General features: G+C 41.1%; 100 protein-coding genes (2 of these 100 running past the window's edge). 39 read left to right on the top strand and 61 right to left on the bottom strand.

Annotated features, from left to right (window positions below):
* From ABJK37_RS15785 to leuD, 7 genes are all read left to right on the top strand, one after another.
* Window positions 1-1823, top strand: partial view of a carboxypeptidase-like regulatory domain-containing protein gene (locus ABJK37_RS15785; RefSeq protein WP_348355964.1) — the 3' portion only. The gene continues 1708 nt to the left of window position 1, outside the view; the window shows 1823 of its 3531 coding nt (coding positions 1709-3531); its start codon lies off the left edge, out of view; it ends in the stop codon at window positions 1821-1823.
* 115 nt (window positions 1824-1938) lie between these two features.
* Complete coding sequence (locus tag ABJK37_RS15780; RefSeq protein ID WP_348355961.1) at window positions 1939-2727, top strand: tetratricopeptide repeat protein; 789 nt, start codon at window positions 1939-1941, stop codon at window positions 2725-2727.
* A gap of 176 nt (window positions 2728-2903) precedes the next feature.
* The gene (locus ABJK37_RS15775) at window positions 2904-3371 is read left to right on the top strand and encodes a hypothetical protein (protein WP_348355959.1); all 468 of its coding nucleotides are present in this window, start codon (window positions 2904-2906) and stop codon (window positions 3369-3371) included.
* A 411-nt stretch (window positions 3372-3782) separates the two neighbouring features.
* A complete protein-coding gene (leuA, locus tag ABJK37_RS15770; RefSeq protein WP_348355956.1) occupies window positions 3783-5357 on the top strand; it encodes a 2-isopropylmalate synthase in 1575 nt (524 codons plus the stop codon).
* A gap of 6 nt (window positions 5358-5363) precedes the next feature.
* Complete coding sequence (gene leuB, locus ABJK37_RS15765; protein WP_348355953.1) at window positions 5364-6449, top strand: 3-isopropylmalate dehydrogenase; 1086 nt, start codon at window positions 5364-5366, stop codon at window positions 6447-6449.
* 18 nt (window positions 6450-6467) lie between these two features.
* Window positions 6468-7880, top strand: coding sequence for a 3-isopropylmalate dehydratase large subunit (gene leuC / locus ABJK37_RS15760; protein WP_348355951.1), 1413 nt, complete (start codon window positions 6468-6470; stop codon window positions 7878-7880).
* A gap of 28 nt (window positions 7881-7908) precedes the next feature.
* Window positions 7909-8517 (top strand): 3-isopropylmalate dehydratase small subunit, encoded by a 609-nt coding sequence (gene leuD, locus ABJK37_RS15755; RefSeq protein WP_348355949.1) that lies wholly within the window; start codon window positions 7909-7911, stop codon window positions 8515-8517.
* 123 nt (window positions 8518-8640) lie between these two features.
* Here leuD and ABJK37_RS15750 read toward each other — a convergent pair whose 3' ends face one another.
* Both ABJK37_RS15750 and ABJK37_RS15745 read right to left on the bottom strand, forming a co-directional pair.
* Complete coding sequence (locus ABJK37_RS15750; protein WP_348355947.1) at window positions 8641-9198, bottom strand: zf-TFIIB domain-containing protein; 558 nt, start codon at window positions 9196-9198, stop codon at window positions 8641-8643.
* Window positions 9199-9302: 104 nt separating this feature from the next.
* A complete protein-coding gene (locus ABJK37_RS15745; protein ID WP_348355944.1) occupies window positions 9303-11060 on the bottom strand; it encodes a monovalent cation:proton antiporter-2 (CPA2) family protein in 1758 nt (585 codons plus the stop codon).
* A 163-nt stretch (window positions 11061-11223) separates the two neighbouring features.
* Here ABJK37_RS15745 and ABJK37_RS15740 point away from each other — a divergent pair, with 163 nt between their 5' ends.
* The gene (locus ABJK37_RS15740; RefSeq protein ID WP_348355941.1) at window positions 11224-11667 is read left to right on the top strand and encodes a hypothetical protein; all 444 of its coding nucleotides are present in this window, start codon (window positions 11224-11226) and stop codon (window positions 11665-11667) included.
* 54 nt (window positions 11668-11721) lie between these two features.
* Here the strand turns inward: ABJK37_RS15740 and ABJK37_RS15735 are convergent, their stop codons facing one another.
* The 3 genes from ABJK37_RS15735 to ABJK37_RS15725 all read right to left on the bottom strand — a co-directional run bounded on the left by ABJK37_RS15735 (window position 11722) and on the right by ABJK37_RS15725 (window position 16381).
* Window positions 11722-14112 (bottom strand): NdvB protein, encoded by a 2391-nt coding sequence (locus tag ABJK37_RS15735; RefSeq protein ID WP_348355938.1) that lies wholly within the window; start codon window positions 14110-14112, stop codon window positions 11722-11724.
* Window positions 14113-14126: 14 nt separating this feature from the next.
* Window positions 14127-15476 (bottom strand): MFS transporter, encoded by a 1350-nt coding sequence (locus ABJK37_RS15730; protein WP_348355935.1) that lies wholly within the window; start codon window positions 15474-15476, stop codon window positions 14127-14129.
* Window positions 15477-15574: 98 nt separating this feature from the next.
* The gene (locus ABJK37_RS15725) at window positions 15575-16381 is read right to left on the bottom strand and encodes a transporter substrate-binding domain-containing protein (RefSeq protein WP_348355932.1); all 807 of its coding nucleotides are present in this window, start codon (window positions 16379-16381) and stop codon (window positions 15575-15577) included.
* Between the two features lie 166 nt (window positions 16382-16547).
* Between ABJK37_RS15725 and ABJK37_RS15720 the strand changes: the two genes are divergently transcribed.
* On the top strand, window positions 16548-17714 hold the full coding sequence (locus ABJK37_RS15720; protein ID WP_348355930.1) for an HD domain-containing phosphohydrolase: 1167 nt from the start codon (window positions 16548-16550) through the stop codon (window positions 17712-17714).
* Window positions 17715-17764: 50 nt separating this feature from the next.
* On the opposite strand, the gene ABJK37_RS15715 is transcribed toward ABJK37_RS15720, so the two are convergent.
* Together ABJK37_RS15715 and ABJK37_RS15710 are read right to left on the bottom strand one after the other, a co-directional pair.
* Window positions 17765-18859: a general secretion pathway protein GspB gene (locus tag ABJK37_RS15715; RefSeq protein WP_348355927.1), complete on the bottom strand. Its 1095-nt coding sequence runs from the start codon at window positions 18857-18859 to the stop codon at window positions 17765-17767.
* Window positions 18852-19763 (bottom strand): AAA family ATPase, encoded by a 912-nt coding sequence (locus ABJK37_RS15710; protein ID WP_348355924.1) that lies wholly within the window; start codon window positions 19761-19763, stop codon window positions 18852-18854. Before ABJK37_RS15710 ends, ABJK37_RS15715 begins: the two co-directional genes overlap by 8 nt.
* Window positions 19764-19928: 165 nt before the next feature.
* Between ABJK37_RS15710 and ABJK37_RS15705 the strand changes: the two genes are divergently transcribed.
* From ABJK37_RS15705 to ABJK37_RS15685, 5 genes are all read left to right on the top strand, one after another.
* Window positions 19929-21170 (top strand): multifunctional CCA addition/repair protein, encoded by a 1242-nt coding sequence (locus ABJK37_RS15705; protein WP_348356105.1) that lies wholly within the window; start codon window positions 19929-19931, stop codon window positions 21168-21170.
* A 15-nt stretch (window positions 21171-21185) separates the two neighbouring features.
* A complete protein-coding gene (locus tag ABJK37_RS15700) occupies window positions 21186-21839 on the top strand; it encodes a dUTP diphosphatase (protein ID WP_348355921.1) in 654 nt (217 codons plus the stop codon).
* Window positions 21840-22291: 452 nt separating this feature from the next.
* Window positions 22292-23128, top strand: coding sequence for a phytanoyl-CoA dioxygenase family protein (locus ABJK37_RS15695; RefSeq protein WP_348355918.1), 837 nt, complete (start codon window positions 22292-22294; stop codon window positions 23126-23128).
* Window positions 23129-23266: 138 nt separating this feature from the next.
* Window positions 23267-25000, top strand: coding sequence for a lysophospholipid acyltransferase family protein (locus ABJK37_RS15690; protein WP_348355915.1), 1734 nt, complete (start codon window positions 23267-23269; stop codon window positions 24998-25000).
* Window positions 25001-25127: 127 nt separating this feature from the next.
* Window positions 25128-26096, top strand: coding sequence for a D-2-hydroxyacid dehydrogenase (locus ABJK37_RS15685; protein ID WP_348355912.1), 969 nt, complete (start codon window positions 25128-25130; stop codon window positions 26094-26096).
* 25 nt (window positions 26097-26121) lie between these two features.
* On the opposite strand, the gene ABJK37_RS15680 is transcribed toward ABJK37_RS15685, so the two are convergent.
* Window positions 26122-29142 carry a reprolysin-like metallopeptidase gene (locus ABJK37_RS15680; RefSeq protein WP_348355910.1) on the bottom strand — a complete coding sequence of 1007 codons (3021 nt, stop codon included), beginning with the start codon at window positions 29140-29142 and terminating at the stop codon, window positions 26122-26124.
* 212 nt (window positions 29143-29354) lie between these two features.
* Window positions 29355-32567, bottom strand: coding sequence for a DEAD/DEAH box helicase (locus ABJK37_RS15675; protein WP_348355907.1), 3213 nt, complete (start codon window positions 32565-32567; stop codon window positions 29355-29357).
* 366 nt (window positions 32568-32933) lie between these two features.
* Here ABJK37_RS15675 and ABJK37_RS15670 point away from each other — a divergent pair, with 366 nt between their 5' ends.
* The 4 genes from ABJK37_RS15670 (at window position 32934) to hemW (ending at window position 37265) form a co-directional block, all read left to right on the top strand.
* Window positions 32934-33941 carry a hypothetical protein gene (locus tag ABJK37_RS15670; RefSeq protein WP_348355904.1) on the top strand — a complete coding sequence of 336 codons (1008 nt, stop codon included), beginning with the start codon at window positions 32934-32936 and terminating at the stop codon, window positions 33939-33941.
* 281 nt (window positions 33942-34222) lie between these two features.
* Window positions 34223-35482 carry an ATP-dependent RNA helicase SrmB gene (gene srmB / locus ABJK37_RS15665; protein ID WP_348355901.1) on the top strand — a complete coding sequence of 420 codons (1260 nt, stop codon included), beginning with the start codon at window positions 34223-34225 and terminating at the stop codon, window positions 35480-35482.
* Entirely contained in the window at window positions 35483-36100 is a 618-nt protein-coding gene (locus ABJK37_RS15660; protein ID WP_348355898.1) for an XTP/dITP diphosphatase, read from the top strand.
* A gap of 4 nt (window positions 36101-36104) precedes the next feature.
* Complete coding sequence (gene hemW, locus ABJK37_RS15655; RefSeq protein WP_348355895.1) at window positions 36105-37265, top strand: radical SAM family heme chaperone HemW; 1161 nt, start codon at window positions 36105-36107, stop codon at window positions 37263-37265.
* Between the two features lie 66 nt (window positions 37266-37331).
* On the opposite strand, the gene ABJK37_RS15650 is transcribed toward hemW, so the two are convergent.
* Window positions 37332-38306: an AraC family transcriptional regulator gene (locus ABJK37_RS15650; protein ID WP_348355893.1), complete on the bottom strand. Its 975-nt coding sequence runs from the start codon at window positions 38304-38306 to the stop codon at window positions 37332-37334.
* A 280-nt stretch (window positions 38307-38586) separates the two neighbouring features.
* Between ABJK37_RS15650 and ABJK37_RS15645 the strand changes: the two genes are divergently transcribed.
* Window positions 38587-39996, top strand: a complete 1410-nt coding sequence (locus tag ABJK37_RS15645) for an FAD-binding oxidoreductase (protein WP_348355890.1) — start codon at window positions 38587-38589, stop codon at window positions 39994-39996.
* A 118-nt stretch (window positions 39997-40114) separates the two neighbouring features.
* Here ABJK37_RS15645 and ABJK37_RS15640 read toward each other — a convergent pair whose 3' ends face one another.
* From ABJK37_RS15640 to ABJK37_RS15530, 23 genes are all read right to left on the bottom strand, one after another.
* Window positions 40115-40897, bottom strand: a complete 783-nt coding sequence (locus ABJK37_RS15640; protein ID WP_348355887.1) for a YggN family protein — start codon at window positions 40895-40897, stop codon at window positions 40115-40117.
* Between the two features lie 89 nt (window positions 40898-40986).
* Window positions 40987-41487, bottom strand: coding sequence for a DUF1566 domain-containing protein (locus ABJK37_RS15635; protein ID WP_348355884.1), 501 nt, complete (start codon window positions 41485-41487; stop codon window positions 40987-40989).
* A 29-nt stretch (window positions 41488-41516) separates the two neighbouring features.
* The gene (locus ABJK37_RS15630; RefSeq protein WP_348355881.1) at window positions 41517-43232 is read right to left on the bottom strand and encodes a DUF1566 domain-containing protein; all 1716 of its coding nucleotides are present in this window, start codon (window positions 43230-43232) and stop codon (window positions 41517-41519) included.
* Between the two features lie 120 nt (window positions 43233-43352).
* The gene (locus ABJK37_RS15625; RefSeq protein WP_348355878.1) at window positions 43353-44066 is read right to left on the bottom strand and encodes an LrgB family protein; all 714 of its coding nucleotides are present in this window, start codon (window positions 44064-44066) and stop codon (window positions 43353-43355) included.
* Complete coding sequence (locus ABJK37_RS15620; RefSeq protein WP_348355875.1) at window positions 44066-44452, bottom strand: CidA/LrgA family protein; 387 nt, start codon at window positions 44450-44452, stop codon at window positions 44066-44068. The genes ABJK37_RS15625 and ABJK37_RS15620 overlap by 1 nt, the downstream gene beginning before the upstream one ends.
* A 26-nt stretch (window positions 44453-44478) precedes the next feature.
* Window positions 44479-45837, bottom strand: a complete 1359-nt coding sequence (gene prsR / locus ABJK37_RS15615) for a PEP-CTERM-box response regulator transcription factor (RefSeq protein ID WP_348355872.1) — start codon at window positions 45835-45837, stop codon at window positions 44479-44481.
* A gap of 12 nt (window positions 45838-45849) precedes the next feature.
* Window positions 45850-47868, bottom strand: coding sequence for an XrtA/PEP-CTERM system histidine kinase PrsK (gene prsK / locus ABJK37_RS15610; protein WP_348355869.1), 2019 nt, complete (start codon window positions 47866-47868; stop codon window positions 45850-45852).
* Window positions 47869-47878: 10 nt separating this feature from the next.
* On the bottom strand, window positions 47879-49003 hold the full coding sequence (locus ABJK37_RS15605) for a beta-ketoacyl-ACP synthase III (protein WP_348355866.1): 1125 nt from the start codon (window positions 49001-49003) through the stop codon (window positions 47879-47881).
* Between the two features lie 126 nt (window positions 49004-49129).
* Window positions 49130-50071 carry a hypothetical protein gene (locus tag ABJK37_RS15600; RefSeq protein ID WP_348355863.1) on the bottom strand — a complete coding sequence of 314 codons (942 nt, stop codon included), beginning with the start codon at window positions 50069-50071 and terminating at the stop codon, window positions 49130-49132.
* 10 nt (window positions 50072-50081) lie between these two features.
* Complete coding sequence (locus tag ABJK37_RS15595; protein WP_348355860.1) at window positions 50082-50789, bottom strand: hypothetical protein; 708 nt, start codon at window positions 50787-50789, stop codon at window positions 50082-50084.
* Window positions 50782-51324, bottom strand: coding sequence for a sigma-70 family RNA polymerase sigma factor (locus ABJK37_RS15590; RefSeq protein WP_348355857.1), 543 nt, complete (start codon window positions 51322-51324; stop codon window positions 50782-50784). The genes ABJK37_RS15595 and ABJK37_RS15590 overlap by 8 nt, the downstream gene beginning before the upstream one ends.
* 97 nt (window positions 51325-51421) lie before the next feature.
* Complete coding sequence (locus ABJK37_RS15585; protein WP_348355854.1) at window positions 51422-52333, bottom strand: LysR substrate-binding domain-containing protein; 912 nt, start codon at window positions 52331-52333, stop codon at window positions 51422-51424.
* A gap of 94 nt (window positions 52334-52427) precedes the next feature.
* Window positions 52428-53756 carry a hypothetical protein gene (locus ABJK37_RS15580; RefSeq protein ID WP_348355850.1) on the bottom strand — a complete coding sequence of 443 codons (1329 nt, stop codon included), beginning with the start codon at window positions 53754-53756 and terminating at the stop codon, window positions 52428-52430.
* 1 nt (window position 53757) lies between these two features.
* Window positions 53758-54366 (bottom strand): energy transducer TonB, encoded by a 609-nt coding sequence (locus ABJK37_RS15575; protein WP_348356103.1) that lies wholly within the window; start codon window positions 54364-54366, stop codon window positions 53758-53760.
* Between the two features lie 42 nt (window positions 54367-54408).
* Window positions 54409-54816, bottom strand: a complete 408-nt coding sequence (locus tag ABJK37_RS15570; protein WP_215929952.1) for a biopolymer transporter ExbD — start codon at window positions 54814-54816, stop codon at window positions 54409-54411.
* A gap of 29 nt (window positions 54817-54845) precedes the next feature.
* On the bottom strand, window positions 54846-55370 hold the full coding sequence (locus ABJK37_RS15565; protein ID WP_348355847.1) for a MotA/TolQ/ExbB proton channel family protein: 525 nt from the start codon (window positions 55368-55370) through the stop codon (window positions 54846-54848).
* Window positions 55371-55376: 6 nt separating this feature from the next.
* Entirely contained in the window at window positions 55377-56765 is a 1389-nt protein-coding gene (locus ABJK37_RS15560; protein WP_348356101.1) for a MotA/TolQ/ExbB proton channel family protein, read from the bottom strand.
* A gap of 21 nt (window positions 56766-56786) precedes the next feature.
* Window positions 56787-57509: a DUF3450 domain-containing protein gene (locus ABJK37_RS15555; RefSeq protein ID WP_348356099.1), complete on the bottom strand. Its 723-nt coding sequence runs from the start codon at window positions 57507-57509 to the stop codon at window positions 56787-56789.
* Between the two features lie 457 nt (window positions 57510-57966).
* Complete coding sequence (locus ABJK37_RS15550) at window positions 57967-60636, bottom strand: TonB-dependent receptor (RefSeq protein ID WP_348356097.1); 2670 nt, start codon at window positions 60634-60636, stop codon at window positions 57967-57969.
* Window positions 60637-60713: 77 nt separating this feature from the next.
* Window positions 60714-62306, bottom strand: coding sequence for a hypothetical protein (locus tag ABJK37_RS15545; protein WP_348355844.1), 1593 nt, complete (start codon window positions 62304-62306; stop codon window positions 60714-60716).
* 395 nt (window positions 62307-62701) lie between these two features.
* A complete protein-coding gene (locus ABJK37_RS15540) occupies window positions 62702-63610 on the bottom strand; it encodes a porin (RefSeq protein ID WP_348355841.1) in 909 nt (302 codons plus the stop codon).
* 493 nt (window positions 63611-64103) lie between these two features.
* A complete protein-coding gene (locus tag ABJK37_RS15535; protein WP_348355838.1) occupies window positions 64104-65372 on the bottom strand; it encodes an inorganic phosphate transporter in 1269 nt (422 codons plus the stop codon).
* A 12-nt stretch (window positions 65373-65384) separates the two neighbouring features.
* Complete coding sequence (locus ABJK37_RS15530) at window positions 65385-66062, bottom strand: TIGR00153 family protein (protein ID WP_348355835.1); 678 nt, start codon at window positions 66060-66062, stop codon at window positions 65385-65387.
* Window positions 66063-66354: 292 nt separating this feature from the next.
* Here ABJK37_RS15530 and ABJK37_RS15525 point away from each other — a divergent pair, with 292 nt between their 5' ends.
* The 3 genes from ABJK37_RS15525 to ppx all read left to right on the top strand — a co-directional run bounded on the left by ABJK37_RS15525 (window position 66355) and on the right by ppx (window position 70548).
* Window positions 66355-66858, top strand: a complete 504-nt coding sequence (locus tag ABJK37_RS15525; protein WP_348355832.1) for an ACT domain-containing protein — start codon at window positions 66355-66357, stop codon at window positions 66856-66858.
* A 74-nt stretch (window positions 66859-66932) separates the two neighbouring features.
* Window positions 66933-69014: a polyphosphate kinase 1 gene (gene ppk1, locus ABJK37_RS15520; RefSeq protein ID WP_348355829.1), complete on the top strand. Its 2082-nt coding sequence runs from the start codon at window positions 66933-66935 to the stop codon at window positions 69012-69014.
* Window positions 69007-70548: an exopolyphosphatase gene (ppx, locus tag ABJK37_RS15515; protein WP_348355827.1), complete on the top strand. Its 1542-nt coding sequence runs from the start codon at window positions 69007-69009 to the stop codon at window positions 70546-70548. Before ppk1 ends, ppx begins: the two co-directional genes overlap by 8 nt.
* Before the next feature lie 90 nt (window positions 70549-70638).
* On the opposite strand, the gene ABJK37_RS15510 is transcribed toward ppx, so the two are convergent.
* The 7 genes from ABJK37_RS15510 to tkt all read right to left on the bottom strand — a co-directional run bounded on the left by ABJK37_RS15510 (window position 70639) and on the right by tkt (window position 78875).
* Window positions 70639-71316 carry a response regulator gene (locus ABJK37_RS15510; RefSeq protein ID WP_348355824.1) on the bottom strand — a complete coding sequence of 226 codons (678 nt, stop codon included), beginning with the start codon at window positions 71314-71316 and terminating at the stop codon, window positions 70639-70641.
* A 6-nt stretch (window positions 71317-71322) separates the two neighbouring features.
* Window positions 71323-72798: an ATP-binding protein gene (locus tag ABJK37_RS15505; RefSeq protein ID WP_348355821.1), complete on the bottom strand. Its 1476-nt coding sequence runs from the start codon at window positions 72796-72798 to the stop codon at window positions 71323-71325.
* A 323-nt stretch (window positions 72799-73121) separates the two neighbouring features.
* Window positions 73122-73460, bottom strand: coding sequence for a hypothetical protein (locus tag ABJK37_RS15500; RefSeq protein ID WP_348355818.1), 339 nt, complete (start codon window positions 73458-73460; stop codon window positions 73122-73124).
* 115 nt (window positions 73461-73575) lie between these two features.
* Complete coding sequence (locus tag ABJK37_RS15495; RefSeq protein WP_348355815.1) at window positions 73576-74475, bottom strand: fructose bisphosphate aldolase; 900 nt, start codon at window positions 74473-74475, stop codon at window positions 73576-73578.
* A 120-nt stretch (window positions 74476-74595) separates the two neighbouring features.
* Entirely contained in the window at window positions 74596-75759 is a 1164-nt protein-coding gene (locus ABJK37_RS15490; RefSeq protein WP_348355813.1) for a phosphoglycerate kinase, read from the bottom strand.
* A gap of 30 nt (window positions 75760-75789) precedes the next feature.
* Window positions 75790-76806, bottom strand: coding sequence for an erythrose-4-phosphate dehydrogenase (gene epd, locus ABJK37_RS15485; protein ID WP_348355810.1), 1017 nt, complete (start codon window positions 76804-76806; stop codon window positions 75790-75792).
* Between the two features lie 71 nt (window positions 76807-76877).
* Complete coding sequence (tkt, locus tag ABJK37_RS15480; protein ID WP_348355807.1) at window positions 76878-78875, bottom strand: transketolase; 1998 nt, start codon at window positions 78873-78875, stop codon at window positions 76878-76880.
* Between the two features lie 268 nt (window positions 78876-79143).
* Between tkt and metK the strand changes: the two genes are divergently transcribed.
* Window positions 79144-80289, top strand: coding sequence for a methionine adenosyltransferase (metK, locus tag ABJK37_RS15475; RefSeq protein ID WP_348355805.1), 1146 nt, complete (start codon window positions 79144-79146; stop codon window positions 80287-80289).
* Between the two features lie 56 nt (window positions 80290-80345).
* Here the strand turns inward: metK and ABJK37_RS15470 are convergent, their stop codons facing one another.
* Window positions 80346-80819 carry a hypothetical protein gene (locus ABJK37_RS15470; protein WP_348355802.1) on the bottom strand — a complete coding sequence of 158 codons (474 nt, stop codon included), beginning with the start codon at window positions 80817-80819 and terminating at the stop codon, window positions 80346-80348.
* A 123-nt stretch (window positions 80820-80942) separates the two neighbouring features.
* Here ABJK37_RS15470 and ABJK37_RS15465 point away from each other — a divergent pair, with 123 nt between their 5' ends.
* Window positions 80943-81743: a M48 family metallopeptidase gene (locus tag ABJK37_RS15465; protein ID WP_348355799.1), complete on the top strand. Its 801-nt coding sequence runs from the start codon at window positions 80943-80945 to the stop codon at window positions 81741-81743.
* Window positions 81744-81813: 70 nt separating this feature from the next.
* Here the strand turns inward: ABJK37_RS15465 and ABJK37_RS15460 are convergent, their stop codons facing one another.
* A complete protein-coding gene (locus ABJK37_RS15460; protein WP_348355796.1) occupies window positions 81814-82638 on the bottom strand; it encodes a mechanosensitive ion channel domain-containing protein in 825 nt (274 codons plus the stop codon).
* 301 nt (window positions 82639-82939) lie between these two features.
* Between ABJK37_RS15460 and ABJK37_RS15455 the strand changes: the two genes are divergently transcribed.
* The 3 genes from ABJK37_RS15455 (at window position 82940) to ABJK37_RS15445 (ending at window position 85497) form a co-directional block, all read left to right on the top strand.
* Window positions 82940-83074, top strand: coding sequence for a hypothetical protein (locus ABJK37_RS15455; RefSeq protein ID WP_348355793.1), 135 nt, complete (start codon window positions 82940-82942; stop codon window positions 83072-83074).
* Between the two features lie 163 nt (window positions 83075-83237).
* Window positions 83238-83966 (top strand): 16S rRNA (uracil(1498)-N(3))-methyltransferase, encoded by a 729-nt coding sequence (locus tag ABJK37_RS15450; protein WP_348355790.1) that lies wholly within the window; start codon window positions 83238-83240, stop codon window positions 83964-83966.
* Window positions 83967-84048: 82 nt separating this feature from the next.
* Complete coding sequence (locus ABJK37_RS15445) at window positions 84049-85497, top strand: HAMP domain-containing sensor histidine kinase (RefSeq protein ID WP_348355787.1); 1449 nt, start codon at window positions 84049-84051, stop codon at window positions 85495-85497.
* Between the two features lie 92 nt (window positions 85498-85589).
* Here ABJK37_RS15445 and serA read toward each other — a convergent pair whose 3' ends face one another.
* A complete protein-coding gene (gene serA / locus ABJK37_RS15440) occupies window positions 85590-86819 on the bottom strand; it encodes a phosphoglycerate dehydrogenase (protein WP_348355784.1) in 1230 nt (409 codons plus the stop codon).
* 249 nt (window positions 86820-87068) lie between these two features.
* On the opposite strand from serA, the gene ABJK37_RS15435 reads away from it, so the two are divergent.
* The gene (locus ABJK37_RS15435; RefSeq protein WP_348355782.1) at window positions 87069-87629 is read left to right on the top strand and encodes an AAA family ATPase; all 561 of its coding nucleotides are present in this window, start codon (window positions 87069-87071) and stop codon (window positions 87627-87629) included.
* 13 nt (window positions 87630-87642) lie between these two features.
* Here ABJK37_RS15435 and ABJK37_RS15430 read toward each other — a convergent pair whose 3' ends face one another.
* The 3 genes from ABJK37_RS15430 to proB form a co-directional block, all read right to left on the bottom strand.
* Window positions 87643-88548, bottom strand: coding sequence for a WYL domain-containing protein (locus ABJK37_RS15430; protein WP_348355779.1), 906 nt, complete (start codon window positions 88546-88548; stop codon window positions 87643-87645).
* A gap of 136 nt (window positions 88549-88684) precedes the next feature.
* Complete coding sequence (locus tag ABJK37_RS15425; protein WP_348355776.1) at window positions 88685-89932, bottom strand: glutamate-5-semialdehyde dehydrogenase; 1248 nt, start codon at window positions 89930-89932, stop codon at window positions 88685-88687.
* A complete protein-coding gene (gene proB / locus ABJK37_RS15420; protein WP_348355773.1) occupies window positions 89929-91035 on the bottom strand; it encodes a glutamate 5-kinase in 1107 nt (368 codons plus the stop codon). The genes ABJK37_RS15425 and proB overlap by 4 nt, the downstream gene beginning before the upstream one ends.
* A gap of 440 nt (window positions 91036-91475) precedes the next feature.
* On the opposite strand from proB, the gene ABJK37_RS15415 reads away from it, so the two are divergent.
* From ABJK37_RS15415 to ABJK37_RS15405, 3 genes are all read left to right on the top strand, one after another.
* Complete coding sequence (locus ABJK37_RS15415) at window positions 91476-91961, top strand: MarR family transcriptional regulator (RefSeq protein WP_348355770.1); 486 nt, start codon at window positions 91476-91478, stop codon at window positions 91959-91961.
* Between the two features lie 253 nt (window positions 91962-92214).
* Window positions 92215-93534, top strand: a complete 1320-nt coding sequence (locus tag ABJK37_RS15410; protein WP_348355767.1) for an AarF/ABC1/UbiB kinase family protein — start codon at window positions 92215-92217, stop codon at window positions 93532-93534.
* 24 nt (window positions 93535-93558) lie between these two features.
* Window positions 93559-94245: a DUF480 domain-containing protein gene (locus tag ABJK37_RS15405; protein ID WP_348355764.1), complete on the top strand. Its 687-nt coding sequence runs from the start codon at window positions 93559-93561 to the stop codon at window positions 94243-94245.
* Window positions 94246-94350: 105 nt separating this feature from the next.
* On the opposite strand, the gene ABJK37_RS15400 is transcribed toward ABJK37_RS15405, so the two are convergent.
* Both ABJK37_RS15400 and ABJK37_RS15395 read right to left on the bottom strand, forming a co-directional pair.
* A complete protein-coding gene (locus ABJK37_RS15400; RefSeq protein WP_348355762.1) occupies window positions 94351-95508 on the bottom strand; it encodes an AI-2E family transporter in 1158 nt (385 codons plus the stop codon).
* Window positions 95509-95671: 163 nt separating this feature from the next.
* Window positions 95672-96436 carry an SDR family oxidoreductase gene (locus ABJK37_RS15395; protein WP_348355759.1) on the bottom strand — a complete coding sequence of 255 codons (765 nt, stop codon included), beginning with the start codon at window positions 96434-96436 and terminating at the stop codon, window positions 95672-95674.
* A 237-nt stretch (window positions 96437-96673) separates the two neighbouring features.
* Here ABJK37_RS15395 and ABJK37_RS15390 point away from each other — a divergent pair, with 237 nt between their 5' ends.
* The 3 genes from ABJK37_RS15390 to ABJK37_RS15380 all read left to right on the top strand — a co-directional run bounded on the left by ABJK37_RS15390 (window position 96674) and on the right by ABJK37_RS15380 (window position 100001).
* Window positions 96674-97192, top strand: a complete 519-nt coding sequence (locus ABJK37_RS15390) for a (2Fe-2S)-binding protein (protein ID WP_348355756.1) — start codon at window positions 96674-96676, stop codon at window positions 97190-97192.
* A 1-nt stretch (window position 97193) separates the two neighbouring features.
* Window positions 97194-99473 (top strand): molybdopterin cofactor-binding domain-containing protein, encoded by a 2280-nt coding sequence (locus tag ABJK37_RS15385; protein WP_348355753.1) that lies wholly within the window; start codon window positions 97194-97196, stop codon window positions 99471-99473.
* Between the two features lie 174 nt (window positions 99474-99647).
* Window positions 99648-100001 (top strand): RidA family protein, encoded by a 354-nt coding sequence (locus ABJK37_RS15380; protein ID WP_348355750.1) that lies wholly within the window; start codon window positions 99648-99650, stop codon window positions 99999-100001.
* Between the two features lie 145 nt (window positions 100002-100146).
* Here ABJK37_RS15380 and trxC read toward each other — a convergent pair whose 3' ends face one another.
* Window positions 100147-100578 carry a thioredoxin TrxC gene (trxC, locus tag ABJK37_RS15375; protein WP_348355747.1) on the bottom strand — a complete coding sequence of 144 codons (432 nt, stop codon included), beginning with the start codon at window positions 100576-100578 and terminating at the stop codon, window positions 100147-100149.
* A 31-nt stretch (window positions 100579-100609) separates the two neighbouring features.
* On the bottom strand, window positions 100610-101707 hold the full coding sequence (locus ABJK37_RS15370; protein WP_348355745.1) for a glutathione S-transferase family protein: 1098 nt from the start codon (window positions 101705-101707) through the stop codon (window positions 100610-100612).
* Window positions 101708-102070: 363 nt separating this feature from the next.
* Here ABJK37_RS15370 and rsgA point away from each other — a divergent pair, with 363 nt between their 5' ends.
* Window positions 102071-103123, top strand: a complete 1053-nt coding sequence (gene rsgA, locus ABJK37_RS15365) for a ribosome small subunit-dependent GTPase A (protein ID WP_348355743.1) — start codon at window positions 102071-102073, stop codon at window positions 103121-103123.
* Window positions 103124-103245: 122 nt separating this feature from the next.
* Here rsgA and ABJK37_RS15360 read toward each other — a convergent pair whose 3' ends face one another.
* The 11 genes from ABJK37_RS15360 to ABJK37_RS15310 all read right to left on the bottom strand — a co-directional run bounded on the left by ABJK37_RS15360 (window position 103246) and on the right by ABJK37_RS15310 (window position 111850).
* A complete protein-coding gene (locus tag ABJK37_RS15360; RefSeq protein WP_348355740.1) occupies window positions 103246-103785 on the bottom strand; it encodes a DUF1697 domain-containing protein in 540 nt (179 codons plus the stop codon).
* A gap of 1 nt (window position 103786) precedes the next feature.
* Window positions 103787-104863, bottom strand: a complete 1077-nt coding sequence (locus ABJK37_RS15355; protein WP_348355737.1) for an alpha/beta fold hydrolase — start codon at window positions 104861-104863, stop codon at window positions 103787-103789.
* A gap of 64 nt (window positions 104864-104927) precedes the next feature.
* On the bottom strand, window positions 104928-105668 hold the full coding sequence (locus tag ABJK37_RS15350; protein ID WP_348355734.1) for a glutathione peroxidase: 741 nt from the start codon (window positions 105666-105668) through the stop codon (window positions 104928-104930).
* Window positions 105669-105782: 114 nt separating this feature from the next.
* Entirely contained in the window at window positions 105783-106022 is a 240-nt protein-coding gene (gene yacG, locus ABJK37_RS15345; protein ID WP_348355731.1) for a DNA gyrase inhibitor YacG, read from the bottom strand.
* A 31-nt stretch (window positions 106023-106053) separates the two neighbouring features.
* Entirely contained in the window at window positions 106054-106806 is a 753-nt protein-coding gene (zapD, locus tag ABJK37_RS15340; protein ID WP_348355728.1) for a cell division protein ZapD, read from the bottom strand.
* 85 nt (window positions 106807-106891) lie between these two features.
* Window positions 106892-107518 carry a dephospho-CoA kinase gene (gene coaE / locus ABJK37_RS15335; protein WP_348355725.1) on the bottom strand — a complete coding sequence of 209 codons (627 nt, stop codon included), beginning with the start codon at window positions 107516-107518 and terminating at the stop codon, window positions 106892-106894.
* Complete coding sequence (locus ABJK37_RS15330; RefSeq protein WP_348355722.1) at window positions 107515-108408, bottom strand: A24 family peptidase; 894 nt, start codon at window positions 108406-108408, stop codon at window positions 107515-107517. The genes coaE and ABJK37_RS15330 overlap by 4 nt, the downstream gene beginning before the upstream one ends.
* A 106-nt stretch (window positions 108409-108514) precedes the next feature.
* The gene (locus ABJK37_RS15325) at window positions 108515-109723 is read right to left on the bottom strand and encodes a type II secretion system F family protein (protein WP_348355719.1); all 1209 of its coding nucleotides are present in this window, start codon (window positions 109721-109723) and stop codon (window positions 108515-108517) included.
* A 92-nt stretch (window positions 109724-109815) separates the two neighbouring features.
* Window positions 109816-110244, bottom strand: a complete 429-nt coding sequence (locus ABJK37_RS15320) for a prepilin-type N-terminal cleavage/methylation domain-containing protein (protein ID WP_348355715.1) — start codon at window positions 110242-110244, stop codon at window positions 109816-109818.
* Between the two features lie 197 nt (window positions 110245-110441).
* The gene (gene nadC, locus ABJK37_RS15315; protein ID WP_348355712.1) at window positions 110442-111302 is read right to left on the bottom strand and encodes a carboxylating nicotinate-nucleotide diphosphorylase; all 861 of its coding nucleotides are present in this window, start codon (window positions 111300-111302) and stop codon (window positions 110442-110444) included.
* A 44-nt stretch (window positions 111303-111346) separates the two neighbouring features.
* Window positions 111347-111850 carry a TIGR02281 family clan AA aspartic protease gene (locus ABJK37_RS15310; protein ID WP_348355709.1) on the bottom strand — a complete coding sequence of 168 codons (504 nt, stop codon included), beginning with the start codon at window positions 111848-111850 and terminating at the stop codon, window positions 111347-111349.
* Between the two features lie 88 nt (window positions 111851-111938).
* On the opposite strand from ABJK37_RS15310, the gene ampD reads away from it, so the two are divergent.
* From ampD to aceE, 4 genes are all read left to right on the top strand, one after another.
* Window positions 111939-112475, top strand: coding sequence for a 1,6-anhydro-N-acetylmuramyl-L-alanine amidase AmpD (gene ampD / locus ABJK37_RS15305; RefSeq protein ID WP_348355706.1), 537 nt, complete (start codon window positions 111939-111941; stop codon window positions 112473-112475).
* A 43-nt stretch (window positions 112476-112518) separates the two neighbouring features.
* On the top strand, window positions 112519-113343 hold the full coding sequence (gene ampE / locus ABJK37_RS15300) for a beta-lactamase regulator AmpE (protein ID WP_348355703.1): 825 nt from the start codon (window positions 112519-112521) through the stop codon (window positions 113341-113343).
* 194 nt (window positions 113344-113537) lie between these two features.
* Entirely contained in the window at window positions 113538-114290 is a 753-nt protein-coding gene (locus ABJK37_RS15295; RefSeq protein ID WP_348355699.1) for a GntR family transcriptional regulator, read from the top strand.
* 105 nt (window positions 114291-114395) lie between these two features.
* Window positions 114396-115343: the 5' portion of a pyruvate dehydrogenase (acetyl-transferring), homodimeric type gene (gene aceE / locus ABJK37_RS15290; RefSeq protein ID WP_348355696.1), read on the top strand. Its footprint extends 1737 nt past the window's final position; the window shows 948 of its 2685 coding nt (coding positions 1-948); it begins with the start codon at window positions 114396-114398; its stop codon lies beyond the right edge, outside the window.

The raw sequence follows: 115343 nt of genomic DNA, 5'->3' as shown, positions 1-115343 counted from the left end.
CAATTGATTTACTAGCGGAAGAAGTTTCAGGTGCAGCTCTTACTACAGATGTTGATCACGCTTGGGTAAAAGTTACTCTTGGTGAAGCTTCTAGCTACGGAACAAACACTGGTATCTCTGGTAGTACATCTTCTAACTTATGGTTTGATGGTGTTGAAGCTGGTGATGCAGTTAAATTCACTTTCAACAACGACCTAGGTTTGGCAGCTGGTTCTACTACTGTAACCTTAGTAGACGCTGTTAAGCCTACTACTACATTACAAGAAAACTATACGTTGCCAGGTACTGCTGGTTATACAGCTAAGCTAGTGACTACAGGTGCTTTACCGACTCAAGGTGCTGGTGGTGAAGTTACAGAAGTAGGTGTAGATGCAACTACTGGTAACCCAATCATTTATGTTCAACCTCGTCACTTGACACCAACATTAGCTAATAATACAGCTGATACTGATGAAGGAGCTGAATTTGCTGCCTTAGTTGATGGTGTTGCTGCTCGATCTGAAACAACAACTGAAACTCCTGAAGCATTTACAGATACAGCTGGTGGTACGGCTCATCCAATTTACGATGACGAAGCATTTAGCGCTTGGACAGCAGCAGATCGTGCTAACTCAATGGGTGTTGCCTTTACTGAGAACATTGCATTAGTTGCTTCAACTACGCCTATTTTCTCTGGTGCTGGTGTATCACTTGCTAGTTTCACTGCTTTAAACAATGTTGATAACAATATTGACGGTTTAGCTCATGCTAATGGTTTAACCTCAGAAGATTTGGTTCGCTTTGAAGTGTCAGATATGGTTGCTTTAGCCAATGACAATCACAACACGACTTTATCATTCTCTGGTGATATCCAAGATACTGCTGGTAACATCGCCGACGATAACTCTCAAGCAACTGTTGTATTCCGTGACGCTATGCCTCCAATGGTAACTGATGCAGTTTATACGGGTACTACATTAGTACTTACATTCAACGAAGAGCTTGGTTCTCGTGCTGATTTAGACGACACCGACATCGTCATTGATGACTTGGATACTACAGCTGACGCTGCTGCTGTAACTCTTAACTTAGAGTCTTCAGTAACTACAACAGCTGCTGTTACAGACGTCGCATATACTATCTCTACTGACATGAAAACATTAACTCTTGAGCTAGGTTCAATAGCTGCAACTGTTAACCCTCTTTTCGAAGACGGTGTTAATGATGAGTTCTTGTGGGAAGAAGATGGTAATAACTTAGAGCTAGAGTCTCATGCGTCATTGAACTGGGATGAAATTCCTGATGCAAATGGCAATGCTTGGGCTAGCTTTGACTTCGATACTGTTGGTGCAACGCGTTATGCAGTACAAGCTCCTCGCTTCTATGCTTATAACGATGTTGGTGCATTCACGGTTACTTATGCTTACGCTGGTTTAGCTGCAGGTGCAGGTCCTGATGCAGATGGTTTCACTGCCTCAATTACGTTCTCACACCCTCTAGACTTTGGTAGTGTGGCTCCAGCAGCGAAAACAACATTTGTTGAAAAATCTGATGGTGATAACAATGATGTCTACTTCGAAAACGTAGCTGACATTCAACGTTTACTTGTATTAGATTTGAATGCTAATGGTGACTTTGATGCCGCTGATGCGTTCCCAGCTGGTACAACAGCAGCTTGGATCAATTCAAATGGTACAACACGTTTAGACCTTGTGGTTCCTGCAGGTATGAGTGTAGTTTACGGTACTTCAGTATTAGTATTCGCTAGTGATGATGCTGTAGTAACAAGTAGCGCTGACTTGACGGCTGGTGATACTTATGTAGCTGGTGATGCAGTTCATTAACTGGTCAATCACGTAGTGTTAGCGATGTAATCAATAACTAAGAGTTTTTAGTTAACATTATAAAAAGGAGACTTCGGTCTCCTTTTTTTATTCTTATTAATAGAGCGGTTGTACAATGAAGATACTGGTTTTATTCTTTTTGTTTGTTAGTTTATCCATTGCTGCTTCTGTAGAAGATAAACAAACTCGTGAATTTGAACGAGCACTAAAACAGGCTCAACAGGGAGACGAAATAGAAATTTATAATACAGCCTATTACTATCAGCTAGGGCTGGGCATAAATGTCAACTTGGCAGAAGCCAAGAAATGGTTTAAGAAAGCAGAACTTACAAAGAATGGAGCAGTGCATTATAAACTTGGACGGCTATATGAAACGGGCACCTTTTTCGAGCGAAACATGATGAAAGCCGTGAAGCATTATCACCTTTCAGCTAAACAAAGTGATCCACTAGGCATGAATAACTACGGTCTATTATTACTTAAAGGCCAAGGCATCACGAAAAATGAAATAGAAGGTATTCGTTGGCTCAAAAAAGCGGCTAATGCACGCATGCCAGAGTCCTCATTAAACCTAGGTTTATACTATCAAAGTAAAAACAACATAAATGAAGCTAAAATATGGTTTGAAAAAGCTGCAAAAATCGGAAACATTCGTGCACGAGTCGTATTGGCTGGAATATATCGAAAAGAACGCAATTATGAAGAAGCACTTATACATTATAGATCGGCAGCGGAAGAAAATAACTCCGAAGCTCAGTATTATCTAGCCTTGATGGCTGATAAAGGTTTAGGCATGGAAAGATCACCCACTATTGCAAAGGAATGGCTTGAAGCGTCTGCAAAAAACGGCTTTAAAAAAGCCAGTCGAGTACTTGAAAGAACACGAGCGAGTAAAAATAAATAATAGAATTTATGACATAAACAGCTAAAGATATTGAACAAACTATGAATTTATTGTTCTAACATGTTAAACAAGTTTGCATCTTTAAATTACCAAAAAAGTCGCAATATTGTTGAACAGAATGTTTAATACAACCATTTTGGAACACTTTACTACTGAACACCTTCGAGGAACTACCTATGAACAAAATCTTAATACCCTTAATTATTCTTGTGTCTTTATATCTAGCTTATAACTGGTTTCAAACAGACGAAGTTATTTCTGATGAAACGGCCATTGAATTGTCCGACTCTAAAAAGCAAGAACGAATCATTCATAATTATGATCCAGAACCTGAAGTACCTGACGTAGACGTAAATCCCCTGCTTGGGAAATATGTCGCTAACGTCGATAATGACAATGTATCTGCCGAGATTAATGTAGAGTTATTACCCAATAATAGAATAGTCCACTACCGTTATGTAAACCGCGATGGAATGATCAGCGAAGCAACTGTTGAAGGACAATACGTTGTTAATGGTGATAGGTTAGAGTTTACTTTTCCTGAAGAGCGCAACAAAGAAGTCTTTAAAATGCCAATGCTAATACTTTCTGTCGCAGAAGATAATACTATTTCCAGTGGAATTGTGAAATTCGTGAAAGCTTAATTTCAATTATCTGAAAATAAGCAGGACAAACACCAGAATTGGTAGAGGCTAGCTCTCACCTCTACCAATTTCTCCTCAGCAAATTGTTTCCCTTAAAATGCAACCACTCCAATTTCATTATCAATGAAGTAACACCTAAAAATTTAAATTTATACCTTTAAGTTATATGCTTTCTTGAAATAGGTGGTTGACGTGTTGGGGCTATCCGCGTTACAAATACACTTCAATTTTGCGATACGTAAATTTAAGAATTATAAACATGAAAAACGCTTTTTTATCTACTTTCCTCCTGCTGGCAGCAAGACTGCACGGGTAGGTTGTAAGCAAGCGTTGACCAGTTTACAGAACCCGTGCTTAGCACGGGTTTTTTGTATGTGTATTTCCAACCAATAGAGCAATTAGGAGTAAGGTATGTCTGGCCAAAACAATGCAAACCAGGTCAAAATTTTCGATACCACCTTGCGGGACGGCGAACAAGCCTTGCCTGCCAGTTTAAGTGTGAAGGAAAAATTAAAAATTGCTCTGGCTCTGGAGCGTCTTGGCGTAGACATTATCGAAGCGGGTTTCCCGGTCTCTTCCCCAGGTGATTTTAAGTCGGTACAAAGCATTGCCCGTGAGGTTAAAAATGCCACTGTCTGTGGCTTATCCCGTGCTTTAGCTAAAGATATCGACGCCTGTGGTGAATCATTAAAAGTTGCCGAGCAATTCAGAATTCATACCTTTATTGCGACATCTGATATTCATGTGAATACCAAATTACGTAAGTCTCAAGACGAAGTGGTCGAAATGGCAGTACAGGCAGTCAAACATGCGCGCCGTTACACTAATGATGTGGAGTTTTCTTGCGAAGATGCGGGTCGTACTCATATCGATTATCTGTGCCGTATGGTAGAAGCGGCAATCAATGCCGGCGCCACCACAGTTAATATTCCCGATACGGTTGGCTACACTACCCCAACTGAGTTTGGCGGCATCATTCAAAACCTTTTTAACCGCGTGCCTAACATTGATAAGGCCATCATATCGGTACATTGCCACAACGATTTAGGCTTGGCCGTGGCTAACTCTTTAGCAGCGGTAGAGCAAGGTGCCAGGCAGGTTGAAGCCACCATTAACGGATTAGGTGAGCGCGCCGGTAATTGTTCGTTAGAAGAAATCGCCATGATTTTACAAACTCGACAAGCAAAACTAGGGCTACATACCAATATTAAAAGTGAAGAAATTTCCCGTACCTCTAAATTGGTCAGTAATTTGTGCAACATGCCGGTACAAGCCAACAAAGCCATTGTGGGTGCGAATGCTTTTAGTCATTCGTCGGGTATTCACCAAGATGGCGTGTTAAAAGGCCAAAATACTTACGAAATCATGACCCCAGAAAGTGTCGGTATCAACAAAAATAATTTGAACCTCACCTCTCGCTCTGGCCGCCATGTCATTAAACACCGCTTGTTAGAGTTGGGATATAAAGAAACCGATTTTGACTTAGAAACGGTATACGAATCTTTTGTGAAACTGGCCGACAAAAAAGGCCAAGTGTTTGATTATGACTTAGAAGCGCTATTGTTTTTTAGTCAAACCAAACAAGAAGACGAACATTACAAACTCACCTACTTACAGGCGAACTCAGGTAAAGAGATCATACCTAGCGCCACAGTGCGTATGTTAGTGGGTGATCAAGAAATTACTGAATCCGCCACGGGTAATGGCCCGGTGGATGCCGCCTATAATGCGATTACAAAAGTAGTAGGTCACAACCAAGTAGAAATAGTGGATTTTAAACTCGATTCCAAGGGTGAAGGTGCTAACGCCTTAGCACAAGTATCGGTAATTGCCGAATACAATGGTCGCCGCTTTAATGGTATTGGTTTAGCCACAGATATTGTGGAATCAGGGGTGAAAGCCTTAATTTACGTATTAAACAACACACATTTAGCTGACCGTATTGATCAGCAAAAAGAGCAACAAGTCAAAATAGCAGGGGTATAAAGAAGCATGTCTGACTACAACATAGCAGTATTGGCAGGTGATGGAATTGGCCCAGAGGTCATGGTTGAAGCCAAGAAAGTGTTAGCAGCGGTAAGCAAAAAATTTAATCTAGGATTTCAGCTCAACGATTTTGATGTAGGAGGTATTGCCATCGACAATCACGGCAAAGCCCTACCCGCCGCAACATTAAAAGGCTGCGAAGACGCCAGTGCCATTTTATTTGGCTCAATTGGTGGCCCTAAGTGGGACGACTTACCACTAGAAGAACGCCCAGAACGTGCAGCGCTTCTCGCCTTGCGCGGTCATTTTGATTTATTTAGTAACTTACGCCCCGCTAAAATTTATCAAGGTTTAGAAGCCTTCTCACCACTTCGTGCCGATATTGCAGCCAGCGGTTTTGATGTGTTAGTGGTACGTGAACTCACCAGTGGCATTTATTTTGGTCAACCCAAAGGACTAGAAGGCGAAGGTGAAGAACAATTTGCCTACGACACTATGCGTTACAGTAAAAAAGAAATCCGCCGTATTGCGATTAGTGCATTTGAAGCAGCGCAAAAGCGCGGTAAAAAGGTCACCTCGGTAGATAAAGCCAATGTACTAGTGTGCAGCCGTTTGTGGCGACAAGTGGTCGAAGAAGTGGCCACGGACTACCCTGAAGTAGAACTTGAACACATTTATATCGACAATGCCACTATGCAGCTTATCCGTTATCCATCGCAATTTGATGTGATGTTGTGCTCCAACTTATTTGGCGACATTATTTCTGACGAATGTGCGATGATCACCGGCTCAATGGGTTTATTGCCCTCTGCTAGCATCAACCAAGACAACTTTGGTATGTACGAACCAGCAGGTGGTTCCGCCCCTGATATCGCCGGTAAAGGCATTGCTAACCCTATTGCCCAAATACTTTCTGCCTCTATGCTACTGCGTTTCAGTTTGAACGAAACCGCAGCGGCCGATGCGATTGATGCAGCCGTAGTGAAAACCTTAGGTGACGGCATACTAACAGGTGATTTACTTGGCCCCGACGAGCGCCATTTAGCGAAAAGCACCAGCGAAGTCGGCGACTATATCGCCGCGTTAATTTAATAGATTTAGGAATCAGTCATGGCTACCACCTTATATGACAAAATATGGCAAGCTCATATTGTAGAAGCAAAAAAAACCGCTGAAACGGGCGAAGAAGGATTAATGTATATCGACCGCCATTTGATCCACGAAGTCACCTCGCCTCAAGCATTTGCTGGTTTGGATGATAAAAACCGCAAGGTTCGTTGCCCTCAGCGTACTTTTGCCACTATGGATCACAGTATTTCGACCCGCTCATTGGCCTTAGACGCTTGTGGCCCTACGAACAAATTACAGTTACAAACCTTAGCTGAAAATTGCGAAAAACACGGCATCGAACTTTTCCCAGTGGGCCATCAAAAACAAGGCATAGTGCATGTGATGGGCCCAGAGCTTGGTTTAATTCAACCAGGCATGACGGTAGTATGCGGCGACTCACACACTGCCACTCATGGCGCGTTTGGTGCCCTAGCCTTTGGTATTGGGACTTCCCAAGTTGAACATGTCTTTGCAACACAAACCCTAAAACAAAGCAAAGCCAAAAGTATGAAAGTACAAGTTAACGGTAGTTTACCAATTGGTATCACTGCCAAAGATATTATCTTGGCGATCATTGGTAAAATTGGTCACGCTGGCGCGACCGGACACGTCATCGAATATTGTGGCGAAGCGATTTCAGGTCTTTCTATGGAAGAGCGAATGACAGTGTGCAATATGAGTATTGAAGCAGGTGCGAAAGCCGGTTTAATTGCGCCAGATCAAACCACTTTTGATTATCTACAGGGCCGTGAATACGCCCCTAAAGGTGATCATTGGCAACAAGCCATCGATTATTGGAGCACGCTAGTTTCTGATGCTAACGCAAGCTTTGACACTGTGGTTGAGTTAAAAGCAGCCGACATCACACCACAAGTCACTTGGGGCACTAACCCTGGGCAAGTGATTGGCGTGAATCAAGCCGTGCCCTCGCCTGGCGATTTTACCGATCCAATAGACAAAGATTCTGCCAATAAAGCCCTTAGTTATATGGACTTAACGCCGGGTCAAAAATTATCTGACTTGAGCGTTAATAATGTATTTATTGGCTCATGTACCAATGGCCGTATCGAAGATATGCGCGCCGCCGCTGCCATCGCCAAACATGGCAAAGTGGCACAAGGTGTTACCGCGATTGTGGTACCCGGTTCGGTATCAGTCAAAGCTCAAGCTGAAGCCGAACACTTAGACAAAATATTTATCGAGGCAGGTTTTGAATGGCGCTTACCAGGATGCTCAATGTGCCTTGGCATGAACGACGACATCCTTACACAAGGTGATCGCTGCGCTTCAACCAGCAATCGTAACTTTGAAGGACGTCAAGGCCGTGGCGCTCGTACCCACTTAGTTAGCCCTGCTATGGCGGCCGCAGCTGCATTAGCGGGTCATTTCGCCGATGTGCGCGACTATCAATAAACGCTAGGCGATAAGGAACCTATTTATTATGACAACAGGTATTAATATCCACACTGGTAGCGCAATGCCCCTGAATCAGGCCAATGTCGATACCGACCAGATTATCCCAAAACAATTTTTAACCGCTGTTACTCGTAGTGGTTATGGCAAACATTTATTTCACGATTGGCGTTATCTTGATCAACACGAACAAGTACCCAACCCTGACTTTGTGTTAAACAAAGCACAATACCAAGGAGCCAGTATTTTACTTACCCGCGAAAACTTCGGTTGTGGATCAAGTCGCGAACATGCACCTTGGTCACTCGATGACTACGGGTTTAAAGTACTGATTGCTACCAGTTTTGCCGATATTTTTTATGGTAACTGTATCAACAATCAATTATTACCAGTGCAACTGACTAATGAACAAATGGATCAGTTATTTGCCATTGTTGAACAAAACGCTGACGCGCAAATCACTGTTGATTTGCAAGAGCAAAGCGTTAAAGTAAATGACTTAAGTTTTGGGTTTGACATTGCCCAGCAGCATAAAACTAATCTGCTAAAAGGTTTAGATGCTATAGGTCAAACCTTAGAGCTAGGCGATAAGATCACTGCCTTTGAGAACAATTTGCCAGAATGGCAACGCGCCTAAGTTAAAGCTTACGAAATAAAATAACGGCTCACTTAGAGCCGTTACTAAAATACCTAAAAGATGAAATGTTCTGCGCCTAAAATCCCCACAATATAAGGTAACTGTTATCTTTAAACTGGGTAGTTAACGTTTAGCCGAATACGGGTCTTCCGCCATTAAATATGCACGTAAATCAGCCTTGTGTGGTTGCGATTGTAACCAAGCTCGTATGTCTTTGATCTTGTTGTAAACATCATCGCCAAACCTATCACTATAGATATCGCTAAAATGTTCCTTGGCGCTATCTTCACGAATTTTTCGTTGCCAAGCATCTGTTACCAAAGCATTGAGACTACCTGCCAACCCCTCTCGGCTCAATAATTCCCATTCACCTTTGTCCAACCATAAACCACCTATTCTGGAGCTGTAATCTAATCGATGACTATTGTGGGCCGAGATCTTAAACTTACGCATAATAGTATGGGTTACAGGACACAATATGGCGTGTTTATTATCTAAGGCTTGTTCTTCTTCAAACTGAATATTTTTAGCAAATTCGTAATCTGAGTGCCGTTCACGCCAAGCAGCATAATCTTCAATTAAAATCCAATCGCCGCCACAATTTGAACAGGTATGGGCTCTAAATAAACCGTCAATAAAACTAGGGTTTAATGTTCCTTCGTTACATGCAGTACAGTTCATATTTTTCCTTGTTATTGTTTTGTGATGAGATTCAAATATGCCAGATAAGCGATGCCTAGCCAAGTAAAAGCCCCAATAGCCAGAGTGCTTATATCCAGTGCTTGTTAATCCATGTTTTGTTTATCTTCTTCAAATAAATGATGGAGTTCCATACGCCCCTGTTTACTGATTTTAATCAATTCGTCAAAATCCACACCTTCGGTGATAGCGTTTTCTAATAATTGTTTATCATGAGCCTCGAAGATATCAATGAGATTTTTGGCATCCTGATCAGCCACGCCATAGGCTTGCAACAGCATAAATGCCGCCTCTAAACCACCGGAAAAGACTTCTCGGACATTCGTTTGTATACCGAGGTTAAAGAGTTTAATTGCGGTAAAACGATTTCTTGCTCTAGCAATCACCTTAATCTCAGGGAAATGTTCTTTCACTAATTCACAAATTTTTAGGGCGTCGTCCTCATCATCAACCGCCACTAATATCACCTTAGCATGCTCTATCCCTGCTGCTTCCAGTAAGTCCAAGCGAGACGCGTCGCCATAAAAGACTTTATTCCCAAACTGTTTTACAAATTCAATATGTTCGGCGTCTTTGTCCAGTGCAGTAAATGGAATATTGTTAGCGGCTAAAATCCTGCCCGATACCTGCCCAAAACGCCCGAAGCCCGCAATCAGTACTTCAGGTTCACTGAACTCGGCTTTAGTATCATAAACGCTAGGGCAATTTTTGCTGGTAAACCATAAGCTGTGCAAAATAACCAAGGGGGCTGTTAATGCCATAGAAATTCCCACAATTAAAGTGACTTCGCTACTGATTTGCACAGGAACTAATCCATTGTTCGCCGCTTGTGCCATCACCACAAAAGCAAATTCACCACCTTGAGACAACATTAATGCAACGCGCCAGGCATCAGTTTTGCGCTGTTTCGCTAACTTAAAAATAGAAAATATGATTAAGGCTTTAATCGCTACTAGAATCAGACTAGCGGATACGATGAACACGGGGTCAGCCATTAATATTTTTAAGTCTAAATTCATGCCAATGGCGATAAAAAACAACCCCAGCAACAAACCTTTAAATGGTTCAATTTCAGTCTCAAGTTGATGCCTAAAACTCGAGTTAGCCAATAGCATTCCAGCAACAAAAGCCCCCATTCCCATCGATAACCCCGCCTCTTCCATTCCTATAGCTGTGGCCATAACAATCAGTAATGCTGAAGCAGTCATCACTTCCTGGCTACCATACTTAGACACTAAGCGTAAAAATGGGTTGGTTAAGTAACGTCCCACGGCTAACACTGTCACTATAGCTAACACACTCACCCACCAAGATGGCGCGGCACTGCTGTCGCCCGATGATAGGTGCTCAACGGTTAATAAAATCGGAATAACGGCTAAGTCTTGCATCAGTAATATAGAAAACCCCTGCTGACCGGGAGGTGATTTAAGAATGCGATGTTCAGTCATAAGTTGAACAGCAAAAGCGGTTGAAGAAAGTGCCAAGGACAAACCGATTACCACAGAAATCACCAAAGAAAACCCCATAAAATAATGCAGTATTCCACCAATAGCCAAAGCACTGATTAACAGTTGTCCACCACCAGTAAATAAGATTTGATTACGCATTCCCCATAGTTTTTCGGGTTGCAACTCCAGGCCAATCACAAATAACAGCAGCACGACCCCAAGCTCAGCAAAATGCAGTATGGTTTCAGGATCATTAACCCAATTCATCACTTGTGGACCAATCACTAACCCTGCAACCAAATAGCCTAATATTGCGCCTAACTTTAATTTCTTGAAAATGGGCACGGCGATCACTGTTGCGGCCAAGAAGATTACAGCTGAACCTAAAACACTCATTTGATTTTTCCAGAATTTTGTCTGACAACAGTGTGTAGAAGATCACAGATGTATTCAATCTGTGATTGACACAGAAAATGTAAATTCGCCTAATATTTAACCATTTGTTAGTATTATCATTCGAGTTAATCAATTAACGAGAGTATGCCCAATGCAGAACCCTATGAATAACACGACTAACATAGCGACCAAGGCGCCCAAATGGTTTGTTATTTTGGCCATTGCTTTAGTCATTTGGAACCTAATGGGGGTGATGGCGTTTATCATGCAAATTTCGATGACTGCAGAGCAAATCGCGGCTTTGCCACCAGAACAGCAAACCTTATATCAAAACATACCAACATGGGTAAATATTGCCTTTGCTTGTGCAGTCTTTGGCGGTACGTTGGGCTGTATTGCATTGGTTTTCAAAAAAGCCATCGCTTTACCCTTTTTACTGATTTCCTTGGTGGGCACAATAGTGCAGATGTTTCACGGATTTGTTCTAACGAAATCATACGAACAACTTGCACCAGAAGAAACCGTTTTGCCAGTGATGATAATTGTTATTGCCCTGTATCTCGTTTGGCTAACAGTTCATGCCAAGTTTAAAGGCTGGATAGCCTAAGGCACGGCAATGCTCAAGGGAGATGTTTAGTTTAGCGCTAGGCTTCCTTGCCCACTAAGGTAAAGGAAGCTCAACTAACACATCAAACTCACTACCAGCTTGGATATCGCCGATTACTCGCCCTTCAATCAAATTCCCGTTCACATTCACTCTCTGCTCGGTTAGCTGTTGGTTTCGGGTGTAAACTACGTTAAAGGTTGCGCCTCTAAACTTTCGTGTGACCTTGGCTGAATGCCACGCATCAGGCAATTGTGGTGAAATACTCAAACCTTGACTACAACCAAGCAGACCAAATAAATTTTCTAGCAAACAACGGTAAAACCAAGCAACCGTGCCTGTATTAAATAACTGGCTCGACTTACCAGCCTCATCAGGGTATTGGTAAAACGCACCGCGATAATAATTTGGAATAAATAACGGCAACTGGCCGCGTCTCAGCATATCCTCCTTGCTAGGTAACATTTTTTTCAACTGTTCAAACGCCAGATTGCCCTCACCAATGGTATACAAACTATAAGCATAAAATGCATTAGCGTGGTTATAGACTGAGCCATTTTCAGCAGTACCTGGGAACTTTTGGGTCACACGTCCAATGTCTTCCAGCATTTGTGTATAGCAAGGCGCCAGCATCATACAACCATATGCTGTAGCCAAATTTTGTTGAATGGCCCTAAGCATCAAAGGCTGTTGTTGTTGATTCGCTGCACCACTTAAAAAAGCCCAACTTTGGGGATTCAGAAAAATCTTACCTTCGGTATCAGAGTCGATACCAAATACCCGCCCATGGTCGGTAATGCCTCGGGCAAACCTGTCATGGAACCAGCAATGTTGATTCACTTGATGATTGATTTGTTGTGCTTGAGTTAATAAATATTGTCCATCACTCGACAGGCTACCGAAAGCATCTTGCTCAATCTGCGCCCAAACATTCATGGCGTAGGCTGACGCGAGGCTTAACCAAGTAGACACTCCCTTACCTTTGTAGCCCACCATATTCATAGGGTCGCACCAATCCCCTTGGTTAATAAAACTTAAACCACGTTCGTCACGGCTTTTATCTAACCACTGCAAAGCCTTGATAATATGCTCAGCTACTGTCGCGGTAGCTTGAGAATCCTTAAAGCCGACCTGTAGTTGCAACAACTCATAATCGGCGGTTTCATCTAAATAAGCTTTCAGGCAAATAGGTAACCATACGCAGTGGTCGGTATGGGGTACTTGATTAATATACTTAAGTTCTGCTGCATCGCTAAGCAATACACCGTCGGGCATTTCGCCACTGTATTCCTGTTGGCTCAATGCAAGGATAAAAGCGTTGCGGCTGACTCGGGGCTTAATGTAAGCCATGCCCATATTATCCTGTAAATAATTGCGAGTTTGTGGATCTGTAGTTAAACGGTTGACGTCTCCGTGATAATACAGCTGCCGCGCCATCCAATGATTCACATAGGCATCAAACTCCGCATCCGGTGTTTCCACTTGGAGCACCCCTCGCCCTTCGTTCAAATAACCTTGATATTTTTCAGTGATTTGGCTAAAACGTTCATTAACTGGGGTTAACAACGTTTTGGTATAATCGCGAATTTGCTGCTGATCTTTAGCGGGTCCAAACAACAAATGAATGCTTTTTGACTGCCCCGCCTGTAAACTCAAGTTAAACTGCATAACGGCCGTAGGCGTACAATAATTTGCACGGCTATTATTTAATAGAGGTTGTTGAATAGCAGTTGGGCAATGTAACCCCCCTTCTCCTTCAAATAGTTGCTGACTGGTTTCCCACGCATCAACTAGTCTATCTGCCGCTAAAAAGGTCAACTCATGTAGCGATTGATTTTTAAAGTAATCCTGAACTTTCTGATAAGGTTCAATGCTGCGACATACCACGGCATTTAGCGCTGCATCAAACTGCCCCGATTGATTCATCCATGAACGGTAACCAATGGGGAAATACGGGTAGATACTCAAGTCGCGTTCCAAGCCTGACAAGTCTTCAACTGTCACCTTCCAGCATTCAACAGCGGTTTGTGTCGGTAAACATAAGCATAAAGTCAGTCGAATTTGGTTAAATTCTGATAACCAAGTAATTTTTCCAGGCTCCGGAATAAACTCAAATCGATCAAGTGCTGCTCGTACTGGCTCATAAGGCCCTGAAAAGATACTTCCATCTACATTATCTTTAACATACACAAAACGCCCAGGATGATGAGCGTAATACGGCTGCTCGGGTTGCATAAAGGTTTTTGCTTCTAGCGCAGGCCCCGACACATATTTACCTGCTTCAGGTTGCATAAATTGTGCAATGGCGTAACCACGACAATTGGCCTGAATCAGCATATTTTTGTTCCATAAAAAGCCACTGGCATTAGGTAATAGAGTAGGACTTTTTAAAACGTATTTCGCACCACCATCGCGGCACTCTAGCGTATCTTTATCGAGTATTGGCATTGGGGTTACTGTCCTTATCGGTCGTATTTAAGGGCAGAGTGAAGCATTTTCATTTGCGCCTCATCCAAGCTATAAAAACGCACCACAAAAACCGCTAAGGCTGCAAAAATCGCGGGAACAACAGTCATAAGTAAAACGATACCGTGTTCTGAACCACTGGTTTGTGCTTGGTTAGCCACATACCCCAATGCCCCTAGAGTCCATCCAATCATTGCTCCGGCCACTGCACCACCTAGTTTCTGAGAGAAAGCAGCGGCTGAAAAAATCATCGCAGTGGCGCGGCGACCAGTTTTATATTCTGAATAATCTGCGGTATCTGCATACATCGAAAAAACCAAAGGAGATTTTGGCCCCAAACACAAACCTATTGCAGCGTGTATCGCAAATATTAACCAAATCTGATCTTTAGGCACAAAGTAGAAAACTATCGATAGTACTGCAACCGTCGCCATCAATAGCATTAACAGTGTTTTTTTATCTAAAAACTTGGTGAGTAAAGGTGTACTTGCGGCACCGATTGCCAATGAGATCATATAGATAGTTAAAAAGTCGCCGATTAAATCTTCACGCTCAACATAATATTTAAAATAATAGGTACCAGAGCTACCACGCAACGTGATAGTGACCATAACGATTAGCGCTAAACAAAATAACACTACCCATGGTTTATTCTTAAATAAATCAAGAATATCTTCCTTAATGGGAGTAGCCTGTTTTTGTGGCGCCTCTATACGCTCTTTGGTAACTAAAAAGGTAAAAACGAAAAGCAAAATAGCAATCACGCCATACAACACCATAGTTAACTGCCAGCCAAGTTTTTCATCTCCTTGTCCCAACCATTCGACTAACTTCAAGGTGTATTGTGAGACAAAAATACCACCTGAAAATGCCCCAATAAAACGAAAGCTAGTTAACATTGTGCGTTGCTGAGAGTTTGAAGTCATCACTCCTAATAATGCCCCGTATGGCACATTGATGAAGGTATAAGCCAACATCATTAATATATACGAACAGTAGGCGTAGACTAACTTACCACTATCATCCAAGTCTGGCACAGTGAATGTTAGTACACCTGCAGAAGCGATTGGCAACGCTCCCCATAATAAATACGGCCGAAACTTTCCCAGTTTAGTTTTAGTACGATCAGCAAGTGCTCCCATCATAGGATCAGTAAAGGCGTCGATGATCCTAGTGACCAACAGCATAGTGCCCACAGCGGCAGGAGATAAACCAAACACATCAGTATAAAAATACAAAAGAAAACCGCTAAACACCCCCCAATATAAATTACTGGCGGTATCACCTACTGCATACCCGGCTTTTTCACCAAACGACAATTGCTGACTCGAGGATTTTTGCTGCATAGTTTAACTCGCTGTTCACTTTAATAATTATAATGTGCTGACTATACACAAAAAATTAACAATAATGAAAACGTTTGCAGAACTAACCGAAAAATTAATTACTGCGTAGAAATCCGCAGGTTATCTATCAATTCAAGATACATTTTCTGTGTGGCCGTTTGCTCACCACTTTTTTGCAGTAGTCCAAAGGCATAGTTAAACTCTTCAACCCACTGCTGTGCATTGGCGTAATCTTTACTTATCAACAGGTACAAAGGAACAAGTGCCAACTGTTCTGGAAAAATAACAATAGAGACTCCACTTACATCATTTTTTGGCAACTTCTCGGCGTGAATATAACCGTTGGTCAAACCTGCATCACTCCACCCTTTTTGTACATGTTTGATACAACCAATTCCGTCTTTTACCCGGTTAATCGTCATTTGGTACTTGTCTACTATGCCTTGCTCAAGAGAATCTAAGCTGTAACTAAAGGGAAAACACAAACGTTTATTTCTTAATTGCTCAGGAGAAGTAAATTGCGAGTTACTTGCCACATACATATGAACGGGCACAAAATTAATTGCGGTGGAATACAGAAACGATTCAGCCCGCGACTTTGAATAAACAAAAGGAAAGGCGGCCAAAAACTTACCTTCTTGGGTCCATTTTAATGCTCTATTCCAAGGTAAAACCTCGATAGTCGCAAGCAAGTTCATTTTACTAAAAGTTTGTTTAACCAAACTGGCTGACCATCCGCCTTCGGGAAGTTTGCTATCGACAAAAGGAGAATAACCGGCCCCAGTCGCTAATTTCACTTTTCCTTTATTTGCCCCAGACTGCGCCGCGCTTTGATGGGAATGACTAACCAAAAAGATTAAAAATAACAGACAAAACCAATAAACGAGGCGCTTTTTAAACCTCATGTCTAACTTCAACAAACTTAAGTCCCTTGGTTAATATTTGACCCTATGTACAATACACATTTCTACCATAAAAAAGTAAAACCGCACAGAATTATTGTGTTCTTTCTTGACTGTAAAGGTAAACTCTCTAAAACTTGATAATTGTCTTCATACAGAGTACTAAAAAATGCTGCAACTGATTAACATAGATGCTCTTTTACCTGGAATGTTCGTGACAAAGGTTACCCAACAAGTGGGTAAACTTAACGTTGCCTCTGCGGGAAAAGTGAACGACGAGCAGGAAATAGCGGATCTTGTAGACAAGGGAATTTTACAAGTTCAAGTTGATATCTCAAAAAGCAGCCACCTTAACACCAATCAAGACTTTGATGATACCTACGTCAACGCCTCGGGTTTAAGTTACAACCAACAGTTAGAGCACTCCCTTAAACTTCATGACCAAGCCAACCAAATTCAAGGACGTTTAATCAAACGTGTGGCGAAAGGTAAAATAGCGAACCTTGATGAAATCAACTCCATCACACAGCAAATTGTCAAACGAGCCTTTGAATGTGACGATGCTTTGGCCATTACTACCTTACTGAACCATAACGACGAGTATTTTCTAGAGCACAGTATAAATTGCGCTATTTTAATGGTGATTTTTGGGCGTTCACTTGATATCGAAACAACAACCTTACAACATTTAGGGGTGGGTACTTTATTGATGGACATTGGAATGCTAAAGCTACCACTTTTACTGACTCAAAAAGCAAAGAAATTATCTGAGCCGGAAACCCAAAAAATGCAGCGTCACGTGGACATAGCATTAAATTTGCTTGAACCGATTGAAGGTATAGATGAAGTGAGCCTTATCGTGATTAAGCAGCATCAGGAAAGACTTGATGGCACAGGATACCCTGATGGACTGCGTGGTGAGCAAATTTCAATTTATGGCAGAATGGCAGCCATAGTTGATACCTATGATTCACTTATCACCACTAGGCCTTTTCGCGAAGCATACCAACCGGCAGATGCATTGAAAAAAATGCAACGTGAAGACTTAGGCCTAGACAAAGCATTAGTAGGCCAATTTATTAGCTGTATAGGATCCCATCCAATTGGATCATTAGTTAAATTAGCCAGTGGCAAACTCGCCATGGTAATGCGACTTAATCGCCTTTATCCGTTGTCACCAGTGGTGATGGCTTTTTATAATCTTGCGTCCAAGCAAGACGAAATAATACAAATCGATTTATCTAAAGAAAACGATGAAATCATTGGAAGTATTTCGCCTGACGAATTTGGACTAAACTTGTCAACGTTTCTACGCCACTCTTTTTTTAATTCATAGGTCTATTAAAAAATCCACCTCTACTAACAATATGCTTTATGACTAACACTTTACCAATCAGTCAGGGCCGCCATAGAAAAAGTTTGACCAGAAAAACTTAAAATGACATGTTGTGGTTCAATACGAACGATTTCAATCATGTCATCAATTTTATCACCTTCAACCATTCTGATGCCGTTCACCCTCACCCATCTTTCTGACTCAACCGATGCGTACATATGTGCCGAAAATGCCATACGCGGCAATCTGGTCATGGCCCATGGTGGAAGTTGATCAATTCGAGGTACGTTATTGCTACTCGATACGGGTTCAGCTGGAGCGGGTACAGTTGGCAACTCCTCTACATCTGAAATGGCTTTTTGAAACCTAGCCAAGACGTCAGCTGAAATTTGTGGCTCTGGCTCTTGAACCTCAGAATTTTCGGCTATTGAGTCTGGTACTGTCTGTTCGGCCAACTGAGAATCATTTATTGCCGTTTCAGTTTTCGTTGCTGCACTTCTTGATTCAGATTTTATTGTTTCTAGAGTATCTTGCTCAGGAGGAGAGGTCGCTCGCTGTGGCTCAGAAGTGCCTACATTTTGATCAGGCTCAATTATTTGGGGCCTATCACTTTGTGTTGCAAGTTGCGGCGCATTACTCAATTGTTTATTTTGTGGTTCTAAGGATTGCTCCTCAGACACCACAACCTTTTCAACTGGAGTGTAGGCTTTGGAGCTAAAAACACTGAGTACAGCTTGGTAATTGGCTAAACTCCAACCTAAGCACAAACCACCTAAAACCATAACCACCGCTAACAAATAACGTTTCGTATAAAGCTGCCAAGGCGATGGAATGTCTTGCACTGAAGGTAAATACAAATTGCGATGAAACTGGTCTGATAAACCGTCATTCGACCTAGCGTGATTGACTACGTTGCTTTCTAACATTCTTCGGGTAGTGGATTTTTTAACTTTTGGCGCTTCAACTTCTACCGTTTGATCGGGGTCGATCTCCACTTGTTGAATGCCCATTTCTATCAAACCCTGAACCATATCTAGACTGGTAACTAAACCTGCCTTTTTGATCTTAACCGGCCCGTTTTGTTTGGTGACCCGCACAATGACCATGCCGGGTTGTAAATTTTGAATATTAATTTGTTTAAGCATTGATTTGGCCTATTGCAAAACCAAGGGCTGTTGCACCTGTAAATAAAGCTAACAATATATATTTCCAGCGCTTTCCTTGTCGCTGTTGCACTACATCTTCACCTAAAATTTGTTGCGCTGCAGCGATAAAAATATGCTGAGGAACCACTGCCATTTGTTTCGTAAACGTAAGGGTCAACGCCCTATCACATAACAAGTTAATGACGCGGGGGATCCCTCCAGTTATATCAAAAGCAGCGCGAATAGTGGCTTTAGAAAACACACTAATATCGCCATTTGCCACACTTAACCTATGAGCTATGTAGGCACCTACTTCAGAGGAGCTTAAAGGTAACAGGTGATAACGGGCAGTGATGCGTTGTGCCAGCTGGCGTAATTCATTACGTTTTAATAGTTGCTGTAACTCTGGCTGGCCAATCAACACCACTTTTAACAACTTTTCACGATTAGTTTCTAAATTTGTCAATAACCTTAACTGTTCTAATACTTCAGGCAACAAGTGCTGCGCTTCGTCAACAATCAACACTGTATTGACACCGTGATCATGGTTATTGGCTAACTTATTAAGAATTTGATCGGTAAAATATTTGAGGCTGGCATGTTTTCGCTTGTATACAATTCCTAATTCATCACAAATTGTACCCAGCAGTTCTAACGCCGACAAAGTAGGATTTAAAATCATGGCTACTTGGGTGTTTTCGGGTAATTGTTGCATAAGCTTGCGGGATACAGTGGTTTTCCCTGTGCCCACTTCACCGGTTAACATCACAAAACCACCACTTTCACGCAAGCCAAAAGTTAAGTGAGCCAAGGCTTCTTTATGGCGAGGACTCATATACAAATAGTCGGGATTAGGGGCAATAGAAAAGGGATTATCGGATAATCCAAAATAGCTAAGATACATAAGTTAGGTAGACAAGTCCGTGAAAAAAACTGCATGAATATACCGCCTAAACTAACCAGTTCACCGGATATTGTCAAAGAGACTATTGTTAATTTTTATGTCGCACACCTTCTGCAAGACTTGAGTCTAAGGCATAATAGACGCAATGAAATATTCGAAGATCCTATGCAAACTTATTTAGTTGGTGGCGCAGTGCGCGACAAGTTATTAGACCGCCCCATAAAAGATCAAGATTGGGTGGTAGTTGGCAGCACGCCTGAACAAATGTTAGCCCAAGGTTATCAAGCTGTTGGCGCTGACTTTCCAGTATTCTTGCACCCAAAAACCAAAGAAGAATATGCCCTTGCCCGAATTGAACGTAAAATAGGCGCAGGTTATAACGGTTTTAGTTGTGATGCCTCGAGCGAAGTCACCCTTGAAGAAGATTTGTTACGCCGCGACTTAACCATCAACGCCATGGCGATGGATGATCAAGGCAAGATCATCGACCCCTATAATGGACAGCAAGACCTTAGAAACAAATTGTTGCGCCACGTATCAGACGCCTTTGTTGAAGATCCCTTACGTGTTTTACGTGTTGCCCGATTCGCAGCCCGTTATCACAATTTAGGATTTCGAATTGCGCCAGAAACCATGAAACTAATGCAAACCATTGTGGCTCAGGATGAACTCTCCGCCCTAAGCGCAGAACGGGTGTGGCAAGAAACCGCAAGAAGTCTGTTAGAACCTCACCCTGAAACCTATTTCGAAAATCTTAGAACATGCGGGGCGTTAGCAGTATGGTTCCCAGAATTGGATGTGCTTTGGGGCATTCCTAATCCGCCGAAGTGGCACCCCGAAATTGATACCGGTATTCACACCATGATGGTCTTGCATCAAGCGGTAAGACTGTCTGATAAACTAACTTTACGTTTTGCCGCACTGGTGCATGACTTAGGCAAAGGCGCAACACCTCAGGAAAAATGGCCCTCACATCCGGGTCATGAAAAGTCAGGTTTAGAGCGTGTAAACACGCTATGCGACCGATTAAAAGCCCCCAATGACTGCCGCGAACTTGGTTTAATGGTCAGCGAATATCATACTCATATACATAAAGCCTTCGAACTCAAAGCCAGCACCATATTGGGCATGTTGAATCGCTGTGATGTATGGCGCAAACCACAAAGGTTTGCTGACTTTTTGTTGACCTGTAAAGCCGATGCCAGAGGCAGAACAACCTTTGAAAACTGCGAATACAAAAACATCGAGTATATTTGGCAGGCTTATGAAGCGGCAGCAAAAGTCGATGTCAAAGCAATAGTCGCCAAAGGTTATCAAGGCAAAGCCATTAAAGAACAGACCGAACAACAGCGTATTCACGTGATCAATGAGTTTAAAAATTCTTACAAAACGCAACACCCAAAATAAAGGACAACCGCCACTATGCTCAGCTCTACCCAACTCGCCACTATGTTATCGCTACAAGACGGCATGAATAAAAAAGTGAACCCTGATTGGCTCAACGCCGGTTATGCTTATTTACGCGCTGCTATGATTGAATCGGTAGAAGGCATTGAACACCACGGCTGGAAATGGTGGAAAGCCCAGCACAAAGACTTGCCTCAGTTACAAATGGAGTTAGTGGATATTTGGCACTTTGCTTTGTCTGACATCATTATTGGTTTTAAAGGTGATATTCAGCAATCTGCCAACACCATAGCCGAGCAGCTTGCATCAAATCGCAATCAAGTAACGTTTGACGGCAAAGACTACCTTTTTACAGAACAGGACATTTTAGATAACTTAGAGCTGATGGCTGGTTTGTGCGCCGCTAAACGTTTTGATGTGCCTTTGTTTTTGAAAATAGTCGAGCAAGCTGAAATGGACTCTGACGAATTGTATCGTCAGTATGTGGGTAAAAACGTATTAAACTTTTTCCGTCAAGATCACGGCTATAAAGATGGTACTTACCAAAAGATTTGGAATGGCAGAGAAGATAACGAACACCTCGTCGATGTGTTAAACAGTCTTGATATTGGCTTGAGTGACTATAGCGACAAAGTTTATCAGGGGTTGTTGCAACGTTATCCTTCATAATAGCAATTAGTTGACTATTATGATGTTGCTATTCGCAATCTAATTAGAGCGAGTGCTTCACTCCCTTGAAGTACTCATATTCATGACCAACACAACTCAAAAACATTCGGGTTCGCCCTGTAATCAAATTCCCAGTTTTAACTCTTGAAAGCGCTTTATTGAGTACTATTGATAATGAAAATACCTCATAAAAATCAAGACCTAATCTAGGTTTTAGACTTTTTATAGCTCAACAAAAATTCGAGGGTGTTTGTACGCTGTTCAAAAATAATGCTAGTGTCCTTTCCTGTTAGAGACTGAAATCGAAGTGATGCTGTCTACTTCTAATAGCGATTTAAAACTTAAGTAAAAACCTTCTAAATAACAATTAGTGTAGTTTCAATATTAAGGAGGTGCGGATATAGCTGAAGTAGACTGACTATTTTTATACATTGCAGTAAGAGGCTTTTATTATGAAAATCGAAGGTGCGATTAAAGACTATACCGGCAAAGACCTTGCAGGCACATTCAAACAGTTGCAACCATCGCCACAACGGCAATCGGCGTTAATTACTCAAGACTTTAAATCCTTGATGTCTGAAGGTTATGTCATTATTGAAAATCTAATTTCTGCTAGTCAGTGTGAGCAAATAAAGCAGCAATGCATTCCCTTACTCAAACACACAGGGAGAAATACCTTTGAAGGCGAAAAAACCCAACGACTGTATAACGTTTTGGGAAAAACCAGATGTTTAGATGACTTAGCCGATCACCCAAGAATACTTGGTTTAATGGATTTACTGTTTAGACCAAACTACTTGCTCAGTCAAAGCCAGGTGATCAATATTTTGCCCGGTGAAAACAAACAAGCATTTCATTACGATGATTCTTTTTATCAAATCCCTAGACCACGTCCCCCTCTAGGCGCGGCAAGTATTTGGGCCATCGATGATTTTACCGAACAAAATGGCGCAACAGTGGTGATCCCCAAAAGTCAGGAATGGGATGGTGACCGTTATCCTGCTGATGAAAAAACCATAAAAGCAGTGATGCCTGCAGGCTCTGCCATATTTTTTCTTGGTACGACTTGGCATGGAGGCGGTGAAAACCAATCAGACCAATCAAGATTGGCCGTGACTCATCAATATTGCGAAGCGTTTTTGCGGCAACAGGAAAACTACTTGTTAGAATTAGACAAAGATACGGTGCGTAGTTTATCACCCGAGCTACGCTCTTTGGTGGGTTATTCAATTTACCCGCCATTTATGGGCATGGTAGATGGCAAACATCCGTTGCGCCTTCTCGACTAAACTCGCTGATGCCTGCCAAAGTATAGCGGGCAGGTATTGTTAACAAATACTGTCATCAAACCGCCACTTTAGTGGCACTAAAGTGTCATAATTGGCGATTACTCTTAGCTCAGAAAATTCTGAGCTGTAGGGTTAATTATGTTTACTGTGTCCGAAGTCCTCGAAAAACACTATCCCAAGATTGTTAACAAACCACTGTTATCTAAAACACTTAGTTTTGTACTCAGACATCTATTACACGAACGGGAAATGCAGGAGTTTTCTGAAGCTTACCCCCATTACCAAGGTCTAGATTTTGTTGAGCAAGTTCTCGAGTATTTTAATATCAGTTACTCGGCACGAGACGTAGAAAAAGAGCGTCTACCCAACCAAGGTAAATTGGTGATTATTGCCAACCACCCTATTGGCTCACTCGACGCTTTAGCGTTAATTAAATTAGTGAGCGAAGTCAGGCAGGATATCAAGATCATTGGCAACGACATGTTGATGGCCCTCAACCCCATGCACAGTATTTTATTACCCGTGAACAACATGCAAGGGGGCACCGTCAAACAACACATTCAAAATATCCAAACTCACCTTCAAGCCGAAGGTGTAGTCATCGTTTTTCCAGCGGGAGAAGTCTCTCGTTTAAGGCCTCAGGGCATTAGAGATACACGCTGGCAAAGTGGCTTTTTACGGATAGCTAAACAAGCTAAATCCCCTATTTTACCGGTTTTCATCGATGCCAAAAACTCTCCACTATTTTATGGTTTGTCGATGATTTACAAACCTTTAGCCAGTATGCTTTTGGTTAAAGAAATGTTTAAACATAAACGCCAACATCTTCCCATGCGAATCGGAGAACTTATTCCTTTCGAATCCTATAGTAATAACAACATCGCCCGCTCCCAACACGTGGCTTTATTTAAGAAACATTTATATAAGATTGGTCACGGTAAGTCTGGAGTATTCAAGACCCAAACCGCTATCGCGCCTGCTGAAAACCGCGCAGAATTGCAGCATGCGTTCAAAAAACATTGCGAGTATTTGGGTGAAACCAGTGACGGTAAGTTAATGTATCTGTATCAACACCGAGACAGTTCTCCCATTCTCAGAGAGATTGGACGCCTCAGGGAAGTCGCCTTTCGAGCAGTAGGTGAAGGTACCAACAAACGCCGCGATATCGACCGCTTTGACGCTTATTACTACCACTTAATATTGTGGGACAAAGACGACCTAGAGATTGCAGGGGCCTATCGTTTTGGTGATGCTAAAACAATCATCAAAAATGACTCTGTTGACGGCTTATATTCGGCTAGCCTATTTGATTATGGGCCTCAAATGGCAATTTACTTTGAGCAAGGTTTAGAATTAGGAAGAAGTTTTGTACAACCTAAATATTGGGGAAAACGCAGCCTAGATTATTTATGGTTTGGTATCGGCGCATTTTTACAACGCCACCCGGGTTATCGGTATCTTTTTGGTGCAGTTAGTTTAAGCGATCACTACCCGAAAGCGGCCAAAGACTTATTGGTGCAGTTTTACAGCTTATACTTTGGTCACAACGGCAATATTGCGCATTCTAGACTTCCTTATTTATTACCACAAGATTATTCACATTGTTTTACTGGCGACAATTACAAAGTCGACTTCAGTCTACTTAAACATCAGTTAGCCAACATGGGCATGGCGGTACCAACACTCTACAAACAATACACCGAAACCTATCAGGAAGGTGGCGTACACTTTATCGATTTTAATATCGACCCTGACTTTAATAACTGCGTAGACGGATTGGTGTTAGCCGACTTAAATACTTTAAAACCCAAAAAGCGCGCCCGGTATATGCCGAATAATGCAATCAGCGACTTAGCCACAGAGAAAGTCTGACACTGTTTAGTGCTCGAATAAGAGAGTCATTAAAGATTCACTATAGGTTTTATTTACAGCATTTTCTTGAGCTTGGAAAACTTAACTCGTAAGCTTATTTTCTTTTTGACTGGTAATTAATCAATTTATGCATGGGGTATTTTTAGATCAACATACGTTCAGTTCTGCTGTTTCTCTACAAACAATTCAACAGCAAGTAGACTCTCTAAGCTGTTTTTCTACTACAACCACTGAGCAAATTGTGCCGCGTTGTAGCGATGCTGATGTCATCATAACCAATAAGGTGCAACTAAACGCTGCCATTCTACAGCAACTTCCCAAACTAAAATTAATCTGTATTGCAGCCACTGGTACTAACAATGTTGACCTTAACGCAGCCTCACAATTAGGCATCATAGTTAAAAATGTCAGTGGTTACGCTAGCGCCTCTTTGAGCCAATATGTGTTCGCTCAAATGCTAGAGTATTTTAATCGAACCAGTCATCACAATCACAATACCCGCCAAGGCTTATGGCAAAAAAGTGACACGTTTTGTCATCATGGAAATGGCTGGAATGAACTCAGCGGCAAAACTTTGGGCATTATTGGTTATGGTAATTTAGGTCAAACCGTTGCTAACATAGCTGAAGCATTTGGAATGCACTTACTCATTGCCGAGCGTCCCCAGTCCAACATTATTCGTTCTGGCAGGCACAGTTTTGAACAGGTATTAATCCAAGCTGATGTACTCAGTTTACATTGTCCGCAAACCCCAGAAACAGAAAACTTAATCAACACTCACACATTAAGACAAATGAAACCCAGTGCAATGTTAATCAATACTGCTCGAGGTGCCATAGTCAATAGTAATGACTTACTGATTGCATTAAAAACGAATCAAATTGCTTATGCCGTATTAGATGTTTTAGAGCAGGAACCACCAGCAGCAGATCATGTTTTGCTAAAGGCTATTGCAGACAATCAATCTAGCCCAATCAAAAACAAGCTAAAGATTACCGCACACATTGCATGGGCAAGTTTTGAGGCACAACAAAAGTTACTTGATTTAGTCGCAGCTAACATTGCCTCATTTAAAGCAGCGGCAATAAAAATGTGATGATGTAGACATCCTTAATCACTATTTACCAATGTCGAGAACGTAAATCAATCAATGTCAGTTTTGATGTTTCTCTAGGCCTAAATATCACTAGAGTTAAGGTTAAAAACAGCCACCACCCCGCTAAACTGCCCCCACCACTGCCATCACTGTTATTTGGCGTATCAGGGCCCGTTGGTGTGTCGTTGGCATCATTAGGATCTGTACCTGCCTCGAATTCTACTAAATTACTGCTACCATCATTATCCGCATCTTGCTGGGCATCACTGGAGTCAAGAGAATTAAAATGGTTAGCCATTTCATAACTATCAGGTAAGTTATCGTTGTCGTCGTCAGTATCAGCATTGTTACCCGTACCGTCATTATCGGTATCGACACTTTCTGTACTATCCAAGGGGAAAGCATCGTCAAGATTGTTGACTAAGTCACCATCTGAATCATGTTCTCCCTGAACGCGAAACTCATCTTGAGGTAATCCGGCAAACACTAAGCTTACAGGATGATCTAAGCCACCCGCGCCAGCTTGTATAAATACACCAAGAAAGTTACCAGTCTGGCCATCATATTTGAGCACTTCATTAGTATCACCACTACAAATATAAATATTCTCGTCAGGCCCCATAGTTAAGCAGCTTGACTTACCCAGCCCACCGCTACCCGCACTCACAAATTGACCTACAAAGTTTCCATTGTTATCAAATTTACTGAGGTCTTCGCTACCCGCATTAGTTACGTATATGTTGTCGGCGCTGTCTAAAGCCAAGTGTTCGGGTTTGTTTAAGCCTTGATCGCTAAAAATTTGAGGCGATGCGGTTAAATTAGCTAAATTGAATACCAATAAACTATTAGTACTCCTTTGTGCAACGATTAATCGCTTATCGCTTGTCACCACAAAATCTCGCCACACATCAGCATCACTGACTGAATCAGCCTGAATATTACCCGAAGCCGTTAAGTCAAAACGCTGAATACTGCTCCCCCCTAGTCCATTGTTGACCAGGAGTTTCTCGTTAGTTTCAAATGCTAAATGTACTGGAAAATTGCTGCTCAATTCTTGGCGATCAATTACCGTTCTAACTGAATCAGTTTGTCTATCAAAAGCCAGTACGTCGCTAAAAGCTATAAAGAATAATTGCTGCGATTGCGACAGGACCGCGTCTGACCTAAACGAAAAGCCACCAGCAGCCACCTCTAACAAACTTCCGATAAATGCTCCAGTTTGACTGTTAAATCGTAAAATGCTGTCGCTGCCAGCGCTCACAACCCAAGCTTCAGTATCGCTTATTTGAGTCGCTGGATAGTAATCCGCTACACCGTCATTATCATCATCGAGGTCGCTACGATCACCTATGCCGTCAAGGTCGTTGTCTTGAGATTCTTGAAAGTGGTTATCGAGCTGGTCAGAGTTAGCACCAATGCCGTCTGCATCGGCATCCACTGTTTCTGTATGATCGAGGGGTAACGCATCTAAATCATCGACAATACCGTCATTATCGTCATCGGTGTCGGCATTATTTCCAATACCATCTATATCAGTGTCGAACTGTTCGTTGAAATCTTCTGGAAAGCTATCGCTATTATCACCCACGCCATCTAAATCGGTATCGAGGTACTCGCTCGCATCAAAAGGAAATACGTCATCTTTGTCATAAACATTGTCTCCATCAGAATCAATGAGACTAGGCAAAAGAGCAGGCAATTCTGTCTCCGCTACCGCAACACGCAGCGCAGCATTGGTTTTAGAAAAGTGGTTAATAGTGGCAGCATTATTCGCCACAGATATATCACCACAAGGCACGGCCGCACATATCACTTCAGGGTTCGAAAACACTGCGAGACCGAAGTCACGATTAATATCCCCAGTGCCAATGGAGCTCATAATAGTATTAAATTTGCCAGGCACGACTAAAGCACCCGCAGCACTTTCTACTCCCTGCGAAATACCATTTATTTGTTGATGTCCAGCCCCGAAGTTATGACCAATTTCGTGGGTAAAGGTATCAATACAATTTGAGCCACCACTGATACCGACATTGCTGACGTTGACTAAATAATCCAAATCAGGGTTAGGAAACATAGCAATACCGCAAACTTCCCGTTCATTTAAATCGTGGGTGCGGATCATAGACACAACATCAGCCCCATAGGTGTCTCTAAGGCTGGCAATATTATCAAGTGAAGGGTCTGTCACTGTATTCGGGTTACCATCAAGTGCCTCGCGTAACTGATTGAGCGCGACTCGACTTGAAGGGTCAGGGTAATCTACATATTGGCTATGCACGAGACGTAATTGCATGTTAATGCCACTGTCATAAAACGTCTGGTTAGCTTTAAATACCAAATAATTCAGCAAAGTTTGTGTCATTTCATCAGGATAGACATCAACTATGTTCTGAGTAAATAACAACATTACATCAACTACCACCACTTCATCATTTGCAGCGGTGGCGGCAGTGTGAATAGTGTTTTTATGATATGCCGTAAAACGGGGCAACTCCCCGGCAATATCGTCTTGATATATCCCCGTTGTCAGACCCGATAACCCGAGATCGACTACAAATACCTGATCACCACGTTGTTCAATCAATAGATGTTGACCATTACCCACCAGTTCGCCCATACCAGAACTCTCACCTTGGGTATAAATCAGTGACCATTCTTTTTCTGCGCTTTTAAATGAAGCTGAAAATGAAGTTGAAAATGAACCTCTACCTTTGCTAGTTAGTACAGTATGGGCTGGCGTGTTTTTAGTTTTCGCCCCAAAAATTGGCGCACTTTGAGTCAACACACCACTGGTTTCTATTAGATCCTCAACCAGAATATCGATGGAAACTTGTTTTAGATGAAGGGTAAAACGACGGCCACTGATATGTTGATTGTCAGTCAACAAGCTATTGTTTGAAATGGTTTGAGTTTGGATTGATTGTGGTTTTAACGATTTAAAATGAGTAGGTAAAACCTCTGTTTGGCCACTACCCTGTGCCATCTGAGTGACTAGGCAAAACACACCCCCTAACAGGGATAACAAACACTGCTGACAAGACATATATGATTCTTTTAACGTCATACTTTGAAACAACCAAGGGTAAAGGCCACACCTAGTTTATGCAAGGCAACCTAATAAACTGAATTCATAAACAAGCCTACTTGCTCCCCCTACTTCCTATCTACTCCCTTCCCCCTACCTACTATCTCCTATCTACTATCTCCTATCTCCTATCTCCTATCTACTATCTGCTATTTTCTTTCGTCTACCCATTAGTTAAGCGGAGCCAACAAAGTATCCAAAATATCATCGGTTAAACTCAAGTTACCTTGACCCACTTCCTCGGACAAAAGTGCATTGGCAAGCTCAGCTTTTTTCTCTTGGATCTGCAGAATTTTTTCTTCGATGGAGTTTTCGATAATCAATTTATACACAAATACCGGCTTATCTTGACCAATACGGTAAGCTCTATCTGTGGCTTGATTTTCGACAGCCGGATTCCACCAAGGATCAAAATGGATCACGGTATCGGCAGCAGTTAAATTCAATCCCACCCCCCCAGCTTTTAGACTAATCAAAAATACTGGCACTTTACCGGATTGAAATTTATCAACAATTTGCTGGCGATTTTGGCTACTGCCTGTGAGTTTCACGTGGGATATTTTACTCGCAACCAGCTCTTTTTCAATCAACGCTAACATGCTAGTGAATTGCGAAAAAATCAGTACTTTTCGGCCTTCGTCCACCATTTCAGGTAGCGTTTCCATCAAAAATTCTAACTTGGCCGATTGCTGAACTGTTTTAGCACTTGGTAGTGCCAATAATTGTGGATGGTTACAAACCTGTCGCAATTTTAATAATGCATCAAGAATTTCAATTTGGCTGCGTTGTAAGCCCTTTGCCGCAATGATTTCTTTTAAGCGAGAGTCCATAGTTAAACGCACAGATTCATACAACTCAGCTTGCTTACCATCGATTTTTAACGTTTGAATAATAGTGCTTTTCTTAGGCAACTCTTTGGCTATCAGCTCTTTGCTGCGACGCAGTATAAAAGGTTTGATACGTTGATTGAGTATCGTTTTACGCTCGTGGTCATTGTGTTTTTCAATCGGGGTTTTAAATAGGCGCGTAAATTGTTGGTAGCCCGCCAAAAATCCCGGTAATAAGAAATTAAACTGTGCCCAAAATTCACCTAGATGATTTTCCATAGGTGTGCCAGTCAAACATAATTTATGCTCAGCCTTAAGTGTCAACATCTCTTGATAAAGTTTCGTTTTAGGATTTTTAATGTAGTGAGCTTCATCCAAAATTAAATAATAATAATTATGCTGTTGATGTATTTCACTGTCTTTTAGGAGTAACGGATAACTAGTGATCACTATGTCGTATTCATTAAAGTTGTCGAAATGCTCTTGCCTTTTAACGCCATTAATCACTACATAAGACAAATCAGGGGTAAACTTTTGGATTTCTTTAGCCCAGTTAAATATCACACTGGTAGGCGCAATAATTAGACAAGGTGCATTCAATCTACCTTGCTCTTTTTCAAGTAACAAATGACTCAGAGCTTGGATGGTTTTACCTAACCCCATGTCGTCCGCTAAAATGCCATTGAGCTCATACTCTCTTAAAAACTGTAGCCAATTCAAACCTTGATGCTGATATTCTCGTAGTTCAGCCTGCAACGATTGGGGAACAGTTGCAGTTTGAATTGCATCAAAATCTCTTAGTTTTTCGGCCAAATGACGTAATCTATTGGCGCCTTGTGTCACTATTCCTTGATTGTCGAGTTCACTGAGAGTCTGGTGGCTTTGGAAGCGTGATAAACGCATAGTGCCATCGTCCTGCAAAGCACCTGGAATATATAACTCCACAAATTGTTTCAATAAAGGTCGAATACTCTGATAAGACAAAGCAATGAACTTCCCAGCACTTAGCTCAACAAAAACACTATCTTCACTGTCAGCGTAACTATCATCATTCAATAAGATTTCTTTAGGAATTTGGTCCAAGGCACTGAGTAATATAGGAAACGCCGCAACACTCTGACCATCGATATTTAAGTTTAAGCCTAAAGAAAAGAAATCATGCCCCTGCTCTTGTTCAACGTTGGCCTCAAATACACTGTCAGTGCTCAACTCTTGATAGTGAAAACTCTCATCATATTCAACTTGCCATCCTTGTTTCTTTAACTGCGGTAATTGATTATGCAAAAAAGACAAATTAAGTTGTCTGCCTTGTAACACCATCATATAACCACCCTCGAAACTTTTATGGGTGCTCACAGCTTGCAATTGTGCAATGAAATTCCAGGACTTAAGAGACTCTATGATCATCTTTTCAAATGCAAAATCTCGATAGGTGCTTTCTTCCCCTTCTTGTGAAGGCAGTTGATGTTTATTATTTAACGGGCTAACAAGTTGCCCATTATAGGCGAACCATAAAGACAGTTGCGTGTAGTACGCTTGGTTAATATTGGGTGTGGCTAGCCTTATATGCGGAACCGGACGCGTTAAACTGTATTCTTTCTTAAGTTTGGGCTTAGGCAGTTGTTGAGCCACTTCACCTAGAGTCATATCAAGTTTACTCAACACCCAAGGCATTTTTTCTTCTGAAATAGCCGGGCTATCGAGAAACTGCATATCAAATTCGGAATTTAAATTGGTCTCAACTAATCCCAAACAATTAGCTTTGCTGTCGTAATAACTAATAGGCTGGGACTTTATCAATTTAATATCAGCATTACTTTTTTCTAAAACAAGATTAAGTTTGTGCACTGACCTATTATTTTGCCACTGCCAATTTGCTTTTAAGGGCGCCCCCAACGAAATGGGATGATTTAAATCTGCGCCTGTTTGCCAAAAACAGCGCCCAGTATTCACCATCAGTTGCAATAAATCATGATGTTTAATGGCACTGGAATAATGTTGATTTCTGATCATCGCACTAATAATTCGCACATCCTGATCATCCACATAGGGTTGCTTAATCAAGTAGCTATCTAAACTTTCAAAATTTAGGGTACGACTCCAACCTCCATTTTTCTTTAGGTTAGAACTGTTAACTTCGAGTTGTAAATAATCACTTGGGGTATAACTATTTTGCTTAATAAAATATAGCAGCGCTTTTTTTTGCTGAAAAACCAGAGGTTCCACGGTTGCAAACTCATTCAGCCATTCTTGTATCGTATTATTTGAAGCCGAACCTACATGCAAATTTTCAAGATAATGATGAGCTAAAGCCGCAGCATGTTTGCAATCTTTTTTAAGATAACAACTGCAATAAGCTTTGGCGCGATTTGTACCTTCGTCAAATTCAAAACGGGTTAAATACGTTTCATTTAACGCTGACTCACTTCTTACAGTCCCTCTCAATATGTTGTCGTTCAAGGCAGCACTGACAACATAATTCATTTGATAAAGCCTCGCTCCCTTTGACCAAGTTTGGGTGCTTAAAGCTGCTTGCAAGATAGTTTTATTAAACATATTAAATCGAGTACCTGATGCCAAGTTGTAATGATTAGGTGAGGAAACAAGAATAAGAAAAATAATACATCGCTAAACAAGGTATTAATTTAAGTCGAAAATGGCTAACAAGAACTTAATGCTACAAAGCGTCGAGTCTGAGAACCTAGGTTGAGTTTCTTGTACTTTATTTTTAGAACCCAACAATGAGTTAACCACACTCCGACATTTATTTTTACACATATAAATTGCTGATGGAAGTCAGGCCGCGGCGCAATATGCTAATTCGCGCAGCTAAACTAGCGTGTCTAAATATTAACCTATTCCATCTTAGTGGATATTACTATACTCTTTTTCGCTCGGGTTAATTAACGAAAAGGAATCAAGATGGCTCAACAACTCACAATGGCAGATTTTGCTGCTATGTCGGAACTTTCAAAAGCCCGACGTATGGCGATGCAAAACATGTTTGGCGGTACAAAGCTGGTTTTTGGCAATATTGAAAAGGCCAAAACGGCTAAGTCTCTGTTGCAGTCAGGAAAAAAAATTAAGAAAAGCGCCGACAAAGTCAAAAATGCCACACATTCAGGTGGTGGCTTTGCAGCGCAACAAATGCAAACGGTGGCAAAAGAATTCATAAAAACTTGTGCCGATGTAGACAACATAGAAGACATTGTCGAAGCATTGACCTCGGAAATCCTAAGTGAGTTAATATCAGAAATCATCCCTTTTATTAGTGTTGCCGCAAGCGCCTTAAAAACAGCCAAAGCCGCGAAAGCCGTGGCTACCGATGCCAAAGCGCTGTATCAAAGTCGCACGCAAAAAAATGGGTTCCGTGCAGGTGACCCTTTGGCCGCGGCAGAAGCCATTATTGTCCTAATAAAACGCGACTTAGCCAAGGACTCTATCAACCTGACCAGACACAGTGCTGCCACTGGAGGAAAAATTGCTGGTCTAGTACTAGATGGCGGCACGGCCACGACAGCAGCGATTGGCATGTGTAATGCTGTTGCGGCCTTAGGTATGGAATTATTTGCCCTAGGCTTAGAAATCAAAGAAATGCAGGCTGGAAATAAACGTCTTAGCAGTCCTTCCACTCTAGATTTAACGGTATTCAATGAGTGTCCCATACTCGGTTGTTATTTTTTAACCTGCGCAGACACATCAACAGTAGCCAACTTCTTTATCGCTGACATTGGGATCCCGGGATGGATGGACAAAGTAGAAGAAATTAAGAAAAAGAAAATGGACCCAATGCTCAAACTTGCCACCAAAGACATTGAAAAATCACGACTACAACTAAGCGGATTACAAAGTAATAAAGGCACCCACAGCAAAAAAGGATTCTTCGCCAAGAAAAAAAGCAGTGCAATGAAATTTATCGGTTTGGGGTAACCTCACTCCCAATCTTAAGTTTTCAACGTAGTAATGAATGTAGAAAGGGTCTGCATTCATTACGCCAGATTATTTAGCCCCTCGTTTTTTGCACCAATATCAATTGAAAAAACGTTTCGAATGAATAAAAGCCTCTAAACTTAACTCACTACGCCAGCAAAAGTTCCATAGATGTCTACACTCATCGCCCTGACTTTGAAAAATCAATAAGCAATTCCCTCGCCACTCCTTTATAATCCCCACAATTCCCAAGCCAACGATTAAACAAGGCTTAATCATACATGTTTGAACAACTAGAACTAGACGATGACCTAATCCACGCGGTGACGGATTTAGGGTATAAAACCCCCACCAGCATTCAGGCTCAGGTCATTCCAGAGGCAATGAATGGCAAAGACATTTTGGCCTCTGCCCCTACTGGTACAGGTAAAACAGCTGCCTTTTTATTGCCGGCTTGCCAGTTTTTGTTGGATTACCCCCGACGCCAACCTGGTTCGACACGGATTTTAATCCTAACTCCCACCCGCGAATTGGCATTACAAATTTTCGAGCAAGCAAAAGCAATATGTAAATACCTACCTCATATTACGTGTGGGGTAATTACTGGTGGTATTAATTACGGTACAGATCGAGACTTACTTGAGAAAAATCTGGATATTTTGGTCGCAACGCCAGGCCGCCTATTTGAACATATCGAAAAAGAAAGTTTTGATTGCCGCGATATTGAATGCCTGATTTTAGATGAAGCAGATCGTATGTTAGATATGGGGTTTTCAGCCGTTGTTAACCAAATAGCCGCAGAAGCACGCTGGCGCAAACAAACTATGCTGTTTTCGGCCACATTAGAAGGTACTGGCATTACCCGTTTTTCTGACGAGTTGTTGAATGAGCCAGTTAAGTTAGAAGCAGATTCGAGTCGCAAAGAAAAAGGCGTGATCCATCAGTGGCTCCACTTGGCGGATAACGCTAAACATAAACTGGACTTATTAACCTACCTCTTACAAAACCAAGTCGAGACAGCAATTGTCTTTGTCAAAACTCGAGAACGTTTAGCTTCGCTGGTTGGTCAATTGCAATCCGTCGATATCGACTGTTGTTGGTTGCAGGGCGAAATGCCGCAAGATAAACGTAATGAAGCCATGGAGCGGTTTCGCAGCGGTGAAGTAAAAATACTAATTGCGACTGACGTCGCGGCAAGAGGTATAGACGTAGAGAACATTAGCCATGTGATCAACTATGATATGCCACGCACTGCTGACGTCTACGTACATCGAATTGGTCGCACTGGACGTGCAGGTAATAAAGGCACGGCAATTTCATTGGTTGAGGCCCATGACATAGCTGTGGTACCCAAAATTGAGCGTTATACCAAACAAGCCCTTAAACGTCGGGTCATTGCCGAGCTTCGTCCACAAAATAAAGAAGCTAAACCACCCACTAAGAAAAAAGTCAGTAATAAAACTAAAAAGGCGGTTCTTAAGGCGAAACGTACCGCTAAAATCAAAAGTCGTAAAAAGAAAGGGCGAGGACCCAAAGCCTAAATGCTCGATTATAAAAGTGTAAATAAAGTCGTTCTGGCAACGGGCAATCAAGGTAAAGTTAAAGAGTTGGCTCGCATGTTGACTGACTTAGCGATTGAAGTCGTGCCGCAAAGCGAATTTTCAGTGAGTGACGTGGCCGAAACAGGCACAACTTTTATTGAAAACGCCATTATCAAGGCTCGTCATGCGGCTAAAGAAACAGGTCTTCCGGCCATTGCTGATGATTCTGGTTTAGCTGTGGATGTATTGGGTGGCGCTCCTGGAGTGTATTCCGCTCGGTATTCTGGCGAGCATGCTTCAGACCAAAGCAACATCATCAAGTTACTTGAGGTCATGTCGACGGTTCCAAAAGATAAACGTCAAGCCAAGTTTTTATGTGTGCTGGTGTTTATGCGCCATGCAGATGATCCCACTCCTATTATTTGTCAAGGTGAATGGCTTGGGGAAATCACTACTGAGCAGCACGGTGAAAACGGTTTTGGTTACGATCCGATATTTTGGGTCGCTGAACAAAACTGTAGTTCGGCGCAATTGTCTGCGGAACAAAAAAATGCCTTAAGTCATCGTGGAAGGGCATTAAAACTACTTTTGGCTCAATTAAAAAGTAAAATTGGTTAACGCCTTGTCAGCACCTATCACCCTAAAATTGCCTCCCCTAGCCTTGTATATTCATATTCCTTGGTGTGTGCAAAAGTGTCCTTATTGTGATTTTAACTCTCACGGACAAAAACAGCAGCAATTGCCAGAAACAGAATACGTTAGCCACTTGTTAGATGATTTATCTGAAGATGCAAAATTGGTAGGTGACCGAGCCATTCACAGTATTTTTATTGGTGGTGGCACCCCAAGTTTATTTTCAGCACAATCCATTAAAGCTCTTTTAGAGGGAGTCAAACAAAGGGTTAATCTCCTAGCTGATGCCGAAATCACTATGGAAGCGAATCCCGGCACAGTAGAAAGCCAACGTTTTGCGGATTATGTCAAAGCTGGCATCACCCGAATATCCATAGGTGTACAAAGTTTTCAACCAGAAAAATTATCCGCGCTTGGACGTATTCATGACGAAAATCAGGCACTTAAAGCCGCCACTTTGGCTAAAAGCATCAACCTAAACAGTTTTAATCTTGATTTAATGCACGGCTTACCTAAGCAGTCTTTAAATGATGCCTTGTTTGATCTAAACACCGCTATTAGTCAAAAACCGCCACACCTTTCTTGGTATCAATTGACCATAGAACCCAATACCCAATTTCATTCTAAACCGCCTAAATTACCTGAAGATGAATTGTTATGGGACATTCAAGAGCAAGGTGATGCTTTGCTTAAACAAGCAGGATTCGAACAATACGAAATATCTGCATACAGTCAACCAGGACAGCAATGTCAGCATAATTTAAATTATTGGCGTTTTGGTGATTACTTAGGCATAGGTTGTGGTGCCCATGGTAAAATCACTATGGCTGACAAAAATCAAATAATTCGCACCGTTAAAGTCAAACACCCCAAAGGTTATATGGATTTAACCCGCAGTTATATTAGCGATAACAAAGTGGTGCCAAAGGAAGATTTGCCCTTTGAGTTTTTCATGAATCGTTTTCGTTTACTTGAACCCTGCCCTAAGTCAGATTATCCAGACTTCACTGGTTTACCCTTAGACAATAAAACGCAACAAAATCTACAAACCGCCATCACCCGTGGATTATTAATTGAGACTAGCGACCAGTGGCAAGTTACACCTTTAGGTAGGCGTTATTTAAATTCGTTACTTGAAATGATGCTTTAACGGCTCTGAGCTAATAGCAATTTTGGCAATCATCTAGTACTAACTGATTAATGATTTTAAACTAACTCAATGTTGTTGCTTAGCGCGCCACTCACCCGGTGCGACGCCAATGTAACGTTTAAAGGCTTTCTGAAAAGCAGCATCTGAACTATAACCAATATGCTCAGCGACTTGCACTATGCTCATGCCTTCAGCCAACAACTTTGTGGCGCTCTGCATTCTCCAGCGGTTTATGTATTGAATAGGAGGTTGTCCGACAAGCTGATTAAATCGCTCCGCCAATGATGAGCGAGACATACCGCATTCTTTGGCGAGTAATTCTAGGGTCCATTTTTTGAATGGTGCTTGATGAATTAATATCAAAGCCTTACCTACCAGCTCATCTCGCATCGCAGCCAGCCAACTATAATCTTGCTTATCATGACTATTTTCCATGTGTTGCCGCAAGGCTTGGGTAAATATAAGCTCACTTAGCTTAGTGACAATGTTTTTAGCTCCATCACTGCTATTACTCATTTCATCTAAAGTTGAAATCAGCAATTGCTTCATTAACCCATCGTTGCTCATATGTTCTTTTACCACCAGAATTTCTGGCAGTGTCTTTAAAAGTGGGTTTAAGGGTTTTGCATTAAAACCGATATAGCCACAAACCAGTTTTGCGCGCTCTCCTTCCTCACCAATTTTTACAGCAGTAAATGGGTGTTGTTTGGCGGCCGTTTGTTGATAAAAACTCACTTCAACAGGGGTTCCGTTCCAATCGTTGAGGTTTGACGTCAAAACATGACTCGACCCCATTGGAAACATAACCACATCGCCTGATTCAAGTCTTAGAGGGGCTGAAACTTCGTTAGAAGATTTTGCCCAGCCACCGCCGTCTAACATAATGTGAAAGGGAATAACGTGCTCTAAATCGGGCAACATATACCCACCAATGACGTTCATGGGAGGGTTCACTAATACCCAAGGCTGGCCAGCTTCCACTTCAAAGTACAAGGCCCCCTTTATGTGAATAGTATCGAGCACATCAGACAATACATCCATATCACTTATCCTTAGGTGGCTAGAGTTTATAAAGAATAGAAAATTAACTCTGAGAGTGTAGTGCAAAAAATGGACGATTGGACATTAAATAAAGCAGATTGGTTATTAACTTATCGGTTGTTATAAACCAAGATAAAAGCAGTTTTTGATACTTAGCAAGCCAAGTTGTTTTGCAAACTGCAAATTGCCGTAGCCTTGGCAGAGTATTATTTAAGAGTAAAAAGCGAGTTTAACCACGGGCTAACGACCTTAAAGGGAAATCAATAGGAGCACGACTTAAATGAATACAATACGTTTTCAGAAAATGGATGATACAACAGTAGAAATAGATAAACGCGACATAAACAAACACCTATCGGGTGAAATAATCGAGCCTAGCTCACAAAACTATGACCAAACGCGCGCCTTATGGAATGGCATGATAGATATCTTGCCTAGCTTAATTGTAAAAGTAAGCAATGAACAAGATGTCGTCAACGCCGTCAACTTCGCTCGCACCCACGGTATTTTGTTAGCAATAAAATCTGGTGGCCATAACATTGCAGGTAAGGCCTTAGTGGATGGTGGTCTGGTGATTGATTTTAGCTCTATGACTGATGTCGAGATTAACCAAGCACAACAGACTGTAAAGGTAAGGCCCGGAGCCACCTTGGCTGACCTTGACAAAGCCACTCAGCGATTTGGCTTAGTTGTGCCAACGGGTATTAATTCAACCACGGGAGTTGCCGGCTTGACCTTAGGTGGCGGTTTTGGCTGGACAACGCGTAAATTCGGTTTAACGATTGACAGCTTGCGCAGCGCCAAGTTGGTTCTCGCATCGGGTGAATTACTTGACGTCAATGCCACTGAGAATTCAGATCTTTTCTGGGCGATCCGCGGCGGTAGTAGCAATTTTGGCGTAGTAACCGAATTTGAATTCAATTTACACAAGGCTGGCCCAGAAGTTTTAGCCGGAATGGTAGTGCACCCTTTTGCCGATGTAAAAAATGTACTCACTCAATACCAAGCAGCCATTAATAGTAGTCCTGACGAGTTGACCTGTTGGGTAGTCATACGCAAAGCCCCTCCATTGCCTTTTCTACCAGAACAATGGCACGGCAAAGAAGTGCTAGTGTTAGCTATGTGTTATACCGGTGATATCCCTAAAGGCCAAGAGACAACCGCAAAAATTAGGAATATAGGCCAGCCAATTGCAGAGGCTATTGGCCCTATGCCTTTTGTAAATTGGCAAGCCGCTTTTGATCCACTGTTAACTGAAGGTGCTCGAAATTATTGGAAAAGTCATGATCTTGCGATGATAAACGACGCTGTCATATCGCAAATTGAAAACGCAATACAGACCTTGCCCAGCGATGAATGTGAAATTTTCTTAGCGCATTTAAGCGGCGCTATGACCAAAGTAGCCCCGCAAGACACTCCTTGGTTGAATCGTGAAACACACTTCACCTTGAATGTGCATACCCGTTGGAGAGATCCCAAAGATGACGAACTTTGTCGACAGTGGGCAAGACAATTACATGCGAATCTAACACCGCATTCAATGGGCAGTATTTATGTTAATTTTATTCCAGACGGTGATGAAAACTGCATGGCAGAGGCTTATGGCGCAAACTTTGCTCGACTAAAAAGCATTAAACAGCAGTTTGATCCCGGCAATCTATTTAGGATTAATCACAATATCGTGCCTTAGCTTTCTCAATATGGCGGGTAGCTATACAGAATTGCTATAACGAATGGTCGCAATTGACTGCAGACTGTTAGATGAACTCTACGTGATGACTTTGATTACGCTCTTTCGCTGCAAAGAGCTATTCCTGCATATATGCATTGGTGCCGGTTTCCAATACATTGTACGCTTGCAATTCTTTAATCGAGGCTCTCAGTCTATCTTCTGACTTGTCTAATTCTTTGAATTTATTACAAAACCATTGAGCTTTGAGTTTTAGGCTTTCTGCTTTAGGCCCAACACTTTGACCTAGTCCTTCGCCCATCGTTTCTAACTGCTCAGCTATTGCGGCAATTTTTTCTTCACTATCCTCACCATTGGATACCAACCCACCAATGGCCGATAAGATACCACCCACAGAAGTGCTCATCGCTTCTTCAATTTGTTCTTCTAACTCCTGATCAACCAAGTCATTCACTTGTTCAAGCTTACCGGGCCCCATGTAGAAATTATCATTGGCGCGAATAAACTTTTCTTTCACACTAAGTTGAACACGCTCGAGAGATTTTTGAAGTTTCTTGCGACTGGCGTCGTCCTTAACCAATCCACCGTACACTTGTTCAATCGTTTCTATCGCAAGCTCAACACCTTCATTGGCTAAAAGAATCATTTTAGGTACAACTTGATGAATACCTGCAGAAAGCTCGGTCAGTTCTTGCTCTTGTTGAGCATCTAACTCAATCCAATTACCTTGAACTATCAGTTGAGCAGGGTGATTAATCTGATAAACAGACCGACCACCTTCACTGATCACTCTTATCTGCTGTTTACTCACAACAACGCCGTAATTCAGTGAAACTTCACAATTAGACGCTCCATGAACCATAGGGCTTGTCATAAACAATATAAAAATCAAGTAACGCATATAAACTCGAGAATTGTAAATTGGATACCAGTTTGCCTTTAAACTGAGTAAAAGCAATAAGAGATCAGATAGGACAAACAAAACTCGCGTTAATCTGCAGTTTTGACCAGTCGCGTGAAAACAAAACGGCTTTTATCTTTAAGAGAATTACTGCTATTAAAAAACGCGATGACCCACGCTCGTTTGGGATCCGCAACGGAAGGAGTAGAAGTCCAATAGTCGTCAGAATAGGTATTGGGGAAAAACAACTCATTAATGGCAGGGCGCACACAACCTCGCTCGGTTAAACTGGCTAATTCTTTCATATTCGGTACCCGCCAGCCCTGTTGCCCGGCGTATTCATACCCATGAGCGGCTTGCAACGCTTGTTGCCACGTCAGCTCATTGGCATCCCCAGTACAAGTTTGGTTTTCCCAGACTTGCCCTAAACTGCAGCGCATCCACACGAGTCCCAAAGACTCGTCGGTTACCGTGCCATCCGCATTATCGACAAACTCATTTACTGTTGAGTCGACATCAAAATTTGGAAGGCAAGTTTGGCTTACCGCCATATAAGAAACAAAAAAACAAACTAAACCCAATATTCTCATAAAGTAATTCTCATATAGTCTCTCGCATATTATCGCCCTGCCCTGACTAACCGCACTCGAGCCGCTGTCGATTTGTTTAGGAAATTATCATTACCCGACGAAAAATCTATCGCCCAGGCATTCTGAGCTTGCTCGTTGATAAAACCATCGGCGCTTGAATCTCGAGTCCAATACCACACAGGAGCAGTTAACGAATCAGTAGTATGTGGAAAATAATTAGCATCAATCATTGGCGCATTAGCCTGCCCTAAATGTAATATGGATAATAATTCGTTATGAGTCGGCAACCGCCAATCTCTGAAGTTACATAATCCTTGGGAGTTCACTTCAGCTATAAAAGCTTGGGTGTTGCAACTGCTCAGAGAACAACTTGCCCCTAAACCACTCGCATCCCCATCGGCCATTTCTTCATCATCGATTTGGTACCAAGAATAGCTGGATTGACTGCTGTGTAGCGTAGAACTGAACGCATCGGTTTTTGACTCCCAAATCAAGCCAGTTATATTATCTCGAACACAACTCCAAGCAGCACTTTCATCATCCACTTCGTCACCGATATCATCTAGCCTTGTAAAATCAAAACCTTGATCTCCCCTGCCGGCTTTTTCAGATAAACCATTTGCATGAATGATGTCCTGGCCTCGTTGACCATCTTGCCCCGGATAGTCAGCTTGATACTGACTTAATATTTGTGTGTCATTGCCTTGTAAAATCACCCCTGTATCGTTCAACGGTTGGATAGGTAGTGGCTTAACGGTTACAGTAATGTTGTCGTCAACTACATTCCCTAGTGCGTCTGTGACTCTTAAAGTAAATGTCACTACTTCCGTTGTGGTTACCGCAGGAGCAATGGCCACAGTTTGCAGAGCATTGATATTTTCTATTTGCGGATCCCTTTCAGAGTCATTCAACCAGTTTGCGACTAACGGCTCAGACGTAGAAACTGTCGTACTCGCGGTACCGTTTAAGTTAATACTTTCACCACTAAATACCTGGTGATTGGTGCCCGCATTCACTTGAGGTAATGTATCTGCTGCACTTTGGATAGTTAGAGTAACCGATTCAACGTCTTGCGCCCCCTCTTCGTCAGTCACCGTCACTGATATAGTCACTGAGTTTTCTTCACTTAAAATAGGAGTAATAAAAGCTAAGCTATCACCTTGCAAACTAATACCAGACAAAACCGAATCACCGGCAGTTTGTTGCCATAAGTATGCCGTAATGGGGTCATTCACAGCAGTGCTATCAATATCAGTGCTGCCAGAAGCATCTAAAGTAACTTCAAATCCTGCGGGAAATTGGTTGTTAGCTAAATCTTCAACTTGTGTTACTTGTATTTGTGCCGATGGAGGATTGTTTACTGGGTTAACCTGATACTCCACTGAATCGCTGCCCTTATTGCCATTTGCATCAGTCACTTCCAAAGTAAAAGTGTAAGTTAGGATACGGGTAGTGATCGGTGCCGTAAAACTAGCAGTCGCTAGGCTAGTATCCTCATGAGTAATCGTGATATTGGGCGTGACCGTCCAGCTGTAGGTTAACGCTTCGCTTTCCCCAGTTGCCAGCGCGTCTAAAGTGACGGTGATTTGTTCATCAACAGATTGATCAGCGCCGGCATTGACCAACACACTTGGTGTAGCGGTGTTAGAGTCGTTCTCGAGTTTACTTCCCGAACACCCTGCTAAACATACACCGAGAACCAAAGCTGTCAAAAGGGATGGATAGATAGGCATAATAATAGACAAACGTTTATCTTCTTAAACAATTTAATGTTTAACACCAAGCAGTTACTGTGCCACTCGTACGCCGTAAATTTGGCATTTCAACAATTTTCCGACTTAAATGAGTGATGCAAGCGGGTTAACTCAAGCGAACAACCAGAAAAATAGAGGTAGTAAGATAGCCGTAATAATACCGTTAACGCATAACGCCATAGTTGAAAAAGCCCCCGCTTTGGCATCGATTTGATGGGCTCTCGCCGTACCAATTGCATGGGAAACGGTTCCGAGTGCCAATCCCTTAGCTCTTGAATCATCGCAGCGAGTCAACTTAAAAACCACTTGGCTAAAAATCACACCTAAAATACCCGTTACGACAACTACACCCGCGGCAAGCTCTGGAATCCCTCCAATAATATCCGTGGTATCCACTGCTAACGGCGTTGTTATTGACTTAGTCAGTACAGACAATTGAACCGAGCCCGAAAAATCAAATAAAGCTATCCAGCCAAGTGCCAACAAAGGAGCAATACATCCACCAATAATAATCACCAACATGCCTTTATTCCCCGCCGCAACTATGACTCTAATTTGCTGATATAGAGGGATTGCTAACGCCACTGTAGCTGGGCCTAGCATCCAACTTATAGGGTGTACAAATAGTTGATAATCCTGCAACGAAGTAGTACTTACAGCGATCATGGCAGCAATCAGAATTGCACCAATTACTATGGGGTGAAACAATAAATTGTATGAAAATCCCTTAAAAATCCAGACGGCTAATAAATAAGCAAACAACGTAAGCGCTAACCATATAAGTTGCTCAATTGAAATCAGCTGGGTGAGGAATTGCCAGTCCACTACCTATGATCGTCCTGCGGCGCAGTGTTTTTTGTGCCTTTAAATAAACGCTGCCCTAACCATGATGTGATGCACAAACTAATAAAAGTACTGGCAATAATAGCCAACAAAAACAACCATAATTTGCTGCCTAATTGTTCTGCGTAAAACCAAGCAGCGATTAGCGGAGGAATAAAAAAGAAAGACAAATGTCTGAGTAAAAACTGACTGACTTTTTCTAAGGCTGTAGGCACTCGCCCTAACAAAAGTAACCCAAAGAATAATAATAAAAGCCCCAATAATGAGGCGGGCAAAGCGATATAGTGGCTTAATCTATTTCCTAACAACAAAAACAATATGAGCGTAATAAAAGCCAGCACCGATTCAATAATATGTCTTTTTGGCATGACGCAGCTCTGGCAGTTTGGCAGGGTTAGCTGCCGGTTTTAACATCTTCTAAGTGATATTTTTCAATCAACGAATACAAAGTGGGTCGAGTTACTCCTAAAAGCTCAGCCGTCTTAGACATATTTTGTTCCGCGACCAAATAGGCATTACGTATTGCTCGACTTTCTGCATGCTCTCTGACTTCTCGTAAATTGAGGGTGTCAATACTGGGACCGTCATCTTGATATACTAGACTTAAGTCCTCAGCTTGAATGTGGCTTCCCTCTGCCATAATTACCGCAGATTTGAGTTTATTCTGTAGCTCGCGAATATTACCCGGCCACTTATGTTGTTTCATGGCTTTAATTGCGGTCTCGCTAAAACCTTTTAGTTTGGTATTAAATTCTTCGTTATATTGCACCAAAAATGTTTTGGCTAATAACACAACGTCGTTATCTCGCTGTCTAAGCGGAGGGATCAGAATACTGATTTCTCCTACACGATAAAACAAATCTTCTCGAAAGGTCTGCTCAGCCACCATGGCTGGAATATCTCGATGTGTGGCGCAAATCACCCTAATATTAACCGGTATTTCAGAACGTCCACCTACTCGCTCAATCACTCGTTCTTGCAAAAACCTTAACATTTTAGCTTGCAGCCCTATTGGCATATCACCGATTTCATCCAAAAACAGGGTACCGTCTTGCGCCGTTTCTATTTTGCCGGGAGTAGTTTTATTTGCCCCAGTAAACGCGCCTTTTTCATATCCAAATAATTCACTTTCAAGCAAGTTTTCTGGAATTGAGGCACAGTTAATGGCAACAAAAGGTTTATCTTTGCGTAAGCTATGCTCGTGAATACTGCGAGCAAAGACTTCCTTACCCGTACCACTTTCTCCTAGCAACAAGGTACTAATATCGGTTTGTGCAATACGTTCAGCTTTTCTACTTGCGACTAAGATCCCTTCACTTTGACCGATGATTTTGTCCATCGACGGCGCCAATTCTGCTAAATGGCGATTTTCCATTTCTAAATCAAAAAGGTTAATGGCGCGGCTGACTAAAATTTGAATGGTTTCTGAATCAATTGGCTTTTGATAAAAATCATAAGCACCTAAATTCACTGCTTTTAACGCATTTTTTTTATCGTTATTTCCGGTGACTACTATGACTTTAGTTTGCGGAGCTAACGCTAGGATTTCTTCTAGAGTAGCTAATCCTTCTGAGGCATTGCTTGGGTCAGGTGGAAGGCCTAAATCTAAGGTGACAACCTTAGGTTCAAAGCGACGCAATTGCGCGATAGCTGAGGTGCGATCTTCTGCAAAAATAACTTCGTAGCCTGAAAAGCTCCACTTTAATTGTTTTTGGATCCCTAAATCGTCATCGACGACCAAAATCTTATCCATGTGTTAAAACCCTTAGCTTGTTGGTATACGTAATGTAAAAGTTGTACCTTGTTGTTGTTTACTTTGTACCAGTAACTGCCCACCTATTTTTTCTAAAAAGGCTTTAGCATCAAATGCACCGATGCCCATTCCGGCATTGCCTTTAGTGGTATCAAATGGTTTAAACAGGCGCCTATTAATAAAATCTTCGCTCATACCGCAACCCGTGTCCACAATATTGATCAACATATGCTTTTCATCAACAGATAATTCTATATCTATCTCCACTCTACCATTATCATCGGTTGCTTGTTGAGCATTACTCACTAAGTGATAGATAACATTACTGAATTTATCTTTATCCAATACCACTGGCACCTCACTGTCCACTTGCACCTTAGGTGCTGGTAAATAAGAGCCACATCGCTGATCAACTACTTGCTGCACACACTCATATAAGCTAACTAAGCTATCAGCGCCATCTTGCAATGCATTTTTTTCAGTTAATTGATACAGCATTTTATCCATTCTTGCCTTGGTATGTTCCAAAGTCTCAAAGGTATCCTCAATAAATTCAGGATTGTGTTTATGCTGTTCAGCATTCGACAAAATCAGATCTATTTGTGCCAAGACGTTTTTTAGGTCATGTACAATAAATGCAGACATCCGAGTGAAGGCTGCAAATTGGGCGTTTTCTGCTAATTCTTGTGCTGCCCGATGATGAAACAAAAAATTGGAAATTTGCGCGTTGACGGCTGTTAAATAATCTCGTAGTTCCCAATTGAGTTTTTTGCTGGTGTTGTCAGAACCTTGCATCACCACCATTCCCCAAAATTCTTCATCATCATAAATAGGGACAGCCAGTTGAAACGAGACGCCGTTTAGCAGGCCATGATTCACTTTTAGCTCTTCATACACGTAGGGCTGGGTTCTAAGTTCTTCAACGTCAATGATCCAATTTTTATTGTTAAAAAACCCCGCAAATTCCAATAATACTGCATGTTCATCTTCATTCAATTGCGATTTATCTATATTCGCGAGAACTCTCAATTCTCCATTTTGAACTTGAATAAGACAGCCTGTTTGGTAATCAATCGCTTGGGTTAAACCACGTAAAGCGGTTTCATAAACGTTGTCCTCTGACTCTTTGGTATTGAGAAAATGTGTTAACTTTAACCATTCGTAGCGATAATCAAATTGGTTAGCAAAAAAGTGCTTAGTAATAAATACCTTGATTTTGGTACGAAAACTCATTGAAAGAAACAAGGTCACTAATAATGCTAACGACAAGGCTATCAACACTACTTGGATGGTTGCTCCCCATTCCCCTCCTAAATATTTAACCGCATAACCAAGCAAAGCCATGATAAATAAATAGCCACCAGCTACCATTAGTAAGGTGCTATGCATCACTACATCTCTAGAGATATAGATTTCTACTCCCCAATTTTCGACTCTCCTGATAGCCAATACCAAAAAAGGGATCATCGCAGAATAGATGTAACCTCTGGCCGCAATGTAATTAATATGTATTTGTTCAACCATCAAAGCATTTGCAAAGGTGACAAATTCAAACACACTAATAACAGCCAAATACAATATTAATGGTTTTAATGCCCACCTATTTTCACCCGCCTGACGGTATATAACCTCGAGTAAAACCAAGACTTCTAGAGCAATAACCGTTTGCAGTAGAAACTTCCATGACTCTTTGTCGACTCCCAGATACGGCATGGCAATGGCGGTAATCGGTAGGCTTAAAATGAACCACGTCTCTTTGCGAGATAAGACTTCGATAATATTGGTAAACTTATCCTTTAAACATGTCGCTAAAAAAAGCAGCCAAAAAAAACTTTTAAGGTTATCAAAGAGTAACAACCTTTCCACTGGAAGCTGGGCAAACATGAACGGAGCAACAGACCATAAACAGGTTGCTCCAGTAGCTAGAATTAATAAATACTTTGCTAATCCAGACTTGCGAACTGTTAACAACAGTAATAACAGAAAGGCATAACCTATTGTACTGATTGCGTATCCAACAGTTGCTATCATCATCAGCTCTTTATTGTTTTTTTAATACTAAGCTGCCAATTGAATAGCCAGCACCAAAGGAACATAACAAACCAATATCACCCGATTGCAAGTCTAGGTGATGAAGGTGAAACGCAATAATTGAGCCTGCTGAAGCGGTATTGGCAAAGGTATCTAACACTATTGGTGCTTCCTGAAGAGTCGGCTGTCTATCAAGCAGTTTACGGCTAATCAATGTATTCATGTTAATATTAGCTTGGTGCAACCACCACCGTGAAACGTTATCAGCGCCGAGTTGGTGACGCTGCAAATGTTCAGAAATATGTTCGACAGCCATAGGACATACCTCTTTAAATACCTTACGTCCCTCTTGATGAAAAAGGTTTTCGGCTGCAAAGGGATCAACATCATTAGCATGGCTAACATAGCCAAAATTGGAACGAATATTATTGGAATATTGCGTCACCGCTTTGGTGCTCAAAATCTCAAAACGATGCGCAGAGTCCGCAGTCGCTGAGTTTTCAATTACCATAGCCGTTGCCACGTCACCAAAAATAAAATGGCTGTCTCTGTCGCAAAAATTAATCTGTGGTGTAGTCAATTCAGGATTGATTACTAACACTCTTTTCGCAGTGCCAGCGGCAATCATTTCGTAGGCTCGATGCAACGCAAAAGTGGCCGCAGAACAAGCGACTAGCATGTCAAACGCAAACCCTTGAATACCTAAGGCCCCTTGCACTTCGATTGCTAAGGCTGGATATGAGCGCTGTGTATAGGCACAAGACACAATGACTGCGTCTATGTCAGCTGCGGTCTTATTAGCGGACTTTAATGCTTTTTTAGCCGCATGGATTGCCATTTCTGCTTGATCAGATAATTGCTCTTCGCTGCGCACCGGAATTCTGGGCCGCATTCTATCTATGTCTAATATCCCGTCTTTCACATAAACATGACGACTTTTTATTCCTGAGGCTTTTTCAATAAATTCAGCACTTGAGAGGGGTTTGGAGTCGAGCTCTCCTTTTTCTATTGCTATTTCATGTTGCTGATTAAACCGAGTGGCATAAGCGTTATATGCAGTTACTAGTTCTTCATTACTAATACTATGGGCCGGTTTCCACAAACCAGAACCGCTAATTACTACAGTAGATGTCATGTAAAGTCCTAACTAAGGGATATAAGATCACATATCAATATGCGACTAAGATCTAGTTAGCTTATCGGTTTGTAATAAAAAAGTCAGCCTGAAGCTGACTTTTTGAATTAATAAGTCAATTGCTATTTAAAATAGATAAGTATTCGCTGCGCTTAGTAATTTATCCTTGCTTAATTTTCCAGTCACGCAAGCTTGAATATCTTTGTGTTTAAACACATACACCTTATCGTGCGAACCTATTACTGAGTCATTATCTGCGTCGACAAAGTCCGACAACAAGAATGTCACATTTTCGTTATCAGACAAGGACCTTAAGCCAGCTCCGTAACGGCACAACATGTTGCCTATGGTATCTTCAAATAGCGATAGTGATTCTTTATATAGCTGTTGTTTAACAGCTTGACGTTTTGCTAACGCCTGATTACGTTCGGTTTCCAATTCACTACGAAATTTTTCTAACTCCTTGGTTTTTATTTCGAGTCTAGCCACCTGGTCGTGGAGCGCTTTTTGGCGGTTCTGAATCTCTTTGCGACGTTGTGTATCGGCGTTACGTTTTTCAAATTCCAGATCTCTGAGCGTACGATCAAACTCTCGTCTCTCCCAACCTAGTTCCCGTTGCTCTTCATTTAAATCACGCATTTTGTCACTTAACTCGTCATCATAGTCATCGTAGTCATCACCATGTTCGACAAACTTCATCACCATTTTTTCAATTTCATCTTCGTCAATGTTGATTTCAAATCGGTTGGCATTAGGTGCAACTGGGGCTTTGGGAATACTGTTAACTAAACCATTCAAATCAAAACCAAAAAAATTGCCACCATGCCTACCACTATCTATTTCAAACACCACACCTTGATCAGCTAGATAAAACACCGCTTCAGCACGAAAACGAATATTCTTGTCGGAACTTTGCTGTTTTAATGTGGCTTGTAGAATATTCAGCATAATGCCTACTTCGTTGCGCACTTCTTTTATATTGGTTTCATCAGTTTTAGCTTGCAGCGGACTAATAGCGAAACTCCCTAAAGCCATCGCCAATAAAGTTTGTTTAATTAAGACTCTCATAGATACTTCCTCATTCGTTAATAGTGCCAGTTAGGTCAGGCTTGGCATAAATATTTTGTTGTAATTTGTTTATCTGGCGTGCATAAAATAGCTGATCGTCACCACGCTGTTCGTTGACATATTTAATCAATTCAGCAAAGTCTTCCCGCCTTTCCTTGCGGCTAGCTCCTAACAAATATTGTGTTAACTGCGCACTCGCATCCATTTGCTGTTGCCCCAATGCTTGAGTGTATTCAGTTAACGCCACCTGTTGTGCTTGTCGAAACTCCACCAATCTATCATTCACTAAGCGATCAATCTCTTGGGTACTTTGTTTTCCAGCAAAACTAATGGTCATTGCACCGTCATCCATTCGTACCTGCAGACCCGTGAGCACCATAACTATGGCCAACATTGAAGTGGCGAACGATAACGTTGGCAAACCCTGCCATTGCCACCATTTCGCTTTTTGCGGCATATCAAACGTACTTTCTCTGTCCCAATTTGGTACCTCGTCATCGTGATAATGTTCACTTTGCAGGGCAAAAATATTATAAGTTTCTACTTGTTTGGCAAATTCTTCCTGCTGCAGACAACGTTGCTCAAATTCATATTGCTGAGACTCTGTAAGTTGTTGTTCTGCCCAGAGACCTAACAAGTGTTCGTTGCTTAAGTTAGAATGGTTACTGAGAGACTTATCTGACCCAGTCCCATCTATCCGTGAATCATGCTTAGGCATAATCGACCTCCATCAATATTTTCAACTTTTCTAATGCACCATATAAACGCGATTTGGCGGTGTTAACTGAAATCCCGGTTTGTTCGGCGATTTCATCAAAAGTAAACTGACCAAAAAACTTCAGTTCTACTACCGCCTTTTGTGACAACGGTAATCGTTGCATCGCGCTCACTAACTGTTTGTTCTCTTGAGTTGTATGAATCCTCTCTGCCGCACTTTTCTCTTCGCTTTCTATCTCGGGGGCGTCGTCCAATCCTTGAGTTGGTTTTTTACGTCGGTAAAACTCAATGCACCGAAAATGCGCGATACGAAATAGCCAACTTTTAAAACTGCCTTCATTTCTATAACTTGCTAAATTACGAAACACCGAAATAAACACTTCCTGCATAAGATCCAACGCATCCTCGTTTTTCCCGGTCATGCGCATTCCATAGTTGTAAATAGGTTTTTCATAACGTTTAAGCAAATTGAGCCAGGCTTGTTTATTGCCCTGCAGCGCTTTGGTTATTAGTTGTTGGTCTGTTTTCTCAAACACTGTTTTTAGTTCCCTTTTATTAGGGTTTGTCCCCTTTGTTCATTAAAGTCGAGGGGACAAGTAAAAAAGTTTATTTTTAATTAAAATAATTTTGAAATTAACGGGTCAATGTAGGAATGGGGATGAGAGGAGCGACTAATTCGGCTAAATGACGAAACAATCTAACTCGTGTTGTACCGTTTCGCCACACCATGCCAATTTCACGATAGGCCATATCTTCAGCCGGCATCGAAACTAAAGATTTAGTGCTTAATATATGATTCTGTATCGCCAACTCTGGCATAAACGTGAACCCCAGCTTGCTACTAGCTAACTGCACTAAGGTGTACAAACTGCTGGCAGCTAGCGAGTTCACTTGCTCACTATGCTTGAGACCACAAGCACTTACAGCATGCCCAGTCATGCAATGTTCTTGCTGTAAAAGAAAAATACTTTGTTTGGGTAAGGCCGATACATCTAATGGTACAGGTAAGGTTGTAACCAAATCACTATGTGCAATTAAATGAAAAGGATCATGACCTAATACTAGTTGTTTGCACCCTGGCGTTTCCATAGGCAAAGCTAGCATCAACAAATCTAATGCCCCTTCATTAAGCTGCGTTAGCAAATTGGCCGTGGTGTCTTCTTGCAACTGCAAGGTGATATCCGGCAAATTTTGATGAACTCGCTCGATCAAGCCTTCAAAAATAAAGGGCGCAATTGTAGGGATCACCCCAATTTTAAGTTTTCCTGCTTGCCAATTGCCGGCACTTTGAGCGAAGTCGACCAACTCATGTGCATCGTTTAACAGCGCCTTGCTGCGCTCCACTAATTCTAAACCAAGCGGCGTGAACACAAAGGTCTTGTGATCCCGTTCCAGCAATTGCGATCCAAATTGTTCCTCTAGGTTCTGAATTGCAGTACTCAGTGTTGATTGACTGACATGACAATGCTGCGCTGCTCTGTGAAAATGTTGTTCTTGATGCAGAACCACCAAATAATGAAGATGTTTAAGATTGGGCCATTTCATATTTTTCATCTATAAAAACGATTGAGACCTCAATTCTAGATTAGATTTACAGATAAAAAAAGCGCCAGATGGCGCTTTTTTGGTAACTTCAAACCTACACTTGATTACCTATTGATGCATAAGTTTCAACTTGTTTTCTTTCACCTTCAACAAATTTCGACCATTGTTTCGCCATGCCGCGGCTACCATCAAATTCTTGTGCTTTCGCTAGTTGACTTAAGGCTTGGTTGTATTCACCCATATTAAATTGCGCCATACCAATGACTAGATGAGACATACCTTCATTACGCAAACCTCCTTTTTCTAAGGCTTGTTGAGACATGGCTATCGCTTGATTCCATTGATCCATGTTTAAGTACATTTGACCTAATTGGGCATAAAGCTCGCCTGTTTCAGATAATTTAGCAGCAGCCATCATCACAGGGATGGCTTTTTCAGTTTCTTTTGCAGAATTCAGCGACTGCGCTAAGAAGGTTAAATTACGCTCGTTTTCAGCTAATTTACCTCCATCTATGGCTTTTTGCATCACAGCCGCAGCTTTAAAAGGCAATTGATGGTAATAGTAAAGTTGCGCTAAGTTAAACATATCTGAACCAGTGGCCACATAACTTTTTTGTTCTGCAATTTCCATCACCGCTAGCTGCTTTTGTTCTTGTTCAAGTTCACCATACATACCGGCTAGTTGTATCCAATACTTGGGCGCTTCGAATTTTTTGACTAACTTAAGCAGAACATCCTTCACCTTTTCAGGTTGCTTTAATTCAAAGTAAATCGCTCGCTGTAAAACATACCATTGTTCGTCTACTTGGAAACCCAAATCGTTAGTTTCAACTTGCTGTACCGCCGCATTAATATATTGAGAAGCCGCTGCGTAATCTTGTTTTTGGTACATAGCTTGCGCTTTTAACACTAAATTCTTAGCAGGGATTTCTTTATTAGGATATAACCTTGTTTGAATGGCTTCCCATTGTTCGATTTTGGCAATAGTTTGATCATAGTTACCACGCATCATATGAAGTTGCGCCAAGCTGAACAAAGTCGCTTGCTCAAACGATTCTGGAATAGGTTGTTGCAGCACAACGTTTTCGAATGCAGCAATGGCCTGATCGTAATTTTCAGCTTCGTAATGAATAAACCCATAAAAATTATACATCATGGCTTGTTCATAACTGTTCATTGAACTGATTTTAGACTTTACGTTGTCTAAAACTTCAAAAGCTTCAGCCTGATTTCCCGCATCAGCTAGACCCTGCGCGCGGGATAACTGGTCGTAGACTTTAGAGCGCAACGTTGGCACACGTTTTGTTTTACGCTCTACTTTTGCCTGTTCTGCGTTAACAGTATTTGCTTGTATGCCAGACATTAGAACACCTGTCATCAAGACAGGTGCAGCCAACTTAAGTAGATATTTATTGATCGCCATTTTAGCCCCCAAGTTCGAATTTAACCCGCACTTCAACCCCTGACACTTCCATGGGTTCGCCATTTACGACGCGCGGTTTGTATTTATATTTTAAAGTGGCATCTAACGCCGCTTGCTCAAAAATGCCTTCAGGTGACGCTTGAATGACTTTAGGGTTGATAACTGAACCCAACTTAGACACAGTAAATTCAACATCCACATACCCTTCAATTCCCCGCTGCAATGCGCGTCTTGGATAGACAGCTGCCACGCGCACTATGGGTAAAAACTCACCGTCGCCAGATTCCAATGCTAATCCACCATCTAAGGAAACATCAGCAGCGACATCGGCACCAAAATCCATACCACTAGTTGCACTTTCTGGACTAGGCGCATCCATTTGTGGCGGCGCCATATCCGGTGGTGGTTCACTAGGTTTAGGTGGCTTTTTAGGTTTTCTGTCTTTCTTTTGAACCACTTCTTCTTGTTTAACACGAACAAAATCCAGCACACTGCCTCTAGGCGCATCAGTTAATGCACTGCCACCACTTTGAATTAACGATTGCATCAAAAAGAACAACGCTAAGGTGACAAACGCCGCCAACAGAATGGCTATAACTAACCTAGATATTGTCTGCGGCAGTGTTTTTGTCATAGTCTGCGACATAACGACTTACGGCTCCTGCGCTGCAATAGACACATCTAAGATCCCTGCTGCCCGTGATGCATCCATGACTTTGATCAATACATCAGTTGTGGCCTTTTTGTCAGCCTGAATAACAACCGTACCTTGAGGGTTTTCGGCATACAAACGCTCAATATTGGCCTGTACTGCGCGTACATCAACCTTGCGCTTATTTATCCAAATTTCTCCTTTGTCACTGATAGCAACCAAGATATTGGCGCGGTCCTTCTTCACGGCAGTTGCCGCTTCTGGGCGGTTCACATCAATACCGGCTTCTTTAACAAAAGACGCGGTTACGATAAAAAATATCAACATAATAAATACGACGTCTAGCATAGGGGTCATGTCGATTGCTGCTTCTTCTTCGTCCATCAAGTTTTGGAAATGCTGTTTCATATTTTTCTCTTTTAATCCGATACTCAGGGCTAAACTTTACGTTCCATACGTAATGAATCTTCTAAGCTTGCTCTTTCGTTTTTTGCGGTGCGTGCTAGCCAAGTTGAAGCGAATACACCAGATAATGCCCCTACCATTCCTGCCATTGTAGGAATAGTCGCCTTAGACACACCCGACGCCATTGAGCGTGCGTTGCCTGAACCCGATATCGCCATCACATCAAACACTTCAATCATGCCGGTTACTGTGCCCATCAAACCTAATAATGGACATAACGCCACTAACGATTGAATGATAGGTACACCTGCACCAAGTTTTAGGGATACTCGCGAAATCATCGCTTGGCGAATTTGTTCGGAGTTCCAAGATGAACGTTCGCTTCGCGCTGTCCACTTAGCTATCACCGCATTTTTATATTGTTTGTGAGTAACAAACACATACATAACGCGCTCTAAAATCATTAACCACATAACAAAAATCAAGCCACCAATAATCAGCAGAACTTGTCCACCGGTTTCGGTAAAATCGCGAATGGTTTCGAGAATCTCAATCATGATAAATTAAGCTTTGTCGCTGTTAGTAGTGTTATGAGCTTCAGCTCGCTCGGCAATTACGCCGGCAGCTTGTTCTTGCAATATATAAACGATGTTTTTATTGCGAGTATTTAACATGGCGTAAAGCAAAGTCATAGGTATCGCCACCACCAAACCTAGTACTGTGGTCACCAAGGCAGTAGAGATACCGCCGGCCATCAATTTAGGGTCACCGGTACCAAATAAGGTTATCGCCTGGAAGGTGTTGATCATGCCTGACACCGTACCTAGTAATCCCATCAAAGGTGCCACTACCGAAATCACTTTAATGATACTAAGTGAGCGACCTAGTTTAGGTACTTCTCCCAAGATAGCTTCTGTTAGATGTAATTCTAGCGCTTCAGTATCCGCTTCAGGGAAATCATCTTTGGCCTTCATAACACGACCAAGAGAGTTATTGTCTTTGAAATCACTCGATTTAAGCTGACGGTTAACTTTAGCGCCTTCAATAGATAGTGAGATAAAACGCCAAATTGCGATTAACAATCCCACTAAGCCAACAGCTAAGATGATGTAACCAACCGTACCACCTTGCTCAACTCTTTCCTTTAAACTCGGAGCTTGAACCAACAATTTAAGAATTGAACCACCTGTTGGGTCTAATCCAAATTCAACTAATTCTCCCGAAGAGCTTTGTAAAGCTGCGGCGCTGTCACCGTAACGACCTGCAGGTTGACGTACCAACTCTGCGACTGAACCTGTAGTACCGTTGTAATCAAGATATTTACCATCAGCCGCTAGTGCAAAAGGTCCAACACGTAAGACTTCTTTACTCACTTTGTTACCACCCGCTTCTATTACATCAGTGGTGAATTTTGTAACCTTGCCTGATTCTGTCATTTCACGTTGCATTTCAAACCAAACTCGCTCAATTTCCTCGATTGAGGCCAGTTTCGAAGTCGCTCCCATAGATTGAGCTAATTCATCCAAAAATTCTGCTCTGCCTGGAATTTGTGCTGAAATGATAGAGTTTTGAAATTTACTTTTGGTATCACCTGATACTTGTTGAAGTACCCCAAATAATTCTTTTAGTGAGCCTAGACGTTTATTCATGGCTTCGTTTAAATCTGCCAATTTGAATTCGTTTTCTTCGAACTGAGTTTCCATTCTTTCGGAAGCAGCCAAAGCAGCATCACGGGCTTTTTTAGCATCTCGCAACATTTGATCTTGCTCTGAGCGCTTGGCAGCAAATTCTTTTTCACGTTGCGCATTTTGTTGGTCTTGTTGAAACTGACCTTGTTCAAGTTGCTTTAATAATGCATCGAGATTTAATGCTTTGTCTTCTTGAGAAAACGCCACGTTCGACAACAAACAAAGGCTGGTGAGCAATACTAAATTTCTAAGGATATTATTCATGTTAATCATTTGGTCAGGCCCTTAATCCGTCAACGCTACAGGTAGCATAAGTAGGTCTGGTGCGAGTTGTTTTTTCGCCATACGTAAGCCTTTTGTGACTTGTGTTCGATAACTAGAAGGCAATGCTTCCCACTGTCGAGTTTGTTTGTTCCAAGTACCTTGCAAGCTAGCATCTCGAGTCTGATAGATAAGTGCGGTGCGTCCTATTCGTAAAAAGTCTACGTCACGTTCTTGTCCGTCAATAGTATGCAAGCCACTATAAGCTTCGAGTGTGCGCCCGTAGTCCATTTCAACTTGGTAGGCTTCCATTACACGGCGAAACTTTTCTGATGGCGCGATGTCTGCTCTGTCCATCAATGCCTGTAACTCTGCTACACGATTGTTTCTTTCTTGCTCTAGAAAAGGTACATCCAGTTCAACGAACTGCGCTAAACCGGTAATCATACGTAACATAAGTGGCGTAATTTGACGCTCAATAATACTCACGCCATCAATGGAGGCATTGAGATCCGCCATTTCCTGCATTTGATTACTAATTTGTTTTTGCAACTGGCCGTTGTATACCTGTAAACCCGTGGTTTCTTTATTCAGGGCTTTAAACTGCTGCATTTTATTACCAATCTGATCAGTAATATTGTCGATTTTTTGTTGGGATTTTGCTGCTGACTGGTTGATTTCAGTCGCTTTTTTGATTGCAGGCTGAAGCGCTTTTTCTTCTTGTGCTTGGCTAATGCCAGCCGTCATAAATACGCCTACAAATGCGGCAGATAATTTGGTCAGTCGTGTCATACCTCAAACCCTAAAAATTGGATAACAGCGATTTACTGTTATTTAAAAACTGCGCAGAGAATAAAGGCTATATGTGACATAAATATTACAGTTAGATGACGGACTTATGAAAGGCAATTGCAGATTACATAGTGTTAATTCTAGAACCTTCGATACACCTTAGATTGTTTGGCTTTCACAGCATGACACTAAGGTTCATTTAAAATTAAAACACAAAAATAATTACGCTTTACAGCAAAAAAATTATAAGACGACAAGGATATTAATTTGTACAGGGTAATAAATATCGGCGAGACTTGAGTAGTTGTCGCCTCAAATTTGACCTCTACCGCTCAATTAACAGATACAAAAAATCCGCTATCAATGAAACTAATAGCGGATTTTACAAAGCATCTTCACATGTAGCACTAAACTAAAACTCGTAGCTATAACTCACACCAAAGGTGGAGCCTACTTCACGAGATCTAACCACCACATTATCTTGCAGCACTTCTTGATTTTCACCCAATAGGTTTTTAACTTTGAACTTTACGTTAGTGTTAAAGTTAGGGTACCAAGTGTACACAAGATCCAAAGAGTGGAAGGGTTGTTCAAATGCATCACCACGTCCACCGATACCAGAAGCAAGAATACGCTCTCCGAAGACGTTATAAACTAACGAACCACTATGCTCTCCATTTGCCGAGTCATAGTTTAACTGCAAGTTGACAACATATTCAGAATGACCATTCATACGCTTAACTTTGTTAGTTAAGTTACCTGCATCGGCCGCTTCAATCGTTACTTCTGAATCACTGAGAGTTAGATTACCTGAAGTAAAAAAGCCTTCAGAAATAGACGACAGATCATATAACCATTCTGCCTCAACACCATAAAGTTCAGCAGAGGTGCCGTTCGTAAACGTAGCGGTATAACTTGAATCACCTACAGCTAGTACAGTTTCAATCGGATTGGTAATATCTTTATAGAATAAAGAAAAGGCTAAATTGTCACCGTTCGCGCTATATAACTCGTAACGAGCGTCGTAATTTTTCAACTGACTCGAGGTTAAGGATAAACTCCCAGTGGTACGGATATCAGTTAAAGGATCAAAATAACCGACTGGTACTACTTCTCGTAAGTCAGGACGAACTACTGTTTCGCCGTAACCAAAACGGAGTTGATAATCATCTCCACCTAAGTAAGTCAAACTTAATGCAGGATAGATATCATCTTCGTCGATAGTACGCTCTGAGATGCGGTCTTGGCTGTAGAAATTTTCAATGTCTTCCCGACTGAAAATTAAACTTGATGACTCAAGTGTCACTTGTTGAAATGATTCATAACGTAATCCACCACTAAAACGCCAGGTGTTGTCATAGAAAACATCAAATTGACCGTAACCTGCTTGGACTTTCTGAGCCGCTAAGTAATCGTCAGCTTCAGGTGCCTCTGGCTCATTGAATGATATCCACACTTCATTATTGTCAATAAAGTCGTCAGATAAGTATTCACTCAAACCTAGAATGCCTTCACTGCCTTCGTTAACTGTGACTCCTGCACCATTGTTATTTACAAAGAAGCTAGAAGTCGTGTAGTAACGAGCTCTATCAGAGTAATCCCAACCGGTTTTTAGTTCAATTTCAAATTTGCCAGTGCTAAAGGGTAAATTAACATTGCCACCCCATGACTTCATAAAGTCACGCATTTCAACAAATTGATAATTAGCACTACCATTACCACCGTTAATCGCACTATCTACATATTCATTGTTAGCGTAGCTATCAGAGAAGTTGTACGTCACATCAAGTGGGATATCGGTATGCACTTCTGACTCGGTATATTGCCAATCAGCCCCCACTCCCCACCAATCTAAAAATGTGTGTTGACCTTTAAATTGGTCTATTTCAAGTTCGCGTTCTTCATAACTGAACTGATGTTGTCTGTCTGCTTGATTGTCAACCGCGATAGTCGTGCCCTGACTAGGGTTTTGATTGATACCCAGTTCAGTTTCATCTTCATTATCTTGAATATAAATTTTGCTATAGCTTACTTCATGACTATCAAGACGATATCCCAGTGTAAAAAGACCGTTTAGCCTTTCATTCTCTGTTGTCACTTTAGAATCAGTGATACTGTCATAACAAGTACTGTTTACATTCTCACTAGTCGTAAAGGACGTAGCGCAATCATCGGTTTTATCTGCACTAATAACGGCATTAGTACGTTCTGTATAATTCCATTTATTGTCATACGCGACAGATGCCAAAAAGCCGAAAGTTCCACCTAACCATTGTTCATCATATGAATTACCAATACCGCCTTGAAACGAATAATTAGGTGATAATGATTCATCTTTTAGCGCCATGTTGCGAGGCAGACTTTTTAACAGATCTTGGTTCGTGGTAAATGCTTGTTGAAAGGCTGTTGCGTTTTCATTATCAGTTAAACCATGTCTTTCGATAATGTTACGAAAAGAAAAATCACCTCGATAATGCACTATGCCGTTTTCTAATTCTTCGGGCAGACCAGCGTCGTTTTTAGTGTAGGTAAATCCGCTAGAATTATTTGAGTTACCTTCGATACCAAGCTGAATACCTGCGACAAACTCTGAGGGCAGTGATTTAGTTCGAATATCAACGCTGCCACCACCAAATGCTGCGGGCATATTGGGTGAAAACGCTTTTTGCACGGATAAGCTTTCTATCACATTGGTTGGAAAAATATCTAACGGTATAACATTACGGGTCAGGTCAGGGCTGGGAATACTTGCGCCATTTAGACGTGCACTAGAATACCGTTCCCCCAAACCACGTACATATATAAATTTACCATCAACTAAGGTCAAACCTGTCACACGGCGTAGCGCTGAGGCAGCATCACTGTCACCTGTGCGCGCGATTTGGTCAGAACCAAGTATGTCGGCAACGAAAGCTTGGTTCTTACGCTCTGCAATTACTGCCGCTGCAGTACCTTGTAAGCGGCTTCCTGTGGTTACCACTTCGTCAATTACATTATCTTGTTGTTGGGCACACAACGAGCCCGATACAAGTCCTAACGCAACTGCTAACGAGATTTTACTCGCACTGTATTGAGTCTTCATCATTTATCCCACGATCAAAATGAACAAAAAAGGCGCAACTAGATACCTAGCACGCCTATACATCTGTCAAAAACGACTTATTGTTCGTTTGCCATGGCATTGTCATAGGCATCTTTTGCCCAGTCGTACCAATCGCTTGAAGTATCAGTAGGGCTAACAGCACCAATGAAGTCTACGCTTTCAAAAAAGTTAGCATCGATAGTAGTGACGTCAAACGGCACTTTCAGGTCAGCGATAGTGGCAAAACCATTGCTTGCTATCACATCTGCGTCGCCACCTAAAATGGTGTTATTAGCATCTGCATCATCTGTTAACCAGTTGGTGAAAGTAGTACTTCCTACTGCCTCTGATTTACCTAACACAGCGCAGGCAGCAACAGAGTTTTTCATGGACACATCACCATCAACAACCACTTGTTCAGCATCAGATGAATTTTCAAAACAATAACTTTGCGTAGCAGTAGTTTTAACTAAAACGGTGTTATACCAAGTAGCAGAGATAAAATCGTCTAACTTGATAGCGACTGAAGCTTTACCATCACGAACCGATGTTTCGTCAGTTGTTAGAACAGTAACGTTAGCAATTTGTGGAGCAGAAGGAGCAACATTGTTATCTTTTACTTTAGTGCCGTCAGACTCAAAACCACCATTACCCATATTGACTGTATTACCCGCAGCATTGACGACAGAACCGTGTTTGATGAGGATAAATTGGGCGTTACCACTCCAACCCGCATCGATATCAATACTGTCATCTTGAGTATCAGTCACAACAACGTGCTTAAGATTTACTGCACCACCAAACAACTCAATACCATCATCATAACCAGCGTAGATGTCGACATAGTCAATAGTGGTACCAGAACCTACAGCAAACAAGCTCAAAGAGTTTAGGTCATTTCCTTCTTCAGCGCCGGCCGGTAGGCCGCCTGCGTAATGAATTTTAACGAATTTTAACGTACCACTATTATCAGTGTTGTCGTTGCCACCGTAATAAGTAACGGCACCTTCACTTTCTGCATTACATGTAACCGCAGCACGCTCAGCGTCAGAACATTGGTCAGTAATACCAAAACCATCAATCATGATACCTCCCCAATCTTGAGGTTGCGCATCTGAAACTTTTAGGCTTGCAATGGCGTTAGCCGAAGTAAAAGTGATTGGATCGCTATAAGTACCAACGGCTTCAATATTTGCACCACGGTTGATTTGCACGCGAGAAGAAGAATCATCAAATGCGAGTGTTGCGCCAGCTTCGATTTCTACAGTTGGGCCGTCAACAATTAGAGTACAGCTATCTGACGTGTTGCAGTTTTCACCCACAACAAGAGAACTCTTGAAGAAATGTACACCACCGTTATCAAGTTTTGCCAACGTTATATCTGAAGACAGTGGGCTGGCTGGACTGACGAAATTCTTGCTATATTCGCAGTTCCCGCCTGTGTACTCACCTTGTACTGCAGAACCAGAAACATCATATGAAGCACAAGGGTTTTCGTCAGTACCAGTGTCAACGTTACCATTACCTTCGTTAGTAGTAGTCGTAGTATTATTACTATTATTAACACTCGTATCATTAACAGTAGGGGTAATATTGATATCGCCGCCACAACCAGCTAATGCTAACGCTAAAACTATTGCGCTAGCTTTGAAAGTATTCTTGATTTCCATTGTGCTCTCCAAATGCGAGTAAAATTATTAGAATTAAAAAACGCGGCTAGAATAGCGAAGGAGCGTGACAGTTTTGTTACACCAATCAAATGTCATAAAAGTTTAATATTGGGTTACCATTTAAGGTTGCGATATTTCTAAACACCAAAGAACATTGATGACATTATATTTTTTATCTTTTTAAATCAAAAACTTATAAACACCACACTAAAAACGTTCTGGCATTAACCGTCCATAAAGCGACATGTTGATGCGGCTTATGATTGCAGCTTGATTGAAAATATCTAGTGTGTTGTTAGTTATTGCGGCAAAACACCACAGAGTGCAACGGCACGCTTGAAAGTACCGCATACAAAGTGGTTTGGGATTTATAACTCAGTTTATTTTCACAAATACTAGAACTTGTGTTCGAGACCCGCTGCCAACCAGGAGCCGTCGGCGCTGTCTTCTAAACTTCGATTGGTGAACCAAAGGAATGCCTTAGTAGATTGACCCAACGCATAGTCTGCACCTACAGAAACACTATCATCGTTACCTGCGACTTGATACTGCCCTTTCAAAACTATTTTCCCGATACTGTATGCCGCACTTACAAGAGCACCATCTTTTGACTTACCTGTTGCGATAAGCTTTTGATTATGCAAAATCATCCCAAGTTTCAAGTCATCAAATTTTGTTTGAACAGAGACACGTTGCGTATCGTAACCTTTCATATCAATGTCAGCTGCGACGGCCGCAAACCATTGACTCTTATTTAGATATTTATCTCCATAAGAAATTGAAAATGATTGGGCATCTTTGCCTTCTGTATTATCCTGCGCAATATATGAAGCCCCAAATGAGAACCCTTTAAATTTTGGCGAAAAATAAGTCACTGAGTTATCCATGCGATTTTCGCCTTTCCAAAGGCCTTTAATATCAGCTTCGTAATGATTAAATTGGTCAATTTTACCTTGTGTCTGCTTAAGCACCGTATCGTTTCTTCCCAATAACACCGAGCCAAAGTTACCCCTAAGACCTACATATTGATTACGAGCGGTTATATTATCTGAGCCCGATTCATCAGTTAAATCGACTCGCCACTCCATCATATAAAGTACTTCTAAATCACTTTCTAATTGATGATTGCCTTTTATTCCCAATCGAGAATTATTACTTTTTAGCTCAGTAAAACGACTTTCTCCTTCATCTGATGACTGCGCCGAAACATTCACTAAGCCATAAAACGTAATGGGATCTGCCGCAACGGCAGCTGACAAACAACTAGTAATCAAAATGACTGATAATCTATTAACCAATTTCATAAGTCTCAAGTTCTTACTATAAAGGATTCAACTTAAGTACTAATTCTACTCTCAATTAAAGGGAAGTCATAAGTTTTATGACATTTTTATTACAAAAGTATGACAAATAAAAATATAGCGAATACCTAGACTTAGCAAACCGCCGGATCGATAAGCTCAGAAACGGTGATTTATGAACTAATAAAATACTTTTGGCATCAAATTAGTGGCAATGCAGTGAGTGTCTCGGGCTATTTATACCAATCCGTAATGATAACTGCTCACTCAGCGAGATTCTAAAGTGCCTTAATCAAGGCGTTCGAATGAGGGCCTAGTGGTGCTGCGGACAACGTAGAGTAAAATGTTTTAGAATTCGCCCAACGGGAATGGCCATTCCTGCATGAAAAGTCAAAGATGAAGGCTTCTCTTTAGAAACATTTTTAGGGATAAATAAACGCATAAAAAAAGCCAGAAGGGTCACTTCTGGCTTTCAAAAAACATCCTGTTTTAGAATCTATGGCGCAAAGATACCTTTGATCATAAAGAAAAAGATAATTGATAAACCTGCACCTGCAGGTAATGTTATCACCCAAGACACCACTATATTTCTAACCACACTTAAGTTAATAGCCGCAATACCTCTAGCCATTCCTACCCCTAACACTGCGCCTACTAAGGTTTGTGTTGTTGAGATAGGTAAACCGGCGCCCGAGGCTATAACTACCGTACAGGCGGCTGCCAATTCCGCTGCGAAGCCGCGACTGGGAGTAAGATGTGTAATACCGTTACCGATAGTTTTGATAACTCGATGGCCAAACAGTGCCAAACCAGCCACAATACCAACGCCTCCAAGGGGTAAAATCCACCATACTAACTGGGCACTCTTACCAATTTCTCCACCACTTTCTACAATACTGACCACAGCTGCTAATGGGCCTATTGCGTTTGCTACATCATTTGAACCATGAGCAAAAGCCATACAACAAGCTGTCACTATCATTAAAATAGCAAACACTTTTTCAACATTAGCAAACTGATCTTCTCTTTTGCTTTTTGGGTTGACTTTTATACGGCTAATAAACAGCTTTCCACAAATACCAACAAGCACTGCCACTGCAATCGCAATAAAATAGTCTTGTTCAGCTGGGATATCTAATCCTACGTGTTTTAAGCCCTTCTTAATTGTGACTAAGGCCATCACAAATCCTGCTAACACCATGTAAAAAGGTACATAACGTTTCGCACTTTCATAGGGATTGTCTGTATCAAAAATGAGTTTTTGCGCCGATTGAAATATCAGATAAGCAATAAATCCTGAAATCGCAGGGGTAATAATCCAACTCCCCACAATACCACTTACTTTGCCCCATTCCACTGCATCAGCGCTAACACCGACAGCAGCAAAACCAACAATAGCCCCTATAATGGAGTGAGTAGTCGAAACAGGCCACCCTAAATAGGAAGCAATTCCTAACCAAACACCTGCAGAAAAAAGTGCTGATATCATTCCATACACTAATAATTCAGGTGTATTAATAAAGTAAGCGGAGTCTATGATGCCTTTTCGAATTGTCGAGGTTACCTCGCCACCGGCTAAATAAGCACCGGCAAATTCAAATACCATGGCAATAAAAATAGCTTGCTTTATGGTCAGTGCTTTTGAACCAACAGAGGTTCCCATTGCATTGGCAACATCATTGGCACCGATGCCCCATGCCATCAAAAACCCAACTGCAGCGGCGACTACGATTAAAACAAAACCGTAATTGTTAATTATTTCCATTCTGAGAATCTCTTAGTTGGCTAACATCAATTCGAGGCGAGAACCGACTCGTTCGGAAATATCGGCCAACTCGCCGACCCAATCAATAATGCTATATAAAAACATGACATCAACTGGATTGAGGTCTTTTTCAAGCGCCAGCAATCCTCTTCTAAGGCTAATTTGCAATCTATCGGTATCGTCTTCAATATTATCTAGGCGTTCGATCATGTCTTCGACCAATCGTAATTCGCGACCTCTGAAACCGGTTTCAAGCAAATCATCTAATTCGTTAATGACTTTTTTTGCTTGGTTGGTTGCGTCTAAGCAGCGTTTCAAATATTCAAGAAAAGACTCATGTAATTCCGTTGGGATCGCTAATTGACGACCTAATATTCGTCCTGAAATATCCTTTGCTTTGTTGGCGATTTTGTCTTGTTGAGTCAACAAGTCCAATACATCTTGACGTTGAATTGGCATAAAAATACCCTGAGGTAAATTTATCCGCAGTTCACGTTTTATGACATCCGCCTGCTTCTCCATCATTGAAATAGCTTTTTGTTTTTCTTGTGCCGTTTTCCAATCTTGGGCATAAACTGCTTCAAAAAAGGGTAACAATGCGCGACTGCATTTATGAACAATATTGATATGATCTTCTAAGGGTTTCAGCGGTGATTTTGCAAATACCCCCAAAAAAGAATTAATTGGCATAACTTTTCTCTTCGATTAAAAACATAGATAACGTTAGTCTAAATTGGGCTTAAACGCACAAATATGGCCTATATTCGTATCCCAGTAAACAATGTTATCAATTGAATATGGCAATTTGATTACATTGAATTGTTTTTAAAACTAAACATTCAACACAACCACTATTTACTTATTTTCTGATTTCAAATAATACCTTACATCTTAAGTAGAATGTATTAGGCTATTTAGCTAAGCAGTTTAGCCGAGCTTTAGGCTCTTAGTTTTTACTTTATTACAGATATGTGACACTTTTATGAAACCCATAATATTTACTTTAGTTGGAAGCGATAAACCAGGATTAATAAGTGATTTAGCCAAAACTGTCTATGGAATGGGAGGTAATTGGTTAGGCAGTAATTTTTCACATATGGCGGGGCATTTCGCTGGATTTGTTCAAATTGACTTACCTGTAGAAAAACACCAGGCACTTATCGAGTTGTTTTCACAACATCCAGACTTAAAGATGCATTTATTACCAGGATTGACTGAACCCCCTCTAGCACAACAAAGTGTACAAATCGACATTATGGGTAACGACAAAACCGGTATAGTTCAGGAAATCACTCAAATATTAAGTCAGTTTAACTTGAACATTGTAAAATTTGATTCATGCCTAGAGAGTGCACCAAACTGGGGTGGTGAACTATTTAAAGCGAAAGCCATCATCACAGTTGCAACAGATTTCGACTTAGATAGCTTAAGAGAGAAGCTAGAAAGCGTGGCTAATGACTTAATGGTTGATATTGAAATTCAGTAAACTAAGGTGATTGTCATTAAATTGTCATAGTAGCAATAGACGATTGATAACATTCAATATGTTAAGAGTGATGTATGCCTGATACCCAAAACATTTATTATCCCAAAGAACTAAGCTGGCTTTCCTTTAATCAACGTGTATTGCAAGAAGCAGCCGATATAAACAATCCTATTGTAGAACGTATACGATTCCTTGGTATTTATTCAAACAATATGGACGAATTCTATCGAGTTCGCGTGGCTGATGTAAAACGTAAAATATACATCCACTTAAACGAAGGTGAACTTGAAGAAGCAGAGCAAACTAAACTACTAATGGAACGGATCCAAGAAAAGGTCCTTAACATGACCAACAATTTTGACCGTATCCATGCTAACGTGGTCAAAGGGTTGGCGAGATACAATATATTTTTACTTGGTGAAGAAGACCTAAATGAGTACCACACAAAATGGCTGAGCGACTACTTTAAAAATAAAATTTTACGACATATTGCCCCTGTATTGTTAAACAAAAAAGTCAAATTACTGTCGAGATTAAATGACTTTTCGACTTATCTTTATGTTGGCATTCATAAAGATGAAAAAGCTGTGGCCTACGCAACGATTGAAGTTCCAAGTCAAAATATGTCTCGATTTGTGGTGATCCCTCCAGAAAAAAGCCGTAAAAAGAAATATATGATCTTGTTAGATGACATAATCCGATTGAACTTGGAGAGTATTTTTAAGGGCTTTATTGACTTCGATTCTCTTGAAGCGTTCTCTTTTAAAATGACGCGAGATTCGGAATATTCACTTAATGATGAAATTGATGAAAGTTACGTAGACAAAATGTCTGAAAGCATGAAACAAAGGTTAATTGCAGAGCCAGTCCGAGTGGTTTACGACAGCAGAATGCCCAGTAATATGCTCAAGGACTTAAAAAAACGCCTAAAAATATCATCCTATGACAGCCTTATTTCCAGTGGTCCGTATCGTAACTTTAAAGACTTTATTGGGTTTCCAAATGTTGGCCGTGATTATTTAGAAAATAGGTCACTGCCCGCTCTGACGTCTAGGGATTTTTCAGATTACGATACTGTATTTGATGCCATTACTGCTAAGGATATCCTACTACATTACCCCTACCATCGTTTCTTACATGTAACTGAATTTATTCGCCAAGCCGCGTTTGACCCCAGCGTTAAACACATCCGTTTAAATATCTATCGCGTAGCCAGTCAATCAAGAGTGATCAGTTCACTTATTGATGCCGTAGATAATGGCAAAAAAGTCACTGTGGTGGTTGAGTTGCGAGCCAGATTTGACGAAGAAGCGAACATTGAATGGTCTAAAAAAATGACGGATGCCGGGGTTCAAGTGGTATTCGGCATGCATTCCTTGAAGATCCACAGCAAATTATGTGTGGTCACTCGCGAAGAAAATGGCGAGTTAATCAATTACGCCCATTTCGGCACCGGTAATTTCAACGAAAAGACGGCAAAAATATACACAGACTTTAGTTTATTTACTCGTAATCAAGAGCTTGCGAATGAAGCAGAAGCCGTGTTTACATTTATTCAGCAGCCCTACCGAAGACAAAAATTCCAACATTTGCAAGTTTCCCCACTCAATGCACGGACTAAAATCCAAGCCTTAGTGCGTCAAGAAATACAAAACGCCAACGAAGGAATAAAGGCAGAGATAACACTAAAAATCAATAACTTAGATGACAAGCTATTGATTGATGATTTATACAAAGCAAGTCAAGCTGGGGTCAAGATTAAAGCCATTATTAGAGGTATGTGTTCACTAGTGCCTGGCGTAAGAGGTTTGAGTGAGAATATCAGTGTTATAAGTGTCGTTGACCGCTTTTTAGAGCACCCTCGTGTAATGGTGTTTGAAAATGCTGGTGATTCAAAAATGTTTATATCTTCAGCCGATTGGATGACGCGAAATATGGACTTTAGAATAGAAGTTGGGTGCCCTATTTATGACGAAAATTTAAAACGCAGAATTATGGATATATTAACGATCCAATTTAAAGATACCCTTAAAGCCCGAGTAATAGATAGACATCAAACTAACCATTATGTACCTAGAGGTAATCGCAAAAAATTGCGCTCACAAACTGAAATATATCGCTATTTAAAAACACTTGAAAAGGACAAAAATGCCTAACACCAATAATGTACCTGATTCGACCTTCGACAACGTCGAAATAAGAGACATTAGCAAAGTCGCAGCGTTAGATATCGGCTCAAATAGTTTTCATTTAGTGGTTGCTAGAATTGTCGCCGGTTCAGTGCAAATTCTGCACCGAGTTAAACAAAAGGTGCGCTTAGCGGAAGGATTGGGAACCGATGGAGAGTTGTCTACAGAAGCCATGCAACGTGGCTTAGATACCTTACAGGTGATTGCCGAGAGTTTGCAGGGCTTTGATCCTCAGTCTGTTCGAGTGGTTGCAACACACGCATTGCGAAAAGCTAGTAATGCAAAAACATTTCTTAAAGCGGCCAAAAAAGTATTTCCATTTCCAATAGAGGTGATATCAGGCGCAGAAGAAGCCCGTCTTATTTATCAAGGCGTCGCTCATACCAATCATCAAGAAGGGCAACGTCTAGTCGTTGATATAGGTGGTGGTTCGACTGAGTTTATTATTGGTGAAGGGTTTCAAACAAAAGCGTTGCGAAGTTTACAAATGGGATGCGTAAGTTATACCAATCGATTTTTTAAACAAGGTGACCTCAAGCCTAAAGCTTTTGATAAAGCCATAACCAGCGCGCAACAAGAATTAGAGATGATCGATAAAAAATATAAGCAGATTGGTTGGAATACCTGTATCGGTACATCTGGCACGATAAAAATTATTATTGAATTAGCTGCGCAACTTGATAGTACCAATAGAGAAAACCATGTTTGCCTAACCGATTTACTTACTTTAAAAGATTTATGTTGTGTCGCGGGAAATAGTAAAGACTTGCAAATACAAGGCATAACGGATGACAGGCGTCCTGTTTTTGCTGCTGGTTTAGCCATTTTAATTGCTGTTTTTAAGAGTTTAGATATACAAGAGATGGAGTATTCGCAAGATGCCTTACGAGAGGGTGTGTTGTATGAAATGGAAGAACATCTGACCCATCCAGATATCAGGCAGCGCAGTGCAGAGAGCTTAGCAACACGATATGATGTTGATGTAGAACAAGCCAAACGCGTACTTTCTACTACCATGGCGTTACATCAGCAATGTAAAAAGGCATGGAAGTTAGACGACAAAGAGTTAAAAAACATGTTGGCATGGGCAGCGCTGTTACATGAGGTGGGTTTGCAAATTAATACTCGTAGAATTCAGCACCACTCAGGTTATATACTGCAAAATATTGAATTACCTGGATTTGGACAGGAACAACAAAACTTATTAGCGACGTTAACTAGGTTCTACCGTAAAAAAATTAAAGTCGCAGAAATCCCTGAGTTTACGCTGCTAGGACAAGATAAAGTGTTTAAATTGATTGCCATGCTGCGGTTGGGAGTATTGCTTAATATAAAACGCCAAGACGGCATTTTACCAGAGTTTTCAGTACGAGCCGAAAGGGACAAGTTGCACATTCAATTTCCCGATAATTGGCTTGAACAAAAACCGGTATTTAGAGCAGATTTTGAAAGTGAAAGTGAATACATTAAGGAGTTAGGGTTAAAGTTGAGCTACAAATAACGACAATGATAGACAGTCTAATTTCTGCAAAATCAAACTATGTGAAGCACCAGGTTTAACGCAATGTTTTGAGTACGTGGATTTAACCATTTACACCACCAGCTTATAACCTACGCCATATACAGACTGGATCCAATGCTCGTTTCCTATCAAGGCTATTTTCTTTCTGAGCTTTTTAATGTGGCTATCGATAGTGCGATCACTGACAATACGATGATCGTTATAACAAGCGTTCATCAATTGTTCCCGAGAGAAAATTCTGCCTAAATCAGAGCTCAGTAAGGTCAACATTTGAAACTCAACAGACGTTAAGGTTATCGTTTGTTTATCTATGGTCATCACCATTCTATGAGCATCGATATCAAATGGTAGCCTAATATTGTCAGAGGTGTCCGCGATTGAAACCCGTCGTAAAATGGTTTTAACTCTGGCAACGACTTCCTTGGGACTAAACGGTTTGCAAATATAGTCATCAGCTCCAATTTCTAGTCCAAGTAAGCGATCTATTTCCTCAACTTTCGCGGTAACCATAATAATTGGAACCTCGCTAGTCTGGCGAATTGACTTACACAGTTCGATCCCATTTTTACCGGGTAACATAAGGTCTAGTAAAATGATGTCAGTGTGGTGTTCAGACAGCCAAGTCTCAACTTCCAATCCGTCATGGATACAACTCGTATCGTATTCAGCTACGGTCAAGTAGTCAGCTAATAATGATGCAATTTTTTTCTCGTCTTCAACAATTAAGACATGTGCTTTTTTCGACATAAACAATTACTCTAAAGGCAAGGTAATCAATATTCCCAACCCACCTAAGTTGGACGTAAAGGCACTAATCTTTCCATGATGAGCCTCAACAATTTTTTGACAGATTGATAAACCTAAACCACTGCCCCCAGTCTCTCTATTTCTAGAGTTTTCTGCTCGAAATAGATATTCAAATAATTGACCCAAGCTTTCCTCTTCGACTCCACAACCATTGTCTTCAAATCTAATTTCAACTTGTTGAGACTGTGGCTGAGAATTGACACTAATTTCCAGGATATTACCGTCATTTGCATATTTGGCTGTGTTAATAAATAAGTTACCAAATAATTGCCTCAGGCGTTTACTGTCGGCAAATACCAATAGCTCTTCAGGTAGCTCTGAGAAATTTACTTGAAAACCATTTTCTGTTAATAATGTTTGGTAGTGATTCACTTCTTCTCGAATTAACTTAGGCAAATTCAAGGACTCCTTACGATAGTGCAAAGTGCCAAGGTCATTTCTAGTTAATTCATGTAAATCATCAAGCAACTGCTCTAACTGTTTTACCTCTTCATTCACCGATTGAATGCGCTCAATTGCTAATGGTCTGATACCATCTAACATCGCTTCCAGTTCACCTTTTAGAACAGCAACTGGGGTACGCAGTTCATGAGAAATATCTGCAAGCCAGCGTTTTCTAGCCTGTTCGTTTTGCTGCAACGTTGCCGCCAATTCGTTAAAATCGCGAGTAAGGTGTGCGAACTCATCCCTTCTATTTAGGTCAATTCGTTGTTGATAATCACCCGCTGTCAACTTACTCATGGCCGAAGTTAAACGCTTTATTGGTTTAACGAAATGTGCCGCCAAAGGCATCGTTATTAATAACGCAACTAATACTAAGCCAAGGGCGATAAGCAAAATATATCGTTGTTGTTGCTCAACAAAATTTAACTCGTAGCCCGAGGTTAACTGGTCTCTTTTGGACACTGCCAAGAAACCTACTACTTTGCTATCGACAACAATATCTATATAACTAAAATCTAAATCAGTTGGATACATACCCACAATGAAGGACTTATCTGTGTCTAACAAGGCATAACTAGCAGGAAAAACCGGTGGTCCTCCTCTTCTTGGAGGTGGGCCGTCACCATCAGTTTCGTGAATATTGAACGCTCTTCGTTGAGCCATTTTTTCACCCCGCAATTCCATTGATTGTCGAGGCGGTCTATTTATTTGTGGAAGTCTAAATTCTGAATCTGCCAAACCTTGGACGACAATGTTTCTAAACCGAACATGATTGCTTTGGATTTTTGACCATGATCCTTCTTGTTGGTAAATTTCAGATAACGAGGTTGCCACACCTGTTAAGGCTTTAAGTTCACGTTCATTCACGTAGTTAATCATGCCTTTTCCTATACTCCACTGCATAACAAGCACTTGAGCAACGACTAGCATGGCACTGGTGAGGAAAAAAATGGCAAAGAGTTTATTCTGAATACGCATTGCGCTGCGATATCTCCATGGATTAATGATACTCCTAGCTGATGCTAGTCCTTGAATATATGATGTACGGTAATATGAGTTGCCTCAATTGTCAGCCGCCAAATTGATGATTCCTTAATATTTACACATTTAGGACGACCGAATATTAGTCATTCATCGCTCAGCAATATTTGTTTTATTTTCTGATATTTTACGTTACGGCCAACTCAACTTTTACTCTGAGTTGCGCCCGTATGTAGTCGCTACAGCACATTGTGTTTAAGCGAGCTATTGAGTGAGGTATATAGTGAAATAACTTTATGAATGAAAAAACTAGCGTGTTGTTACCGCCCTAAATACTGGTCGATTAATATAGACAGTTTGTCCTGCAGATGTTCTTCAAACTCATCTAGCTCTTTACCAAATACCTTGAGGTATTTTTCAGCTTTATCGTGGTCTAGGCGTTTATTATTGGTTTTATATTCTGTTTCCAGAAGCGATTTATCATAACGAGGTGTAATAACCCATCGCACAAAATCAGAGTCTAATCCGGCTACTTGTTTTTTAGCAAATTTACAAAACTCGTCGATATGCTCAATTCCATCAGGGCCTAAGCACCCCGGCTCTACTCTAAATGTTACCGTAAGTTTTTTATACAAAGGTAAAGGTAGTTCATAGGCCATACTTAATTAGTTCTCATCCAACATAACAACTCAGAGCAAATCATAGCGCAATCAATACCATCTTCCGAATAAAAAAGCTGGGCACTTATTTGACCAGCTTTAAGATTTGACGAATCTAGGTTTTAGATGCTTGATAAATGCTTTCAATTGATGCATCCATTGTTGCATCAAATTCAGCATCACTTTGTTTAGCACTTAATCCTTCAGAGAGTGCTCGTGAAAAACTGGCGATCATGCCGTGATTTTCAGTCAACCTGCTGTTTGCTTCTTCCCGCGAATAACCACCTGACAATGCCACAACTTTCAACACTTTAGGATGATTGACTAATTCTTGATAAAAATTGGCGGTTTCAGGCAGCGTCAGTTTCAACATCACTTGCTGATCTGCCGCTAAATCATCTAAATGATTCAAAATTGCAGCTTTAAGCAAAGCTTCAGCCTCAGCTTTTTCAGGACTATGAATATCTACCTCAGGCTCAATAATAGGCATTAAACCTGCTGCTAAAATTTGCTTAGCCACAGTAAATTGCTGCGAAATAACCGCTTCAATTCCTTGAGCGTTAGCCAGCTTTACAACAGAACGCATTTTGGTACCAAAAACATTTTGTTGATTGGCTTTGGCCAATAAGCCATCTAAATCAGGCATAGGTTTCAACAATTGTGAGCCGTCTACTTCAGCTTCTAGGCCTTTATCAACCTTTAAGAACGGCACAACTTGTTTGACTTGCCACAAATAACTCGCGGTACTTTGCCCTAAAATTTCTCTATCTAGGGTGTTTTCAAACAAAATCGCACCTAATACTCGCTCTCCGTTAAATACATTAGATGTAATGATACGGGTACGCATTTCGTGTACTTTGGCGAACATTTCTTGGTCACCCTCATACTCAGACGGTTCTACGCCATACAAACCTAAAGCTTTTGGTGTACTGCCTCCACTTTGATCCAATGCAGCGATAAATCCATTTTGCTTGCTTATTTTTGCAAGCATATCTAACTGGGCTTGTGATGCCATGTGCAACACTCCTTTATTATTGTGTTGTAAGCCGATGAGCATAACGGCTCGTAGGGTTAAGGTAGTAAACTGAGAGCTAAAACTCTTCTTTTTATTATATTTATCGGTACCAAAAACAGGCTATTTAGTCGCTCTAGCTTCTAACATTGCTACAGCGGGTAGTACTTTGCCTTCAACAAATTCTAAAAAAGCACCACCACCTGTTGAGATGTAAGAGATGTTGTCACTTAAATCCCATTTATCGATTGCCGCTAGCGTATCACCACCACCAGCAATTGAAAACGCATCACTATCGGCAATAGCTCGAGCAACGACTTCAGTACCTTTTGCGAAATTATCGAATTCAAATACTCCGCAAGGTCCATTCCATAAAATGGTTTTGGCGCCTTTTAATACTTCAGCTACGTTCTCTGCTGTTTGTGGCCCATAATCCATAATTTCTTCGTCATCTTGTACTTCAGAAACATCTTTTATAACAGCAGGTTCTGACTCTGAAAAGTTTTTGCCAACACGCACATCCACAGTTTCTGGAATATCTAACGAATCCATCAAACGCTTAGCCTCTGGGATAAGGTCAGCTTCGTGCAATGAACGCCCAACATTGTAACCTCTGGCGGCCACAAACGTATTCGAGATACCGCCACCTACCACCAGTTGGTCAGCTATTTTGGACAAGGCATCAAGTACCGTAAGTTTGGTGGAGACCTTTGAGCCACCTACTATTGCGACTAACGGACGTTGCGGATTATGCAGCGCTTTTCCTAGCGCATCTAGCTCACCGGCAAGTAATGGGCCCGCGCAAGCAATAGGCGCAAATATTCCCACCCCGTGAGTTGAAGCTTGGGCGCGATGTGCAGTACCAAAAGCATCCATGACATAGATGTCACATAACGCAGCGTATTGTTTTGCCAAGGTTTCATCATCTTTCTTTTCACCAAGATTAAAACGCACATTTTCCAAAATCACCACTTCGCCTGCTTCGACCGCAACGCCTGATAGGTAATCTTTCACTAAACGCACCTTTAATTGGGTGTTTTCCTGAATGTAATCCACTACTGGCTGCAATGAGAACTCATCAGCTAACTGCCCTTCCGTAGGTCTACCTAAATGCGACATAACCATCACTTTAGCGCCAGCAGCAACAGCTGCATTAATGGTAGGTAATGACGCTCGAATCCGTGCTTCAGAAGTCACCTTGCCATCTTTAATTGGCACATTTAAGTCTTGACGGATTAGTACTCTTTTACCTGCTAAATCCAGCTCGGACATTTTCAATATGGACATAATTTACCTTGTAAAAATTAACTTCAAAATTTAGTTTTGGTTGCTGTTAAACATAGCCAAAGCCGTATCAATCATTCTATTAGCAAAGCCCCATTCGTTATCACACCAGACTAGGGTTTTAACCAATTGTCTATGGCTTACCCTTGTTTGACTTCCATCTACTATACAAGAATGCGGATCGTGATTAAAATCAACCGACACTAAAGGCTCTTCAGTGTAGTCTAAAATTCCACCTAAGCGACCTTTGCTAGCCTGTTTAAGCGCGAGATTAACCTCATCAATACAAACGTGTTTTTCAAGGGTTACACTTAAATCCATAGCGGTCACGTTGATAGTTGGAACGCGTACCGCAATAGCTTCAAATTTACCTGCAAATTTAGGTAATATGCGTTCAATTCCCCTTGCTAATTTGGTATCAACTGGAATGATTGATTGGCTGGCAGCACGGGTAAGTCGTAAATCTGTATGGTAAGCATCTATAACTTGTTGGTCGTGCATTGATGAGTGAATGGTTGTAATGGTACCACTGAGTACATTAAACGCATCATCTAATACTTGTATCACCGGTATTATACAGTTAGTTGTACAGGAACCATTGGAAACAATTAAATCGTCAGCGCTAAGTTGATGGTCGTTGATTCCATAGATAACAGTTGCATCCATATCTGGACCACACGGCTGGGAAAACAGCACTTTTTTTGCGCCTTGTTCTAAATGTGCTTGACCAGCGGTTCGGTCATTATGCACGCCACTGCATTCTAAGACTAAATCAATATCTAACTGCTTCCATGGAAGCGCATCTATGTTTGCATGTTGAAGTAACGAAATTTCATCCCCAGCAACAACTAGTTGTTTCCCTTGTAAATCAACAGGAAATCCAAATCGACCATGGGATGTATCGTATTTGAGCAAGTGGGCTATTCCCTCTGGCTCTGCGATCTCATTAATCGCCACAATTTCAATCTGAGTATTGCGGCCTGTTTCATATAGAGCTCTTACAACATTGCGTCCTACGCGGCCAAACCCATTAATTGCGATACGTAACATAACACTCTTTATTTATTACTTGACGATAGAAAAAAGGCGCTAAAAAGCGCCTTTGCAAAATAATAGGGCTTTTAATTTAAGCCTTTGGCAGCTGCAACCACTGCCTCTGAGGTAATACCGAAGTGTTTCAGTAATGCCGCCCCCGGAGCAGATTCACCAAAAGTGGACATACCCACAACAGTGCCACCAAATCCAACGTATTTATGCCAAAAATCTACATGAGCAGCTTCAACCGCTACACGTTTAGTGACTGACATAGGTAACACAGATTCACGATACTCATCGTCCTGCTTATCAAATACAGTGGTACTAGGCATAGACACTACACGCACTGCCATGCCAGTCGCCGTGAGTTGCTCGGCCGCTTCGACAGTAATGCCAACCTCAGAGCCCGTAGCAATTAAGATGACATCAGGTGTACCCGAACAATCTTTCAGAATATATCCACCTTTAGCAACGTTAGCTAACTGTTGGACGTTGCGTTGCTGTGCAGGTAAACCTTGGCGACTAAAGATTAATGCTGATGGGCCGTCTTTGCGTTCTAATGCAGATTTCCATGCGACTGCGGTTTCTGCACCATCACATGGACGCCATGTAGCCAGATTAGGCGTTAAACGTAAGTTTGCCACTTGCTCAATAGGTTGGTGGGTAGGTCCATCTTCACCTTGTCCAATAGAGTCATGGGTATAAACAAAAATATTCGGGATACCCATTAATGAGGCCATACGCACAGCGTTGCGAGCATATTCCATAAACATTAAGAAAGTCGCGCCAAATGGACGGAACCCTCCATGCAAACCTATACCATTCATAATACCGCTCATGCCAAACTCACGGACACCGTAGTATAAATAGTTGCCACTTGCATCGTCGGCTGAGATACCTTTAGTACCAGACCATATAGTAAGGTTTGATCCAGCTAAATCCGCAGAACCACCTAATACTTCCGGCAACAATGTTGCAAAAGTTTCAATAGAATTTTGCGAGGCTTTACGACTCGCTACATTTTCAGCTTTATTTTGAGACTCTTGAATAAACGCATCGGCCTTTTGGGCAAAATCCGCTGGCAAGTCACCAGCTAAACGCCGGGTTAACTCAGCGGCTAATTCTGGATGTGCCTGCTGATAGGCTGAAAATTGCGCGTTCCACGCTTGTTCTTTTTCAGCGCCAGCGACTTTTGCATCCCAACCAGCGTAAACGTCTGCGGGTATTTCAAACGGAGCATGTGGCCAATTCAAAAACTCCCGCGCAGCTTTAATTTCATCCGCGCCTAATGGTGCGCCATGGCAATCGTGACTACCTGACTTATTCGGAGAGCCAAAGCCGATGATAGTTTTACAACAAATCAAGGTCGGCTTAGTGGTTTCTGCTTTTGCGGCAATAATGGCGTCAGCGATTGCTTGTGGATCGTGACCATCTACATCAGCAATGACATGCCATCCATAAGCTTCAAAACGAGCAGGCGTATTGTCGGTGAACCAACCTTCAACATGACCATCAATTGAAATACCGTTGTCATCCCAAAACGCAACCAATTTACCTAAACTTAAGGTGCCAGCTAAAGAACAGACTTCGTGAGAAATACCTTCCATTAAACAACCGTCACCTAAGAAACAATAGGTAAAATGGTCAACCACATCAAAATCAGGTTGGTTAAACTGAGCAGCTAAGGTTTTTTCGGCAATAGCCATACCGACTGCATTACTGATACCTTGACCAAGCGGCCCTGTAGTAGTTTCAACTCCAGGCGCATATCCATATTCCGGATGTCCAGGAGTTTTAGAGTGTAATTGACGGAAGTTTCTTAACTCTTCAATAGGAAGTGCATAACCTGTCAAATGTAATAGCGAATAAATCAACATCGAGCCATGCCCGTTAGATAACACAAACCTATCTCTGTTGGCCCAATCTGGGTTATTAGGATTATGTTGCATATGATCTGACCATAACACTTGTGCTATGTCAGCCATGCCCATTGGTGCTCCAGGGTGTCCTGAGTTGGCTTGTTGAACAGCATCCATACTAAGGGCGCGAATGGCGTTGGCGAGTTCTCGACGTGATGACGACATGTAGTCTCCTGACTGATCCAATAATGATGGTGTACCGTAACGCTATGCGACAGCCACCTAAGATAGCTCTGCATTTTGTATTAGCTAGCTTATAACTGCAATGCTAAATCCGTTATGAATCATTATTTACATATGACTTTTTTTTACACCTTAGCAGAATAAAATTCATAGACGTTTGGACGTCTAGAAGTAAAGACTGGTATTTTATATTTGAATTGCTAAAATACCATCATAAATTCGTATATCGACATTAAACCAAGGTGCTCTTATGACCTCACACTTATTTACTTCAGAATCTGTTTCTGAAGGACACCCAGACAAAATTGCCGATCAAATTTCTGATGCAGTTTTAGACGCAATATTGACTCAAGATCCAAAGGCGCGAGTAGCATGCGAAACCTTTGTAAAAACCGGAATGGTGCTAGTAGGTGGCGAAGTCACAACGTCAGCTTGGGTCGACATTGAAGAAATAACCCGTAAAACAGTTAGAGAAATTGGCTATGTACATTCAGATATGGGCTTTGATGCAGATTCATGCGCCATATTAAATGCCATTGGTAAACAATCACCTGATATTAATCAAGGTGTAGATCGCAGCTCACCAGCAGAACAAGGGGCCGGAGACCAAGGTCTGATGTTTGGTTACGCAAGCAACGAGACAGACGTTTTAATGCCCGCCCCTATTACCTATTCACATCGATTGGTGAAACGTCAATCTGAAGTACGTAAAAACGGAAAACTAGACTGGCTAAGGCCAGATGCAAAAAGTCAGGTCACTTTTGTGTATGAAAATAACGAGCCAGTAGCGATTGATGCTGTAGTATTGTCGACACAGCATGACGAGAGCATTAGTACCGCTGATTTGCGTGAAGCAGTAATGGAAGAAATCATTAAGCCTGTACTGCCTGAAAAATGGTTAAGTAAACACACTAAGTTTTTTATTAACCCTACTGGCCGGTTTGTCATCGGAGGACCAATGGGCGATTGTGGTTTAACTGGCCGTAAAATCATTGTTGACACCTATGGTGGAATGGCAAGGCATGGTGGAGGGGCTTTTTCAGGTAAAGATCCATCTAAGGTAGATAGATCGGCTGCCTATGCTGGTCGTTACGTTGCTAAAAATATTGTGGCCGCAGGATTAGCAGACAAATGTGAAATCCAATTGTCATACGCGATTGGTGTGGCAGAGCCTACTTCAATCAGCATTGATACTTTTGGAACGGGTAAAGTGTCAGAAAGTGTCTTAGTGGCTTTAGTACGTGAAAATTTTGAACTTAGACCTTTTGGACTACTTAAAATGCTCGACTTAGAGCGCCCAATTTACCAAGCAACCGCTGCCTATGGACATTTTGGTCGAGAAGAATTTCCGTGGGAAAGAACCGATATTGCTGAACGTCTAAAAGCCAGTATTTAATTAGGTCAAATTCTAGAAAATATAGCCTCTTGTGGGGCTATATTTTTTTTCGCTAATTAAAATTGTGAATATTCTTGCGCAGCTTCATCGCAAACTCCCATAGCTTCTAGCCTAATACGCACATCACCGGCAACTCTCACGCTGACACATTGCCCTTGTTCCGCGGATTTATTATCTGCAATGACGCTCACAAGATCACCATCCACTGCTGCGAGTTGATATTCGTAACCAGTAGTATCTCCTTCAAATAATGCGGTCAACAAGCCACCAAATAGCCCACCAATTATGGCTCCGGCTAACATATCTTCACTATTGCCTCGCGCATTGCTGAGTAGTCCATCCACCGCACCTATTGCAGCCCCCTCACCAACATGTGATTTAAACTTAATTTTCTCTACGTTTTCTACCCAAGCATAAAACTCAGTAACAAATTGATTCTTTGCCTGATGGTCAACATGATTGGAATTGGCACATGCCGTTAAGAAAAAAATCCCTAATATGGTTACAGAAACGACACAAAATTTACGCATAATTAATTAAAGTAAGTAATTTGGAAAAGCTTAAGTTACCTGTTTTTATCTGAACGGAAGCTTAATCGATACGTAAAATAGGGGTATAATTTGAATCACTGTTAGACTTTGTGAAAAAACACTATGCGTTGTACTCAATATTTTTGCTTAATTTTAATCATCACGATCTTTCTTTCTTCATGTGCTAAATCTCCATTGGGTCGAAATCAACTAAAACTGTATTCAAGCTCTCAATTAGCTGGAATGGGAGAACAGGCCTTTGCGGGTATAAAAACTGAACAGAAGGTTTCCACCCAACAGGTATCTAATCAGTATGTTGAATGTATTGCAGATGCCATTACCCAACATGTGCCCAAGTCAGTGTTTGCCGGAGAATGGGAGCTAGTAGTGTTTGATTCTCCGCAAATCAATGCTTTCGCTCTGCCAGGAGGCAAAATTGGTGTGTACACAGGTTTGATCGAACTTTCTGAAAATCAACATCAATTAGCGGCTGTAATTGGTCACGAAGTAGGACATGTTATCGCAGAACATGGAAATGAAAGAATGTCTAGCAGTGCTTTAATTGGTGTAGGAATGGAAGTCACTAATCAACTGTTGCAAACCAATGGCATAGCCAGTAGTAATTTGATCATGGCAGGTTTAGGTTTAGGGGTACAAGTAGGAGTACAATTACCCTTCGGACGAACCCACGAATCTGAGGCAGATCTTATAGGGTTAGACTTAATGGCTAAAGCAGGATTTGACCCACAACAATCGGTTAATTTGTGGCAAAACATGGAAAAAGCCAGTGAAGGTAACAGGCAACCGGAGCTTTTATCTACTCACCCTCTTCCAGCAACACGAATTAAAAACTTATCAAAAAATATGCCTAATGCCTTAAGTAATTACCGCGCCGCGAGCAACAAACCTAGTTGCAAAATTTAGTTTTGTGAATACAAAAAAAATGCCGCACTAATTACATACTAGTGCGGCATATCTTGAAAACGTTTTAAGACTAGTCGTCTTTATGAAGATGTACGTCCATTTGAGGGAAAGGTATAGAAATACCTTCGGCATCAAATCTCAACTTAACCGCTTCAGTAAAGTCAAATTTAACGGCCCAATAATCAGCAGACGCTACCCAAGGTCGAACAACAAAATTAACACTGCTGTCAGCTAATTCAGCTACAGCAACAGTTGGAGCTGGATCTTTCAGAATACGCTCGTCTGCAGCAACCATTTCTTTCAAAATTTCTTTGGCTTTTTTCAAGTCACTATCGTAGCCAATACCCACAACCATATCGACACGACGAGTTTCTTTGGCTGAATAGTTAGTGATATTCCCACCGTATATTGAACCGTTAGGAATAATGATTTCTTTGTTATCGCCAGTTGTCATCACGGTAGTGAAAATACTAATACTTTTTACTACACCCATCGCACCACCAGCTTCAATGAAATCGCCCGCTTTAAATGGTCTAAATACTAGAAGCATAACCCCAGCAGCGAAATTCTGTAACGAGCCCTGCAATGAAAGACCAATAGCTAAGCCTGCCGCACCTAAGATGGCAACAAGAGATGTTGTGTCAACACCAAGTTGGTCTAATGAAGCAACAATAACAAACAACATTAAAATTGCATTGATAATGGCCTTGACGAAATCAATCAACATATCGTCATACTTTGAACGCGCCATTACTTTACCAAAGACATTAACCAACATGCCTACAATAATCTTACCAACAATGTATATGACAATTGCCATAACAATGTTGATTCCCCATGGAATCACATAAGTTTCCATCATTTCGGACATTTTTTCCGCGTCAAATCCAAACATTATTTTTCCTACCTTTTATTGATTAATTGTTGCGATTAAATAAGATGCCATTCTCCATGCATCACCCATAATAATTGATTTGATTTATTAATCAATTAGACAAAAGTCTAGTTACAATATTAGTTTTACATGGGTATTCTCGCTTCATAATTTTGTCATTTAGCGCACCTATAATTGCCTTCGATTTGAGGCAGCAGAATTATTCTTTTAATAATTTTTTTTGTTTTAAACATAAAAAAAAATAGTGCTATAATATAGCTCACCGTTTTTTGGTGATCTAATATTTTTAAAGGAATTGAAAATGTTACTAGTCAGTTTATTAGTTATTTCATTGGTTTTACTTTTCGTTTTTTCTATGTCAACAGAAAAGGGGAAAAATACTAAGTTTGCTCGAAAAGGTGCTAACGCCATATCACCTAAAAAAGAGACCGCTTAATCCATCAGTCTGTATGATGTGATGAAATTCATATGAGCAATATTTAAGGGCTAGGCGGAATTGGACCATCCGCCGATGCTTAATATTTTGAGTGCTTGTTCTTCTTTAAATACCTTTGTATTGATACCATTCTTTTAAACAATATTGGTTACTGAGTGGAACAATGCGTATTATCCGAATTTACTACCCTTTTGAAATGTCGGCAGATTCCTGTGTCACTTTGACAGAAGACGCGACTAATCACCTTGCCAATGTACTTCGTACTAAAACTGGACAAGCCGTGGTGTTATTTAATGGCGATGGAAACGAATATAGTGCCCAGTTAACAGAAGTCACAAAACGTAAAGTAGTGGCACAAATTGATTCTAAAATTTCTATTAGTATAGAATCACCTCTGAATATTCATCTCGGACAAGGAATATCAAGAGGCGATCGCATGGAATGGGTGATTCAAAAGTCTATAGAGTTAGGCGTGACAGAGATTACTCCGCTTATCACCGAACGCTGTGGAGTCAAACTCAGCAAAGAAAGGTGGTCTAAAAAACATCAACAATGGCAAAAACTGGCCATCGCTGCTTGCGAGCAATGTGGCAGAAACGTATTGCCTAAATTGCATCCCCCTCTGGTATTTGCAGATTGGATAAAACTATCGACCAACCAAATTCGCCTTACACTGCACCCTCGCGCTGATAAAGCTTTTAGACATATAAGTATGCCAGCTACTGGTGCTAGGTTACTTATTGGACCAGAAGGAGGTTTGACGGAGCAAGAAATTTACCAAACAGAACAAAATGGGTTTCACACCATTCAACTGGGTCCAAGAGTATTACGAACCGAAACCGCCGCAATAGCCGCCATATCGGCGCTGCAAGCTATACATGGTGATTTATAACATAGCCCGTTACTTTTACAACTGGTTACATTTATGTTAACTTAAGAGCCAAAGTATAGTTCTAATAAAAACAATAAAATCTATGCAGTCCCTAAAACTTATCTCCAATGACGATAATGGATTACATACTTCGTTAGCGTCCCAGCACCTATTAGACGAAGCTCGTGCTTGTGCAATGGAAAGCATGCTACATGGTCATCCCTTAGATCTTGCTCTAAATGCTATTACTAAATGTTTAGAAACTATTTTAGGCAGTTGTCATTGTCAGGTACTGCTACTAGATAACAAGAAGTCCACTTTCCGTTCCCTTAATAAAAGTAATGATCTCTATGCGAGTTTTATTAATAACCTCATCAAACATTTTCTAAACAATCCTAAATCTGAATTAGGTTCCGAATTATCACGAGGCATTGACGTAATTGTGCCTGATATGACTGCGTCTAAAACTTGGCAATCCATGTTTGTAGAAGCAACAGATTTAGAAGAAATTGTTGCTAACTGGATGGTGCCAATAATCACTGATGATGGATCGATTATTGGTTTGTTTAGTGCTTTATTTAATACCACTAGAAAGGCCAGTTCGTCAGAGTTGTCATTGCTAAGTCGAGCAGCCAAAAGTATTTGTGCGTTGTTATTCCATTCAAAAAGAAAAACACAGGAGTTGCAGCATAAAATAACCCTTCATCAAAAGTTTATGATGCAAAAGGAAACCGCAGAAGACATAAACGGTTTGTTGAAAAAAGCCATTGAGCAACGAGCCGAAGTACAAGGTCAATTATTAGAATTGGAAAGTATGGCGGCTTTAGGCACAATGATGTCTAGCCTAACTCACGAAATAAGCACTCCAATCGGGGTATCAGTAACTGCAGCTAGCTTTTTAGATGACATGCAAAAATCGTGTCTAGAAAAAGTACAGCATGAACAACTCAAACGCTCGGAACTTATCACCTATTTAACAGAATCTGCTGAGGCATCACGGATCATCGAGCGCAATATGCTCAGAGCAGATGAATTAATCAAGACCTTTAAACGCTTATCTGTCGATCAACACAGTCAGGAGGTCCGTAGATTCAAGCTGTGTGAATATGTCTACGAAGTCTTGCTCTCGTTAAAACCTAGATTAAAGCATACGCCTCACAAAATTTGTGTGGATATCCCAACTGACTTAACTATCGATAGTAATCCAGGTGCTTTGAGTCAGATATTGATTAACTTAATCATGAATTCAGCACACCATGCTTTTGCAAATGATGCTAAAGGGAAAATTACGATAAAAGCGAATATTGAATATGACTCAGCAACAAATAGAAAATTAATCTTAGTTTATAAAGACAATGGCAAAGGAATGGATACCCAAACGATCGAAAACATGTACAAGCCATTTTTCACTTTAGCCAGAGAAAAGGATGGTTGCGGCTTAGGTATGCATATCTGCAATAACATAATAATGAAAGTGCTTCGAGGCACGATTGACTGTCGCTCTGAATTGGGCAAAGGGGTAGAGTTTACTATAGTCTTACCCATTTCATAACAACTCCGCCAATTCAAACAAAACGTCACTTATAAAATAAAAATGCCTGCTAAAAAGCAGGCATTTTTATTTAAATCTGCTTATCGTGGTGACTAATGCAAAATCCTGGTTTTAATTGTTCCTTCAATTTTTTGCAATTGCTCAAATGCTTCTTCAGCATGGTCAGTTTCGACATCAATCACAACGTAACCAATATTTTCATTTGTTTGTAGATACTGAGCGGCAATATTCAACCCCTTTTGAGCAAACGCTTGGTTAATTTGTGTTAGCACACCCGGTATATTTCTATGGATGTGTAGTAAACGAGAACGCTCCACTTGTTCAGGTAAAGACACCTCTGGGAAATTAACCGCTGACAAAGTCGAGCCATTATCACTGTACTTAGCTAGCTTGCCTGCCACTTCAATTCCGATATTTTGCTGGGCTTCTTGGGTACTGCCTCCAACATGTGGCGTCAAAATAACATTATCAAATTGCGTGAGTGGTGATTCAAAGGGATCATCGTTTGACTTAGGTTCCACGGGGAAAACATCAATCGCAGCACCAGCCAACTTACCACTTTTAAGAGCTTCTACTAGCGCATCAATATCGATAATTGTACCTCTGGCGGCGTTCATAAGAATTGCACCGTCTTTCATCATTCCTAGTTCTTTCGCGCCAATCATATTTTGAGTTTGTGGCGTTTCTGGAACGTGTAGCGTGACCACATCAGAAGTATTTAGTAATTGTTTTAGGGTTTTGCTTTGTGTTGAATTACCCAAAACCAATTTATTCTCAATATCGTAAAACTGCACGCGCATACCTAAGTGTTCGGCTAATATGCTTAATTGGGTACCAATATGCCCATAACCGATAATACCTAAAGTCTTACCTCGCGCTTCAAATGAGCCAACGGCACTTTTATCCCAAACTCCCCTATGCGCTTTAGCGTTTTTCGAAGGAACACCACGTAACAACAAAATAATCTGCGCAAGGGCCAACTCTGCTACAGAACGTGTATTCGAAAACGGCGCATTAAACACAGGGATTCCACGTTTTTGTGTGGCAGCTAAATCAACTTGGTTAGTACCTATGCAAAAACATCCAACGGCAACTAATTTTTTAGCGGCAGCAATCACATTCTCATTCAACTGTGTTCTTGAACGAATACCTATAAAATGAACATCCTTAATTTTGGCAATTAATTCGTCTTCAGGAAGTGATGTTTTTAAATACTCAATGTTTTCATAGCCATTAGCATGAAGAGTATCCAAGGTGCTTTGATGTAGACCTTCTAGTAACAAAATTTTGATTTTTTCTTTTGGCAACGACACTTTGCTCATGAGATTTTCCGACTGAGATTTTAGTTTGAGACATCTGGACGTCTATTTGAGGGTGAAAAATAGCAGAATTCGACTAAATTAGAAAGCAATTATGGCTATTGCTTATGCTCTATGAGCTTAAAAAACCAAGTTCTTGCGCAATTCACCGCAGTGAAATTAAATTCCATGACAAATATTTGGGTTTGCTATAGTGATACGTGTGTCTTTTTATTGCATTAAACAATTAAAAATCAAAATAGGAGAGTGATTTTGGCAATCACAAGCTACAAACCGGTATTTAGTGAGTACCATCATGGTCCAGACTCATACATTCATTTACTTTCAAAACCCGTTTCCATCACACGGGATACAGCTATTAGTCACGACGATGCCGATAAGTTAAAAAACGTACAATTGAGAGCAGCAAAAAATATCAGTACCAAACTCGTTTTTTGCGGTAACAACAATACCGAGAAAGCGCGGCAACTCAATCAACTCGCCCATGTCACAAAACAAACGGTATGTTTCCTAGACTGTCATCGGTTGGTCGAAAAATATATTGGAGAAACTGAAAAAAATCTGTCAAAACTGATTGCACAGGCAGAATCGCGACACTGGATATTATTCTTTGACGAAGCTGACGCTTTGTTTGCAAAAGCAACCGAAGTTCAAGATTCACAGGATAAATACGCCAACCAAGAAATAAGCTATTTGCTTAAACGTATATCCCTATTCCCCAGTATTACTATATTCTCACTGAAAGAGCAGTCTAAACACCATGCTATTAAACATAGAGTAGACGATGTGATCAGTTTTCGAGATCTAGACTAGATAATATGTTCTCCTAACTAATACTGGGGACCAGAGAAATGTTCTCAATAAGTTCCAAAGCATCTAAGTTAGCGAGCGCTAACTGACAACTGGTTTGACTATTATTATACTGCGTTGAGCAATCCACCTGCCACTGCCGCAAAACATAAGAAGCGACAGCTGCCCGCAATTGCACTGTCAGTTTTCCATCCAACATATCGTAATCCATCTCGATCGCTTTAGGATGCTGAATCTTAGGGTGGGGAATAAGCACTATTTCTACTATTTGTTGCCATTGCTGATCATAATGGCTCGCTTCATGTACATGCACTGCGCCTTGAATGGGCTCAATAGAAGTAAATCGTGTAGACACAAAATCTCGAAAACTGTTACTTTTTCGATCATAAGCGCGAACATGCCATCGATGACCATTATTTACTATGGAATGCGGTACTAACGCCCTTTCAGTTTCCCCAGAAGAAACTGATACGTACCCGCATTTAATGGCATGTTTATTATGAATCGCTCGCATAATGCTTGCGATAATAGTCACTTCGGGATGTATCAGCCTGACCGCGTCAAAACACTGCTCAGAAGGTTGCACTCCTGTAGAAATACCATTGCCAAATCCGCGACTTAAAGAGGTCAAGATCACTTCAGGATCATGACTAAAGACCGCACGAAAATTTTCTGTGCGGTGATAACTTTTAGTTTGGTGTCGTAAAATAAGGTTTTGCGGTGCTAGTTCTTTGTAAGTACTAAAATCTCGAGTACTGGCTGCCAATCCTGTTTTAAAACGTTGAATCAAATCGTTACGAGCTACATGACCAAAAAACTGCAAACTAAAATCAATAAAAGCTAAACGATCTTTTTGCGCATGGGTTAACTCAGTAAGTTTTTTGTTTATTTCCGATTCAATCGAATTACTATGGTGTTCCATCAAGATAGACTCATAATGACTAGGTGTACGGAGAGTAAATCACCGACACACACAATACAATCATTATGATTACTACTTTAATTGGAAAATAGGAAGGTAACAAAGCCCAGACGACCCGTCTCTGTTACGATTTAAGTCAAGCGCGAATTTGTCCATCACCTTTAACCAAGTATTTCTCAGTGGTGAGTGACTCGATTCCCATAGGGCCATATGCATGTAACTTAGTGGTTGCGATTCCAATTTCGGCACCTAACCCAAGCTCACTGCCATCTGAAAAACGCGAGGAGGCATTCACCATTACCACAGAGGCATCAACTGAACGCTGAAAACGTTTTGCTGTTAATTCATTTCGGGTACAGATAACTTCAGTATGATGGCTACCAAACCTATCTATATGCGCCATGGCCTCATCGACTCCGTCTACAACACGAATAGCTATCTCAAGCTCTAAGTATTCTTGACCAAAACCTTCCACTTCTAACAAGTTTGCGTTACTGAAATATTGGCAAGCGTTTCCACAAGCGTGGACTTTGACGTGCTTTTCTTTTAACTTTTCGGCCACTTTCGGCAAGAATTCCGCTTCAATAGATTGGTCGACCAATAATCCCTCAATTGCATTACATACTCCTGTTCTAGAAGTTTTACCATTAATTAATAAATCCATTGCAACACTCTGGTCAGCATCTTTGTCTATATAGAGATGACAAACACCTTTAAAATGCTGAATCACTGGGATTCTACTGTTATCAGTTACAAAATTAATCAAGCCCTCACCGCCTCTTGGGATGATTACATCGATACTATCCCGTTGCTGCATCAACTCAAACATCAAATCACGACTGGGATCTGGCACAACAGTAATAAGCTCTTTAGGCAAATCGAATGACGTTAGAACTTCTTGTAAAACTTCGGCTATCGCTAAACTAGAGATCAACGCTTCTTTGCCACCTCGCAAAATTACTGCGTTTCCTGATTTAAAACATAACGCGCCAGCGTCTGCTGTTACATTAGGTCGTGCTTCGAAAATCATACAAACTACACCAAGGGGAACCCGCATTTTATGGATCTGTAATCCATTTGGACGCTCGCTGACTGCTCGCAGTGCCCCGACAGGATCCTCGAGTCCAGCAATCACTTCAATTCCCGATGCCATTGCTTCAATTCTATGGGGATCTAGCGTCAGCCTGTCGAGCATCGCACTGCCCAAATTGTTTTCTTTCGCTAACACCAAGTCTTGCTCATTAGCCGTTAAAATAACCTGCTTTTTTTGACGTAAAGCTTTAGCCATGGCTAGTAGTACTTGGTTTTTGATTGACTCATCTAACACTGCTAAGGTTTTGGATGCTTTAACCGCGCCCAATGTTAAATTTTTTATTACACTCATACTGTCTCCAACAACGCGACATTTTTGTCTGAAATAATAGGCCCTGTTTGCTCTTGAAAATCACTCGCAAAGTTTTTGTCTTCTTGATTAGTAATAAAGCTCAGCAAACAACTACTATAATTTGACTTGGCTTTCGCCAACTTAGTGCCGTCATTCCTGCGGACCAAAATCGTATCACCCACAGCAAATTCACCTTTAATTTCGACTAAGTCTTCACTGGTAAGTTGTTCACTGTGTGCATCAAGTTTAGCCTTAAAGTCATCCTCAACTATCACCTCACCTTGAGCCGTAGAGGTATGTGTCATCCAATGAATGTGCTCCAGCATAGGAGAGGATGCCGAAGAAAACCGCGTTCCAGGATTCTCACCGTTTAACAACTTAGTAAAAGACAATTCTGTAAAACCATTAACTATATAGGTGTCAATTCCATGCAAGGTGGCTTTCTTCGCTGCTTCTACTTTAGTTATCATGCCACCCGTGCCCACTGCACTTGTCGCTCCATCTGCCATTGCGAACACTTCTGCATTTATTTCCGAAATATTTGGGATAAGAACCGCGTCTTGGTGTTTATGAGGATTTTTATTGTATAAGCCATCAATGTCGGAACAAATGATCAAAGCATCTGCGTCCGCTGCGGCCGCAACAATCGCAGATAAATTATCGTTGTCTCCCACCTTTAACTTGTCGGTCACTATAGTGTCATTTTCATTAATGATGGGTAATACACCATGATCGAGTAACGTAAAGATGGTTTCTCTTACGCTAATGTAGCGCTCTCTATCACGCAAGTCGCAACGAGTCAGCAGCATTTGTGCAGTTGCAAAATCAAATAGCTTTTCCCAGGTTGCAATCATTTCTGCTTGACCCGCAGCGGCCATAGCCTTTTTAATAGGAATGGTTTGTTGTAATTCACTTGGAAATAAATGTGAACCTGCCGCTACCGACCCTGATGACACAAGGACCACATCGATTCCTTGCGTACGACAACTTACAATAAATTGTGCAATACTTTCTAAGTACTGGCTACTACACCCCTTTCCATGAGGTGCAATTAATGCACTTCCCACTTTTATGACAATACGTTTCCAATTAAATCTGTTCATAATAACTAACTTCTTACCTTGCGAAATTCAACGCTAATTCATTGATGTAGGCGTCATTGCCTGATGTTTCGTTTATTTGAAGAGCTTTTGAAATTAAAGCTTATTCTCTTGGAGGGGTCATGAAGGGTTTGAAAGCTGCATTTTGGTCCTCTTAAAAAGTTTGACTAAAATTACCTAGTAATCTAATAATTCGTATACTAACTATTTTTTAATAAAATTTCTACACCCCGATCGATATAACATAGTTCATTGAGGCAATAATTAGATAGAGTTGAACTTTACCTAGGATAAATTTTAGGTAAATAAAGTGATTAATACTGAATATAAAAATTGAACTCTAGGTTAATTACTCTTACATTAAGCGACATTTATCGGACGTTAATATTTAAACTTTTCGGCCGGTGTTCAAAGATGTTCAAAGATGTTCAAAGGTCAGTTTTATGCAAAAATATGAAGAGTTATTGGTATCGTTAAGAAAGGTCACCCGAGCCATTGGGCTTTACTCAAAAAAATTATCTAAGGAAAGTGGATTGACTAGCCCTCAGCTTATTGTGCTAAAGGAAATCGCGCAACATAACGGTTGTATGGTTAAGGATATAGCGCAAAGTATTAATCTTAGTTCCGCAACAGTAACGAGTATCCTAGATAGACTTGAAGCACGTAATTACGTTATTCGAGAACGCTCTGTTACAGACAAACGCAGGGTTGGCCTGCATCTTACTGAGCACGGGAAAACCGTCATAGAAAATGCGCCTCGCCCACTGCAAGCTCATTTTATTGACCGTTTTGAAAAGCTTCAAGAATGGGAGCAAACTCAATTGGTTTCTACCATGCAACGTATTGCATCCATGATGGACGCAGAAGATATAGACGCTGCACCACTGTTAGAAGTTGGTACCCTATATGACGTCACGCAACCTGAATAACGCGCAGTTGAGCAATCTAAATTGCACCTGTCAAAGACAGTGGTTTATTTATGCTCAGTGCCAAATTTTTGTTGTGTCACATTGAACGAGATTACTAACATCCCAAATGACTGCCTATTTGGGATATTGCCAAAAACGCCTCCTATCCAGTTGCTCCGCAAGGATATAGACTAACTTTTCCAATCTGTTTGGTGGTGGAATAAATCCGAAATTCACCACCCAACGTACTGACCTTTTTATGAGGCGTTACTCTATGCAAAATAATACAAAGACTGCTTCTATCCCCAAGGGCAGATTAAGTCGATTCAGCAAGTTAGGTTCTTTGGCCGGAAGAGTGGCTGGAAATGTACTTGCTGAAGGGATCAGTGAATTAGCTAAAGGAAATCGACCAAAAATAAAAGACTTATTGCTCACCCCATCAAACGCGATGCGTGTGACCGAGCAACTTTCGCAAATGCGTGGAGCTGCGATGAAGGTGGGGCAAATGTTATCTATGGATGCGGGTGATATGTTGCCAAAAGAGCTAACAGATTTACTCGCTCGGTTACGTTCAGACGCTAGGTCTATGCCCGAAAAGGAACTAGTTAGTTTGTTAGAAACACAATGGGGCCAAGGCTGGCAGAAAGAGTTTATACAATTTCCGTTACAACCTATAGCTGCGGCCTCTATTGGCCAAGTGCATAAAGTGATTACTAAAGACTTAAAACGTTTAGCAATTAAAATTCAATATCCAGGAATCAAGCAAAGTATTGATAGTGACGTAGATAATGTCGCAACCTTAATAAAGTTAACAGGGTTATTACCCAAAGGTTTGGACATTAAGCCACTATTGGAAGAAGCTAAAAAACAACTGCATGATGAAGCGGATTATATTCTTGAAGGAAAATATTTAGATCGCTACGCGGCTGTTATTGAAAACGATGATGCGTTCGTTATGCCTGTATTAGATGAAGCATTGAGTTCAGATTCGATTCTCGCAATGAGTTTCGTTGACGGTTTACCAATAGAACAGTTAATCAACCAATCTCAACACACTCGGGACCAAATTATGACGCAGTTAATGCGTTTATTTTTCAAAGAGTTATTTGACTTCCAACTGGTGCAAACTGATCCCAACTTCGGCAATTTTCAATATGATCAAGAATCACAAAAAATAGTGCTTTTAGACTTTGGCGCTACCCGAACTTACACATCACAAATGGCCGAAGGTTACCGCCAGTTAATGCAAGGTGCCGGTCGTCATGACAAAATACAAATTCGCCAAGCAATTTTAGATATTGGGCTTATTCGTCAAGACTTACCTGAAAATGTACAGCGCAATATTACAGATCTAGTTTACATGGCTTGCGAACCGTTATATGCAGAATCGCCCTACGACTTTGCGGGCTCTGACCTATCTTCACGTTTGCAGCAGCAAGGAATGCAACTAGGACTAGAAAAAGAATATGCGCATACACCTTCTGCCAACGCAATATTTTTGCACAGGAAACTTGGTGGATTATTTTTATTAGCTATAAAATTAAAAGCCAAAGTGGATATGCAAAGTCTATTTGCACCTTATAATGAAGCCTAACTAGCAGTACCAAAGGACGCTTAAATGCTTATTCAACTCACGCCCCTTCAAGCTCGTATTATTGGTGTTTTACTCGAAAAAGAAGTGACTACACCTGATCAATATCCTCTGTCTCTCAATGGATTAACCCTTGGGTGTAATCAAAAAAGTAATCGAGAACCGGTGATGAACCTAAGTGAATCGGACGTTCAAAACGTGCTCGATGAGCTTAGAGAAAAAAAACTCATCCTCGAACATACTGGGACTGGTAGCAGAGTGGTAAAATACAAACATCGCTTTTGCAATACCGAATTCAGTGATTTGAAATTTAGCCGGCAACAATTAGCGATTATCTGCGTATTGCTACTGCGCGGCCCGCAAACTCCGGGAGAACTTAGGACTCGCAGCAACCGCTTAGCCGACTTTGAGAACGTAGATGAAGTAGAAACTACCCTTAACAAATTGCATGATTTGAACGACCAGCAACTCGTAGTAAAACTAGAGCGTGAGCCTGGCAAACGGGATTCTCGTTACGCACACTTATTTAGTGGCGACCAAGTATTTCCAATCCAGTCACAGCCCAAAACTCACATTCACGCTGACCAGGAAGAAAACTCAGCATCTACATCCGCAAAAGACCAAGAGCGTCTTAGTCAACTAGAGCATCAGGTTGCTTGCTTGACTAAACAACTAGCAGAATTAAAAGAAATTGTTGATATTTTGAGTGAGTAATAATCACTCAAATAATGGTTTTACAGTCACGAAGCGGTAAAACCATTTCTAATATAGCGAACAAAAACTCACTACTAGCATTGAACCAATAAAGTTAATTGACCATTACCCACCCGCTTCTATGATTCTGAGCCAATTTCCCCAAAGACCTAACTCAGACAAAGCAAGTTTGATACATACCAATAGCGGTACAGACAACAAAATACCCGAAAGCCCCCATAGCCATCCGCAAATAATCAACCAGAGCATAATAACGAGAGGATTAATCAACATGTTCCTACCCAGAACGGTCGGAGTAATAAACTGTGACTCAAGCATATTTAACACTAGATAAGCAGCCACTGGCAGTAACACTGAGACATTGACACCATATTGTACTAATCCAGCTAAAGATAATATTAATACACCTAGTACAGAGCCTACATACGGAATGAAATTTAGAATTCCCACCATGACTCCCCACAAAAGCGCATCTTCTAAACCAATAAAATATAAAACCAAGGCCGTGACTAAACCTAACCCAGAATTAATAATACTAACGGTGATAATATAACGAGAAAGCTGCGCTTGGGTCATATTTACCAAGTTAATAGCTTTTTCGCGTTTTTCTTTTGTGGGTAATTCCTTGATGAAGGCGTTGAAAAGACTAGGACCAAAGATAAGCAAAAACAAAATTAATATGATGCTAACCAAAACTTGTGCTAAAAATACCGGGGCGGCTCCTAACGCTTCAAGAATAAACTCGAGCCCTCCCTGTTTAATGTGTTCAGTCACCACGTCGCTAGTCGTTTCCTTGGGTTGAATTTCGACATCTTCACTACTGAACCAATCTAAAAAACTAAACTCTTTTACTGGTTTCGCTTTTACCAACTCCTCGTGTTGTTGTTTTTCAAATGCGTCACTAATTGATTCAACTTGCTGAGTAAGCTGCACAGATAGTTTAGGGATAAGTTTCGCCCACTTCTGGGCGGGCTCAAATAATTCGAGTCCTAACAATGTAAAAGGTGCAATGAGCATAGCCATTAACGCGATAGAAGATAGCGAACGTGGTATACGTAGGCGTTTTAACACTGTTACTAATGGGCTCAATAGAAGCGCGATGAGTATAGTTAATACCAATGGAATAATGAGTGATTGAGCAAAATATAGAGTATAAAAAACCGCCAGCAATAGGATCCATTTGATGCTCGGAATATTAGTTAATCTTTGGTTTTTTTCTACATTTTCTGAGTCTTGAAGGGATTCAGCGTGCGACTTTTGCATGATTTTCCAGAATCTAAAATTAGTTAAACAAAGCAGCCTTTGGTCCAACTCAGCTGCAACTAGTTATATCCTAATTGATAGATTCAAGTTTAAACAGCACTCTTGTTGAGCGAATGCGATATCTCAATTCTACACTCGAGGCTACTTTTCTTTATTTGCAGCCTTATATTGCGGTCGAACCACCATCCACGGGTAAGGTAGATCCAGTTGTAAAGCTTGCAGCATCAGAACTTAGATACAGCACTGCGGCAACGACTTCTTCTACTGTTCCCACTCGGCCAACAGGGTGCATCGAGCCAATCATATGGCTCTTCTTTTCATCTCCCGCAATGGCGCGCCGATACATATTGGTATCAATCACCGCTGGACAAATGGCATTCACTCTAATGCCTTTTTTGGCATATTCTACTGCCGCTGACTTAGTCAATCCAACCACTGCATGTTTACTTGCAGCGTAAATACTCATTTTAGGTGCAGCGCCTAACCCCGCTACAGATGCAGTATTCACAATGGCTCCACCACCAGTTTTTAGCATGCTTTGGATCTCATGTTGCATACATAACCACACACCTTTGACATTGATATCCATAATTTTATCAAAGACGTTTTCACTTCCTTCAGCCAGTTTGCTTGACTCTATGTCGATGCCGGCGTTATTAAATGCAATATCTAAACGTCCAAAAGTCTCTTGAATAAAGTCAAAAAGTGCCGTTACTGACCCGCTATTACTGACATCACATTCTTGGAAAACAGCTTGAAGACCATGGGAAACAAGATCTTGTGCCAAATGTTCACCTTGGGTATCAATGTCTGCCAAAACCACCTTAGCTCCTTGATGCGCAAAAGAACGTGCAGCGGCTTGCCCTATGCCGGAAGCCGCGCCAGTGACTAAAACAATTTTACCTAAAAAATCTTTATTATTATGCATTGAATCAATTCTCAAGCTCACTCGTGAACCATAGATTAACAACCTCTGATGCAAACTATAAATAAGCTTTTAAGATGTTAACCAATCAATACAACTGATAGGTAACTTGCCGTTTAAACGTGTGCAAGTTTGACTTCGAGATTAATCAGTTACATCGCTATCAACATTAGTTTTTGTTGCTACACTGTTTAAGCGACATTACCAAGCTAATTTCTCAACCGGACAAGAAGCATAACTATGATTACATTTACACTTAACGGTAAAAAAATGAGTACTGATGCACCTAAAGACACACCTTTATTGTGGATCATTCGAGATGAATTTGGACTCAAAGGGACTAAATTTGGCTGCGGAATTGCCATGTGTGGTGCTTGTACCGTACATTTAAACGGTAGTCCGGTAAGATCTTGTTCATTGCCAATTAGCGCTCTGGATGGAGGCAAAATTACAACCATCGAAGGGCTTGGGAATAAACACCCTTTGCAAAAAGCGTGGGTTGAGCACCAGGTGCCTCAATGTGGTTACTGTCAGTCTGGACAAATCATGCAGGCCACTGCGTTATTGGCGACGAATGCCAATCCTTCAGATGCAGAAATCGTTAATCATATGAACGGAAACTTGTGTCGTTGTATGTCATATAAGCGTATCAAAGAAGCAATTAAGCAAGTATCTTCAGCAAGCGCCAGCGTCGTAGAAATTTATGATCCCAAAAGAGAGAGTATTCTAGAAGGTAATAATCAACAGGGAGTAGTGTAAAATGACTCGCCTTAATAAAACCGAAAAAATTCAACAAAGCCGTCGTAACTTTTTAATAGGAACCTTACGCACAGGCTTAGTTATGGCCTTTGCACCAGCAATGACTGCTTACTCCTCAGAATCAGCGGCTACTTCCCTCAATAAAAAGCGCTTTAGTCCAACAGTGTGGTTTGAAATTGATCAATCAGGTTCAATTCTAATCAACATTTCGCGAGCTGAAATGGGACAACACGTAGGTACTGCCATCGCCCGTATTGTTGCCGATGAATTGGGGGCTGATTGGGATAACGTCTCGATCAAACATGTAGATACCGATCCCAAATGGGGATACATGGTCACTGGCGGTTCATGGTCTGTTTGGCAGTCTTACTTACCCATGTCCCAAGCAGGCGCAGCGGGGCGTACGGTTTTAATTGAAGCCGCAGCAAAATTACTTCAGGTTCAAGCCAGTGACTGCAAAACACAAGATAGTCATGTAGTTTGTGGCGACAAGTCGATTAGTTTCGCTGATATAATTAGTCAGGGCAGTATTGATAGGACGTTTAGCGCAGAAGAGCTGGCCCTGTTCACACCCAAAGATCCTAAAACCAGACAGTTAATCGCTAAACCCAGTAACGCTTTAGATGTACCCGCAAAAACGACAGGCACCGCAAAATATGGCCTTGACGTAGAAATCCCTGGCATGGTGTACGCCCGTCCGTTAATACCTCCCACACGTTATGGTTCAAGAGTACTGAAAGTAAACGATACCAAAGCGACTAAGGTTAAAGGTTACTTAGGTTATGAGATTTTGCAGGATCCCAGTAATATTCTGCAAGGTTGGGTGTCGGTACTGGCCGATACTTACTTTGGCGCAATTCAAGCAGCCCAAGCTATGAATGTAGAGTATCAGGCGGGTGAAACGGCCAATGTTAGTGAACAAGATTTAATTGATGAAGGCGAAAAACTAGTTGCTGACAAAACCTCTGGTGGACGTTTTGTTGATCATGGAGACATAGATAAAGCATCTGCTGAGGCAAAAAAATCAATCGATTCCACTTACAAAACATCTTCGGTATTGCACTTTGCTTTAGAGCCAGTGAATGCCGCCGTCGAATTCAAAGATGGTATTTGTCATGTACATACAGGCAACCAATGGCAATCGTTATTTTTGCCCGTTGTCGCGAAATCCGTTGGACTCACCGACGATAAAGTCATCATTCATCAATATTATCTCGGCGGTGGTTTTGGTAGGCGGTTAGCGGGTGACTACATGATCCCTGCAGCTCTAACGGCTAAAGCTATAGGTAAACCGGTGAAATTGGTATTTACTCGCGAAGATGATTCACGTTTCGATTGTATTCGCTCTCCTTCAGTGCAACATTTCGCGGCCTATTGGGATGGCGACAACGCGTTGCAAGGTATTGATCATGCCGCCGCTGCGGGATGGCCAACCTTGACCATGGCGCCCGGTTTTATGCCAGACAGCGTTGATAAAAAAACCAAAGTTGACAGTTTTTCTATTAGTGGCGCCGACCATTGGTACAGCCTCAACAATCATAGAGTGCGCGCCATCAACAACACACTGGCACAAAAAACCTTTGTACCAGGTTGGTTACGTGCTGTAGGTCCTGGTTGGATTGCATGGGGCGTCGAGTCTTTTATGGATGAAGTCGCCCATGCTCAAAATGTTGACCCTGTTGATTTTCGTATGAAATTGTTAGATGCAAAAGGTAAAAATTCAGGTTCAGAACCTGTAGCCGTAGGTGGAGCAAAACGCCTTTCTCATGTGCTAAACGAAACAAAAATTAAATCTGATTGGGGGAAAACCTTACCTAAAAACGAAGGTTTAGGTGTGGCAATAGCGGCAGGACAAGAACGCACTATGCCTACATGGAGTGCCTGTGTGGCCCATGTAAGAGTAAATCCTAAAACGGGTGAAGTGAAAGTATTAAAACTCACTAGTGTTATGGACTGCGGCACTGTTGTTCACCCTGATGGCGCATTAGCACAAACAGAAGGCGCCATGCTTTGGGGGCTTAGCCTTGCATTACACGAAGGAACGGCTATTAAAGATGGTCAAGTTGCAGACACAAACTTAAATAGCTATACACCATTACGCATGGCAGATGTACCTGAATTAGATATCAGTTTTGTAGAAAATACTGAAGCGCCGACCGGACTCGGAGAGCCTGGTTTAATTGCAGTTGCCCCAGCAATTGGTAACGCAATATATAATGCAGTAGGTGCCAGAATGCGCGACTTACCAATCACACCTAAGGCAGTAAAAGCGTTAATATAAAGTAAGCTGCTCCGCTAAGAACTGTAGTTCAAAGCGTCATTTCTTTAATAAGTTATGGCGCTTTTTTATGGATAGCGGTATGAGTCATATCTGGTCCGTCTTATTTTAAAACTTATCAAAAATCTCAATCTTGCTATGATCACCACTTCAAAAAATCAGGAGTTAACTGTAAAAATGACAAGTATTCAACGCCAAGAAACCAAACAACGTATGAGTCGAATTGTGATCCACCAAGGTACTATTTACCTTTGTGGACAAGTTTGCGCAGACGCCACCCAAGGCATAGAACACCAAACTCAAACCATGCTCGACAAGGTTGAACAATTGTTATTAGACGCGGGCAGTGATAAAGAACATATGCTCTCAGTCACTGTGTATATTAAAGACATGCAAGACTTTGCGGCTATGAATGCTGTATGGGATAACTGGGTACCACAAGGCCACGCGCCTGCAAGAGCTTGTGTTCAGGCATCTATGGCTAGGCCTGAGTTATTAGTCGAAGTCACTATCATTGCCGCACAGAAGTAGTTTTACAAAAATTGAGATACGAATAAATAGCACACTGTTTTAATTTCACTGAAGCAATACAGATTGGCCTATGTGAGTTGAATTAATCATCAACACCTTAGGCCTAATCAGTCGTCGTATAGGGGGCATTTAACAGCTTAAGGGGCTAAGCCAATTTTTGTAGACACTGCATTATCCAGTTTTTTAATTGTGACTCACTTAAGCCACCAGACACTCTATCGATCTCCTTACCATGAAGAAAAAAGATCAGCGTAGGGATACTACGAATAGAGGCATCTGCCGAAACTTGTTGCGCTTGTTCGGTATTCACTTTAGCAAATAACAGTTCTTCAGATTGTTTAGCTATTGCATTAAAAACAGGTGCCATTGCTTTACAGGGCCCACACCAGCTTGCCCAAAAATCGACAATCACAGGCAAGTCGTTTTTTTCTATATAACGGTAGAAAGAAGCATCAGTTAACTCAACAGGACTCGAAGAATAAGCCGCTTGCTGGCACTTACCACATTTGGCCTGAGTATGACTTTTGTCTTCTGGAATACGGTTTATTGCAAGGCAATGGGAACATACAATGTGCATTTGTTTTCCTAAGGGTTTAATTCAATTCATTTCAATTGAATACTAATTTATTGTTCACTCTACTGAGTTTCTTTTTAATATCTAACTGCATACTCTCTAATCCGCCAACGGATTGCAAAAAAGTGTCAACTGACTGTTTCTGCTGCTCATCAAATTGCTGGTAACAATCCAATATTCGTTGCACTTTCCATTGATGGAAAGTGCCAATGGCGCGCTGTTCAGTTATTTCACCAATAGTATACTGGTGTTCCCCTATGCTTCTGGGGATCTCGGCGTTTGGTGGATTTTTCTCTGCCCATTTTTCTAATTCTTTCACTGTATTAATTAGCACTGGCCACTGCTCTTTAAAAATACGAGACAACAGCTCAAGTAAAGTATCAGGGATTAAATCATCGGCTAAATAGTCTCCCTCAACGTTTTGGGCTTGATTCATTCTTTCAACCCATTTAGCCACGTTAGGCGCTATTTTTTTCATTAAAGCACCAGGCTCGGGATCGCGATATAAATGAGCGTACAAGGGGCCCATTAAACCAAAGTCACCTAAACAAGGTTTACCGCCTAGTAGATAATCATGCTCAGCAAAATGTTTATCCAATAGAGGCAACACATGGTTTTCATACCAGTATTCTATGGCAGGAATGCTTTTATCAGTAATACCTAACATAGGCACAAACCCTTTAAACTTTGCTCCAATTTTTTTGCCAATAAATGCACGAATAAAGCCAGGCATATTCGGTGCAACAACCTTTCCAAACTCTTGATAAATAAAGGGGAAATTAGCTTTATTCCAGCGATAATGCATAGCGGGTATCACTAGCCATTCATCTCCCCAAGTTTCAAAAAGGTAAGAGACTAACTTCTGTTTAGGCGTTGTTGGGATAACCGAACGCTGCGGATGACGTTGCTCGAGAGTATCAATAATCTGAGCGGTATCTTGTAAATATTCATCTTCAGGTGTTTTGACCACAGGCACAAAACGCACACCAGTTTTAGGAACGATGACACTCTTATAGACCTTCAGCGAAGAAAACACCTCAGTGTAGGGCAAACTTTTAAAAATCAAATAGGATCTAGCCTTCCCCGTATATAAAGACATTGGGGCGCCATAAAGAGTGTATTGTTCAGACATGTATTATCCTTAAGATGAGTTAATCTAATGCAGCTATATAAACCGATTCTAGAATAAAACGCTTTCAACTATTCGCCATTTCTTTACTTGATGGTTAACTATAAGTTTTTACTGATATGGGCAGACTGAGACAGTTTCAGCTTTACAGGTTTGTAGTGCGCTGTTACTTTAGCTGTGTAATTATTTTATAACTAAGGAGATTTTTTGATGATTGTTGTCACTACCTACATTGCTTGGCTAAAGCGGGTAGCTGTCTAAACTAAGAGCCGTTTTCTCTTATCCCACTACCCGTTGTCTTGTTAAGCGATGTCTATTTTATTGTCCTTAAATTGACCCGTTAACTATTAGACAACAGGATTTATCATGTCTGAAAAAAACTTTACCTTAGCGCAATTAGGTTGGAAAACGTTTTTCAATCAACAACTAACATTAGATAACTTAGAACAAACTACACCTTATCGAGTCACCCAAGTTTTTAGAAATCGACTCATTGTGTTGGGCGAAAGCGGCGAACTTGACTTGAATTTAGCTCAATACCCTAACTTGCAAAACTGCACTGTAGGTGACTGGTTACTGATTCCAAAAATAACAACCGACGCACCTGTCATTTTAGAAAGGCAGAGCATGTTCCAACGAAAATCCCCCGGCTCCAATACCAGTCAATTGATTGCAGCTAATGTAGACACCGCCTTTATTGTTAGCTCTTGCAACCACGATTTCAACGTATCCCGTATTGAACGTTATTTAGCTCTAGCCAAGGAAGCACAAGTAGAAGCAGTATTAATTTTAACCAAAGCAGATAAGATTAACGAGGAACAAAAAAGTGCTTACTTGGCACAATTGCGTGAGTTACAGGCACACTTGATTGTGATAACACTTAACGCCCTGAACATCGAGGAAGTTCATCAGCTCAAAGATTGGTGCAAGGTCGGGCAAACAGTAGTGCTGTTAGGTTCATCTGGCGTGGGGAAAACCACGATCTCCAATACATTGTGTCTAAGACAAGAAAGTACGGCACCAATTAGAGAGGATGATAGTAAAGGCCGGCATACCACAACAGGCCGTTCTCTATATTTTACTCATCCAGGAGGGTTAATTTTAGATTGCCCCGGAATGCGCGAATTACAACTCACCGATTGTGAAGACGGGATTAAGACGGTATTTTCAGATATTGAGCTAATCGCCAGCCAGTGTAAGTTTAGTAATTGCCAACACCAAACAGAACCCGGTTGTAAAGTATTAACGGCGATAGAAACCGGAGAATTAGCCCCTCGAAGATTAGAAAACTATCAAAAAATGCTTAAGGAACAAGCTAGAAATAGTATGTCACTGGCCCAATCTCATCAGCAAGATAGAGCGTTTGGCAAACTGATCAAACATACCCTAATGAGCAAAAAATCTCTAAGAGATAATTAAACACCCCAGCACCCAAACAATATCAGAACAGTGCAGCCCATGCTGCACTGTTCATTCTGATGACCTTGCCGTTCTGATGCTCTTGCTGCTCAATCTGCTTATTTTGCTTTATACACATTTCACTATTGCTTGCTAGCCAATGTCAGTAATTTGTTTACTGTGTTCCAGTTTCTGGCAGTGGTTGGCACTGCCAACAGCTTCTCTACTTTTTCGGCCAATTTAGAGCGACCAATGCCATCTGGCGCGTGTAAATAGAAGACTTGCTCTACCAACTTGAACATTTCACTGTCCTTTTTAAGTTGATTCATTTTATCAAAGGTTACGTTTTCAGCTGGTGCCGCCAAAAAATACAGATGCAGCGTTTTCGGGTCAGCTTGAGCTTCAGGAAAAGGGTTGTTTGCCACAGCTTGTTGAAATTTAGCTAATGTTAAAACCAATATTTGTGCTTGAAAACCAAAGCTAACTTCAATTTCGCAGGCTATCTTTCTAGATAGTACTTGAGCGTTTGGCTCTGGGTGTTGCAGCACAACATTTCCACTTTGAATATAAGTTTCAACATTTTGACAACCAAGTCCAAGCAGTGTTTCTTTTAGTCGTTTCATAACGACTATGTTTTTGCCGCCTACATTGATGCCTCGGAATAAAACAATCCAATGATTCATCCTAATTATCTCTCAAAAATTTCTGCAAAGACATCAGCATTTCTGCATGTTTAGGATTAGCTTTAGGCACATCGCACGGCAGTATTTCTTGCAACCTTGTTGCGTCATAGTTTATGTCTATAATTTGCTGGTTATTTATCACCACATCAGCATGACATACATCAACACGTTTGGGGATTTCAAAAAACGTATTAGTACCTTGGTTGATAGCCATAAGATTTCTAACACCCTCTATAGGCGTAGTTTTATCTGCAACTGAGTGGGCAACAAAGACAGGTAAACTGAGTGTCGCGCCATTTTCAATTAACGCGCGAACCGAAAAGATGACCTCAGTTAATTCGAATGCTGAAAAACGCGCTATTTTGGGATATTTGTAAGGATTAGGACCCTGGGTGTCGTAATCGCCATCAATAAGTTTCGCTAACCATTGGATGCCCCAGATTTTCGCGATAGATTCTACACTTGAATCGAGTGCTAAAGCGCCAGAAAATAATAGTAGGCCTTTCACTGTTTGCGGGTTTTGCAATATATACTCTGTTGCTAACACACCACCCGTAGAAAACCCCCCAACATACACTTGCTCACCTAATCCCGCTGCGAAATCCACCATGTCCGCGACATGGTTACGCCAACGATTTGCTAGCTCGGCATCCTGCATATCCTTATCGGCGTGTTTTTTACCATGTCCAGGCATTAAGGCTACAACAACATTAATACCTTGCTGATGAATAGATTCTGCAATCGATCGGAAATAAAAAGGGGAGTCACTTAATCCATGGAACAACACCACCACTTTTGAGGTCGTTTTATTGTGATGCAAAATATAAGGTGCATTGCCCTCGTTTTTTAATTTATCTGAACAGACTTTGAATACATTCAATTGTGGCGTTTGACAACCATTGGTGGTGGCCAATTGTGTTTGGTAAATGCTGTCAAATCGGTCAAACTCTAATTCAATCGAGCTAGAGTTTGCAGCAAAAGGGAACGACATAGTGCATAAAACAAACAGCACAAAAAGAAACTTCATATAGAGTATGCCCTGATATTGAATTGCGACTACTATATCCAGTTGCATCATAATTTACTATTTCGCAACCACAAAAAATGGCGCACACTGGCGCCATTACTACACAAATTAAACCTTAAGCAAAATATGCTTCCAAGTCGTCGGAACCACCGATTAATTTGCCACCAATAAAGACTTGCGGCCAAGTTTCGTTTCCTGAAAGCGCTTTAAGTGATGTAAAAGACACTTCCCTACCCATCACTAATTCTTCGTACTCAAAACCTTTGGCATCCAATAATGTTTTTGCTTTAGCGCAGAACGGACACCCAGGCTTAGTTAAAATAGCTGTGGCTACTGAAGCCTTGGCTTCTGGGGCAATATAGGCCAGCATAGTATCAGCATCAGAGACTTCAAAAGGGTCGCCAGGTAAATCTGGTTCAATAAACATTTTGTCTACTACGCCGTCTTTAACCAACATAGAATAACGCCAGCTACGCTTACCAAAACCAATTTCAGACTTATCCACTAACAACCCCATACCACCAGTAAAATCACCATTTCCATCTGGAATAAGGGTCACATTATCTGACTCTTGGTCTTCAGCCCATGCATTCATTACAAATGTATCGTTGACAGACACACAAATGATGTCGTCTACACCATTGGCCTTGAAGGTCTTAGCCAGTTCATTGTATCGAGGCAAATGAGTGGATGAACAGGTTGGTGTGAATGCACCGGGTAAGGAGAACACAACCACTGTTTTACCTTTAAACAATTCATCTGTAGTGATTTTCACCCACTCATCATTAACACGCGCAGCAAAACTACATTGTGGAACCGCTTGTCCAGATTTATCTGCAAAATTTGGATTTGTCATATATGTCTCCTAAAAAGTTAAACAAGTAATAATTCGATAATAGGAAGATACGCGTTAAAGCTAATCTTTCAAAATTATTAATATTGATTAGGCTAATCTATTTTATAAATCAAACTACTCTTTAAAAAAGCCTTCAGACTGCTCACTTAACATGGCTTCGATATCTTCAATATCCAAGTCAGGTATTTTAATGGTTTCTTGATCTTTATTTGCGCCGCACGGAATAGACTTCATTTCATCCGCCCATTCACCTAAATCAACTAATTGACAGGTTTTACTGCAAAAAGGGCGAAAAAGACTGGTGGGAGCCCATTCCACTTGCTTTTGACAATTGGGGCAGTTAACGATAGTCATTGATATAATCTCGAATTGTAAAATGAGAGGTTTAGCAACAAGCCAACTTAAAGTCCACCTTGGACTCGACAGATGAACTGCCCTCCATAGTAGGAGTAAATAACGTAAAACGAATTGCATAGCGATATTTATTACCCGACAACATGGGATAATATCCTTGATCTGTAGAACTCAAGACTCGAATTAGCTCATTTTTATCTTCAGCGATGCCTTGATAAAACCCTTTTTCGGCTTCAACCGCACTAAATCGCCCTCTTTCACGTAAGAATGAAAGAGTAATTTCCATCGCTTGTTGAATTGGAGTCAGTTCTAGTAACCAGCTTTTAACGTCCCGTTGTTTATCTTCGCTAGGTTGTTGTAACCAGTAATGTAAATTAGGCAAATCAAAGCTACAGGTACCACCTGGAATCGAAAATCTCTGCCTAATTGAGGACAGAAATCGATCTTCTTTAAGCTCTGCGCCAACCTTTTTATTGCTTTTAAGGGACTCACGCAAACGTAAAATCTTTTGTAAAGCGAACTGCAAGGCTTCGTCGTCTATATTGGGGTGTTGCGACCAAATAACCAGATTTTTTTCGTGTGACTCAATGTCTTTGAGAACATCATTACGCAGATCAATACGTTCAGACAAATCGAGTAAAGTGAATAAACTGTCCAGAAAATTAATATATTGCCAATTTTCATCGGCTGTTTTCCCTTGCTCGAGCTGCTTAAATAACTGCTCAAGCCTAAGGTAAGTGCGTACCTTTTCATTGAGTGGAAATTCGTAAATTGCTTGAGACATGATCACCTATTTACCTTGATTAAACTGTAAAACGTACAGTGGATAAACATTGTAAAGAATTTTTAATCAAATCAATAGGCTAAAATTAATCTGTATTTAACTCACCATTTTTTTGATTGGCTAGTTTTAGATATTGTTGATGTAACTGCGACACTTTTTCAAGTAAATCCTCACGGTTGCCCGCGTTATCAATTACATCGTCAGCAACAGCCAAACGTTGCTGCCTAGTCGCTTGAGCAGCCATAATTGCCCGTATTTCTTGGTTATTGGTGTTATCTCGCAATACCGTTCTTTGAAGCTGAGTTTGCTCATCTACATCAACAATCGCTACCCTATCAACCCATTCGTAACTTTTATTCTCAACCAACAAAGGCACACTCAACAAGCAATATTTCGACTTGGCTTGCTTGATTTGCATCAACATTAATTCTCTAATCGCGGGGTGTAAAAGTTGGTTTAGCCAATTCTTAATTTCGATATCAGCAAAAACTAAAGTACGTAATTTAGTTCGATTGAGCTTTCCTGACTCATCAAGAACTGATACACCAAATTTAGCTATAATTGCTTTTAATGCTGGAGTGCCAGGTTCTACCACGTCTCTTGCAATCACGTCGGCATCAATTACCTCTACACCAAGCTTTGCAAATAGGTCCGTGACAGTCGTTTTCCCACTACCTATACCACCACTTATACCAACAACATAATCACTCATGGCAGTATCCACTGCCAATATTGTTCAACAACCCAATCACCATACAACAAAGTCAACCAACCAGCTGCTGCTAGATAAGGTCCAAATGGAATAGGTTGGCTTTTGTCCTTTCCTTGAACAGTGAGTAAAGTTACTCCCACAATTGCACCTACAAATGACGACAGCAACACAACTACAGGTAAATGCTGCCAGCCTACCCAGGCACCGATTGCCGCGAGGAGTTTGAAATCACCATACCCCATACCTTCTTTGCCTGTGAGTAATTTAAATCCCCAATACAGACTCCATAAACTTAAATAACCAACAGCCGCGCCAATCAGCGCATCTTGACTAGACACAAAAGGGCTTTCAATGCTTAACAATAAACCCAGCCACAGCAAAGACAGAGTTAATTGATCAGGCAGTAACATAGTGTCCAAGTCAATAAATGTCATAGCAATCAATAACCATGTGGCGACAACAGCGGCAAAGCCAGCTAAACCAAAGCCGAAATGCCAAGCGACCAAAGTCGATAACAAACCTGTCGCTAATTCAACTAAAGGGTAACGAATCGATATAGGGTTTTTACACCGACTACATTTCCCCCTTAGTAATAACCAACTTATGACAGGAATATTTTCCCAAGCTCTAATTTTGTGTTGGCATTTGGGACAAGTTGAGTCGGGTTTCACTAAGTTAAAAGGAGGCGCTGATGGTTGTGACGTGTTGCTTCCAGTCGCTTCGTGTGTAGCAGAATATTCTGCAATCTCTGCCTGCCAAGATCTTTCCATCATGACCGGCAAACGATAAATAACCACATTCAGAAAACTGCCTACCATCAAACTGACGATAAACACAAAGCCCATAAAAAAAGCTGGAGAGTCAGCCATCAATTGAAAAGTTGCTTGCATAAATTAGCTATTAAGACAGTAGTATAAAAATTTAGTGACAGTAGCTTGCCAGAATTTTAACTAGCAAGCCACGAGAGAGACCCAAAAACCTAAAAACTGAAATTGATTAGACCACATTACCCATTTCGAATATTGGCAAGTACATCGCAACAATTAATCCACCAATGACCACCCCCAGAACAGCCATAATCATCGGCTCTAGTAAACTCGTCAGACCGTCCACCATGTCATCTACCTCGGCTTCGTATATGGTTGCGACTTTACTTAGCATTTCATCAACAGCTCCGGCTTCTTCACCTATGGCAATCATTTGTACGACCATTTCAGGGAATACTGCAGTGGAACGCATGCCGACGTTCATAGGAATACCACCCGACACTTCTTTTTTCACAAATAAAATCGCATCTCGAAACACAGAGTTACCTGCAGCCCCTGCCGCTGAGTCTAGCGCGCCCATTAGAGGCACACCTGCAGCAAAGGTCGTCGCTAAGGTTCGTGTAAATCGAGCAACAGAAGCCTTTTTAAGTATCTCGCCTATCACTGGAATTTTTAGGGTTTTAGCATCTACCCAATCCCGCAATTTCAAAGACTTCTTATGAGCTCTAGCGAATAACGCACCAGCAGCAATCACCACTCCACCTATTATCAACCCGTAATCTTGCATCCCTCGAGAGATACCTAATACAAACTGGGTAAATGCGGGAAGCTCAGCTCCAAAGCTAGAGAATATTTCTTCAAATTGAGGAACAACAAATATCAATAGAATAGTGGTTACGATAAACGCCACAACGATTACAGCTATAGGGTAAAACATGGCTTTCTTGATTTTTGATTTAAGGGCTTCGGATTTTTCTTTATAGATTGCAATCCTATCATAGATAGTTTCTAAGGCACCGGACTGCTCACCTGTTTCAACCAAATCGCAATACAAGTCATCAAAATAATCCGGATATTTACGTAAGGTCGATGAAAGGGGATTTCCCGCACTAACACTCGCTCCTATCTCACCTAATAGCGCACGCATCTTTTTATTAGCATGACCGGAAGCAATCATATCAATAGTTTGAATTAAGCTAACTCCAGCACTGAGCATAGTCGCGATTTGTCTAGATAATAAAGCGATATCAACTGGTTTAATTTTTTCTCCACCGCCGAACATAGGTTTAGCAAGTTTTTTAACCCTTTTGGCCGAAATACCTTGTCTACGCAGCTGATTTTTTGCCTCAACAATAGACATGGCCGAAATTTCGCCTTTAACAATTTGACCTCGACGATTAGAGCCGTTATAAACGAAAATTGTAGGAGAAGAAGCCATAAAGATACCTTTATTAACGGTAGATAAACTCAATCAAAAAAGCCCAGACAACTCTGGGCTTTAAAATATTTCAAACTATTATTAAACGATGACTAACAAAGGTTTTTAGTAACACAACCACCAGTTTTAGTCCAAATTACAGCACCATTTGTAGGTACGCCTGTAAGGATATATGTATCTGCAGCCAAAATACCGTTTACCGCAGCTGGTGTAGCAGTAATGATGTATCCTGAAGCATCTCCAGTGATTGCTACTGAAGTTACTGCAGCACTTTCTGCTGCCCCAGTAGTTGGAACGCCGGTACAATCAGCAGGAACGCCAGTTTGCACGCAGATTTCCACACCAGTCTTAACCCCAGACGTTGCGTTAACTACTTCTGAGAAACGCGCTTTTTGCGTATAAGTTTGATAAGCTGGCAAAGCAATCGCTGCCAAAATACCGATAATAGCCACTACAATCATCAATTCGATTAAAGTGAAGCCGCCTTGTTTTTTTGCATTTTTCATTTGAGTCATGTTCATGGTTTTATCTCCAACACGTTTTGTGTAAATTTAAGTTTTAAAGGTTTTGCCGGTTGCCGAATTAGGGCGTTGTTTTTGAATTCCTGTTCAGTATAGATCGAGTTATGTATCTGACAAGTATGTAGATATATACCCAAGTCTTAACCATTCAATCTTACATTCAAAAGACATCTACCATTCTATTGCCACCATTCCTATCAAAGCTTAGTGGTGGTTATTTCTATTACTCTTAAAGACAAATCTATTGCTTGAACATGCTTGGTAAGGGCGCCTGACGAAATAAAGTCTACACCTAGACCTGATAATTTTTTTAATTCTTCAATCGTAATGTTACCTGAAACTTCTAGTTTGCATTGACCTTGGTTGAGGGTCACCGCCTGCTTTAACATGTCCAAACTAAAATTGTCTAGCATCACAATGTCGGCCTTTGCAGCAATTGCTTGAAGTAATTCTTGAATATTCTCAACTTCAACTTCCACGGGTAAGTGCGGGTAATGCTGCCTTGCCTTTTCCACCGCTGCTTGTATCGAACCACAGGCTAAAATATGGTTCTCTTTTATAAGATAGGCATCAAAAAGACCAATTCGATGATTAGTGCCACCACCACAAGTTACCGCATACTTCTGTGCTAGTCGCATTCCGGGCAACGTTTTACGAGTATCCAATAACTGAGTATTAGTACCCTCAAGTTCCTTTACGCACTTAGCGACAATAGTGGCAGTAGCTGACAATGTTTGTAAGAAGTTTAATGCGGTGCGCTCTGCCGTCAGTATATGTCGGGCATTGCCAATCACGCGTACTATAGGTTGATTAGCGTGTAACCTATCTCCGTCATTGGCAAACCACTGTAACTGTATCGCTTTATTAAGTTGCGCAAAGGTTTCTGTCACCCAAGCGGCTCCTGCTAACACACACTCTTCGCGAGTGATAATATCGGCAATAATATTTTGATTGGACGGGATCAAATTCGCGGTAATGTCGCCTTCGTCAGCGGATAAGCCATTTAAATCTTCCGATAGTGCAATTGCAACTGCTGATTTAATATCAATATCTAGCATAATTTCTCTTATAACAGTGGTACGTAAGGCTAAGTTGATCTTATTTACAAATTTCTTAAAATGAGCCATTCACCTTTTTGGGTGAATTCTAGTTGTTTTAGGGCACTCATTCCCAGCAGTATTTCATTATCTTTGAACCCTGGATTTAAGTTAGCCCTCACATCGTGCAATTGTATATCACCAATTGACAATCGTTGAATATTGGTTTGAGCCACTTGAACACGTCCATTAGCGGTTTGCACCCAAGAGATTCTGCCTTTTTGCAAATTAAGTTGTTCAGCTAAATGCATAGGTACCGACACATGGGTAGCGCCAGTGTCTAATAGAAACACCACCGGTTGACCATTTATGGCGCCGCCACTGACATAATGCCCCGCCCGGTTTTGTTTAAGGCGTACCTCTTGCACACCTTGGCTAAATGAGGAAATGGGTTCGGCATTCGGATTAAACTGTTTGGCAAGTTGATCATCAAACAACAAAGTTAATAAGCCTAAACCAATAACCCAAGCAACTATTAACATGCCCTTTCCCATTTTACTTTGCTGCATTGCTTAATCTACTCTCTAAAAAATTGTCAGCTTTCACTGATTCACTTTGTTATGATAACAATAACAGGCCTTTTATACCGCTAATACCTTGATTAAGAACGCCATTTTATCTGAAGCTGAATATTGCCCAACTACACATTGGGACGAGCGCCCCGAACAAACTAGTGTTTCGCTTTTAGTGGTACACAATATTTCATTGCCACCCAATCAATTTGGTGGTGATTATATCAAGTACTTTTTTACTGGCTGTTTAGATCCTAAAATACATCCCTACTTTGCCCGTATTTATCAAATGCGTGTATCAGCCCACTGTTTAATCAAGCGTGATGGACATATTTTGCAATTTGTGCCGTTTAATAAAAGGGCTTGGCATGCCGGTGTCTCAAGTTTTCAAGGAGTAAAAAAGTGCAATGATTATTCCATCGGTATTGAACTTGAAGGCGCTGACCATATTCCCTATACCCAAGAGCAATATCAAAGCTTGGGTATCGTCGCTAAACAATTGATGCACATTTATCCTGCGATTACGTTAGGAAGAGTGGTTGGCCATAATGATATTGCCCCAGGGAGAAAAACCGATCCGGGTATAGCTTTTGACTGGCCTCGTTTTCGGCAGATGGTATGATTCATCAGGTCAATCTAATTAAGACAAAATAAGAGAAAAAATCATGACATTAATCAGCTTGCTGCTGGTACTACTCGTTGAGCGCGTCACTACTAAGTCCCAATATTGGCAAGGGGGATTTTATGCAGACAAATATATACAACTTGTGGAGCCTAAAGGTTGGTTTGAATCGTCCTCCAAATCTTGGATATTAGCGCTGGTTATTTTGCTGCCTGTTTTGATTGTATATTTGATTGTCCAAGAATTTGCAGGCGGGCTTGTAGAGTTAGTCATTAGTACAGCTATATTGATGGTGTGTGTAGGTTGCCCTAACATCCGCGCTACCTATAAATGTTTTTTACAAGCAGCAAACCGTGGTGATTTACAGGCTTGTAGCATGTATGAAGACCAAATCAGCGGTGATGACAAAACAACTCATTCTTTTGGCCTCAACTTAGTTTGGCAAAATTACCGGCACTACACAGCCGTTATTTTATGGTTTGCGGCATGTGGTGCCGCAGGTGCAGTTTTTTATGTTTTGGTCAGAGAAATGGACGCTAAGTTAGCGTCTAATAATGAGCAAATAAGTAGTCAAATAAAACGTTTACTTAGCATTAGTGATTGGATACCAGTGCGCATAACTGCACTAGGCTTTTTATTAGTGGGTCATTTTTCTCGAGCATTCCCAACTTGGCTTGGCTACCTTCCCGATCCTTCCATTGAAGCTAAAACACTTTTAATGCAGGTCTCTAAACGGGCCGAAGAAATCGAACCAGACGATAATGACTGCACCGAAGAACCCTGTACCTTAGTGCGCTTAGCTAAAAGAAACGTAATGTTTTTGTTAGTAATTATCGCATTGCTCACTCTATCAGGTTGGATCAACTAAAGGTCTGACCACCACCTCAATTTTTTATCTTGTTGTTTTTTATAAACTTTTCAATATTCCCCCGCATTTCATTAGCCTTTCATAAAATTAATATTTACCCCACGGCAAATGTCTACTAAGCTATTGCGGTTAAATGGTATAACCAATTTACCAAATAGTGTTTTTATTGCCTTTATCTTCTATGGAATTATTGAATGCGCAGAGTGCAATCTAGAAAATTATCTGACGATATTATGGAGCAATTAGAATCCATGATTTTAGACGGTAGATTGTTAGCAGGACAAAAATTGCAGTCAGAGCGTACCTTAGCCGAACAATTCGCGGTTTCTAGACCCTCAGTAAGGGAAGCGATCCAAAAACTTGAAGCCAAAAATTTGGTGGAACGTAAACAAGGTGGAGGCACCTTTGTTAAGCCTCGTCTCAACGAATTAATTACCGAGCCTCTTTTATTACTGTTGTCCGACAAACCAGAAATGCAATTCGATTTACTTGAATTTCGTCATGCCCTTGAAGGTATGGCTGCTTATTACGCGGCATTGCGGGGGCAACCAGCAGATTATAAGGCACTGGAAAATGCATTGGACGCATTACCAACAGGATCAAATTCTGCAGATAAAAGCCAGGAGGCAACAGCCTTAGTGAATTTTTATCTGACGATGGCCAATGCGGCACACAACATGGTTTTACAGCACGTGATGCGAAGTCTACAGTCTATGTTGCAGGATAATATCCAGCGCAACCTAGAGGTGTTAGCTAAACATGCAGATGTAGAACAAAACATAAATCGCCAAAGGCGCAATATAGTTCAAGCGATTTTAGCCAGAGATCCTGAAGAGGCTCGCAAGGCTAGTAACGAACATTTGGCCTATATTGAAGACACTTTACTCAACATTAATAGACAAGACATGCGTATGCAAAGAGCGTTACGCAGAATTGAAGTAAATTAACGATTTCACTGTATGTGTTACGGCACATTCGAATATGAAATGAATAACAACTTATTGATTATTAATAAGTTCCTTTATTAACAAACTATAAAATAGGAAAGCACCATGGCTGATATGATGCATCCGGATGTGGATCCACAAGAAACGCAAGAATGGTTAGACTCTTTAGAAACAGTGTTTGAAGAAGAAGGTGCAGAACGTGCGCATTTCCTTTTAGAGGCTCTAATTGACAAAGCTCGTCGTAGTGGAGCGCATTTACCTTATGATGCCACTACAGCGTACATCAATACCATTCCGGTAGCACAAGAGCCTACTATGCCTGGTGACCAAACGATTGAAGCGCGTATTCGTGGTGCGATTCGTTGGAATGCCTTGATGATTGTATTGCGAGCCTCCAAAAAGGACTTAGAGCTAGGTGGTCATATTGGTAGTTTTGCTTCGTCCGCCATGTTATATGACGTTGGCTTTAATCACTTCTTTAAAGCTCCGAATGAAAAAAACAGCGGAGACTTTATTTTTTCTCAAGGACATATTTCCCCTGGAATTTATGCACGCTCTTTTGTTGAAGGCAATTTATCCGAAGAACGTTTGAATAACTTCCGTCAAGAATGTGATGGCGAAGGTTTATCCTCATATCCTCATCCACATTTAATGAAAGACTATTGGCAATTTCCTACCGTATCTATGGGATTGGGACCACTGCAAGCCATCTATACCGCACGTTTCCTAAAATATCTCACCAACCGTGGCATAAAAGACTGTTCTGGCCAACAAGTCTATTGTTTCATGGGTGACGGTGAATGTGATGAGCCAGAATCATTAGGTGCGATTGGTTTAGCCTCTCGTGAAGGCCTAGATAACTTAACTTTTGTCATTAACTGTAATTTACAACGCTTAGATGGCCCGGTTCGTGGTAACGGCAAAATCATTCAAGAACTTGAAGGTACGTTCCGTGGTGCAGGTTGGGAAGTGGTCAAAGTTATTTGGGGAAGTTACTGGGATGCACTTATTGCCCGTGATAAATCCGGTAAACTTTTACAATTAATGAGCGAA

Source organism: Paraglaciecola sp., assembly GCF_039964565.1.
Classification (GTDB): domain Bacteria; phylum Pseudomonadota; class Gammaproteobacteria; order Enterobacterales; family Alteromonadaceae; genus Paraglaciecola.
Note: the sequence above shows the minus strand (reverse complement) of the source record. Positions and strands in the feature narration are given on the sequence as shown.

Excerpts from the sequence above, each read along its gene's own strand:
- ABJK37_RS15720 (WP_348355930.1), top strand. The coding sequence starts at position 16,548 with ATGCTGCAACTGATTAACATAGATGCTCTTTTACCTGGAATGTTCGTG.
- rsgA (WP_348355743.1), top strand. The coding sequence starts at position 102,071 with ATGTCTGAAAAAAACTTTACCTTAGCGCAATTAGGTTGGAAAACGTTT.
- ABJK37_RS15735 (WP_348355938.1), bottom strand. The coding sequence starts at position 14,112 with ATGCCAATACTCGATAAAGATACGCTAGAGTGCCGCGATGGTGGTGCG.
- nadC (WP_348355712.1), bottom strand. The coding sequence starts at position 111,302 with ATGCTAGATATTGATATTAAATCAGCAGTTGCAATTGCACTATCGGAA.
- ampE (WP_348355703.1), top strand. The coding sequence starts at position 112,519 with ATGACATTAATCAGCTTGCTGCTGGTACTACTCGTTGAGCGCGTCACT.
- yacG (WP_348355731.1), bottom strand. The coding sequence starts at position 106,022 with ATGACTATCGTTAACTGCCCCAATTGTCAAAAGCAAGTGGAATGGGCT.
- ABJK37_RS15685 (WP_348355912.1), top strand. The coding sequence starts at position 25,128 with ATGCATGGGGTATTTTTAGATCAACATACGTTCAGTTCTGCTGTTTCT.
- epd (WP_348355810.1), bottom strand. The coding sequence starts at position 76,806 with ATGTTACGTATCGCAATTAATGGGTTTGGCCGCGTAGGACGCAATGTT.
- ABJK37_RS15595 (WP_348355860.1), bottom strand. The coding sequence starts at position 50,789 with ATGCCTAAGCATGATTCACGGATAGATGGGACTGGGTCAGATAAGTCT.
- ABJK37_RS15550 (WP_348356097.1), bottom strand. The coding sequence starts at position 60,636 with ATGAAGACTCAATACAGTGCGAGTAAAATCTCGTTAGCAGTTGCGTTA.
- ABJK37_RS15700 (WP_348355921.1), top strand. The coding sequence starts at position 21,186 with ATGCTCAGCTCTACCCAACTCGCCACTATGTTATCGCTACAAGACGGC.
- ABJK37_RS15490 (WP_348355813.1), bottom strand. The coding sequence starts at position 75,759 with ATGTCCATATTGAAAATGTCCGAGCTGGATTTAGCAGGTAAAAGAGTA.
- ABJK37_RS15460 (WP_348355796.1), bottom strand. The coding sequence starts at position 82,638 with ATGTTTGGATTTGACGCGGAAAAAATGTCCGAAATGATGGAAACTTAT.
- ABJK37_RS15725 (WP_348355932.1), bottom strand. The coding sequence starts at position 16,381 with ATGAGGTTTAAAAAGCGCCTCGTTTATTGGTTTTGTCTGTTATTTTTA.
- ABJK37_RS15640 (WP_348355887.1), bottom strand. The coding sequence starts at position 40,897 with ATGCGTTACTTGATTTTTATATTGTTTATGACAAGCCCTATGGTTCAT.
- ABJK37_RS15565 (WP_348355847.1), bottom strand. The coding sequence starts at position 55,370 with ATGATTGAGATTCTCGAAACCATTCGCGATTTTACCGAAACCGGTGGA.
- ABJK37_RS15710 (WP_348355924.1), bottom strand. The coding sequence starts at position 19,763 with ATGTATCTTAGCTATTTTGGATTATCCGATAATCCCTTTTCTATTGCC.
- ABJK37_RS15390 (WP_348355756.1), top strand. The coding sequence starts at position 96,674 with ATGATTACATTTACACTTAACGGTAAAAAAATGAGTACTGATGCACCT.
- ABJK37_RS15500 (WP_348355818.1), bottom strand. The coding sequence starts at position 73,460 with ATGGCCTATGAACTACCTTTACCTTTGTATAAAAAACTTACGGTAACA.
- tkt (WP_348355807.1), bottom strand. The coding sequence starts at position 78,875 with ATGTCGTCATCACGTCGAGAACTCGCCAACGCCATTCGCGCCCTTAGT.
- ABJK37_RS15505 (WP_348355821.1), bottom strand. The coding sequence starts at position 72,798 with ATGCGTATTCAGAATAAACTCTTTGCCATTTTTTTCCTCACCAGTGCC.
- ABJK37_RS15415 (WP_348355770.1), top strand. The coding sequence starts at position 91,476 with ATGCAAAAATATGAAGAGTTATTGGTATCGTTAAGAAAGGTCACCCGA.
- ABJK37_RS15775 (WP_348355959.1), top strand. The coding sequence starts at position 2,904 with ATGAACAAAATCTTAATACCCTTAATTATTCTTGTGTCTTTATATCTA.
- ABJK37_RS15605 (WP_348355866.1), bottom strand. The coding sequence starts at position 49,003 with ATGACATCTACTGTAGTAATTAGCGGTTCTGGTTTGTGGAAACCGGCC.
- ABJK37_RS15650 (WP_348355893.1), bottom strand. The coding sequence starts at position 38,306 with ATGGATGTATTGTCTGATGTGCTCGATACTATTCACATAAAGGGGGCC.
- ABJK37_RS15370 (WP_348355745.1), bottom strand. The coding sequence starts at position 101,707 with ATGTCTGAACAATACACTCTTTATGGCGCCCCAATGTCTTTATATACG.
- ABJK37_RS15645 (WP_348355890.1), top strand. The coding sequence starts at position 38,587 with ATGAATACAATACGTTTTCAGAAAATGGATGATACAACAGTAGAAATA.
- ABJK37_RS15425 (WP_348355776.1), bottom strand. The coding sequence starts at position 89,932 with ATGAGTGTAATAAAAAATTTAACATTGGGCGCGGTTAAAGCATCCAAA.
- ABJK37_RS15545 (WP_348355844.1), bottom strand. The coding sequence starts at position 62,306 with ATGGAAATCAAGAATACTTTCAAAGCTAGCGCAATAGTTTTAGCGTTA.
- ABJK37_RS15680 (WP_348355910.1), bottom strand. The coding sequence starts at position 29,142 with ATGTCTTGTCAGCAGTGTTTGTTATCCCTGTTAGGGGGTGTGTTTTGC.
- leuB (WP_348355953.1), top strand. The coding sequence starts at position 5,364 with ATGTCTGACTACAACATAGCAGTATTGGCAGGTGATGGAATTGGCCCA.
- ABJK37_RS15320 (WP_348355715.1), bottom strand. The coding sequence starts at position 110,244 with ATGAACATGACTCAAATGAAAAATGCAAAAAAACAAGGCGGCTTCACT.
- ABJK37_RS15525 (WP_348355832.1), top strand. The coding sequence starts at position 66,355 with ATGAAACCCATAATATTTACTTTAGTTGGAAGCGATAAACCAGGATTA.
- ABJK37_RS15675 (WP_348355907.1), bottom strand. The coding sequence starts at position 32,567 with ATGTTTAATAAAACTATCTTGCAAGCAGCTTTAAGCACCCAAACTTGG.
- ABJK37_RS15660 (WP_348355898.1), top strand. The coding sequence starts at position 35,483 with ATGCTCGATTATAAAAGTGTAAATAAAGTCGTTCTGGCAACGGGCAAT.
- ABJK37_RS15690 (WP_348355915.1), top strand. The coding sequence starts at position 23,267 with ATGTTTACTGTGTCCGAAGTCCTCGAAAAACACTATCCCAAGATTGTT.
- ABJK37_RS15430 (WP_348355779.1), bottom strand. The coding sequence starts at position 88,548 with ATGGAACACCATAGTAATTCGATTGAATCGGAAATAAACAAAAAACTT.
- serA (WP_348355784.1), bottom strand. The coding sequence starts at position 86,819 with ATGAGCAAAGTGTCGTTGCCAAAAGAAAAAATCAAAATTTTGTTACTA.
- ABJK37_RS15295 (WP_348355699.1), top strand. The coding sequence starts at position 113,538 with ATGCGCAGAGTGCAATCTAGAAAATTATCTGACGATATTATGGAGCAA.
- ABJK37_RS15360 (WP_348355740.1), bottom strand. The coding sequence starts at position 103,785 with ATGAATCATTGGATTGTTTTATTCCGAGGCATCAATGTAGGCGGCAAA.
- ABJK37_RS15730 (WP_348355935.1), bottom strand. The coding sequence starts at position 15,476 with ATGCAGCAAAAATCCTCGAGTCAGCAATTGTCGTTTGGTGAAAAAGCC.
- ABJK37_RS15400 (WP_348355762.1), bottom strand. The coding sequence starts at position 95,508 with ATGCAAAAGTCGCACGCTGAATCCCTTCAAGACTCAGAAAATGTAGAA.
- ABJK37_RS15585 (WP_348355854.1), bottom strand. The coding sequence starts at position 52,333 with ATGAAATGGCCCAATCTTAAACATCTTCATTATTTGGTGGTTCTGCAT.
- prsR (WP_348355872.1), bottom strand. The coding sequence starts at position 45,837 with ATGGATAAGATTTTGGTCGTCGATGACGATTTAGGGATCCAAAAACAA.
- ABJK37_RS15745 (WP_348355944.1), bottom strand. The coding sequence starts at position 11,060 with ATGAGTGTTTTAGGTTCAGCTGTAATCTTCTTGGCCGCAACAGTGATC.
- ppx (WP_348355827.1), top strand. The coding sequence starts at position 69,007 with ATGCCTAACACCAATAATGTACCTGATTCGACCTTCGACAACGTCGAA.
- proB (WP_348355773.1), bottom strand. The coding sequence starts at position 91,035 with ATGAACAGATTTAATTGGAAACGTATTGTCATAAAAGTGGGAAGTGCA.
- ABJK37_RS15380 (WP_348355750.1), top strand. The coding sequence starts at position 99,648 with ATGACAAGTATTCAACGCCAAGAAACCAAACAACGTATGAGTCGAATT.
- ABJK37_RS15540 (WP_348355841.1), bottom strand. The coding sequence starts at position 63,610 with ATGAAATTGGTTAATAGATTATCAGTCATTTTGATTACTAGTTGTTTG.
- ABJK37_RS15530 (WP_348355835.1), bottom strand. The coding sequence starts at position 66,062 with ATGCCAATTAATTCTTTTTTGGGGGTATTTGCAAAATCACCGCTGAAA.
- ABJK37_RS15600 (WP_348355863.1), bottom strand. The coding sequence starts at position 50,071 with ATGAGAGTCTTAATTAAACAAACTTTATTGGCGATGGCTTTAGGGAGT.
- ABJK37_RS15715 (WP_348355927.1), bottom strand. The coding sequence starts at position 18,859 with ATGCTTAAACAAATTAATATTCAAAATTTACAACCCGGCATGGTCATT.
- trxC (WP_348355747.1), bottom strand. The coding sequence starts at position 100,578 with ATGCACATTGTATGTTCCCATTGCCTTGCAATAAACCGTATTCCAGAA.
- ABJK37_RS15450 (WP_348355790.1), top strand. The coding sequence starts at position 83,238 with ATGCGTATTATCCGAATTTACTACCCTTTTGAAATGTCGGCAGATTCC.
- prsK (WP_348355869.1), bottom strand. The coding sequence starts at position 47,868 with ATGATAGCAACTGTTGGATACGCAATCAGTACAATAGGTTATGCCTTT.
- ABJK37_RS15330 (WP_348355722.1), bottom strand. The coding sequence starts at position 108,408 with ATGCAAGCAACTTTTCAATTGATGGCTGACTCTCCAGCTTTTTTTATG.
- ABJK37_RS15750 (WP_348355947.1), bottom strand. The coding sequence starts at position 9,198 with ATGAACTGTACTGCATGTAACGAAGGAACATTAAACCCTAGTTTTATT.
- ABJK37_RS15670 (WP_348355904.1), top strand. The coding sequence starts at position 32,934 with ATGGCTCAACAACTCACAATGGCAGATTTTGCTGCTATGTCGGAACTT.
- ppk1 (WP_348355829.1), top strand. The coding sequence starts at position 66,933 with ATGCCTGATACCCAAAACATTTATTATCCCAAAGAACTAAGCTGGCTT.
- ABJK37_RS15570 (WP_215929952.1), bottom strand. The coding sequence starts at position 54,816 with ATGAAACAGCATTTCCAAAACTTGATGGACGAAGAAGAAGCAGCAATC.
- ABJK37_RS15635 (WP_348355884.1), bottom strand. The coding sequence starts at position 41,487 with ATGAGAATATTGGGTTTAGTTTGTTTTTTTGTTTCTTATATGGCGGTA.
- ABJK37_RS15395 (WP_348355759.1), bottom strand. The coding sequence starts at position 96,436 with ATGCATAATAATAAAGATTTTTTAGGTAAAATTGTTTTAGTCACTGGC.
- ABJK37_RS15355 (WP_348355737.1), bottom strand. The coding sequence starts at position 104,863 with ATGATGCAACTGGATATAGTAGTCGCAATTCAATATCAGGGCATACTC.
- ABJK37_RS15325 (WP_348355719.1), bottom strand. The coding sequence starts at position 109,723 with ATGGCTTCTTCTCCTACAATTTTCGTTTATAACGGCTCTAATCGTCGA.
- ABJK37_RS15705 (WP_348356105.1), top strand. The coding sequence starts at position 19,929 with ATGCAAACTTATTTAGTTGGTGGCGCAGTGCGCGACAAGTTATTAGAC.
- ABJK37_RS15455 (WP_348355793.1), top strand. The coding sequence starts at position 82,940 with ATGTTACTAGTCAGTTTATTAGTTATTTCATTGGTTTTACTTTTCGTT.
- ABJK37_RS15740 (WP_348355941.1), top strand. The coding sequence starts at position 11,224 with ATGAATAACACGACTAACATAGCGACCAAGGCGCCCAAATGGTTTGTT.
- ABJK37_RS15555 (WP_348356099.1), bottom strand. The coding sequence starts at position 57,509 with ATGACGGCTGGCATTAGCCAAGCACAAGAAGAAAAAGCGCTTCAGCCT.
- ABJK37_RS15350 (WP_348355734.1), bottom strand. The coding sequence starts at position 105,668 with ATGACAAATCCAAATTTTGCAGATAAATCTGGACAAGCGGTTCCACAA.
- srmB (WP_348355901.1), top strand. The coding sequence starts at position 34,223 with ATGTTTGAACAACTAGAACTAGACGATGACCTAATCCACGCGGTGACG.
- leuC (WP_348355951.1), top strand. The coding sequence starts at position 6,468 with ATGGCTACCACCTTATATGACAAAATATGGCAAGCTCATATTGTAGAA.
- leuA (WP_348355956.1), top strand. The coding sequence starts at position 3,783 with ATGTCTGGCCAAAACAATGCAAACCAGGTCAAAATTTTCGATACCACC.
- ABJK37_RS15620 (WP_348355875.1), bottom strand. The coding sequence starts at position 44,452 with ATGCCAAAAAGACATATTATTGAATCGGTGCTGGCTTTTATTACGCTC.
- ABJK37_RS15410 (WP_348355767.1), top strand. The coding sequence starts at position 92,215 with ATGCAAAATAATACAAAGACTGCTTCTATCCCCAAGGGCAGATTAAGT.
- ABJK37_RS15560 (WP_348356101.1), bottom strand. The coding sequence starts at position 56,765 with ATGAATAATATCCTTAGAAATTTAGTATTGCTCACCAGCCTTTGTTTG.
- ABJK37_RS15465 (WP_348355799.1), top strand. The coding sequence starts at position 80,943 with ATGCGTTGTACTCAATATTTTTGCTTAATTTTAATCATCACGATCTTT.
- coaE (WP_348355725.1), bottom strand. The coding sequence starts at position 107,518 with ATGAGTGATTATGTTGTTGGTATAAGTGGTGGTATAGGTAGTGGGAAA.
- metK (WP_348355805.1), top strand. The coding sequence starts at position 79,144 with ATGACCTCACACTTATTTACTTCAGAATCTGTTTCTGAAGGACACCCA.
- zapD (WP_348355728.1), bottom strand. The coding sequence starts at position 106,806 with ATGTCTCAAGCAATTTACGAATTTCCACTCAATGAAAAGGTACGCACT.
- ABJK37_RS15510 (WP_348355824.1), bottom strand. The coding sequence starts at position 71,316 with ATGTCGAAAAAAGCACATGTCTTAATTGTTGAAGACGAGAAAAAAATT.
- ABJK37_RS15405 (WP_348355764.1), top strand. The coding sequence starts at position 93,559 with ATGCTTATTCAACTCACGCCCCTTCAAGCTCGTATTATTGGTGTTTTA.
- ABJK37_RS15470 (WP_348355802.1), bottom strand. The coding sequence starts at position 80,819 with ATGCGTAAATTTTGTGTCGTTTCTGTAACCATATTAGGGATTTTTTTC.
- ABJK37_RS15695 (WP_348355918.1), top strand. The coding sequence starts at position 22,292 with ATGAAAATCGAAGGTGCGATTAAAGACTATACCGGCAAAGACCTTGCA.
- ABJK37_RS15495 (WP_348355815.1), bottom strand. The coding sequence starts at position 74,475 with ATGGCATCACAAGCCCAGTTAGATATGCTTGCAAAAATAAGCAAGCAA.
- ABJK37_RS15535 (WP_348355838.1), bottom strand. The coding sequence starts at position 65,372 with ATGGAAATAATTAACAATTACGGTTTTGTTTTAATCGTAGTCGCCGCT.
- ABJK37_RS15310 (WP_348355709.1), bottom strand. The coding sequence starts at position 111,850 with ATGCAGCAAAGTAAAATGGGAAAGGGCATGTTAATAGTTGCTTGGGTT.
- ABJK37_RS15780 (WP_348355961.1), top strand. The coding sequence starts at position 1,939 with ATGAAGATACTGGTTTTATTCTTTTTGTTTGTTAGTTTATCCATTGCT.
- ABJK37_RS15385 (WP_348355753.1), top strand. The coding sequence starts at position 97,194 with ATGACTCGCCTTAATAAAACCGAAAAAATTCAACAAAGCCGTCGTAAC.
- ABJK37_RS15580 (WP_348355850.1), bottom strand. The coding sequence starts at position 53,756 with ATGGCGATCAATAAATATCTACTTAAGTTGGCTGCACCTGTCTTGATG.
- leuD (WP_348355949.1), top strand. The coding sequence starts at position 7,909 with ATGACAACAGGTATTAATATCCACACTGGTAGCGCAATGCCCCTGAAT.
- ABJK37_RS15445 (WP_348355787.1), top strand. The coding sequence starts at position 84,049 with ATGCAGTCCCTAAAACTTATCTCCAATGACGATAATGGATTACATACT.